This window comes from Veillonella tobetsuensis, assembly GCF_002959935.1.
GTDB classification, from domain to species: Bacteria; Bacillota; Negativicutes; order Veillonellales; family Veillonellaceae; genus Veillonella; species Veillonella tobetsuensis.
Genome location: NZ_PPDF01000012.1, coordinates 463,870 through 551,853, shown reverse-complemented (window position 1 = coordinate 551,853; position 87,984 = coordinate 463,870). Strand labels below are relative to the sequence as shown.

The window sequence follows — 87,984 nt, the reverse complement described above, 5'->3', positions numbered from 1 at the left end:
TAGGGGGCAGCCAGTGGTAATAGAGTGGTTGTCAGATCATTCAAAGCCCTCTTTAGAGGGCTACCACTAGAGAAAGACCCTTATAGGGTCAGAGCAAACCACCCGTTCTACGGGTGGTTATGATTTGATTTTGAACTTGAAGTTTTAATGTTGTGGTGAATATGTATAGCTGGTGGTGAATGGTGGTACATATATGGTGAGAATTATAAAAATAACCATATATAAGCGAACATATATTTGTGAAAAATAGAGAAAAACAGAGTAAAAGATAAAAATATGAAGAAAAATTCATAATTTCCTCAATTTTTACGTTTTATTTATTGTAACAAGTGGGGGATTGTGGTAAAATTTACCATATAGTGGTGAATTAGGAATGTTAGGCGGTGATTTTAGATGTTCATGGGGGAATATAATCACACTATAGATACAAAAGGACGGTTGATTATACCTGCCAAAATACGTGAACAACTAGGTGATCATTGCGTGCTTTCAAAGGGCTTAGACAATTGTATCGCTATTTATACTGCCGAAAGTTGGGAGCAACTTTCAAAAACATTACAATCTTTACCATCTAATAAAGCTAATGCTCGCGCCATTAAACGTTTTTATTTTGGTAGTGCAGCAGAGCTTGAATTTGACAAACAAGGCCGAATCTTGGTACCTAGTGCTCTTCGTGAGCATGCTGAATTGCAAAAAGATGCAGTTATTATTGGTACTGGCGATAAGGTTGAAATTTGGAGCCGTGAACGTTTCGATGCTTATGATGCGGAAGTGGCTGAAAGTGTAGAATCCTTAGCTGAAGGATTAGAGGGCATTATATTGTAGGAGGCTATCGTGGAATTTAATCATGTCAGTGTACTGTTGAATGAAACGGTAGAATCTGTTGTTACCAATCCAGATGGTATCTATGTGGATTGCACATTAGGTGGTGCAGGTCATGCACATGCTGTAGGGGAACGACTAAGTCCTCAAGGTATGATTGTCGGTCTAGATCAAGACGAGGATGCCTTAGGTGTAGCGAGACAACGATTGTCCGATTTATCCTGTCAAGTGATGATGATACCTACAAATTTTTCAAATTTAAAACATGCTTTGCAAGAACAAGGCATTTACGAAGTTGACGGATTCATATTTGATTTAGGTGTTTCTAGTTATCAGCTTGATACACCAGAACGTGGATTTTCGTATATGAATGATGGGCCCCTCGATATGCGTATGGATAAAGAGGCGGAAATTAATGCGGAAATCGTGGTGAATGAATATGAACCAGATGAATTATTAAAAATTATTCGTGACTACGGAGAAGAACGATGGGCTAAGCGCATCGTTGAGTTTATCGTAGCGGTACGCAATGAAAAGAGAATTACCACTACTGGCGAATTAGTGTCAATTATAAAGAAGGCTATACCGGCAAAGGCGAGACAGGATGGTCCGCATCCAGCAAAACGTACATTTCAAGCGATACGCATTGAAGTGAACCGAGAGCTTGCTATTTTGCATGATAGTTTTGTAGATGCTGTGAGTATGTTGAAGCCAAAGGGGAGAATTGGTGTCATCACATTCCATTCCTTAGAGGATCGCATTACAAAACAAACATTTAAAGAGTTGAGTACAGCTTGTATTTGTCCACCAGAGTTGCCAGTGTGTGTCTGTCATAATAAGGCGATTATTAAAGCTAAAAATAAGGCGATTGAGCCTAGTGCAGGGGAAGTCGAAGTGAATCCTCGTTCTAGGAGTGCAAAGCTTAGAGTAGGGGTTAAACTGTAGTATTGGAAGGGGTTATTTAGATGTTGGCGAGAAAGGCTGTTGTGGGCCACGTTAAACGTGATGTGTTGTTAGGTGTACAAGCAAGAAAAGCGAGTGCTAGTGTTATATTTGATATTAGCCCACTAATGAAAAAGATTGTTCAAGGTATAGCAATCCTTGCGGGCTTTTTGATGATTATGATGGCTATGAATGCATATACTACAAAACTAGGTTATGAAGTAGTTAAAACACAACAGGCTGTAGTACAATTAGCGAAGGACAATGATACCCTTGATGTAGAGGTGGCATCCTTGAAATCTCCAGTACGCATTCAAAAGATTGCGGAAGAACAATTGGGGATGGTTTTGCCTGATTCCTTTGTGTATAGCACTAAAAGTACGACTTCAGAACGCAATGTACAAGCGAAACAGCAAATTATAGACTAGCAGGCAAAAGCAGCTCTTATGGGCTGCTTTAATTTGCGTATATATAGGAGACGATAATATGAAATCCTTAAAAGATATTATTAGTACACTAGATGTACAAGAATTACAAGGTAATCAAGATGTAGTTATTCAAGATATTACAGCTGATTCTAGAGCGGTTAAACCTAATAGTTTATTTATTGCTCTGGATGGCGCTACAGTAGATGGTCATAATTATATTGATAAAGCTATTGAGGCGGGTGCCGTAGCAGTTATTGTATCTAAACCAGTAACTGTATCTAATGATATATGTGTGATTACCGTTTTTGATACCCGTCAAGCTATGATGGCTTGCGTACCATATTTCTTTGATTATCCGGCCAATCGTATGCGTATGATTGGTGTTACTGGTACAAATGGCAAGACTACTACGACGCACATGATTCGTCATATTTTAAAGGCTCAAGGCCATAAGGTGGGTGTCATTGGTACGGTTCATATTATGATTGGTGACACTAGTTATCCGATTCATAATACGACGCCTGATGTAGTTGACTTACAGCATATTTTGAATCAAATGGTTCAAGAAGATGTTACATATTGTGTGATGGAGGTATCTTCCCACGCGCTAGCACTTGGTCGTGTTAGTGGCGTTGAATTCGACACGGCCGTATTTACGAATTTGACGCAAGATCATTTGGATTTCCACAAAACCTTTGAGAACTACTTGCAAGCTAAATGTAAGTTGTTTGAACAAGTTAGTGCATCCAATCAAGTTAAAGGGAGTAAAGGCGCTGTAATCAATATTGACGATGCGTATGGTCATCGTGTGGTTGAAAAAACGGCAGCTCCAACTATTACGTATAGTACATTAGGAAATGGTTCCTTAAATGCATCCGATGTTCATATGTCTACTAAGATGAGCCAGTATACTGTTAATTATAATGGTGAAAGTTATCCTGTATCTATGAATACTACGGGTCTATTTAATGTGTATAACACATTGGCTGCCATTGGGGCTTGTTTACAAGAAGGTATTTCAATGGAAGCCATTGATACGGCTTTGAAAACATTTAGTTCTGTACCAGGTAGATTTGAATTAATCGAGGAAGGGCAAGATTTTGCTGTAGTTGTAGATTATGCACATACACCTGATGGTTTACAAAATATTTTAGAAACAGCAAAGGCTATTAAAGAAAATCGCATTATCATCGTATTTGGTTGCGGTGGTGATCGTGATGCTACCAAACGCCCAATTATGGGACGCATTGCAGCAGAATATGGCGATAGAATTTATGTTACATCCGATAATCCGCGCACTGAAGATCCGATACAAATTGTTAAGGATGTAGAGGTAGGTGTAAAAGAAGCACTTCGTGATGGTACATCGTATGAGGTGATTGTCGATCGTAGAGAGGCAATCAATCATGCAATTCATGATGCTAAAGCAGGCGATATTGTTATTATTGCGGGCAAGGGTCATGAAAATTATCAAATTTTAAAGAATGAAACTATTCATTTTGATGACCGAGAAGAGGCTAGACAGGCTCTTAAGGAGATCTAATATGGCAGAATTTACATTACAAGAAATAATTGATGCTACAGGCGGCACATGTAAGGGCGATGTAAGTTTACAGTTTAAAGATATATCTACTGATACGCGTACAATTCAATCGGGGTATGTATTTGTTGCGTTGCGTGGGGATACGTTCGATGGCCATGATTTTATTAATGCAGCTATTGAAAAGGGCGCCACTGCGGCTATCGTTGAAAATGGTCGCGCTGTAGAGGGGATTGTCTGTGTTGAAGTAGAGAATACGTTGAAAGCCTATCAAGATTTGGCGAATTATCATAGACGGCGTTTTCAAATTCCCGTAGTTGCTATTACGGGTTCATCTGGAAAAACGACAACAAAAGAGATGGTAGCAGCTGTTCTTGGTACAGAGTTTAATGTGTTAAAAACAGAAAAGAACTTCAATAATGAAATTGGTTTGCCTAAAACCTTATTGCAATTAACATCAGAACATGAGGCTTGTGTTGTAGAAATGGGGATGCGTGGGCTAGGTCAAATTGAAGAATTAGCCCTTATTGCAGAACCGACAATTGGCATCATTACAAATGTAGGAACTAGCCATATTGAATTGTTGGGTTCCCAAGAAGCCATTGCTGAGGCAAAGGGTGAATTAATTAGATGTTTAGGTCCCGATAGTGTGGCCATTCTAAATGAAGATGATCATTTCGTAAAGGCCATGAGTTCCATTGCAAAAGGAAAAACTGTTACTTATGGTATTCATAGCAATGCTACTGTGATTGGCAGTCATTTGCGCTATAAAAAAGATGGTATAAAATTTACCTGCAAATGTTATGACGAAGTATTTGATGTGTTCTTGCCGATGATTGGTGAGCATAATGTATATGATGCATTGGCAGCTATCGGAGCAGGTCGTGTGTTGGGCGTTAAATCCAGTAAGATAAAAAAAGGTCTTAGTGAATTTACAGGCACACCTATGCGTCAAGAAATTGTAGCCTTTGATGATATCGTTATTCTTAATGATGCGTATAATGCCAACCCATCTTCTATGAGTGAAGCAATTAAAGCATTGGGGCAACTGGAAGGTAAACGTAAAATAGCGATGCTTGGGGATATGCTTGAGCTTGGAGATTTTACGGAAGAAGGTCATCGCCAAGTGGGTAGATTGCTTGCAGAAGAAGGCTATAGTGTTGTATTTACCTTTGGTGATGCAGCCAATTTTATCGCTAAGGAAGCAAAGTTGGCAGGACTTGAAGTACATCGTTGTAATAGTCATCTCGAAATGGCAAATGCCTATAATGATATTCGTGAAAAAGGCGATGTTATATTGGTAAAAGGTTCCAGAGGTCTTAGAATGGAACGTGTTGTAGAAGAATTAAAAGAACGTGAATAAAAGGTGTATCGGCTGGCTTGGTCTAGCCGTAATGCCTATTTAAAGAATAGGGGAGTAATATGATTTACCACATTCTATTAGCATTTGTAGTGACTTTTATAATTACATTAGTGTTGGGCAAGGTTGGCATTCCTATGCTTAAATCTTTACATGCCCAACAAAGTATACGTGAGGAAGGCCCTGAAAGCCATCAAGCTAAGGCTGGTACGCCAACTATGGGCGGTGCTTTTATGATGCTTGCTCTTACGATTGGAGTGGCTATTTTTGCACCATGGAATGTGGCCACAGGCATGTTATTATTCCTTACTCTGGGTCATTGTTTACTCGGTTTCTTTGATGACTTTGTAAAAGCCGTAAAAAAACGTAATCTTGGTTTAACAGCAAAACAAAAATTGCTAGGTCAATTTATTTTAGCGGCTATTTTTTGCTATTTTATAACTGAAATTATGGTGCTTCCTACAACTTTGTGGATTCCTGTTATAGATGCTCATGTGCAATTAGGTTTTGCTTATTATATTTTAGCTTTCTTGATTATTGTAGGTGCTACAAATGCCGTGAATCTAACGGATGGGCTTGATGGTCTAGCTTCTGGTACGTCTGCAGTAGCAGCTATTGCTTTTTCTGTTATTGGTCTCATGATTTATTCCACAGAAAATTCTGTGGCTGCTGAAAGTGTAGCTTACTTTGGAGCTATTGTGACTGCTGTATGTCTTGGCTTCTTAGTATTTAATATAAACCCAGCTAAGGTTTTCATGGGGGACACTGGTTCTTTAGCCCTTGGTGGCGCTTTTGCAGGTATGGCGATTTTAACAAAAACAGAATTACTACTCGTGGTTATTGGTGGTATTTTTGTGATGGAAGCCTTGTCTGTTATTATTCAGGTTATTTCCTTTAAAACTCGTGGTGTTCGGGTGTTTAAGATGAGTCCAATTCACCATCATTTTGAGTTATCTGGCTGGTCCGAGCAAACCGTAGTAAACCGCTTCTGGTTTGGTGGTGCAGTTCTAGCCGTGTTAGGCGTTGTATTAGCTACTGTTACCCTTTAGTTTTGAAAAATAAATTACCTTAATTAATTTATGGTTAGAATGGGGAAAATACTTAACTTGAACGGCATTTAATGGTATTCTTATAAAATAAGGTAAATTTCGTTCTTACTTAGTATATTTGGGTGATAGAAATGGATTATGGAGAGAAAAACATTCTTGTTCTTGGCGCTGGTTCAAGTGGTATCGGTGCTGCATGGGTATTGGCACAATTGCATGCAAATGTCGTATTAAATGATTATAAACCTGTAGAATTTGAATCATCTACGCGTAAGAAATTAGATGATGCAGGTGTAACGATTATTACAGGTAGACAGGATAATAGTTTGCTTAATGGTGTCGATCGCATCGTTATCTCTCCAGGGATAGCCTTATCTATTCCTATTGTGCAAGAGGCGTTTAATCGTCATATAGAGGTAGTAAGTGAAGTTGAGCTTGCCTATGATGTTTGTAAATCACCTATTCTTGGCGTGACAGGGACAAATGGTAAAACTACGACCACAACATTGTTGACTCAAGTTATGGAGTCCACAGGATTGCCTATAAAAGTAGGTGGAAATATCGGTGATTCTCTCAGTGAAGCTGCTTTCAATATGCCTGAGGGTGGTTATTTAATCGCTGAATTATCAAGTTATCAACTAGAAACAATTAAATCTTTTTGTCCTTTAGGTGCCATTGTATTGAATGTAACGCCTGACCATTTAGCGCGCCATAAAACAATGGAAAATTATGCGGCTGCTAAAGCACGCATTTTTATGAACCAAAATGCTGAAAATTTTGTTGTTCTTAATGATGACGACCCTATTGTGGCAGCTATGAAAAAGGATGCACATAGTAAAATTCTTAGCATTAGCCAACACCATAAGGTTGAATGTGGTGCTTATTTTGAAGGAAATACTTGCTATGCCGTGTTAGATGGTAATGTTATTTCTGTAATTGATACAGAACAGATTCATATCAAAGGCGCCCATAATATTGAAAATATTTTATCCGTTATTGCCTTAACCTACGCTTTGGGTGTTGATGTAGAACGTATTAAGCGTACAATTGAAAATTTCCATGGTGTAGAACACCGTTTAGAACGTGTTACTACAATCCATGATGTAACATTTTATAATGATTCGAAAGCAACCAATACTGATTCTGTAGTAAAAGCATTGGATGCCTTTGATAAACCTGTTATTTTGTTGGCTGGCGGTCATGACAAAATGACACCTTTAGAAGATTTTATGAACGTAGTGAAGGAAAATACTAAAGAGGTCATTTTTATGGGTGAAGCTGCGGAACGTTTTGAATCAGTTGCTACAAAAGTTGGGGTAACGAATATTCATCGTGCTCAATCCATGAAGGAGGCCGTTGAACTAGGCTATAAATTAGCTGAGCCTAGTGATATTGTTTTGCTTTCACCAGCATGCTCAAGTTTTGACTGGTACAGTTGCTTTGAAGAACGGGGCGACGATTTTAAAAAATGTGTTAAAGAACTAGAGGAAAGGGGCTAAGGGAGTGAAACGAATCATTATTTCTGGCGGTGGCACGGGTGGTCATATTTATCCAGCCATTACGATTTACAAGGAAATTATGAAACAGCAACCTGATGCACAGGTCCTCTATGTAGGAACGAAACATGGGTTAGAAGCTGATTTAGTACCAAAGGAAAATATAGAATTTGTTACATTACCAGTACAAGGTTTACAGCGAAAACTGTCTTTAGGTACTTTAGTAACTATGGGGAAAACAGCGTATTCACTTATAAAGGCTAATTCTATTATTTCTAGCTTTAAACCTGATGTGGTTATTGGGACTGGTGGCTATGTATGTGGTCCTATCTTGATGGCTGCAGCTTTGCGTAATATTCCTACACTTATTCAAGAACAAAATGTAATTGCTGGCATTACTAATAAAATTTTAAGCCGTTTTGTAGATGTAGTTGCTGTTGGTTATAATGAAGCAGCAAAATCATTTGATAAGGCAAAGCAAGTTGTATATACAGGAAATCCAGTGCGTCCCGATGTATTGGTAGATTCTCGTGTAGAAGGTCGTAAGCATTTTGGTCTATCCGATGATATCTTTACGGTTCTTATTGCCGGTGGTTCTCGTGGAGCTAGAACTATTAATAATGCCATGATAGATGTTCATAAACATTTTCAGTGTAAGGACGGCATTAAATTAATTCATATTACCGGTAATGGGGAATATACATCAGTATTAGAAAAATTAGGAATTAATGATGGATCTGGTTTGGGGGAATCATCATTGATTTTGCCATATTTACACGATATGCCAAAGGCTTTAGCGGCTACTGATTTGGCTGTGTTTAGATCTGGTGCTATCGGTCTTGCTGAATTGGCAGTACGCGGTATTCCATCTGTATTGGTGCCATATCCATATGCAGCAGAAGATCATCAAACGTATAATGCTCGCATCTTTGTACAAGAGGGCGCAGCACATATGATTGTTGACAAGGTTTTGACGAGCCATGATTTGATTGGTGAAATTGAAATGTTTATGGCAAACCGTGAATTGTTAGCTCAAATGGGGGCTAGTGCTTTGCATTTAGGTAAACCAAATGCGGCTCATGATATTGCTGAACTAGCACTATCTATTGCGAAATAGTTAAGGAGAGTTATTATGTTAGAAGGTATCCATAAGATTCATCTCATCGGTATAGGTGGATCTGGTATGCGCGCCATTGCGAATATTTTAATTCAAAAAGGATATGAAGTATCTGGTTCTGATGTGAAAGAATCAGATGTTATTGAACGATTTAGACAAATGGGGGCTACCGTTCATATTGGTCATAATGCTGATTATGTGAATGGTGTAGATGCTGTAGTTCGTTCTACTGCTATTCGTGAAGATAATCCTGAAATTGTAGCGGCTAAGAAACAAGGAATCACTATTTTACATCGCTCTGATATTGTAAAAGCAGTATTGGATGTAACGAATGGTATCGCTGTAGCTGGTGCCCATGGAAAAACATCTACTACTTCTATGATAGGTCAAATTCTCGTAGAAAGTGCGATGGATCCAACGGTGATTATTGGTGGTGAAGTTGATTATTTAAAGGGGAGTAGTTGCTTAGGTGCTGGTGAATATTCTGTTGTAGAAGCAGACGAAAGTGACGGATCATTCTTAAAATTAAAACCAAAGACTATTGTTATCACTAATATTGAAGATGATCATATGGATCATTATAAGACAATGGATAATTTGCTTAATGCATTCTGTCAATTTGTTGAAACATTACCTATGGACGGTAAGGCTGTTGTATGTGGTGATAATGACAATATTCGTGACATCATGGGTAAGGTTAATCGCCAATTTATAACCTATGGTTTAGAAGAAACTAATGATTATGTGGCTAAAAATATTCATTACGAAGATAGCTCACTCGTATATGATGTAGTCCATAAGGGGGCCAACTTGGAGCGCATATCTTTGCGTGTACCTGGAAATCACAATGTACTGAATTCGTTAGCTTCCTTTATTGTGGCTCATGAATGTTGTCATGTTCCTGTTGCTTCTATTGTGAAAGCCCTTGGTAAGTTTATTGGTGCTAAACGCCGTTTCGAAACAAAAGGTCATGTAGCTGGCGTATGGGTTGTCGATGATTATGCTCATCATCCAACAGAAATTAAGGCTACTTTGAAAGCGGCAAAAGAATTAGAAAAACATCGTGTGATTTGTGTATTCCAACCACATCGTTATTCTCGTACATTTTTGTTGAAAGATGAATTTGCTACTGCTTTCACCAGTGCGGATGAAATCTATATGACAGATATCTATAGTTCTGGTGAAGATCCTATTGAAGGTATTGATGGTCATACTATCCCTAATGCTATTAGTGAAGCGACACAGCAACATGTAAATTATGTGGAAGATGTAAATGATTTACCTGCTATTCTTGCTAAAGTAGTTAGACAAAATGATTTAGTTATCACTATGGGGGCGGGATCCATTAATCAATATGGGCCAAAATTATTAGCATTATTGGAAGAAGGTTTACAATGAAAGATAAGCATATCATCGTATTAATGGGGGGGCCTTCTGCAGAAGCAGAGGTATCTCGTCGTACTGGCGCTGCTATTGCAGATGCTTTAAAAAGCAAAGGTTATCATGTATCTACATTGGAGTTAAATCCAAAAACTGTATTGCAAGATATTGAAAACTTGAAGGGTGATGTTGTATTCAATGCAATCCATGGCCGCTATGGTGAGGATGGCGCTTTACAAGGCGTTCTTGAAATGGCTGAAATTCCCTATACTGGATCAGGTATCATGGCTCATTCTGTGGGGATGAATAAAAAAGTAAGTAAGGATGTGTTTAAAGGTGCACATATCCCTACAGCAGAATCCATTTCTTATGATGGTAATTTGCAATCTAAAGAAGATATCATTAAACATATTGAAGATACTTTTTCCTTGCCAGTTGTATTAAAACCTGCTACACAAGGCTCTAGTATTGGCGTAACCATTGTAAAAGAACAAGATCAATTGGCTAAGGCCGTTACTGAGGCCCTTACATATGATCCAATTCTCGTAGTTGAACAGTTTTTAAATGGTCGTGAATTTACTGTATCAGTGCTTGATGGTAAAGCATTGGCAATCATTGAAATTCGTCCACACTCTGGTGAATATGATTATGCAAGTAAATACACAGCAGGGGCCACCGATTATTTGGTACCTGCACCAATTAGTGAAGACATGACAAAAGAGATGCAAGCTATTGGTGAACTTGTATATCGTGAAGTACAAGCGAGTGGCGCTATTCGCGTTGATGTTATGACTGATGATAAAGATAATATGTATGTATTAGAATATAATACAATTCCAGGGATGACTGCTACATCTTTAGTGCCTAAGGCAGCCAAGGAGATGGGCATTGATTTCCCTGAATTATGCGAAAAAATATTATTAACAGCAGGTTATGGGAAATTCTAAGAACTAATATATGTAAGGAGTGTAGTTATGGATGAGTTGAATCAACATCCACCCGCCTCAGAGTCAAAGGAGTCTGCTACTAATACTACGGAATTACTCCATGAGCAGGAGCATGATTCAATCTATAATGATGAACATAATTCAATCTATAATGATGAACATAATTCAATCTATAGAAATGAACGGGATTTTGCGCATAATCATGAGCGAGAATCAGTTCGTAATCATGAACGGGAGAAAGCAGAGGTTAGAAAGAAGTTTCTAAAAATAGGTGGTGTTGTAGCCCTAGTGTTAATTGGGTTATTTACACTTCCGATTCCGCTTGGTTCTATAAAGGTTGTTGGCTCTGATAAAGTGACTGTACAAGATGTTGAGGTTGCCGGTGATATTGGGGAACCGGTAAATATACTTCGCATCAATAGGGAAACATTACGAAATCGCCTATCTAAAGATCTTCGTGTTGAAGATGCTCAAATAAGTTATGAATTGCCATTGACTATGGTTGTTCGCATCGCTGAGCGAAAGGGGATTTCTGTTATACCCGCACAATTTGGATATTTAACATTGGATAAAAATGGGCAAGTTATTGCATCTGATAGTGTTATAGAAGATACGACGGTGCCGATGATTTCTGGTGTTAAAGGTGGTAATATACTATTAGGTGATGTGGTTACTGATAAGCCTATCGTTCAGGTTCTTGATTATCTGCGAGCTTTAGATGATGATACGTTTAAACAAATTGCAGAGGTTAATATTGGTGATCCTGATAATATATTGGTATATACCGTATCAGGAATACAAATTCGACTAGGTGATGGTACAAATCTTAAAGATAAAGCCGAGTTAACAGCTGCTATGTTAAAAGATTTGCCAGAAACACAAGGTAAGGTTGAATATATTGATGTTAATCCATCATCTCCATATATCAAGACTGATAGGATAACAGTGCAACCAAAATCTAATAAAAATAATAAATCTAAGCCAGACACCAGCCAATCTGACAAGACAGATACATCAAAACAAAATGATAATACGTCTAAATCAAAGCAAGACTAGTTATTGGCAGAAATAAAAAGGTGGAATAATGTTGTGAAACATGAACGATGGGCTATAGGTCTCGTTAGTTTTATATTAGGGTTTATGGTGGTAACCCAATATAAGATGACACAAGATAATATTGAAGAAAATATACGGTTGCAACGAACCGGTGATTTGGTGGCTCAGTTAAAGGATGCGGAACAAGAAAAAGACGCATTATTAAAACAAATAGACCAGTTAAGGGCTAATGGGAATGGTTCTGAGCCAGATGAATCCTTACGTAGAAAAGCAGCTTTAACTAATGTTAAGGGGCCTGGTGTAACCGTGTTGATAGAGGATAGTTCTAAACCGATTCAAAGTGGAGAAAATCCTAATTTATACGTAATTCACGATGAGGATATATTGCGTATTGTCAATGAATTGCGGGCCGGCGGTGCAGAAGCATTAGCTATTAATGATCAACGATTGATTGGTACTTCAGAAATTCGTTGTTCGGGGCCAACTATTACTGTTAATGGCAAAGTCTATGGTGCTCCGTTTACGGTTAAGGCCATAGGTGATCCGAAGACGTTAAATTCTGCATTAACCATGCGTGGTGGCATAGTGGACTCCTTAAAACATTGGGGAATAAAGGTGACTATAAAAGAAGAACAGTCTGTAGCAATTCCTGCTTTTACAGGTTCTTATAGGGAAGAACACCTACAATCTAATGAGTTAGGAGGTAAAGAATGAATATATACATCTTTGCTATTGTAGGTCTTATACTAGGTGTTGTGGTGGGATGGTTAACACCATTACATATTCCTGCAAGTTATGCTAACTATACATCTGTAGCTGTTTTAGCTGCGCTAGATGCCGTGTTTGGCGGTAGTAGAGCCGCTTTAGAACGGGTCTTTGATTTGAGCAATTTTATTACTGGATTTTTTTCCAATGTAATACTCGCAGTCGTGCTTGTATATGTAGGTGATTTAATTGGGATTAATTTATATTACGTAGCGCTTATTGGATTTGGGTTACGGGTGTTTATTAATCTAGCTGCGATACGCAAGAACATTATGACTAAACGATTCTAATAATTATGATTTGATTATAGTTGTAGTGGAAAGTTTTTAAATTATAGTGTAAAATAAATGTAATTGTTATAATTAACTCAGTATATAAATAGAAACATTCGAATTTATATTGACAAAATAGATAACGATAAGAGGAGGAAGTGCAATGTCTGATTTTGCAAATATTAAAGTTATTGGTGTAGGTGGCGGCGGTAATAACGCTGTTAATCGCATGGTTGAAAGCGATCTTAAAGGTGTTCAATTCTTGTCCGTTAATACAGAAAGCCAAGTGCTTGAATTATCCAGAGCGGATGTGGCTATTCAAATTGGCGAAAAAGTAACTAAAGGTCTTGGTGCAGGTGCTAACCCACAAATCGGTGAAGAAGCTGCTCAAGAAAGTCGCGAAGACATCATGAAGGCTCTTGAAGGTGCGGATATGGTATTTGTAACTGCTGGTATGGGCGGTGGTACAGGTACTGGTGCGGCTCCTATCGTTGCTGAATGTGCTAAAGAAGTTGGTGCATTAACTGTAGGTGTTGTAACTAAACCTTTCGCATTTGAAGGTAAACGTCGTCGTGCACAAGCTGAAAAAGGCATTGAGTTCTTAACTCAAAAAGTTGATACAATTATCGTTATTCCTAATGACAAATTGTTACAAGTTGTAGATAAAAAATGCTCTTTGTCCGATGCATTCCGTACAGCTGATGAAGTACTTCGTCAAGGTATTAAAGGTATTTCCGACTTGATTCAAGTTCCTGGTTTAATCAATCTTGATTTTGCAGATGTTAAAACTATCATGACTGAGCAAGGCGAAGCGTTGATGGGTATCGGTATTGGCGAAGGTGAAAACCGTGCTGCAGATGCTGCAAAAATGGCTATCAATAGTCCATTGTTAGAAACTTCTATCGATGGTGCAAAAGGTATCTTACTTAACATCACTGGTAGCTCCAACTTGAGCTTGTTCGAAATTAACGAAGCTGCTGAAATCATTTCCGATGCTGCAGATCCTGATGCAAACATTATCTTTGGTTCTGTTATCGACGAAAACTTGGGCGATAAAGTACAAATTACAGTTGTTGCAACTGGTTTTAACTCCAGTGCTAAGAGTGTACCAGAATTTGGTAAAACAACTACACGTCCAGCAAGTACATCTGCACCTACAAGCGGTATCCCTGATATCCCTGTATTCATGAAACGCTAATATTTAATATATATACTTATACAATATTAGAATAAAAGTAATATATTAAGACACATATTTATGTGTGTATAGGAGGTACAAATGAAAAAATTAGTATTATTATCTTTAGCTGCAACAGTAGTTGCTGGTAGTGCATTCGCTGCATCCGTGCCTGTAACTAAAATGAGTGATAATTCCACAAAAATTCAAGCTGATTATGCGTTCAATCAACGCGTATCTAATAGCGGTGGCATTAACAATGATGGCTTTGGCGTATCTTTAGAACATGATTTAAGCAATAAATCTGCTCTTCAATACTCTTATAGCAAAGTAAATGCTAAAAATGGCGATGTTAAAGATCATCAATTAGCATATGTTTACAAAGTACATCCTAATGTAAATATTTACGGTGCTGGTACAGCTATTCGTACACATGACACTGATTTAGGTCTTCAAGTTGGTGTAATTGGTCATATGCCTTTAACTGATAAAATCAATGGCTTTGCAAAAGCTGGTTGGGGTAATGATATTAAACACAGCTATCAAGTAGGTGCTCAATACGAATTAAAACCTAATATTGATTTGAACGTATACTATGGTATTGATAAATATAGCGTAGATAATAATGATAAAACTACAAAAGGCTTACATGCTGGCGTAGGTTATACATTCTAATCATAAGCAAATAAGTAAAACCACTCATCTTGGATGGGTGGTTTTTTGCATAAAAGATGCATTTTCTATACTTTATATTTATGTATACAATATTTTTCATGTATACTCATTGTATAAATGTATAAGTTTAGGTATGATAATGTTGTAATTGTTCTTTTTAGTTAGGATGGTGTATGCGATGACAAGTGTAGCAGCGAAACACGCAAAAGGTAAAAAATTAAAAGATGTAATCTTTGTAACGGCTGGACAAGCAGCAGAGGATACAAAGTTAAATGGTCGTGAACTTGTTGTAAATGGTACATTAGGTGCTATTTATGATGAAGAAGGCAAATTAGTGTTCTTAAAAACTGTTAAGGAAGAATATTTAAACTTATCTGATACTGAACATATTGGTTATGCTCCTATTGCTGGTATTCCAGAATATTTAGAAGGTGCGGAAAAGGAATGTTTTGGCGATTCTCGTCCAGATGGTTTTATCCGTAGTATTGCTACTTCTGGTGGTACCGGTGGTATTCATCATTTAGTACATAACTATACAGAACCTGGCGATGAAGTGTTAACAGCAGATTGGTATTGGGGTGCGTATCGTATCATTTGTAGTGATAATGGACGTACGCTTGTAACATATTCTTTATTTGATGAACATAATAACTTTAATCATGATGCTTTCCAACATCGTGTTAAGGAATTAGCTGCTAAACAAACGAATGTTGTAATTCTATTTAATACACCAGGGAATAATCCGACTGGTTACTCTGTAGAGGATAAAGATTGGGACTCCATTCTTAACTTCTTGAAAGAATTAGTTGCTATTGGTCGTAATAACGTTATTATCGGTGTTGATGTAGCTTATCTAGATTATTCCGGTGGAAAGGAGGAAGTGCGTGCATTCTTCAAAAAAATGGGCAACTTGCCTAAGGAAATCCTTGTTTGTGTATGCTATAGCTTATCTAAAGGCTTCACAATGTATGGTCAACGTGTAGGTGCTATGATTGGTATTTCTTCTGATGAAGAGATTGCAGATGAATTCTTAGAAGTGAATAAATCAACTAGCCGTGCTACATGGTCAAATATTTGTCGCCCTGCTATGCGTGCTATGGCTAATATTGTATCTGATCCTGATAAATTTAAAGCCTATGAAGAAGAACGCAATTCATATTATCAATTAATTCGTGATCGAGCTGATATCTTTAAACAAGAGGCGGCAAAAGTAGGATTGCCTATGTTGCCATATCGTGGTGGTTTCTTTATCACGATCCCAACAGATTCCGGAACAGCAATTTGCGAAGAGTTAAAGAAAGAACATATTTATGTTATTGCTTTAGGCAACGGTATTCGTATTGCCGCCTGTGGTATCCCTAAATTCCAAATGAAGGGGTTAGCAGGGAAAATCTATGATGCTATGAAGCGATTAGGAAAACTATAAAGATATAAAATGCAAAAAGGCACTTCAGTATTTTGAAGTGTCTTTTAGTGTTAGTGAATATCTTTATGTTCTTTAATATCTTGATCTGCTTCTTTAGCTAAACTTTCTAGTGCGCGCTTAGGTGCAGTTCGTTCACCTGTTTTTGGATCAACAAATTCAACGCGATCTAAGGTGTTTGTGATTTGTCCTTTAATAAAGCCTAAATAGATGTTATATAGCTCTTTCTTTTCGGCTAATTCTTCAGGTGTGAGTTCTTGACCTGATTTTTTCTTAGCTGCTAGTTCATTTATACGTTTTAATGTATCGTTAATATTGCTCATAATTGCCTCCTGTATTCTATATTAGAATAACATAATTTATTATAACATAGAACTTAATGTATACGTATGGTAAGATATAGATTATACGAGTTCGTACTTTCACAAGTGAGAAAGGAGTTTATCGTGCGTGTTACGAAAGCAATAAAGGCAGAGCAATTAGCATTGTTAGAAGAACATTATTTTGATGCTAAACCTGCCCTTGAATATACAAATGAATTTGAATTATTAGTGGCTGTTGTTTTATCTGCACAGTGTACAGATGAAAGAGTAAATATTGTCACAAAACGATTGTTCCCAGCATTAAATCATCCGGCTAAGATGCTAGAGATTGGTGTTACAAAACTAGAAACTCTTATCAAGGATTGTGGTTTGTATAAATCAAAGGCAAAGAATTTGATTGCCACTTGTCAGATATTGGTAGAACAATATCATGGAGAAGTGCCACGTGAGTTTGATCAACTCGTTAAATTGCCTGGCGTGGGTCGGAAAACAGCAAATGTTGTAGTGTCTGTATTGTTTGGTACACCTGCTATCGCTGTAGATACTCATGTGTTTCGTGTGTCGAATCGATTAAAATTAGGTATTGCTAAGACACCGGAAGAAATGGAACAAAAATTACAAAAGGCTATACCTAAGGAAAAATGGGCGGCTACGCACCATTGGCTTATTTATCATGGCCGACGTGTCTGCAAGGCGCGTAAACCACTATGTGAAACTTGTTTCTTAAATCATCTTTGTCCATCAGCAGGAAAGGTTTAATATGAAAAAGAATAATGAAGAACTAATTGCTCTTTGTGCTCAATATGGCATTGAGGGTATTGATATTGTTAATGAATTAATGCGTTTTAAAGTGTTAGATCAATTGCTCTCTAGCAATGCTAGCTCTCGTGAGTGGGGTGTTACACCTGAGGATTTATATGCGTTAGCTGAAAAATCTACGGTTGATTCTTTTGGCTCAGTTCCTTATGATTTGAATACATTTCGTGCCTTGTATGGTCCGTCGTTTACGGTAGAACTTTTTGACTTCATTAGTGATACAGGTATTTTAGATGGTCTTGATGTAGGAGCTATGTGGGAGACGCCTGTTCGTGAAAATATTGAAGCTCATAGTAAAACAGGGGAACTCGTCCTTTATGCTTATGTAGAGGAATATGCTGGGATGATAGAAGAAATCTTGCAATCCTATGAGGATAAAAAGGTTGTACTTTATACAGCATCTCCTGTATGTTATAGTATTATTTCTCGATTGTACCCAATGGCTCAAATTATTAATCAATGGCCTCATCGCAGCTATTTTGATCATATCTTTACAGGTACGGTTGGTATGTTCCAATCTTCTGAAGATATCGTAGAAGAGGTAGCTAATGGTTTGCATAATTTAGTACCGGAAGGTACCGCTCAATTATTCTTACCTGCTACGATGGCTCAAAATCAATTAGGCTTAAATAATATGGCTTTACAATTCTTTTTGAATCAAAAGCGTGTGGAGTCTATTCGTGAATGGGTTCCTTTGGGGGCTTATGAAATTACTTATGGCAAGTATGATGTTAAAAAGATGCGTGTAGGCCTTCAAGAACGAGTAGGTGATGAATGGAAAGCTATTAATTATATTCCATTGCCTCATGGTGTATTTGCTCAATTACCAGTATTTACTGTATTAAATTATGGCTTATCCTTACGCTCTATCTTATTACCTGGCGGTCAAACTGATGTTGCCTTGGGTCAGGATGGTATTTATTGTCTTGATGGTCGTGTATCTGAATTAGGAAGAGCAGCTCTTCGCGAGAATGGTGCCTACTATTTAGCATTTACTCGTCATAGTGACCATGTAGATGTGGCATTAGGTACAGATATACCTAAATCTGGTGTATATTGGATGTTCCCAGATGCAGAATTAGCTTACATGTGGTACACATACTTCTCTAGCACTATTGGACAAACCTTGATACAAGAAATCTCTATGCTCGTTCAAACAGAAGAATCCTTTGGGTATATGCTGAGCAGCGTGCGTCGTCGTGTACTCGATGTGAAGGACGAAGCGTTGTTAGTTAATGCAGTTCAATCTATTGATACAGCATATAATGAAGCTATTAATGCTGCACGTGCATCTTGGCAAGAGAATATAAACTCCTTAGGCGCTGATGTTATGCCTCCAACAGTTTCTATTGATATTGAAGATTACAGTGACTATAAAAAATAATTGTCAATATAGATAATTTAGTTTACAATATATCGTATCTGTTTTAGAACTAAGAAAATAAACTTGACACATAGTGTACACTGTAATTAGGTGAGGAGGGAGGCAAGAATGGCTGTTATTAATTTCGAGATTTTCAAAGTTATCGGTACATTATCTGAAGATAAAGATGGCTGGAAAAAACAACTTACATGTACAAGCTGGGGAAAATATAATCCTAAATTTGACCTTCGTGCTTGGGATAGCGAATATACAAGCATGAAAAAAGGGATTACTCTTTCCTTAGAAGAATTGATTGCATTGCGCAATCTTTTAAATGAAAGTGATTTAGAAACTATTTTGGCGGAAGCGATTGAAGAAAAACAGGCTTCTAAAGAGTAGTTTCTTGATTTGTGCGTCCTATCGTGCTATAATCTATAAGAATAATATTGATTGCTGGAAAGAGGTGTATAGAATGAAACAAGGTATTCATCCAGACTATAAAGAAGCTACAGTTACTTGCGGTTGTGGTAACACATTCAAAACTGGCTCTGTAAAAGAAGACCTTCGTGTAGACGTTTGCTCCAAATGCCATCCGTTCTTCACTGGTCAACAACGTGCGGCTCAAGCTCGTGGTCGTATCGAACAATTTAACAAACGTTACGGTAAATAATAGTTTATGTAGCGAAACAATTATTGGCAGGGCTTTGGGCTCTGCCTCTATTTGTTTATGAAAGGAAATCCGTTGGCAAAAGAACGTATTAAGAAGTTCGTTGGTGGACAGGCAGTTATTGAAGGCGTCATGATGCGTGGGCCAGGATATACGGCAACAGCTGTACGTGAACCTTCTGGTTCTATTGTGGTGCAAAAGGAAGCAACAACGTCCATTCAAGATCGATATCCTATATTAAAGAAACCATTTTTACGAGGCTGTGTTGCCTTATATGAATCTCTCGTTATCGGAATGAAGGCATTATCCTTCTCTGCAAAAGCAGCTGGTGATGAAGAGGAAGAAATGTCTAATAGTGAAATTGTCATAACCATGATTTTTTCAACTCTATTTGCAATTGCTTTGTTTGTAGCCCTTCCTACATTTGTAGTTAAATTTATTCCTGGTATTCAAGATAATCACTTTATTTTGAATCTTGTGGAAGGTGCTATACGGTTGGCTCTGTTTTTACTCTATATTTGGGGCATTGGTTTAACAAAGGATATACAACGCGTATTCCAATACCATGGAGCAGAGCATAAGACCATTCATGCTTATGAAAATAATCTACCATTGACCGTAGAAAATGTGCGTATTCAATCTCGATTACATCCGCGATGTGGCACGAATTTTCTTCTCATTGTAATGGTAGTTAGTATATTTGTATTTGCCTTTTTAGGCTGGCCTAATTTACTAGAACGCATCGTATCACGCGTGTTGTTGATGCCTGTTGTAGCAGGTATTGCCTATGAATTCATTCGTTTTGCAGGACGTAGTGAAAGCTCTTTTGTGAAATCTCTTGTTAAACCTGGTTTAGCATTGCAATATATGACGACTAGAGAACCAGAAGCAGATCAAATAGAGGTAGCAATTCGCGCATTAGAGGAGGTACGTCCTCCAGAAGAAGATGCTTATGAAGATGATATACATTAAGATTGAGGTTACATATGTTAGTAGATAAATTACAAGTCATCGAAGATAAATTTATGGATCTTGAGCAGCGCATCAGTGATCCTGAAGTTATTGCACGTCAAGATGAATGGCGTAAATTGACACGCCAACATTCTCAACTATCTGAAACTGTAGAAACATTTAGAGAATATAAAAAGGTTCTTCAAGGCCTTGAAGAGGCTATGGAAGTTATCGAAGATAAATCGATGGATGAAGAGTTCCGTGAAATGGCTCAAGAAGAGTTAAAAGAATTAAAGCCACAAAAAGAGGAATTGGAAGAAAAGTTACAAATTCTCTTGCTACCAAAAGATCCTAATGATGATAAAAATATTATCATTGAGATTCGTGGTGGTGCTGGCGGTGATGAAGCAGCTTTGTTTGCAGGTGATTTATTCCGCATGTACACAAAATATGCAGAAAGCCAAGGCTGGCGCTGTGAAATCATCGATTCTAATGTACCAGAACTCGGTGGATTTAAAGAGGTTGTTTTCTCTGTAGATGGGGAAAGTGTATACTCTAAGATGAAATTCGAGTCCGGTGTACATCGTGTACAACGTGTACCAACAACAGAAACACAAGGTCGCGTACATACATCTACCGTAACCGTAGCGGTATTGCCAGAAATGGAAGATGTAGATATCGAAATTAATGATAAAGATCTTAAAATTGATACATATTGTGCTAGTGGCGCTGGTGGTCAGCACGTTAATAGAACAGAATCTGCTGTGCGTATTACACACTTACCATCTGGTATTGTTGTAGCGTGCCAAGATGAACGGTCTCAGCTTAAAAATAAGGATAAAGCTATGCGTGTATTGCGTGCCAAATTACAAGACCAAGCTGAACAAGAGGCTCAAGCTAGCATGGCTGCGGATCGTAAGAGCCAAGTCGGCACTGGTGATCGAAGTGAACGTATTCGTACGTATAACTATCCACAAGGCCGTGTAACAGATCATCGTATTAACTTAACACTCTATAAATTAGATGCTGTGTTAAATGGCGATCTTGATGAAGTAATTCAAGCCTTAAATGCTGCAGATCAAGCAGCTAAAATGCAGGAGGCTAACACAAATGCATAAGGAGATTTGGACAATCGGTCGTATTCTCCAGTGGACAGAGCAGTACTTTCAAAGCAAGGAGATGGATACACCTCGACTTGATGGGGAAGTACTGCTTTCTCACGTTTTAGGCAAAAATCGTATTTATTTATATACGAATTATGATCAACCCCTAGAGCAAGAAGAACTTGATCGATTTCGACCATTAGTTATTGAGCGTGCCAAAGGTTATAGTGTGGCATCCTTGACAGGGAAAAAGGATTTTATGGGACTTACCTTTGCCGTTAATGATAAGGTCTTAATTCCACGTCCTGATACGGAAACCTTAGTGGAGTATGTATTAGGTGCTTATCATCAGCAAGATTCTATTCGAATTCTTGATATGTGTACCGGCCCTGGGACAATTTTATTGAGTCTTTTACATTACCTGCCTGCTGCAACAGGTGTAGGTTTAGATATTTCTAGAGATGCACTCATAGTGGCGAATCAGAACCAAGAGTCTTTTAAATTAGAAAATCGCAGTGAATTTTATGAGTCAGACATGTTTTCTTATTTAGAAAATCATGGTGAACTTTTTGATGTAATTGTGTCTAATCCTCCATATATTCGTTTAGAGGATAAAAAAATCTTGTCTTCTGATGTTCTTAATGAACCTCATATTGCATTATTTGGTGGTGAAGATGGTCTTGATTTCTATCGACAACTTGCTAATCAATGTCAGCATTATCTTAAACCTCATGGTTTAGTGGCCTTTGAGGTAGGGTATGATCAGGCCGATGAGGTAAAATGTTTATTAGACGCAACTGGTTTATATAGAGAAACAGCCTTTGTAGCCGATTTATCTGGTATCAATCGTGTTGTAACGGCACGTGTGAAAGGATGAGATTGTGGAAACTAAGATTATTAGTGAACTTACAACAGAAAATTTACACTTAGTTGCAGAATCTTTGCGTCGTGGTGAGGTTGTTGCTATTCCTACAGAAACCGTATATGGTCTCGGTGCTAATGGGCTTGACGAGGCGTCTATGGATAAGATTTATGCCGCTAAAGGACGTCCCTCAGATAATCCATTAATATTACATGTACCAAATGCTGACAGTATTAAGCCTCTTGTGAAAGAGATCCCCGATACGGCATATAAATTAATTGATGCCTTTTGGCCGGGGCCGTTGACGATTACCTTACCAAAATCTGACCTAGTACCTGATCGTGCTACTGGAGGATTAGATCGAGTTGCACTACGGTGTCCTGATCATGATATTTGTCGTGAAGTATTATCTTTAGCGGGGGTTCCAATTGCAGCCCCTAGTGCTAATATTTCAGGTCGCCCAAGTCCGACTACGGCACAGGCTGTATATGATGATATGAACGGTCGCATTCCTTATATTGTAGATGCAGGAATCTGTACAATTGGTGTCGAATCTACAGTTGTGGAGGTTCGAGAAGATGGTGTAACCATATTAAGACCTGGTGGTATCACTAAAGAAATGCTAGAGACTGTAGTAGAGAACGTGGTATATGATCCCTTTTTATCATCTCAAAATGAAGCACCAAAGGCGCCAGGTATGAAATATAAACATTATGCTCCTGATGCTCCTATGCGTGCCTTTATAGGGACTCCAGCTGATGTAGCAGATGCTTTTACAAAGGTTATTCGGGAACAAGAAAATAATCGAGGTGCATTCCTTGTTAGTGAAGAAACATACGATCTACTAAAGGGCAATGTGCAGGGCGAATTTCACGTATACGGACATCATGGTGATGCAGTTAGATTAGCCCATAATTTTTATAAATCATTACATTATTTTAATGAATGTGGTGTAGACTATATTTTGGCAGAAGGCGTTGAAAATTCAGGCCTTGGTGTAGCCGTAATGAATCGAATGGACAAAGCTTGTGGTGGACAGATTATCTATTTATAAGTAATTATGTAGAATTTATTATGTCCATTCATAATAGAAAAATGTCTTTACATATTGGATGTATTTGCTATAATGTATAAATAGCCACAAATATTGTGGTAGTAAGGATGTTATTATGAATATTTTATATGTATGTACTGGTAATACCTGTCGAAGTCCTATGGCAGAAGGTATTACGCGGGCTTTAGCAAATGAGCAAGGTCTAGATGTGAATGTGTTTTCAGCTGGATTATTTGCTGCCTATGGTGCTAAGCCTACAGAACAAGCTGTGATTGCGATTCAATCTATCGCTGATATTTCTGGTCACGAATCAAGACCTCTTACCATGGATCTTGTAAATAAAGCGGATTTAATTATTGGTATGACACAGGATCATAAATCCGTGTTGCTTCGTCAATTTCCCTTTGAGGAATATAAAATTAAAACGCTTGCTGATTGGGGGCATGGTGCTGGGGACGTGGTAGACCCATTTGGTTCAGATCAAGTAGTGTATAATCAATGTGCTGAGCAGATTTATAATCTTGTAAAAGCCGGGTTAGCGTCATCTAAAGAATAGGAGATAGGGCTATGAAAATTGCTGTTGGTTGTGATCATGGTGGATTACATTTAAAACAAGAAATTAAGGAATTATTATCTACATTAGGGCATGAAGTGGAAGACTTTGGTACACATAGTACAGAGTCTTGCGATTATCCTGATATCGCTGAACCCGTAGCTCATGCTGTTGTAGATGGTACCGCAGATCGAGGTATTTTAATTTGTGGAACAGGCATTGGTATTGGCATTGCTGCCAATAAGATTGCTGGTGCTCGTGCTGCTTTATGTCACGATACTTTTTCCGCTCATGCCAGTCGTGAACACAATAATGCAAATATTCTCACTATGGGGGAACGGGTTATTGGACCAGGCCTTGCCAAGGATATTGTTACGATTTGGTTAAATACCGAATTTGAAGGTGGGCGTCATGCACGTCGTATTGAAAAAATTTCTGCTCTTGAAAAATAATACATCATTACTTAACTAGTTATTACATTATATTTACATATGTTTTAAGGAGGATTCCTATGAGTTTCTTAGCAAAACAAGACCCTAATATTAAAGCAGTTATCGATCAAGAATTAATGCGTCAACGCGATAAATTAGAAATGATTGCTTCTGAAAATATCGTATCCCAAGCCGTTATGGAAGCTCAAGGTAGTGTATTAACTAACAAATACGCTGAAGGTTACCCTGGTAAACGTTATTATGGTGGTTGCGAACATGTGGACGTTGTAGAAACATTGGCTATTGAACGCGCTAAACGCTTATTCGGTGCAGAACATGCGAATGTACAACCACATTCTGGGTCTCAAGCTAACTTTGCTGTATATTTTGCTATGTTAAAACCTGGTGACACTATTGTGGGTATGAATTTGTCCCATGGTGGTCACTTAACACATGGCTCTCCTGTAAACGTGTCTGGTACATATTTCAATGTTGTTCCTTACGGTGTAAATGCTGAAACACAACAAATTGATTATGATGAATTCCGCAAAATCGTGTTAGAATCAAAACCTAAATTGATTATCGCTGGTGGTAGTGCGTATAGCCGTCAAATCGATTTCAAAAAAATGGCTGACGTAGCTCATGAAGTTGGCGCAATCTTTATGGTTGACATGGCTCACTTTGCTGGTCTTGTAGCTGCTGGTTTACATCCAAACCCTGTAGAATACGCTGATATCGTAACAACTACAACACATAAAACATTGCGTGGCCCACGTGGTGGTATGATCTTGTGCAAAGAAGAATATGCAAAAGCTATTGATAAATCTGTATTCCCTGGCATCCAAGGTGGTCCTTTGATGCATGTAATCGCTGCTAAAGCAGTTGCTTTTGGTGAAGCATTACAACCAGAATTCAAAGAATATGCAGAGCAAGTTATCAAAAATGCAAAAGTATTGGCTGCTGAATTAATGGCTAAAGGTTTAACTATCGTTTCTGGTGGTACTGATACACATGTTATGCTTGTAGACGTGCGTAACACTGGTTTAACTGGTAAAGAAGCAGAACATCTGTTAGATGAAATTGGCATTACTGCTAATAAAAATACAATTCCATTTGATCCAGCAAGCCCATTTGTAACAAGTGGTGTTCGTTTAGGTACGCCTGCATTGACTACACGTGGTCTTAAGGAAGATGATATGAAAGAAATTGCTGACATTATTGCAGTTGTATTGCAAAATCCAGAAGATACAGCTAAACATCAAGATGCAGCAAAACGCGTAGTAGCATTATGTGAAAAATACCCATTGTATCCTAACTTATAATTTCTAGGATGGATATTGTTTAACTGAATTAAAGGTGAGCGAGAGCTATTCTCGCTCACCTTTTTTGTGCATATATTGGATATATTTATATGGCAAGATTTGTAAATATGTGATAGAGTATGTATGAATAGATAAAGACTGAGATAGAGAAGCTCAGGGTCGGATTATATAATAGGGGGCACAATCATGAACGTTAATGTTATGACACATCCATTGATTCAACACAAGGTTACGTTGATGCGTGATGTACAAACAGGTTCAAAAGATTTCCGCGAGTTATTAGATGAAATTACATTGTTGATGGGGTATGAAATCACTCGTAATTTACCGTTGGAAGATGTAGAGGTGCAAACACCATTAACAAAAATGACGGGTAAACGCATTGCAGGTAAAAAACTAGGAATCATCCCAATTTTGCGCGCTGGTCTTGGTATGGTGAATGGTATGCTTAGCTTGATTCCAACAGCTAAGGTTGGTCATGTAGGTTTATATCGTGATCCAGAAACATTAAAACCTGTTGAGTATTATTGCAAATTACCTACTGATGTGGGAGAACGTGACTTTATCGTTACAGATCCAATGCTTGCTACTGGTGGTAGTGCGGCTGCAGCGATTACGTTGTTGAAAGAAAAAGGTGCTAAGAGCATTAAATTGATGTGCCTTGTTGCAGCTCCTGAAGGTGTAGAGGTTGTTAATAAAGAACATCCAGATGTACCTATTTATGTAGCAGCTCTTGATGAAAAATTGAATGACCATGGTTATATTTTACCTGGTTTAGGTGATGCAGGAGACCGTATCTTCGGTACAAAATAATTTAATGGCTAGTATTGAAATAATATCCTGTTTATAAATAAAAGACGCCCGAAAGGGCGTTTTTTACTTGAATAAAGTTGTAATAAGGTATAAAATAATTATGTAGAAGTATTTTTTTATTTATGGTGGGACTGATTTCGTTTGTATGGGACGAATATCGTTACTCTTGTCAAAGGGTAAAGGAGGAACCCTATGAATGAGTTGTTAATGGTATGCGAGCGTATAGCACCAGAATTGATGACAGTCTTAAAGGATCGCTACAAGTTATTGAGTCACTTAGCCTATGAAGAGCCTCTTGGTCGTAGAAGTCTGGCAGCGGCGACAGATATTTCTGAACGTGCTGTGCGGTCTCATGTTGACGCCTTGCGTGGCAATGGATTAGTAGAGATTTCTAAGCCGGGGATTTACTTGAGTGCTGAAGGCAGAGACTTAGTTCCTAAATTGAGAGGCATCCTACATGAATATGAGCGTGTTGGTGAATTAGAACAACAGTTGAAACATGCACTACATATCGATGATGTCATTATTACACCTAGTGAAGGTTCATTAATGCTCAAGCGATTAGGATTTACAGCTGCTAAGGTAGTACAACGGATGGTTACAGATGGTTCTGTCGTAGCCGTTAGTGGTGGTAGTACTATGGCGGCAATGGCTGATGAAATGCCTAGTAGTGTATTACACCCTATTGTTGTACCGGCCCGTGGGGGTGTTGGTGAAGTAGTCGAATATCAAGCGAATGTAATCGCCTCTGTATTAGCAGAACGATGGCACGGTTCGTATAAGATGCTGCATTTACCTGATGGGTTGTCAAAGGATTCATTGGACATGCTTGTAACATTGGAACCACAGATTAAGGAAATTAGCGAAGTGATTCACAGGACTGATATATTGGTTTTTGGTATTGGTCAGGCGCTTCATATGGCTGATGTGCGACATATACCAGACGGTGTACGTCAACAATTAGTGGACGGCAATGCTGTAGGTGAAGCATTAGGCCAATATTGCTCTATGGATGGTTCCATTGTATATGCGACGAACAACATAGGGCTTTCATTAAGGGATATAGTAAATATACCGCATGTCGTAGCTGTAGCAGGTGGCTTTGATAAAGCTGGTGCTATTATCAGCGTTATGAGGTCTTGTAAAAAGGGAATCCTCATAATAGATGACCAAGCAGCAGAAGGTATGCGCCAATTATTAAATATTCCTGCATTATAATTTAGTTTATTATTTTTAGTATTATATAGTTCTTTTGAGGAGGACAAAACAATGGCAGTTAAAGTTGGTATTAATGGTTTCGGTCGTATTGGTAAATGTGTAGTACGTGCGGCAATTAATAATCCAGATGTTGAAGTTGTGGCTATCAATGCTACTGGTGATAATGAGGGTACTGCATTATTGTTAAAATACGATTCCGTACATGGTACAATCCCTAATGAAGTAACATTTGACGATGAAAATATTTATGTAGATGGCAAAAAAATCCGCGTATTCCATGATCGTGATGCTTCTAAATTGCCTTGGTCTGAAGAAGGCGTTGAAATCGTTATGGAATGTACTGGTAAATACCGTGATGCAGAAGAAGCAAAAGTTCATTTAGAACAACCTACAGTTAAAAAAGTGTTGATTTCTGCACCTGGTAAAAACGAAGACTTAACAATGGTTATGGGTGTAAACCAAGATATGTATGATCCTGCAAAACATCATATTATTTCTAATGCATCTTGCACAACAAACTGCTTGGCTCCATTTGCTAAGGTATTATGCGATGAATTTGGCATCAAACGCGGTATGATGACTACTATTCATTCCTATACTAATGACCAAAAAATTCTTGATGCACGTCATAAAGACCCTCGCCGTGCTCGTGCAGCAGCTATGTCCATCATTCCTACAACAACTGGTGCAGCAAAGGCTGTTGCTAAAGTATTGCCTCAATTAAAAGGTAAATTAGATGGTTTTGCATTGCGCGTTCCTACACCAGATGTATCCGCTACAGATCTTGTTTGCGAACTTGAAAAACCTGCTACAAAAGAAGAAATCAATGAAGCATTCCGCAAAGCAGCAGCTGGTGAATTAAAAGGTATCCTAGGCGTATCTGATGTGCCATTGGTATCTTGTGATTTTAGCTCCGACCCTCGTAGTTCTATTGTTGATGCTGATTTGACAATGGTTATGGATGGCAACATGGTGAAAGTAGTTTCTTGGTACGATAACGAATGGGGTTATTCTGAACGCCTTATCGATATGGCAGCTTTCGTAGCTAGCAAAGGTCTATAATTGGAGGAATTTCTAGGATGAAACTAACCATTTTAGATATGAATGTAGATAATAAACGCGTATTTGTACGTGTTGATTTTAATGTACCTATGAAGGATGGTGTTATCACTGATGACACTCGTATCCGTGGTGCATTAGAAACAATCAAATATTTAATCGACCATAATGCTAAGGTCATTCTAGCATCTCACTTTGGTCGTCCAAAGGGTGAACGTAAACCGGATATGACATTAGCTCCTTGTGCTAAACGTTTATCTGAACTTATCAACAAACCAGTTGCATTTGTAGATGATTGCGTTGGTCCTAAGGTTGAATCAGCTGTTGAAGCATTACAACCTGGCGATGTATTGATGCTTGAAAACTTGCGTTACCACAATGAAGAAACTAAAAACGATCCTGAGTTTGCTAAACAATTAGCCTCTCTTGCTGATGTAGCTATCAATGATGCATTTGGTGTATCTCATCGTAATGCAGCATCTGTAGTTGGCATTGCTGATTACATCCCTATGGGTGCAGGTTTCTTACTTAAAAAAGAAATTGATGCACTAAGTGCAGCTGTAGTACATCCAAAAACACCTATGGCTGCCATTATCGGTGGTGCTAAGGTAACAGATAAGATTTCTGTTATTTCCAATCTATTACCTAAGGTAGATGTTATGATTATCGGCGGCGGTATGGCGAATGCTTTCATTAAGGCTCAAGGCTGTAACATCGGTAGTTCCTTATATGAAGATGGTCAAGATGCTATCGCTACAGATTTAGTTATGGAAGCACGCGTTGCAGGTGCTAGATTATTGACACCTGTAGATGCTGTAGTAGCTGATGCTTTTAGCAACGATGCAAATACTAAAATCGTTGATGTTGATCAAATCGAAGATGGCTGGATGATTTTAGATATCGGTCCTAAAACACGTGAACTCTATACAGAAGCATTGGCTAATATGAAAACAATCATTTGGAATGGTCCTATGGGCGTATTTGAAATGGAAAAATTCGCTGCTGGTACTAATGCAGTGGCAAAAGCTGTAGCCGAATCTGATGCTATGACCATCGTTGGTGGTGGCGATTCCGTAGCTGCTATTGAAAAAAGTGGTTTAGCAGATAAAATTAGTCATATTTCGACAGGTGGCGGTGCCTCCCTTGAATTATTGGAAGGTAAGGTTTTACCAGGTATTGCTGCCTTAACTGAGGCATAATATGAGAAAACAAGTTATTGCAGGAAACTGGAAAATGAATGGAACCATTGCATCCGGATCAATCCTGATAGAAGCATTTACTAGTTTCTTAGGTGATAAAGACTTGGACTGTGAGATTGTTGTATGCCCTCCTTTTACTGCGCTTGAGAGAGCTGTGTCGTTAACAAAAAATACACAGGTCAGCGTAGGGGCTCAAAATATGGATTATCATGATGCAGGTGCATTTACTGGTGAGGTTTCTCCTCTTATGTTAATGGAGATTGGTGTTTCCTATGTAATTATTGGACACTCTGAACGACGTGAATATTATGGTGAAACTGATGCGATGGTGAATGAAAAAATTAAGAGTGCTTTTTTCCATAGCTTACAACCCATCGTATGTGTTGGTGAAAGCCTTGAACAGAGAGAAGCTAATGAAACAATATCTTTCATTCATGGACAATTAAAACGTGCATTGCAAGATATTCCAGCGGATCAAGTAGAAAAACTGATTATTGCTTATGAACCGATTTGGGCTATTGGAACGGGTAAAACGGCAACTGCAGATCAAGCAGAGGAAGTATGTAAATCCATTCGTGAATATATTGCTAAATTATATACACCAAATGTGGCGGACTTGGTTCGCATTCAATATGGTGGTAGCGTAAAAGCTAATAATGCGCGTGAAATTTTAAGTGAGCCTAATATTGATGGCGCCCTTGTTGGAGGCGCTTCACTGATTGTTGATGAATTTACAGAAATAATCATGGCGGCTCAAGAATTAAGTAACTAATATACTAGAGGTATAAATATGGCAAAATTACAGGCGCCCGTAATGCTAGTCATCTTAGATGGCTTTGGTATGGGGGACCAAACAGATACGACGAATGCCGTAGTACAAGCAAAACCAAGTTATTTTAATTACTTGTGGGATACGTATCCTCATTCAACATTACAAGCTTCCGGTCTTGCAGTCGGTTTGCCAGAAGGGCAAATGGGTAATTCAGAAGTTGGGCATCTCAATCTTGGTTCAGGCCGTATTGTATATCAAGACTTAACGCGTATTACAAAGGACGTAGAGAGTGGCGAGTTTTATAAAAAGCCTGTAATAAAAGAGTTATACAGCCAAGCAAAAAGTGGTAAATTACAAATTATTGGCCTCGTATCTGATGGCAATGTACATTGCTCCTTAGAACATATTAAGGCTGTTATTGCTGGTGCTAAACATGAAGGCATCAAAGAAGTATATGTGCATGCACTTCTTGATGGACGTGATGTGCCACCACAATCGGCAACTACATATATTAAGGAGCTAGAATCTTTTATGGCTGACATAGATTGTGGTAAAATTGCTACTCTTAGTGGTCGATACTACGGCATGGATCGTGATAATCGATGGGATCGTGAAGAACTAGCTTATAACGCTATCGTCAATGGCGTTGGCAATATGGCTAACTCTGCTTGCGAAGCCATCATACAATCCTATGCTGCTGGTGTGAATGACGAATTTGTAGTACCTACCGTTATTGATTCAAAGGGAACTATTTCTGAAGGTGATGCAGTTATTTTCTGTAACTTTAGACCTGATAGAGCCCGTGAATTGACAAAGGCTTTAACTGTACCAGATTTTGATGGCTTTAAGCGCGAGCCTATATCCATTTATATGGCGACGATGACAAAGTATGAAGATGGATTGCCTGTGCATATTGTTTATGAAAAGGATACATTAAATAATACATTAGGTGCTGTTCTTTCTAATGATGGTTATCGTCAGTTGCGCATTGCTGAAACAGAGAAATATGCACATGTAACGTACTTCTTCAATGGTGGTAATGAGGTTCCCTTTGAAGGGGAAGAACGTATTCTTGTGCCATCTCCGGCGGTTGCAACCTATGATTTACAACCGGAAATGAGTGCTCCAGAAGTGACCGATAAGGTGGTAGATGCTATTCATAGTAAAGCATACGACATGATTATCTTGAACTATGCAAACCCAGATATGGTAGGGCATACAGGTAATTTCGAGGCTGCGGTTAAAGCAATTCAAACTGTGGATGCAGGATTAGAACGTATTGCAAAGGCTATATTAGAGGTTGGAGGACAGCTTTTAGTTACCGCCGATCATGGTAATGCAGAGCAAATGGTCAATCATAAGACTGGAAAACCTCATACAGCGCATACTACAAATGTAGTTCCATTGATTTTAGTAAGTGAACAGCATAAGCATAACCAGCTTGCATCTGGTAAATTATGTGATATTGCACCGACCATGTTGGCGTTGGCACATATTGACAAACCACATGATATGACTGGTGAAAGTTTATTGGTAGATTAATTTAGTATATAAATAAGAGGTATTATTATGGCAGTAATTGAACAAGTTGTAGCTCGTGAAATTTTGGATTCTCGCGGTAATCCTACAGTAGAAGTAGAGGTATGTTTGGAAGATGGTACAATTGCAACTGCTGCAGTTCCATCTGGTGCATCTACAGGTATGTTCGAAGCTGTAGAATTACGCGATGGTGATAAATCCCGTTATTTAGGTAAAGGTGTTTTACAAGCTGTAGACAATGTAAACGCTAAGATTGGACCTGCTATTATCGGCTATGATGCAACTGAACAAGTAGCAATCGATAATTTGATGCTTAAACTTGATGGCACTGACAACAAAGCTAATTTAGGTGCTAATGCAATTTTAGGTGTATCCATGGCAGTAGCACGTGCGGCTGCTGAATCTTTAGACTTGCCATTATTCTTATATTTAGGTGGCTTTAATGCTAAAGAATTACCAGTGCCTATGATGAACATCTTAAATGGTGGTGCTCATGCTGATAATAATGTGGACCTTCAAGAGTTTATGATTATGCCAGTAGGGGCAAAAACATTTAGCGATGCATTGCGTAGCTGTGCAGAGGTATATCATACATTAAAATCGGTACTTCATGATAAAGGTCTTAGCACTGCTGTAGGCGATGAAGGCGGTTTTGCACCAAACTTAGCTTCCAATGAAGAAGCTTTGGAAGTAATCTGCGAAGCTATTAAACGTGCAGGTTATGAACTTGGTACAGATTTCAAATTAGCTCTCGACGTAGCTTCCAGTGAAATCTATAAAGATGGTAAATATCATCTAGAAGGCGAAGGCAAAGTATTGAGCGCTAGCGAAATGGTTGACTTCTATGAATACTTAGTCGATAAATATCCTATCGTATCCATCGAAGATGGCCTTGCAGAAGAAGATTGGGATGGATGGAAAGTATTAACCGAACGCCTTGGTAAGCGTGTTCAACTCGTAGGTGATGATTTATTCGTTACTAATACAAAACGCCTTGAAAAAGGTATCAACCTTGGTGTAGCTAATTCCATTCTTGTAAAAGTAAATCAAATTGGTACGTTAACAGAAGCCTTTGATGCTATGGAAACTGCAAAACGCGCTGGCTATACATGCGTAGTTTCTCACCGTTCTGGTGAAACAGAGGATACATTTATTGCAGATATCGCAGTAGCTGTTAATGCGGGCCAAATTAAAACTGGTGCACCAGCTCGTTCTGAACGTGTTGCTAAATATAATCAATTGCTTCGCATTGAAGAAATGTTATATGAAACTGCACAATATAAAGGTGATGCCGTATTCTACAATTTGAAGAAATAAAAAATTCTATTCTTTTTTAGGATAGAAAAACTATAAAGGAGACTCCTTTGAGTAGTAAAAACTCAAGGGAGTCTCTTTTTTTGATGTTTTTTAGCTACTCGGTACACGCTTTGTGGAATTTTAGAAAATAAACAGGACTTTTTCTTACTATGGAGAATTACCTAGTGCAATAAGCAAAGGTGATGTATAAACACACCGCAAGGTATAAAGGAGGGGGTGACCTTGTATGTAGATGTTGCATTAGATTCAATCATAACTTATGCCATTACAGTTGGTGCTAGTGATATTCACTTTGACCCTATATTAAATGGCATACAAGTAAGACTTAGAATTGATGGATTATTGACCGAGTATATGCTAGTTGATGCTACAGATGCAGATATGCTTGTGAACCGCATCAAGGTATTCAGTGGCATGGATATTAGCGAAAAGAGATTACCGCAGGATGGGCGATGGGAATGGTCAGTAAAATCCTACGCTGTCACTATGCGTGTATCTAGTTTGCCCAGTTTATATGGCGAAGCGATTGTATGCCGATTGATGGGCAACGAAGGGGTACACAAAAATCTATTAGAACTGGGGATGGATGTGAAGCTACAAGAAAAAATCGCAGTGTTATTAAAACGGCCCTATGGACTCATTACAATTTGTGGTCCTACAGGCAGTGGTAAAACTGCTACCTTATATGCCATGCTTCGCATGTTAAATTTAAAAGAAACTAAATTGATATGCTTAGAGGACCCTGTAGAGGCAACCATTGAAGGAGCTATTCAAATAGGTATTAATGAAAAGATTGGCTTTACCTTTTCTAAAGGTCTTCGAACCGTATTACGGCAGGATCCAGATTCAATTATGATTGGTGAAATTCGTGATAATGAGACTGCACAATTGGCTGTTAAGGCTGCGTTAACAGGACATCGTGTGATTACCACAGTTCATACAAACACGGCATTAGGCGTCATAGGTCGTCTTGTGGATATGGGGGTAGAGCCGTATCTTTTACATGCTACACTCATTGGATCACTATCGCAGCGCCTTGTGAGACGAATCGATAGTACAACACATTCCTATCAAGGACGATTAGGCTTATTTGAATATCTGGAAATACCCTTTAGTGATATTGATTGGGATCATGTAGAACAGTATATGTTCACATCGCTCCAAGATTCTGCTCATCTAGCAATTAATTCTGGTATTACAACCTTAGAGGAGGTACACCGTGCAGGAATCTTACTGTGAAAGTAATAATTTTGCTATAACGCATTCCATTATATCTTTAGAAGATGTAATTTCTTTTGCATTAGAAAAAGGTGCTACGGATATCCACCTTGAACTAGATAGACCCATTTATATACGGGCTTCAAAAGGATTAGAGTCTATTTCGAGTATATGTAGTAATGATATGATTGCAGATATTTTGTGTCGTTGTGGTATTACACATGATTCCTGGCATTCTGTAGATGATGCTTTTACCAGTAATGGCACTCGTATTCGGGCCCATATTTATAGGGCAAATCATAGTATTTGTGGAACATTGAGATTATTGTGTCACGCTAATCTTTCTCTTGATTCCTCCAAAGACAGCGATGTATTAAAGATGATTTGTGAGTATCATGATGGATTAGTTCTTGTCACAGGTCCTACTGGCAGTGGAAAGTCGTATACCTTGGCTTGTTGCATAGAATATATTAATCAAACTATGAATAAACACATAGTAACACTAGAGGACCCCGTTGAATACGAGTTTATACCAGCCCATTCAATCATCCATCAACGTCAATTAGGTATCGATGTAGATTCTATGTCACAAGGGATATGTGATGCATTACGCGAAGATCCCGATGTAATCATGGTTGGAGAACTGAGGGATAGAGACACCTTAGAAGCTGCTTTACATGCAGCTGAAACTGGGCATCTTGTATTAGCTACGATGCATACGCAGAGGGCTGTAATGGCGGTACATCGTATGATATCTCTATTTCCCGGCGAGCAACAAGATGAAGTGCGCAGTCAAGTTTCGCAAGTATTGCGCGCCGTTATATGTCAGCGTTTGTTACGGTGGGAAACATCGTTTATCACAATACGGGATATTTTACTAAATACTAATGCAGTAGCAAATTTAATTAGGAATCGTAAGGAACCACAAATTGTATCGATTCAGGAGACACAGTCGCCTATGAAAACATTGGAGATGGCTGTGCGTGACGCAAAAACACAATATGGATCAGCCCAACAATTACATGCTTTATTGGAACAACAACTATCATAGAGGGATTACATGAATGCCTATGACTATACAGTAATAACAACGGATAAGAAAAGAATACAAGGATCGCTATGGGCCGATTCCAAAGAAGAGGTAAGAACTAAACTAAAATTAGAGGGATATGTCATTTGTAGTATCTCCCAATCATCTACTAAATCGGTGAGTTGGAGTCATAAAGAGGTGAGTACCACCGCATATCAACTTGGTTTATTGCTTCAATCTGGTATTTCACTTCGGCGTTCATTAGAATTATTGACGGAAGGTTCTAAAACGATGCTGTATCGCTCATTATACGAGGGTATACAACGAGGTCAATCTTTATCAGAGGTACTTCGACAAAAGGGGTTTCCTCCTATAGCATTAGCGCTGCTTGAAAGTGGTGAAATGTCAGGGAATGTAGGGGAATCTTTACAATATATAGCATCCTATTACGAACGAGAACGTAAATATCGTCAAAAGATTCTAAGTGCGATTTCATATCCTTTATTTTTACTTGTTCTTATGAATGTATTCTTTTTGGTAACTATATTGTTTATCATCCCATCGTTTACCCGTGTATTTGCAACTATGCATATAGAATTGCCATGGATGACAAAAGGCTTATTTGTATTAGGAACTTCCCTTCGAGAACATCCATTGATATATGTGGGGATACATGCCGTTGTTATCGGATTGTTGATATATGCTTTCAAACAATCTGCAATACGATATAGATTTGATAGACGATTATGGCAGTTGGCTCAACATAACACGTTCTTAACATCTCTGTATTATACAAATATTTTACATATTTGGGCCTTATTGTTAGATTCTGGGATTTCTATTATTAATACCATAGATATTACAAAACATATATGGAGAAATTTGTATGGTGAAACTTGTAGTAATCATGTATATGCCATGCTTTGTAAAGGGCACTCCTTTTGTGAAAGTTTAAAATCAGCATCTATAGGCAATCCCTTTATTTGGCAAATGGTAGCAGTTGGAGAAGAAAGCGGTGAGTTGGTTGCCATGCTTAATCACTGCAGTCATTATTATGAATCCTTATTAACTCAATATATTGCGAGGATGGAGCGTCTCATGGAACCAATACTCCTTACTATCATGGGTGTGGGTATTGCTATTCTCGTTATATCTGTTATGTATCCTTTATTTACATCTATATCTTCATTAAGTGGTCAATGAAAGGAGACTTACAAATGCTTACTTATTGTAGAGAATATTTAACTAAGCTAGAAAATCAGTTTGTGAAATATATAAGTATTCGGAGATTACAACAATCTAAACAGGGCGGTTTTACACTAGTAGAACTCATGGTTGTCGTAGCTGTTATTGCAATTTTAGCAGCCATTGCAATGCCTCAATTTATGTCTGCTGCAGATAAGGCAAAGAATGCAAAACAAGTGGCAGATATTCAAATCATTCGCAATGCGACACAACTTTATATGATTGATAAAAGCATAGATACGCCTCCAACTGTAGAAAAGTTGTATCAAGAAGGTTATTTAACTGAACATGTTAAGACTACAAAAGGAAAAGAATATGTTATTTCTTATGAACAAGTTACAGGTAATTCTGGGAAGTCTGTAGTTGTTACAGCACCTGAAACATAAGGACTTGTCATATGGAAGGGAAAAAGGTTTATATCTGTCTAGCCATATCGATACTGGCAATAGTAATCCCTTTATTTTTTAGAGATTACACTATGTTTGAAATTATATGTTATAGCTTCTTTTCACTATTTCTCGTAATAGGTGCTACCATTGATAAGCTATATTATATATTACCCGATGAAGGGGCCCTTGCGCTGACTATTATAGGTATCGTTTATAGCATTAGTGAACAGTATGCAGTCATCGACACCTGTGTACATGTTTCCATCGTTGCCTGTATAAGTGTAGCATTACGGATGCTAAGTAAAGGTGGCCTTGGTTGGGGTGATATTAAATGGATAAGTGCCATATCCATATGGCTAACAAGTATTCAAATTCTCGTTATGGTATATGTATCTTTTTTGACTAGTATCCTCTATCTCGCTGGCCTATATATTACTCGTAACACTCGTAGCAGATATATTCCTTTTGGCCCCTTCCTATGTATTGGTGCATGGAGTAGCTTGCATTTTTATAATCAATGGGAGGCGTTATATTGGTATTTGATACAACACATACAAATCACTGTAATGGCTCTATATTAGTAGAATGGATTATTGCTATCTCCATAGTGATTTCTTTGGTTGCTATGGGAGTCAGTAGTATTGTTACAATGCCTTCGCGTCATGAATTAAATAGAAGTACAGAAGAGGTCGTATTAGCTATTAAGAAAGCCCAACTATGGTCTATGTTAGGTCATCGAGATGATCGGATGGCACAAGGTGAGTTTATATTGAAAAAACATTCTTATTCTATACAAGAGGGACTCATGTTGCACCATGTAGAAATGGAATTACCACAGCATATTGAAAGTGCACATACTATGAAACGGGTTTATTTTTCTGCTTATGGATTACCGTATGATGGAACCGAATTTATTTTACAAGATACTCAAACAGGCGCAACAAATCGCATATGGATTGCTGTTCAAACAGGGCGTGTGCGCTGGGAAATATTATGATTTAGAGATGTATGCTAAGTGCCATATGACTGGAAAGAATAATGTAACATTATCTAAACAAAGCGGTTTTTTATATGGTGATGCACTAATGGCTGTAACCCTAGTGTTGCTATTGTTACCTACAATACTCTATGTATTGAGTGATACCTTGACAATGGTAAAAACTGCATATATTGATGATTATATATTGCAAGATACGGTGTCTTATATAGAGGAAGGTAAGGCTTTGTATGATTCAGGTGGTACGCCGCATATAATGGCTACCCCAGTATCTGGAAACCATAATTTACCTCATATAGTATTTAAAAAGAGTCTTGTAGAAGAAGAAATTAATGGTATCTCTATTTTGAGATATCGCGTACAAGCTATTGATAATGGAGCTGTTGTATATGAAATATCCACATTTCTTGGCCCACCTCATCATTAAAAATAATGCTTTGAAAAAGGTTGGAGGCTTTATTTTGCCATCCATTGTCATTAGTATCTTAATAAGTTCCTTTGTGCTAATCATGGTGATGACTATATGTATGACTTGTTTTATATGGACAGAACGAATTGATGATAGTTTGGCGATGTTAGAAGATGGACGTTATACACGACGCGCCATTGTAGCTCATATTATTTGGAATGATTCAAAGACATCCGTTGATGATAAGGGACATATATTATCTATTAATGATACTAGACGCACTGCATTTACAGTAACAAGGCGCGCATTATATAGGAAATTAAGTGATGGTAGTTTACAACCTTTAAGTGGCAGTCGTATTATTGGCACTGATGATAAGCGCAGACTCGATGCAGATACACCATTTTCAATGAATTCCAATGGTGTTGTCAGTCTACAGTGGTCTGTTAATAATCTATTTAATACTGAAACAGAACATGCAAAAGGATATGGAGGCATAGCAAACTATGAGGTGGCCACAGGTGTTTCAACACATTTTGATTGGTATAAGAAAACCCACTAGCCATTCTTCTGGGATGGTTACCTATGTCGCTATATATGTAATGTTTATAGTATTGGCTTTAATCTTAGGTATAAATCGCTTAACAACATTGTCATTAAGCAATACAAGAGATGAAATGCGTCTTATTAAATCACAATATGCTGCACAGAATGGTGCACGGTGGTTTAACACCTATTGTGAAAGTAATAACAAATGGGATTATAGAGAAAATCTCGATATAGGTGTTTATGATGATAATCATATATATATTAAATCCGATCCAAGAGCTACAGAACCTAAACATGTGATGAGTTATGCTATTTCTAAAGGTGTAACAAGTCGCGTTCATATATATGTTAGAGAGACAGAAAATCATAGTTTAGAAATTGTTAGTATAAAACCATATTAAGGAGGAAACGCAGTGAAGGAACATAAGCAAAAACATACAGGCCTTTGTATTACAAAGGATCGAATTGTAGGGACAACCGCACATATTGAGAATAAGACGATGATTATTACCGATGCGATGGAGATGAAGCGGTCTAGTACGATTGATGAGGATATTGCTGAATTTATTACTACATATAATTTACTAGAAGGGACCTACAGTGTGGTAGCTTGTATACAAACAGAAATGACCTTAGCCACCTATGATCCTCACGATTTTGACGTAAAAGAATTTATTAAATGGAATATTGAAGATACCTTTAATTTTGGAGACCATGAATTTGAATTAGATGCGTGTCGCAGAGAATATCCTCGGCATCATTATTATTTATTCTTAGCTGCTGTAGATCGGCATGAATTAGAATTGCTTCGCCAAGGTATTAGAGAAACATGTGCACCCGTGGATACGATTGATTGCTGGCCATTACCCGTTACATATGGTTTATTGCATAGAACTGGTACGGTTACGGGGATTGTTGAACCAGAAGGCATGCATTTGTGGGCGTGGTGGAAAGACATATGTGTAAAGGAATGTATCGTCAAGGTGAATGGTGCAGATATAAGTTCGGCACTCATCGATTTAGAAGAAGCGTTGCAACAATTTGGTGTAGAAGAAATTAAAGGTGTTCATTTTTATAATATTGATGATTTAAATGAAGAGCAACGTATCGATATTAGTGCATTACAAGAGGTATATGGAAATACTGAATACCTACCGATGATGTTTCTTGGTAGAGGGCGTACACGTTGTAAGCTAGGTGAGTTGGACTGGGATATGGCAATTGGTATGGCTACACGGGGGTTACGTTGGATTGGACAAGGTTGGTAATGACACTTTACTAAACTTTATGCCCCGTTCATTGCGGTGGTATATTTTTCTACATAGGAATAGGCTGTACATATATATTTCGGCGGGATTGATTATAATGGTTAGTGCTTTTTGTATTGGGTGGGCTATTCACTCCTATAGAGCATATTTAGAGCAGCAAACATTATATGAAAGTGTACAGATGAATTCAGAATCTAAATTAATACGTGAACAGTATCATAATGCGCAAGAGAGGCTTTCAACGTTATTACAACAACAGAATACATGGGATAGTCAATTTCTTTTTGTAACTATATTAGATGCTGCAATGGCTATGAATGGAGGTATTACATTACAACATATTGAATTTACGGATAGTGGTTTTTCTGTTGATGGAACTGCTATTAATGAGGATGTATACCATAATTATAGACAATATGTACAAGCACATATGAGAAAGGTAACATGTGATGGTAAACAACAAGTGGAAAAAGAGAGTGGACAGTGTACATTCCATTTGGATGGACATACAAAGCAGCATGACACCAATTCTAAAGAAAATCACCCTAGCTTGTAGTTTAAGTCTGATTGTAGCGATGGTCTCAATAGGAATTCATGGATACTATATAGAGCAATGTAAAGCTATAGAAGATACTATTATGTTCTATCAAATGGAAACTAAAACACAGCACCAGTTTGTAGAGTCTGATACTTATGCTCTAGTGCAATCGTTATCAAACCGTGAATATTGGGAGGATCAAGTATATCAGAGTATCAGAAGCGAACCATTGGTAGTAACGAGTAGCTCTAAGAAAGGCAATATATTAGATATAACTTTGGTAGGTTCTAGTCAGTCCTTTTTAAAATGGTTAAATACCATTCAACATACATTGGCTTTTTGTACAGTTCAAATATGCTCTATAGATACACAGGGAAATAGCATATCGTTTCGATGTAAGATAGCTCCACGGGAACCATAAGTTAAATGAGCATATAATAATGCGGAATTATTCTCATTATTATATGTTCATTTTTGTTTTTATGGCTATTTTATAGTAAAATAAATTTTAACGTATAAATAAGGGGCAATAGTAACATGATAGTAAAACGAAATATTATTCTTATCGGATCCATGGGCAGTGGTAAAAGCCATTTCGGCCGCAATCTAGCAGATTTGAAAGGGTGGCAATTTGTGGATACCGATCGAGTATTAGAAGGTCGTTTTGGGCTGCCCATTGCAGAAATTTTTAAAAAAATAGGTGAAAAAGCATTTCGACGTGCTGAATTAGATGTACTCAAGAAGGTTTCATTATACCATGAGGCCGTTATCAGTGTAGGTGGAAACTTTCCGATAGAACAGAGAACTCTTAGATCCTTAAAGAAATTTTCTTTTATCATAGGTATACGCGCTGCACAATATCGAATTGTGAGCCGTGTTAATCGACGTGTTGGCAAACGACCAACAATGGATTACACAAATGTTTCAGCTTTTGTACATAATATGATTCAATCGTGGAAACCAGTATATAAACAATGTGACTATGTGTTGGATACGACTAATGGACGAACCTATGATTTTATGAAGGCCATTGAGCAACAATTTGAAGCTCTTGAGGTTCAATTTAAGACGCGACGACAACCCAAATCGACTGAAACTGTAGACCAACACAAATTGGTTAGAACAGAACAAGATAATGAACGGCAATCTGTTAAACAAATAAAATTAGTTAAACAAACAAGATTGTTCAAAGAGACAAAGTCATCAACACAAAGAACTACAGTGTCTAAAGAAATGCGAGCTGGTACAAATCAGCAGAAGGGACGTAGACATGAAAAAAATAGCACTACTAACAAGCGGTGGAGACGCACCAGGAATGAACGCAGCCATTCGGGCCATCACAAGAAAAGCAATACATGAAGGTTTTAGTGTATATGGTATAGAGCGTGGCTTTGAAGGTATTATTAATAATGAGATAAGACCTTTGCATGCTCGTGATGTAGGCGGAATCATTACTACTGGTGGTACTATACTTAGAACTGCACGCTATCCGGAGTTTAAGAATTTAGATGTACAAAAACGAGCTTACCAAATACTACAAGACTTTGGTATAGATCATTTAATCGTTATTGGTGGAGATGGTTCACAAGCTGGTGCAGAATCTTTGATGCGATTAGGCCAGTCAACCATAACAATTCCTTGTACAATTGATAATGATATGAATGGCACACAATATACGATTGGATTTGATACTGCTATCAATACTGTTGTTGATGCGGTAGGTCGTATTCGTGATACGTCGAATTCTCATGAACGGGTTGCTATAATTGAAGTGATGGGACGTCATGCAGGGCATATTGCATTACAATCTGGTTTAGCTAGTGGTGCAGAACTAGTATTAGTACCGGAATATCCTATGCCTTTAGATGAAGTGTGTGAACATATAAACAAGACTCACCAATTAGGAAAAGAGTATAGTATTATTCTTGTTGCTGAAGGTGCTTATGAAAGTGGTGAGGTAAAAGAGTATATTAAGAATCACACCTACTTTGATCCTAGTTTGACTGTTTTAGGATATTTACAACGTGGCGGCGCACCATCTGCATTGGATGCTATTTTGGCTGCTCGTATGAGTGAATTAGCTATCGATTGCTTAGTGCAGAATATAGATAACTGTATTACAGGGTATATTGATGGACAGATTCGTGCGATACCGTATGAAAAAGCTAAACATATGCGTTTTGGTATTGATAAACAACAGTATGAATTAATCTCTATTTTGAGTCATTAATAGAATATTGTAAAATTATATTGTATAATCGTTAAAACTCTAGTACAATGTAATGCATGATAGTGGAATACTCAAATGTTAAGGAGTAAATAATGAAAGAATTATTTCAAAAACACCGTAAACGTATTATAGGTGGTGCTATTGCCATTTGCTTATTAGGCGGTGGTGGCTATTATTATGTTCATACGAATGATAGTGCACAAACGCACCAAAAATACACAACCGGTAGAGTTGAAAAAGGCGATGTAAAAACTAGTATTAGTGCTACAGGTACTATTAATCCTGTCAATTATGTAGACGTATCTACTAATGTAGCTGGTAAATTAGAAAAAGTATTAATTAAAGAAAATGAACAGGTTACACAAGGGCAAGTAATTGCCTATATAGATACTCGTCAATTACAAGCACAAGTTGATAATGCAAAAGCAGCTCTTGATAAAGCAGCTCTTGATATGAACAGATATAAAGCACTGATTGATCAAAATGCGGTATCACAACAAACCTATGACAATGCTGTAACTGCTTATGAACAAGCTTTATCCACTTATGATAGAGTGGCTGCCGATTTAAGTGATGCTACGATTACAGCACCTATGACTGGTACCGTTGTAGGTACACCACTCAAGGCGGGTCAAACAATTAGTACTGGTATTTCTACACAAATGATTATTGCTACGATTGCGGATTTAAAGAATCTAGAAATATACTTAACTGTTGATGAAACGGATATTGGTAATATTAAACAAGGTGCTAAAGTAGAGTTTACTGTAGATTCTAAGCCGGGTGAAACTTTCACAGGGTACGTGTCAGAAGTAGCAAAAGGGAATAAAGGGAATATGGGTACAACTAGTACGAGTGTAGTTTACTATACTGTTAAGGTTCAGATCCCTGAAAATATTTCCGACAATTTCTTACCATCTATGACCGCTCGTGCAACTATTTTTGGTGAAGATATTAAAAATACATTGGTAGTACCTCTTACTGCAGTGCGTACTGATAAACAAGGTGAGTATGTCTATGTTATCAAGGATGGACAGCCTGTCCGAACAGCTGTTTCTACAGGTGTAACGGGTGATACTAATGTTCAAATCCTAAAAGGGGTATCCGAAGGGGATGAAATTATTATCAGTGGTGATGTAACAAGTCCTAAAAACAATTCTCGTGGACCATTTTAAGCGTAGGTGAACTATGAATAATTCAGTAATTGATATTCAAGGTATTACGAAGACCTATGTTAATGGTAAATTAAAGGTTCCCGTTCTACATGGTATTGACTTACAGGTACAAAAGGGGGATTTTGTATCTATTATGGGGCCTTCTGGCTCTGGTAAATCTACCTTTATGAACATCTTAGGGTGCCTTGATAGACCAACATCAGGATCATATCGCTTGAATGGAAACGAAGTAGCTAACCTAAGTGATGATGAGTTGGCATACGTGCGAAATAAAGAAATTGGCTTTGTATTCCAAAGTTTTAATCTATTAACAAAACTAACTGCTCTTGAAAATGTAGCGTTGCCAATGGTATATGCAGGGGTTGATAAAAAAACGCGAACTGCTCGTGCAGAGGCTTTGCTTAGCTCTGTAGGTTTAGGAGACCGCATGGACCATTTACCAGCAGAGTTATCTGGTGGTCAACGTCAACGTGTGGCCATTGCACGTGCTTTAGCTAATGATCCTGCCATTATTATGGCCGATGAACCGACGGGGAATTTGGACTCAAAATCTACTATTGATGTAATGAATATCGTTCGAGGCCTGTATGATGAAGGGCGCACTATTATTCTTGTAACTCATGAGCCTGATATTGCAACTTATGCTAGTCGCAATGTTGTGCTCCGTGATGGCTATATAGTAGAAGATAAGCCAAATCTTAATATGACTCCTGTACAGGAGGTGACACATGTATAAAGAAAGTTTCTTAATGGCCTGGGCATCCTTGGTTGCTAATAAAATGCGATCTATCTTGACCATGCTAGGCATTATTATCGGCGTTGCTGCCGTTATTGCCCTTGTGTCGATTGGTAATGGTGTAAAACAAGACATTCAAAATTCTATTTCTAGTCTAGGCTCAAACTTATTGATGGTTATGCCTGGCGCACCTCGTACGCCGGGGGTGCGACCAACAGCAGGTTCTATGAAGTCGTTAAAGGTAGCCGACTACGAAGCTATTGCTAAACTTGATGGTGTTAAGGCCGTGAGTCCGATGACTAACGGTGCTTATGTAGTGATTTATCAAAATAAAAACTGGACTACCTCTGTGTCTGGTGTTAACGCTAATTATTTGGATGTTAATAATTGGACGATGAAATCTGGGCGTTTTTTATCTAATAAAAATATACAGAATCGTGAACGCGTTGCTGTAGTTGGTAAGACTGTTGCAAAAAATCTATTTGGTGATGAAAACCCAGTAGGTGCTGAGATTCGCGTTAAAAATATTCCATTCCGTGTTATTGGGGTACTCAATAGCAAGGGGAGTGGTGCTATGGGGAATGACCAAGATGATATGGTAATCATTCCTTATACAACTGCGATGGAACGCGTGGATGGAATCGATTATCTACGTATGTTATACGTAGTAGCTAAGGATGAAAACGGTATTGATCGTCTGCAGTCTGATATAGAAAATCTTTTGCGTGTGCGACATGGCATTAAGGATACAAACCTTGATGATTTTAACATTCAAAATATGAACTCTATCATGGAAACAATGGAAGAGACAACAGGCACATTAACCTTATTCTTAGGTGCTGTTGCAGCCATTTCCCTCGTAGTAGGTGGTATAGGGATTATGAATATTATGCTTGTATCCGTTACGGAACGGACTCGTGAAATTGGTATTCGTAAGGCCTTAGGTGCTACTTACTTCGTTATCGTTACACAGTTCTTAATTGAAGCTGTTGTAATCAGTCTCATGGGGGGGCTCATCGGTATTGCACTTGGTATAGGGGCTTCAAAACTCATAAGCTTAGCCTCTGGTATGAGCACGGTTATATCGGTACCAACCATTGTGTTATCCTTTGCCTTCTCGATGGCTATCGGTTTGGTGTTCGGTATTTATCCAGCTCGTAAGGCTGCTAAATTAAACCCAATTGATGCATTACATTACGAATAATAGAATAAAGTAGAACTATTCGCATATGGTGCGTTGCATGATACAATAAGTATGATGTGACGCACCATTTTATATGGTTATTTAATGTGTATTTATGTTTGCATTACTATGTATTGTGAATGGAGAAACAAATGGCTACAACACTGTTAGAATATTTTAATGAATTACGTGATCAAAATCCATTCTCTTGGGTGAAAGATTCAGAGGTTACCGTAGTAGAACCTGGTCATGCAGAAATGACCTTGCAAACCAATGAAACAGAATATTGTAATTTTAGAGGTCATTTACATGGTGCCGTTTGTATCGGCTTTGCTGATAGTGTGATGGGTTCTGCATGCTTTACCTTAGGAAAATCGGTAAATACCATCGATATTAGTGGTAATTATGTGAAAGCTGTTAAAGGTGGAACTATGTTGCGTGGTGTAGCAAATGTAGAACATAATGGACGAACTACTATGGTGGCTACGGCACGTATTTACAATGAACTAGGTGAACTTGTTCATCTTGCAAGAGGAACCTTTTTTGTATTAGAAGAGCGTCCTTTGCCTGATTTACCTTGGCGATTCATTGAAGAAGACGACCCAAATTTGATATAATGAGGGATGAACTTTGAAATTTAGGAGGACTGTTGTATGGAACAAGAATTACAACGCATAAAAGAGGTAGCGTTAACAGCTATCAAAGCTGCCACTGATCAACAAGTGTTGCAAGATGTACGCGTAAAATATTTAGGTAAAAAAGGTGAAGTAACAGCTTTATTAAAAGGCTTGGGTAAACTATCCCCAGAGGAACGCCCTAAGATGGGTGCTCTTGTGAATGCTGTACGAGAAGCATTAGAAGCAGAACTCGATAAAATCAAGTCCTCTATGGAAACAGCAGCTATGAACGCTCGTTTAGAAGAGGAAAAAATCGATATCACTCTACCTGGTAGAGCTCCAAAAACAGGTCATATTCATCCTTTGACTACTGTTAATGAAATGATTGAAGATTTCTTTATGAAAATGGGCTACACCGTAGAAGAAGGTCCTGAAGTGGAACAAGACTATTACAATTTCGAATGTCTTAATCTACCAAAAGACCATCCTGCACGCGATATGCAAGACTCTTTCTATATTACAGAAAATTTCTTGCTTAGAACTCATACATCTCCTGTACAAGCACGTACCATGCAGCGTCATGAACCTAATAGTCCAATTCGCATGATTGCACCTGGTAAGGTATATCGTTGGGACTATGATGCTACGCATTCACCTGTGTTCCATCAAGTAGAAGGCTTGATTATTGATGAACACATCACTTTTGCCGATTTGAAAGGTACCATTGAAACATTCTTACGTCATATGTTTGGCGATGAAACTAAGGTACGTTTCCGTACAAGCTTTTTCCCATTCACAGAACCTTCTGCAGAGGTAGATATCTCCTGTGTAATGTGTGGTGGCGAAGGCTGTCGCGTATGCTCTCATACAGGTTGGTTAGAAATTCTTGGTTGTGGTATGGTACATCCTCGTGTGCTTGAGCTCAATGGCTATGATCCTAATAAGGTGAAAGGCTTTGCCTTTGGTATGGGCGTAGAACGTATTGCTATGTTGTTATACGGTATTGGCGATTTACGTCTATTCTTTGAAGATGATATCCGTTTCTTGGAACAGTTTTAGGAGGTAGAAATGAAAGCAAGCTTACAATGGATGAATGAATACGTACCTCTTGATCTAAATCGTCCTGCCCAAGAATTAGCGGATGAATTGACACAAGCAGGTATTCCTGTAGAAGAAGTACTTTCTATGGATCCAGGTTTGAAAAAAATCTATACTGGTAAAATCGTAGAAATTACAAAACACCCAGATGCAGATAAATTACAAGTATGCCAAGTACAATGCTTATCTGAAGATGGGGAAGAAGTTACTAAGCAAATCGTTACCGCTGCTACGAATGTGGCTGTTGGTCAAATCGTACCAGTTGCGTATCATAAATCTCGTTTGGCAGATGGTACAGAAATCAAAAAAGGTAAATTACGTGGTGTTGTATCAGAAGGCATGTTCTGCTCCGTTGCTGAATTCGGTATTTCCTCTGATTTGGTAAGACCAGAAGAAGCACAAGGCATTTATATTTTCCCTGAAGGTACACCGATTGGTTTAGATATTAAAGAAGCACTTATGCTTGATGATACTGTATATGAATTTGAATTAACAGCTAATCGTGCAGATTGCTTCTCTATGGTAGGTTTGTCCCGTGAATTCGGTATCATGACAAATCAAAAGGCTTTATTCCCAGTTATTATGGTGAATGAAACTGGTGAGTCTATCGAAGGTAAAGCATCTGTAGCTATCGAAGCACATGATCTTTGCACACGATTTACGTCTCGTCTTGTTACGAATGTTACCATCGAACCATCTCCATTGTGGATGCAAAATCGTTTGCGTAACAGCGGTATTCGCCCTATTAACAATGTGGTGGACGTAACAAATTACGTTATGCTTGAATTAGGTCAACCAATGCATGCTTATGATTATGATTGTGTAGCGGACCATACCCTTATTGCACGTCGTGCAAAAGCCGGTGAAACGCTTACTACATTAGATGGCAATGAACGTGAACTCGATGAGTCCATGCTCATTATTGCGGATACAAAGGGCCCAATCGGCGTAGCTGGTGTGATGGGTGGCCTTACAAGTGAAGTAACAGATAAAACTACTAATGTATTGTTTGAAGCTGCAGTATTTAATGGACCATCCATTCGTCGTACATCTAAAGCTTTAGGTATGCGTTCCGAAGCATCTGGCCGTTTTGAACGCGGTGTAAACCATAAATATACAGCATATGCTATCGATCGTGCTGCACAATTGTTACAACAAATCTGTCCTTCTTGTAAGGTGAGTGTTGGCGTTATTGATGTATATCCAGAACCAGTAGAACAACGTACTGTAACTTTCACAGCAGAACAAATCAATGACTATCTTGGCACATCTATTGAAAAAGATAGAATGATAGATATTTTAACAAAACTTGAATTCGGTATTACTGTATCTGGTGATACCATCGAGGCACTTGTACCAACATGGCGCGATGATGTAACAGGTATGCCTGATATTGCAGAAGAAGTAGCGCGTATTGTAAGCTATGACAATATTGCTCCAACAATTCCAGTGGCTCTATTATCCTCTGGCGGTATGACACCTAAAAAAGCATTGACTAAAGAGGTAACTCATTACTTAGCACATGCAGGTCTTAGCCAAATTATTACATTTAGTTTCATGCACAAAGATGGTTTATCTAATATGATGTTGCCTGAAGGTGATAGTCGTTATACAGCTATTCCAATCTTAAATCCTATTTCTGAAGAGTTCCCATATATGAGAACTACGTTGGTGCCAGCTGTTATTGAAGCAGCTAAACGCAATATTGCACAACAAAACAAAGATTTGTGGTTATTTGAAACGGCTAATGTGTATGAACCAAAGGCATTGCCATTAACAGAAGTACCGCATGAACGCCCTATGGCATGTGGTATTATGATGGGTAAGGTTACAGAGGCCTCATGGAATCAAGCACAACGAGATACTGATTTCTATGATGTAAAAGGCGTGGTAGACGGTTTACTAGCGAAATTAGGTTTAACTGAATTTGACATTCAACCTTCTACTGAAAGTTACTATCATCCAGGTGTTAGTGCGCATTACACAATTAATGGTGTAACGATTGCTAACTATGGTGAGCTACATCCACAAGCGGTTAAAAACTTTGATTTACCAGGCAAGGTATACATGTTTGAGATTGACTTAGAGGCTGTATTATCTATTACCGTACCAGCATTTAGATATAAATCTTTCAGTAAATTCCCTGGTATAAGTCGTGACCTTGCTATCGTAGCGCCAGTATCTGTTGCTAGTGGTGAGATTATAGATCTTATCAAAGAAAATGGTGGGGACTATTTAGAATCTGTATCCATTTTCGATGTTTACGAAGGGGAACATATTGAAGCAGGCTATCGCAGCTTAGCTTATAATTTACAATTTAGATCCATGGAAGGTACATTAAATGATGAAGACATTGATGGTACTATCCAAGCGATTATTGATGCATTAGCAACTAAAAATTGTAAATTACGATAAATCATCGTGAAAGGGTTTACCTTATGGTAAACCCTTTTATGTCTATCTATCCCCTGTTGTATAATAGTAGGAATAGGTAATGAGTCAGAAAGGATTTATTATGGAATTATTAGCACCAGCGGGTACGATGGAAAATTTTATGGCTGCCTTGGAATCTGGGGCGGATGCTATATACTTAGGGGGCAAGGTCTTTAATGCACGGGCTCATGCAGCCAACTTTGGCATTGATGAGCTGCGTGAAGCTGTGCGATTGGCGCATATTCTAGATGTGTCTGTATATGTAACCGTTAATATTTTAATTGGAGACACTGAACTAGGGGAGCTTGAAAATTATCTTAAGGATTTAGACTCTATTGGTGTAGATGCCATCATCGTGCAGGACTTAGCTGTTGCAGACATTGCAAAACGTGTTGCACCAAACATCCATCTTCACGGTAGTACACAAATGACGGCTGCTACACTAGATGCGGTTCGGTTTTACGAAAGTTTAGGCTTTACTCGCGTTGTATTGGCTCGTGAATTAAGTCTTAAGGAAATTCAACATATATGCAAACATTGTAAGGCAGAAATTGAAGTATTTGTACATGGTGCATTATGTGTATGTTACTCAGGTCAATGTTTGATGAGTTCTTTCATCGGTGGCCGCAGTGGTAATCGAGGTGCTTGTGCACAGCCTTGCCGCTTACCTTATGAATTATTGGATTCTAAGGGTGAAAGTGTGTTACCTAAACATGAAGCCTATTTGTTGAGTCCAAAGGATCTTAACTACAGCGAGCATATGAATGAACTTGTAGCGGCTGGTGTTACATCCTTTAAGGTAGAAGGTCGTATGAAAAAGGTTTCCTATGTACGTCAAGTGATAGGCACATATAGAGAAATATTGGATAAGGCGTCCATTCAAGAAAATCAACGTAAAGCACTAGCCTCTGGATTTAATCGTGGATTTTCCACAGCCTATTTAGAAGATACGGTAGGTCGACAAATGATGACCGTAGTGGCGCCAAATCACCAGGGTAAGCCAATCGGCGAATCGTATACGAAAAAAGGGGAAGTTTACTTATCCTTAACAGAACCTATTGAACAAGGTTCATTAGTTAAAATATTACAATCCAATGGCAGTGTTACCTATTATACGGTAGATGATGAGTGGACATGTGTATCCGATACGCTGTATAAAGGGCGACCTGCAGAGGGCTTAGCAGTAGGTCAATTATATTTAGCATCTACACCAAAGAATACAAAGTCACGAGGCTTACAAGAGTTTACCCGTAAATATGATATGTCTGTATATCTCAGTATTGGTTCTAATGGTGAAACAAATTATACTGAATTAACTGCCATCCTAGACTCTGGTCTTAGTGTGACTGTTACAAATGAGTATGTGCCAGCTATTGCTAATAAAGTACCCACATCGTTAGAGAAGGTAACAGAACAGTTAGGTCGGTTGGGTAATACATTATTTAGGCTTTCTTATGTAGATATTCCTGATGGCCCTTATATGTGGCCTGCTAGCGTTCTTAATGCACTACGTCGTGATGCCGTAACTGCATTAGAAACAGCGTTAATTACACATCATGTAGAATCATGGCAAACATTGCAAGTAACAGGCGATGTAGATTATGATTTCAAGGCGCAACACGAGTTATCCTATGATACTTGTCCTATGATTTCAGCGCGTGTTGATGAAATAGAAGGTGTGAAAGCTGCAATTGCTGGGGGAGCACAGAAAATCGTTTTTGGTGGTGATAGACTGAGTCGTACACCATATGCATTATCTATATATGATGAGGTGGCCCGTTTATGTGATCAATCTGATGTGATTTGCACCTTTGCTACACCACGAGTTGTGAAAGATGATGAAGTAGAAGCATATAAACATACATTAGAGGCAATCGTACAGGCTCATCCAGATAGTATTTCTATTCACGTGCCACAAGCCTTATTATGGCTCCGTGAATTAGGATATACAGGTGCCATTGAGGCTGATACAGGCCTTAATATTTTCAATACACCTACATTGCATTTCTGGGAACAGTTACACATAAGTTGTGTAAATCCATCGCAAGAGTTGACCTTAAAACAAATTACGGAAATAGCTAAACATAGTCACGTCCCTATTGAGACGATGGTTCATGGCTATACAGAAATGATGATTTCCGAATACTGTGCCATTGCTAGTTTTGTGGGAACTGGTAGCAAGGTAAATTGTCCTGTGCCGTGTGTTACAGAATCCTATTCCTTAAAGGATAGAAAAGGGGAAATATTCCCACTTCGTACAGATCCATATTGCCGAATGCATATTATGAATAGTCATGAAATGGATATGCGAGCCTATGTCCCTATGTTGTTACAAAAAGGCATATCCATATTACGCATTGATGGACGTCATATGAAACCAAATTACGTGCAAGATATTGTATCTCAATACGTAGCTATAGCTAATGGTACTATGGATGCACCGCCTAAGAAAATAGATTCACAAGGCGAATCTATTACGCGAGGACATTATTTTAGAGGTATTTTATAGAACGAGGTAGTACATTGTTTAATGAAGATGTATTAGATTTTATAAAAATAAAAGAAGAATTAGCCGATCATTGTGGTTCTACTATTGCTAAAGAAATGGCATTAGCATTAGCACCGATGACGGATCGAAAGCAGATTCAAGAGGCTTTAGATGAAACTTCAGAGGCGTTGCGTTCATGGCAGACTGAAATTGAACAGCCTCTAGGAGGTACAAGGGATATACGTGAATCTTGTAAAAAGAGCCGCAAGGATTTTGTTCTTACAAGAGAGGCTATATGGGATGTATATATTACTATAGGTGCCTATAAGCGTATGACTAAGTTCTTTAGAACAAAATATATGGAATATCCATTGTTATCTTTGTGGATGCAAGATATGCCAAATATGGATCGCGTTGAACAACGTTTGAAACGCGTATTCGATGATAAAGGGGAATTGCTTGATACAGCATCACCTAAATTGGCGAGCCTACGGAATACGATTAGTAAGACGCGAGATCGTATTAAACACGATATTCAATCTATATTACATGATAAGGACAATCATAAATATTTCCAAGAAGCGATTATTACGCAACGCAACAATCGGTATGTAATTCCTGTTAAACAGGAATATCGTCAATATTTTAATGGTTTGATTCACGATCGTTCTGCAACGGGTCAAACACTGTATATTGAGCCAATGCGATTAGTGGAACTCAACAATGATTTACAAGAGGCTTTGATTGGGGAGGAACAAGAGGTCCTACGCATTTATAAGGAACTTTCAGCCCTTATCAAACAACATAGTAATGATTTGATGGATGCTTGTGAAAAGGTATCCCATATTGAATTTGTCTATGGTAAAGCAAAACTCGCTATAGCTCAAAAGGCAGTACAAGCCACATTGAGTGAAGGTCGTGATGTGCTTTTGATGCGTGCTCGTCATCCATTAATTCCTGCTAATACGGTTGTCCCTACGGATATTCGATTAGGTACGGATTATCGTATCTTATTGATTACTGGTTCTAATACGGGTGGTAAGACAGTTTCTTTAAAAACATTAGGTCTATTATCTATTATGAATCAAAGTGGTTTATTTATTCCTGCAGACCACGGTTCGATATTGCCGATTTTCCACAACATCTTTGCCGATATAGGGGATGAACAAAGTATTGAAGCGAGTTTAAGTACATTCTCTGCACACATGACGCAAGTAATTTCTATTATTAAACATTGTGGCCCTAATGACCTAGTACTACTTGATGAACTTGGTTCTGGTACTGATCCAGAAGAGGGGAGTGCTTTGGCGGTATCCATTCTAGAATTCTTCCGTCAAAAAGGGACGCTCATGATGGTCAGCACTCACTATAATGAGTTAAAGAACTATGCGTACCATACGGCCTCTATCGAGAATGGTCATGTTGAATTTGATGAGCGTACATTAAAGCCGACCTATCGATTACATATAGGCGTAGCAGGTAGTAGTCATGCATTAAGTATTGCAGCTCGATTAGGGTTGCCGAAGGATATTGTGAATCGTGCACGGGATTATAAGTCTAAGTTTGGTAGTAGTGAAATGGAAACCGTTTTATCTGATTTGAATGAACAACTTCGTAAATCATCGGAACGGGAACGAGCACTTAAAAAAGAATTAGATGAAACACGTCGCATGCGCGGTCAATTAGAGAAAGAAAAGAAACAATTTAATGAAAAACGTAAACAGATTCTAGCGAAGGCACAAGCTGATGCGGAAGCTATGAAACGCAGTCTCCGTGTAGAAGGGGAATCCATCATTAAACAGTTGAAATCACAGTTCTCTGAAACGAATAAGGATAAGCGTCAATCTGCTATTAATGAGGCTCGCAAAGGTATTTCTAATGTTCACGTACCAGATGCACCTGTAGATGATGAACGTAATACATTGACCATCGATGCTGTTGCTACTGGACAAGTTGTATACGTAACATCCTTGCGTTCCCTAGGTACCGTTTTATCCATTAAGGGAAATCGCGTTACTGTAGATATTAATGGTCTATCTGCAACTGTGAAAGTAAGTGAATTACAATCTATTACGAGGGAAGAATCTAATAAGATTCAACGAGATAATCTCAAACCGCAGCCTAAAACTCGTAAACGAGCAGGTGGTTCTGCTGTTCAACGTCAAAAAGAGGTGCGTACAGAAATAAATATTTTAGGTCAAACCGTGGATGAAGCAGTAGTTTCTGTTGGTCGATTTATCGATCAAGCCATATTGGGTGGTATAAATCAAGTGCGTATCATTCATGGTAAGGGAACCGGTGCCTTACGTGAAGGTGTGCATCAGTATCTTCGTACCTTGCCTCAGGTGGCTCACTTTGAAACGGCCGGCTACGATGAAGGTGGTGCCGGTGCTACCAATGTAGTTCTTAAATAGTATATCCACATCTTGAGTAGAGATACTAAAGTAGCAGATTCTTAGAATCTGCTACTTTTTTGTATGAGAAAAGAGGCAAAACCATTTGGTTTTGCCTCTTTGTATGTTAACCTACTAAGACTAGCGATCTTTCTTTTTCTCTTTTTTAGATTTAGACTGACTAGGTTTAGAATCAGTAGATTCTACATTGGATGAGGAATCATCATCTTTAGAGATTTCTTCTTTTTTATCCTTATCATCCTTTTTATCTTTGTCATCTTTTTTATCCTTGTCATCTTTTTTCTGTACTTGTTTGACAGGATTGAAATAGCCCTCGCTAACTGCAGCTTGTGCACTAGCAGGTACATTAAAGTCTGTAGCCGGTGTATTAGCTAATGCAGCAGACATGAATTGTCCCCACATTACAGCAGGTGTACTACCACCAGTAATACCGTGCAATGTTTCAGAACCGTAGTCATCGCCAATCCAAACTGCAGCAACTAGGTCAGGAGTATAACCAACAAACCAAGCATCTTTGGAATCATCTGTTGTACCTGTTTTACCAGCTGCAGGACGACCGATAGCAGCATTACCGCCAGTACCGCCGTTAATAACAGACTCTAGCATATTTGTAATAATAGCAGCATCTTTTTCTTCTACAACACGTTTTTCTTGGATGGAGTTTTCTTCAACAACTTGACCATTACGATCTACGATTTTAACGATAGCTGTTGGTTGTACCCTGATACCACCATTAGCAAGTACACCATAAGCTTGTGCCATTTCTAACGGTGATACACCTTGAGTTAAACCACCTAGTGCAGTAGACAAGTTGTTGTCGTCATCTGTAAGGGTGGTGATCCCCATTTTCTTAGCTAAGTCGATAATTCGGCTCATACCAACTTCGTCCGCAATTTTTACAGCTGGTACGTTGCGAGAATGTTGTAACGCATAGCGATAAGTAATATTGCCATCAAAGTTACGTTCATAGTTTTGAGGACGCCAACCATTAAAGTCAACAGGGCTGTCATCAATAATGGAACCAGGCGTTTTACCAGATTGAATAGCTGCTAAGTAAACAAAAGGTTTCATTGCAGAGCCAGGTTGACGTTCCGCTTGTGTAGCTCGGTTAAAGGAGTCATCGCCACGTCCACCGACCATAGCAACGATGTAACCATTATGTGGATTCATTGCAATAATAGCACCTTGCGGTTGATGTAGACCATTTTTATCTGTGTAGTAGTTAGGCAAGTTTTGCATTGCTGCTACAGCAGCATTTTGAGCATCCATATCTAAAGTGGTATAGATTTTTAAACCATCTTTATAAATAGCATCATCACCATATTTCTCAGAAACTTGAGCAATTACATAGTTGATGAAATAGGACGCATTGTTGTTTTCATGAGTTTGTTCTTGTTTTGCAATCAAGCCTAAATCAGCTTCGCGAGCTTCATCAGCCTTTTCTTGTGAAAGGTACCCATACTTTACCATTTGTCCCAATACAACAGCTTGGCGTTTTTTACCAGCCTCTAGATTGTTGAATGGGGAATAGTAGTTAGGGCTTTGCGGTAAGCCTGCTAGCATAGCACATTGTGCTAATGTTAAATCGCGCACATCTTTGCCAAAGTAAATATGAGCAGCAGATTGAACCCCGTAAGCACCTTGGCCGAAATAAATTTGGTTCATATACATTTCAAGAATTTCTTGTTTTGTATAATGTTGCTCAATTTTAATTGCTAACATAGCTTCAGAGATTTTACGTTTAAATGTTCTATCTTGGGATAGGAATGCATTACGTGCTAATTGTTGCGTGATTGTGGAACCACCTTCAGATACGCCACTATGCACAATGTTAACCCAGATAGCCCGTAAGATACCGATAGGGTCGATACCATGATGGCTGTAGAAACGAGAGTCTTCAGTAGCTACAAAAGCATCTTGTAATTCCTTTGGTACCTCGTTAATTGGAACAGGTAAACGGTTCTCGGTAGAATGAACAGTGGTAATTAAATTACCGTGAACATCATAAATCTGAGAAGATGCAGATGGCCTTACATTAGATACATCTGGAAGATTAGACATGGTAGCACTAATAAATCCGCAGCCACCACCTGCCACAATTAGAACTAATAATAAAACTATCATCCAAATTGTTTTCTTGGTAGATGTCTTTGGATTGCTCGAATCAGGAGTAGTTTTACGACGAGTTCTCGTATTTGAGTTATTACTCATAGAGTCACCTCTTTTTTAAAGTAAATATAACGTAAAATATATTACGCAGTTATAAACATTATACCATAAACGACATAAAACAAACACTATATATAATTGTGAAAGCCTACTTATAATGGTATACTATAGAGAACAGATTTTATGTAGGAGGATTTCCATGATTACAGCACAAGAACAAGTTCGCCAAATTACACATGGCGTATCTGGAATAATTAATGAAGAAGACTTAGTCAAAAAAATAGAACGTTCCATTAAAGAGAATAAACCATTGATCGTAAAATTGGGCCTCGATCCTACGGCTCCTGACATTCATTTAGGTCATACTGTACCACTTCGTAAGCTTCGCTTGTTCCAAGAGTTTGGCCATCAAGTGGTTATTGTAATCGGCGGTTTTACGGCTCGTATTGGTGACCCTACTGGTAAAAGCGTAACACGCCCACCACTTACTAAGGAAGAAGTATTAAAAAATGCGGAAACTTATAAGACACAAATCTTTAAGGTATTAGACCCTGAAAAAACAATTGTACGCGATAATAGTGAATGGCTTGAATCCATGAACTTCGCTGATGTACTTCGCTTGGCAAGTTCTTATACAGTAGCACGTATGATGGAGCGCGATGACTTTGATAAACGTTACAAAGAAGGTCGTCCTATTGGTGTACATGAATTTATGTATCCATTGATGCAAGGTCAAGACTCTGTAGCATTGCATGCAGATGTTGAATTTGGTGGTACAGATCAAACTTTCAACTTACTTATGGGTCGTCACTTGCAAGAATTGGCAGGACAAGAACCTCAAGTAGTTATTACTATGCCATTGCTCGAAGGCCTTGACGGCGTTCAAAAGATGAGTAAATCCTTGGGTAACTACATCGGTATCGATGAAGCACCTAAAGATATGTATGGTAAAGCCATGTCTATTCCTGATGAATTGATGATGCGTTATTTCATGCTTGTTACGGATATGACTATCGAAGATCAAGACGACATGGAAGAACGTTTGGAAAATGGCACATTGCATCCACGTGATGCAAAAATGCAATTGGCAAAAACTATCGTTCGTTTATATCATGGTGAACAAGCAGCTCAGGAAGCGGAAGATGAATTTAAACGCGTATTCCAACAACATGCATTGCCAACAGATATTCCTGAATATGCTATGGATACACCTAGCGAAGCTATTTTCGTACCACAATTCTGTACGGATACTGGCTTAACTGCTTCCAATGGTGAAGCTCGCCGCTCCATTAAAGCTGGTGCTTTCAAAGTGAATGGTGAAAAATACGGCGAAGAAAACCTAGTCCTTGAAGATGGCATGATTGTTCAAGTTGGTAAACGTAAATTTATCAAAATTAAATTTAACTAATGAGTTGATACTCTTTTTTGTTACAACATTCAATAGAAATAACGGATAGCTGATATGATTAGCTATCTGTTATTTTTTATAACTTAAAATTTAATTATAGATTAATTTTGTTATAAAATTAGAGAGAATGGTTGGTTAATAGATATAAAATCTATTAATTTATCTATGGTATATGTATGAAACCTGAATTTGTTCCATGGTTATGGATTATTTATGTGGCTTATGTTTTATATAAAAGATATAAAGAAAACAGTCGTTTAGAAAACTATGAAATCACACTTGCTGTATTAAGTTTAATAGCTGTATGTGGTGGTTATTTTTTAGCACTATATTTCAACCTTAGTAATACTGGTATATTTTGGGTTAATTTATCTTTTTTTCTGAGTATTATTCTGATGAAAATGGTATTTGGAGTATAATCAATGGAAATAATAAAATGGCTTGGATTCAATACAATTCCAATAGGTATTATTATATCTATATTTCTATTAATTTATGGGAAGATAAAACATATTAAATATTTAGATCCTGAGGTTCCATTAGGACGTTTATTTTTCTTTGTGGGGAATACATTTGCACTCGGTATTGGATTTTTTTCAGTAAAATATGGACCAGCAGCAATGGACTCTAAAACCATTACCGAGGGTATTATGTATATCACTCTCGGGTATTCCTTTTGTATATATGGTTTTACTTTCTTTTTTATGACCGGTATGAGACGATCCTATGATATAGGATTTCCATTTTGGATCTATCCTCTATTTATTGTTGTTACTAGTTTAAGTAGACTTATTGACGAAGATATCTTCCAATTTCTGCTTCTAGGCATGTATATTTTCTTATTAGAGCCTGGAAGAACGAATGAGTAAGTAAAATATAGAGTAATACTTAATACAGAGTTAGTGCCTAATTTTAAGTAGTATTTTATATGAGATATTCACTAGGAGTGCGATAAATGGAAATAATTAATTGGTTTGGTTTTGCCATGCTTCCAATAGGTATTATAATTTCTATATTATTAATAATATTTGGAACGATAAATCAGGTTAAGTTTATAAATCCTAGAGTTCCCTTAGGACGCTTACTTTTCTTTTTCGGAAGTGGATTTTCTTTTGTAGTAGCTGTTATATCTTTAAAGTATGGCCATAGTGCGTTGTATGCTAATACATTTAGCGAGGGATTAATATATAATATTCTTGGGTATTCATTTTGTATTTATGGTTTTACTTTCTTTTTTATGACAGGTATGAGACGAGCTTCTGATATCGGGATTCCATTTTTGGTATACCCTGTTTTTATAATATTAATTTTATTAAGTAGATTCATAAATGAAGAGATTTCTGAGTTTCTTTTTTTAGGTATGTATATTTTCTTATTACAGCCAGGCAGAAATAACAATTAAGTAATAGCTATATTAACTTTTAAAAGATGATTGTCTATTATTAGGCAATCATCTTTTTTAGTTTCTATTCAGATTAATTAGTATATTAATGCCTATAAAAATTGACATAATTTAAATTAAGGTATACTATTTATATGTAAAAGGTTTAATGTGTTGCACTAATTGCAAATAGGAGGTTCTCACATGAATCGCGAAACAGCTTATGTATTATGGTTTGATGAATTAAAACGTGAAGATGTAAATTTAGTAGGTGGTAAATCCTCATCCTTAGGTGAATTAACTTCCTCTACAAATGTACCCGTACCTTATGGTTTTGCAACAACTGCATATGGGTATCGTGAATTTATGAAAGAAACTGGTCTTGAAGATCGTATTCGTCAAGAGTTAGATAGTTTAGATGATGTAGAAAACTCTGCATTACTTCGCGAAGTTTGTACAAAAATCCGCCGTATGATTTGTCAAGAAGAAATGCCTGTAGCATTGGCTGAAGCAATTCGCAAATCCTATGAAGAACTAGGTGAAAAAGTAGGCGAAAAAGATCCTTTCGTTGCTGTTCGTTCTAGTGCCACTGCAGAAGATTTACCAGATGCTAGTTTCGCAGGTCAACAAGATACCTATTTGAACGTGCGTGGTGCAGATACAATCATTGAAAAAGTAAAAGAATGTTATGCATCCACATTTACTGATCGTGCAACATATTACCGTGTAAAACAAGGCTTCGACCACATGACAGTAGCATTAAGTGCAGCTGTACAAATGATGGTATTCTCTAAATCTGCTGGTGTTATGTTCACTGTTGATCTTGTAACAGGTAATGACAACAATATTTTGATTGAAGGTTCTTGGGGCCTTGGTGAATATGTAGTACAAGGTACTGTAACACCAGATAATTTCCGTGTAGATAAACAAAAAATGGTTATTACTGACCGTATGATTAACGATAAAAACGTTCGCCTTGTACGTAAAGCTGATGGCGATTGCATAGAAGAAATCGTTCCTGCTGATGAAGCGAAACAACAAGTTCTTTCCGATGAACAAGTGTTGGAATTAGCAGAATATGCTAAAGCTATTGAAAAACATTATGGTTGCTACATGGATATGGAATGGGGCGTAGATGAAAGAAATGATAAGATTTGGATTCTTCAAGCCCGTCCAGAAACAGTATGGTCTAGAAAGGATAAGTCTGAAAAAGTAGAGGATACAGCGGTTGCCACTACTACAGATCGTGAAATTGTAGTTAAAGGTTTACCAGCATCCCCTGGTAAAGCTGTTGGTAAGGCACATGTCATCATCAATCCTGAAGATATTGATGAATTTAAAGAAGGCGAAATCCTTGTTACAGCTATGACAGCACCTGATTGGGTTCCAGCTATGAAAAAAGCGAAAGCTATCGTTACAGATGCAGGTGGCATGACTTGTCATGCGTCTATCGTTAGCCGTGAACTTGGTATTCCTTGTATCGTTGGTACTAAGAGTCGTAGCCATGAAGCTACTACTTCTATTAAAGATGGTCAAATGATTACAGTTGATGCTACAAATGGCATTGTTTATGATGGCGTCCTTGAAGATGTAGTTAAAACTGCAGCTCCTCAAGAACAAGCTGTTGTTGCTAGCGAATATATTCCAGTAACAGGCACTAAGGTTTACATGAACTTAGGTGATCCTGATTTGGCAGAAAAATATGGTGTATTACCTTGTGATGGTATTGGCCTTATGCGTGAAGAGTTCATTTGGACTACATTCATTCATGAACATCCATTACACCTCATTGAAACAGGTCGTAGTGATTTTGCTGTAAATACATTGGCTGAAGGTATGCGTAAAGTGTGTCAAGCATTGGCACCTCGTCAAGTTGTAGTTCGCTTAAGTGACTTTAAATCCAGCGAATACCGTGACCTTAAAGGTGGTGACAAATACGAACCACATGAATCCAGTGCATTACTTGGCTGGCGTGGGGCGTCTCGTTACTACGATCCTAAATATTTACCAGCTTTCAAATTAGAATTAGAAGCTATTAAAAAGGTACGTAATGAATATGGTTTCAAAAATTTACAAGTAATGATTCCGTTCTGCCGCACTGTGGAAGAGGCTGAATTAGTTACTGATTTGATGGCACAAGAGGGTCTTAAACGCAGTAAAGAGTTCAAAATTTGGTTAATGGCTGAAATTCCATCCAATATTATTTTGGCTGACCAATTCAATAAATTTGTAGATGGTTATTCCATTGGTTCTAATGATTTAACTATGTTAGTTCTTGGTTGTGATCGTGATAATGAAACGGTTCAACATATTTATGATGAACGCAATTTAGCAGTACGTCGTGCTATTCGTCATTTAATTGAAGTGGCTCATAAAGACGGTAAAACTGTTTCTATCTGTGGTCAAGCACCTAGTGTATATCCTGAACTTTGTGAATTCTTAGTTAAGAGTGGTATCGATTCCATTTCTGTAAATCCAGATGCTGTTAAGAATACTAAGAAAATGGTAGCTCAAATTGAACAACGTATGATGCTCGATGCACTTACAGGTCGTGGTCGCCAAGAAGTAGAAGACCTTGAATGGTAATAAAGACATACTTTATTTAATAACAAAAAGAGGAGGCGCATAAGCCTCCTCTTTTTCTAAATTGATACATAGGATATAATACTTATATGTGAAAGGGGGGACGGGTGTGAAACTTTCAAAACGACAAGAAGCAATAGCTCATATTGTACGAGAAAATGGACCAGTTACAGGTAGTGCTATAGCAGAGCATTTAGATGTAACACGGTCAGCATTGCGTTCAGATTTAGCGGTGCTCACTATGATTGGTGTGTTAGAGGCTCGACCTAATGTGGGTTATTATTATGTAGGATTGTCGCCGAAGAATCAAACTGCTGAGATTTTAAGATCTTATAGCGTACATGATGCACTGTCACAAGCCGTTATCGTGTCGCCTGAGACTAATTTATATAATACGATTGTAACCATGTTCACAGAGGATGTGGGAACAATTTTAGTTTGTGAAGATTCATATTTACAAGGGGTTGTATCTCGCAAAGATTTGTTGCGTGCCTCTATGGGGCAAACAGATCCACATACGATGCCTATATCTATGATTATGACACCCGTTAGTAAATTAATTGTTGTAGAACCTAGTGATTCCTTGGCTGTAGCAGCGCAAAAGATGATTGACTACGAAGTCGATTGCCTCCCTGTTGTTGTTAGAGAAGATGATGAATCGCAAGATAATCCAAAGCGGCGGTTAAAGGTGGTTGGACGTGTATCTAAGACGACCGTAACTAAAGCTTTTTTAGAATGTAGTACTCAAGAGGTATAAATAATGGCTGAAAAAATAATTTATGCGATTTCAGATTCTTTAGGTGAAACGGCAGAGGCTGTTGCAAGAGCGACAGCAAGTCAGTACGATAAGGAACAAATTGAAATTGTTCGCATTCCATATATTGAAGACGAAGCTCAAATTGATGAGATTATAGCAGATGCTAAAAATGGTAATCATGTAATTTGCCATACAATTGTCTCTAGTTCTTTGCGCAGTTATTTACATGAAAAAGCAGCAGAAAATAATATCCCTGCTGTTGATATTATGGGGCCTGTACTAGATGCGGTAGGTACAGTAGCATCTACTAAGCCGCGTATGACTGCTGGTATGGTTCATAAATTAGATCAAGAGTATTTCAAAAAGGTAGAAGCTATTGAGTTTGCTGTAAAATATGATGATGGTAAGAATCCTTCTGGTTTTGAAAAGGCCGATATTGTTATCATCGGTGTTTCCCGTACAAGTAAAACACCATTATCTATGTTTTTAGCATATAAAAAAATTAAGGCTGCCAACTTACCATTGGTACCAGAGGTGCCGTTGCCTGAGGAATTATTTAAAATTCCATCTAAAAAAATAGTAGGCTTAATCATTGACCCATATAAATTGAATAATATCCGCAGCGAACGTTTACGTGCAATCGGCCTAGAGGATGAAGCTAATTATGCTTCTATTGAGCGTATTAATTCTGAATTAGAGTATGCTAAGGCTATTATGCGTCGTCTACATTGTCAAGTACTTGATGTTTCAAATAAATCTATTGAAGAAACAGCATCTCTTGTTATGCAATTAGTAGACAAAAATCGTATGTCTGAAGGAAAATAAATAGGGGAGGCGCAAGCCTTCCCTATTATCAAATACCATGATGTTTACAATATTGATGAAGAGGAACTATGAATATTAGAGAACATATAGAAGAACGGGAGGATTTGCTATTATCCCCGTATGCAGCTAGAAGTAGTGCTGCATTACGAGATATAGATGAGGAACCAGATCCACTGCGTACGGCGTTTCAGCGCGATCGAGATAGAATTATACATAGCAAATGTTTTCGTCGTTTAAAACATAAAACACAAGTATATATTGCACCGGGGGATCATTATAGAACGAGAATGACCCATACTCTTGAAGTAGGACAAATAGGGCGTACTGTAGCACGTGCTCTTAGACTGAATGAAGACTTAGTCGAAGCTATTGCTATGGGGCATGATGTGGGCCATACTCCCTTTGGTCATGTCGGTGAATATGCTTTGCGTGACTTGGTAGGTCATTTCAATCATAATGAACAGAGTTTACGTATGGTTGAAGTGTTAGAGAAACATGGCAATCGTCAAGGGCTTAATTTAACGAGAGAAGTTCGTGATGGTATTTTAGGCCATACGGGGCCGACTATACCGACCACATTGGAAGGGCAGATTATTCGTATTGTTGACCGTATTGCGTACTTGTGTCACGATTATGATGATGCACAACGGGCTGGTATGCTAGAAGCTAACGATTTACCAGAAGAAGTGCGATTTTATTTTGGCGATACTCCGTCTAGTATGATTACGGCCATGGTGAAAGATATGGTTGAACAATCGTTGGATAAGCCAGCGATTCAGATGTCTGCTGATATTGAAAGCACGATGAATGTGTTTAGACAGTTTATGTTTAAAAATGTATATCTAGCACCTGCATTAATTCCTGACCGTAATAAGGCCGCTCATGTAGTAAAAAATTTATTTACATACTTTATGGAGCATCCAAGTGATATAGAAACCTATGTAGAACGAAATGGTGTGTATTCCACTGTTGATATTGTCGATTATGTGGCAGGATTAACAGATCAATATGCTATAAAATTATTTAAAGATTACTTTATTCCAAATATTACGCTGTAATAGGGCGACAAAAAGACCGTTACCATTTGGTAACGGTCTTTTTGTTTAAGAGTACATGTACTATTTATTTTACGCGCGTGTAATTTTATTAGAACGAAGGCAGCGTGTGCATACATTTACTTTTTTTGTAGCACCGTCTACAACCGCCCGTACTCTTTGAATGTTCGGTTTCCAAGTTTTTCTTGTGCGAATGTGAGAATGACTCACGTTCATACCGCTAGATGTGGATTTGCCACATACTTCGCAAAGGTTTGCCATAGTTTCCACCTCCAAGCTTAATCTATAACATAACAAAAGTATATTATCATAAAGACAAGGTTTAAGCAAGTGTTTTTACTACATACATTGAGATTTTATGAAATATACTACAATATTTGGTATACTATAGCTAATATTGTAGTCGAAATGTATGAGCTATGGCAAGAGATTTATAAAAATGGATATAGCTTCATTATATTCATAACTATTTTATATGTGAGGCATTATGATAAACGAAGCTTTGACCTCTATTAAAGGGATTGGTCCTGGTCGAGAAAAACAACTTCATAAATTAGGCATCAACAATGTATCAAATTTGTTGGTCTATTTTCCACGTTCCTATGAGGATAGACGAAAGATTTTTTCTATTAAAGAGTTAGAAAATGGGGTTACTGCCGGTGTTGTGGGGACAGTCGTATCCATTATGGAGAAAAAACCTCGTCCACGTCTATCTATATTAGATATTACCATTACTGATGGTACAGGGCCTATGAAAATTGTTTTATTTAATCAAGGCTATAAAAAGAACTTTTACAAAAAAGGGCAACGCCTCTATGCGTACGGCAAGGCAGAATTCCAATACGGCTCTATGCAGATGAATTCACCTCAAATTGAAAACCTTGGCACTGATGCTATGCCTGATACGGGAATTGTACCCATTTATCCTTTAGCAGAGGGGGTATCGCAATATGTTGTGCGTTCCTCTATTCGTAATTGGTTTGATGCACACCACACAATGGATGAGATTATGCCGCCTGAAATTAGAGCGAATCATATGACTATGAATCGATATGATGCATTTAAAGAGATGCATTTTCCTTCTAGTAGTGAAAGCTATGAAAAAGCACGATATCAATTAGCTTATGAAGAACTATTTATCATGCAGTCCGGACTTGTACTTCTTAGAAATAAGGAACAATGTCATGTGGGACCCAAGATGGAGCCTGATGGAGTGTTAATGGAACAGTGTAAGGAAAATCTACCCTTTCAGTTAACTGGTGATCAGGAGCGTGCTATATCTGAAATTTCACAAGATATGCAAGATGAGCGGCCTATGCAACGCTTATTACAAGGTGATGTAGGCTCTGGTAAGACCGTTGTAGCCACGTTGAGTCTGGTGAAAGCCGTAGAAAACGGGTACCAAGCAGTTATCATGGCGCCTACAGAAATCCTGGCCACACAGCATTATGAAGGGATTACTGAGCTTTGTAAACATTTACCAATTAATATTGCCTTACTAACAGGTTCTACATCTAAAAAAGAAAAAGATAGAATCTATGAGGAGTTGCAAAATGGAACGATTCAACTGATAATTGGAACCCATGCACTCATTCAAGATAAGGTACAATTTAAAAATCTAGGACTAGTTATCATTGACGAGCAACATCGATTTGGTGTAAATCAGCGTGCTGCATTACAGCATAAAGGTGTATATACACACGTTCTAATTATGACCGCTACGCCTATACCAAGGACGATGACCTTATCTGTTTATGGTGATTTAGCAGTATCTATTATTAAAGAAATGCCACCAGGGCGTAAACCGGTAAAAACATATGTGGTAGATAGTTCTTATAAAGAGCGATTGCGTGTGTTTTTTGGTAAAGAAATGACCATAGGACATCAAGTGTATGTAGTTTGTCCTTTAGTAGAGGAGTCTGAAAAGCTTGATTTACAAGCAGCGGAAGAACTTTTCTTAGAACTAAAAGATTATTTTTATAAAAGTTTTGAGGTGGGGCTCGTACATGGTCGCATGAATCCCAAAGAAAAAGATGAAGTAATGCAAGCCTTTCATGAGGGGCACATTCAATTACTCGTATCCACCACGGTTATTGAGGTTGGCGTTAATGTTCCTAATGCGACGATTATGTGTATAGAAGGGGCGGAGCGGTTTGGATTATCTCAGCTACACCAATTACGGGGGCGCGTTGGTCGCGGCGATATACAAGCCTATTGTATCTTAGTTAGTGATTCAAAGGGTGATGTAAGTCAAGAACGATTGCGACTAATGGAATCGACGCATGATGGATTTGAATTGGCAGAACAAGATTTATTACTTCGTGGTTCTGGACAATTGTTTGGTTTAGCCCAGTCTGGTCTGCCTGATTTACGGATTGCTAATATTATTAAAGATATTGATATATTGGTACAAGCCCGTAATGATGTACTGTCCTATATCCGTGAATTTGGCATCGAACAATTAGAAAAGTATATGAAATTGGAATTAGAAAAAAGATTTGGTGAAAAATTTCTTAGAATATTGTATAATTAAGAGGTAAGGCTAATAATCATATAAGGTGTGATAATACTAGGTTTTATCTAGCTTTCCCCTTGTATATAATGGCCTATTCTCGTATAATAGAAAAAACAATATTATTGTATTTATGGAGGTGCCCTATGCCATTAATTCATGTTGAACTTGTAGAAGGTCGTACAAAAGAACAAAAAAAACAATTAGGTGAAGCAATCACTAAAGCTACTGTAGAAATCGTAAACGTACCTGCAGAAGCTGTAAAAGTTATTTTTGTAGATATGAAAAAAGATGATTTTATGGAAGGCGGCATTTTGCGGTCTGAACGCTAATGAAAGCTACGATTATCCTCTCTAGCCCGTGAGGGCTAGTGAGGGTCGTAGTTTTGTTTTTTATTATACGAGAAAGGAAAAATAAATGAGAGACGATAAATTTGGTATGCGTGGATTAACTTTTGATGATGTGTTATTGGTACCTGCTGCATCTGATGTGTTACCATATCAAGTAGACTTGAAAACACAATTGACACGCGATATTACACTTAATATTCCAATGATTAGCTCTGGTATGGATACTGTAACTGAGTCCCGTATGGCTATTGCCATGGCTCGTGAAGGCGGTATGGGTGTTATCCATAAAAATATGTCCATTGAGGAACAAGCTCATGAAGTTGATACGGTAAAACGCTCTGAGCATGGTGTTATCGTTGATCCGATTTTCCTTAGCCCTCAAAATCTTCTATCTGATGCAGAAGAATTGATGCACAAATATAAAATTTCTGGTGTTCCTATTACAGAACATGGTAAACTAGTAGGGATCATTACAAATCGCGATATGCGTTTTGAAACTGATTTAACCCGTCAAATTGGCGAATGTATGACTAAGGAAAACTTAGTAACAGCTCCAGAAGGGACTTCCTTGGAGATGGCTAAATCCATTTTGAGTCAACATCGCATTGAAAAATTACCATTAGTTGACAAAGAGGGGAATTTAAAAGGTTTAATTACAATTAAAGATATTGAAAAAGCTACAAAATATCCTAACTCTGCTAAAGATTCTAGTGGTCGCCTCTTAGTTGGTGCTGCAGTCGGCGTATCTAAGGATATGTATGATCGTTTAGATGCTCTTGTAGCAGCTAAAGCAGATGTTATCATTGTTGACACAGCTCATGGCCATTCTGCTGGTGTATTGCGTACGTTAAAAGAAATTAAGCAAGCATATCCACATATTCCTGTTATTGCTGGTAATGTGGCAACTGCAGCTGGTACAGAGGCTCTTATTGAAGCTGGTGCTGATGCTGTTAAAATTGGCATTGGACCTGGTTCCATTTGTACAACACGCGTTATTGCTGGTATTGGTGTACCTCAAATTACTGCGGTTTATGAGTCTGCTCAAGTGGCAAGACGTTATGGCATTCCTATTATTGCCGATGGGGGCATTAAATACTCTGGCGATATTGCAAAAGCCATTGCAGCTGGTGCTAATGTTGTAATGATGGGCAATATTCTTGCTGGTACTGATGAAAGCCCAGGGGAACAAGTTATTTACCAAGGTCGCTCCTATAAGGTTTACCGTGGCATGGGTAGCTTAGGTGCTATGAAGCTTGGTAGTAAAGATCGTTATTTCCAATCAGAAGCTAAGAAATTAGTTCCTGAAGGTATTGAAGGCCGTGTACCTTATAAAGGTATGTTGGCAGATACAATTTTCCAAATGGTTGGTGGGTTACGTGCAAGTATGGGATACTGTGGTTGCCATGATATTAAAGAAATGATTGAAAACACTCAATTCATTCAAATTACGGCAGCAGGCTTGAAAGAAAGTCATCCACATGATGTAAGTATCACCGTAGAAGCACCTAACTATAGTGGTTTATAATGGAGTATTACTTTGAGTAAACGTATTTCGGTATTATCTGTCCCTATTGATTGCATCACTATGGACGAAGCAGTTTCAAAAATTATAGAGTTGACAAAGCAACCAGGGCTACATCTTGTAGCAACTGCCAATGCTGAAATGGTTATGCTAGCAAATCAGGATCCCGTGTTACACGGGATCTTGAATTCCGCTAGTTTAGTTGTTCCTGATGGGGCTGGCATATTATGGGCTGCAGAGCGCATGGGGGAAAGAGTACCTGAACGTGTTACTGGTGTTGATGTTACTAAAGAATTGTTTAAGGTTGCTGCAGATACGCAAATTCCTGTATATTGTTTAGGTGCGGCACCAGGTGTAGCAGAACAAGCTGTTTCTAATTTACAAGAAATGTTTGGGCCTATTAATATTGCGGGGATTCATGATGGTTTCTTTGATGAAGCTGAGGAACACCGTATTATTAAAAATATTGAAGATACGGGTGCTAAACTTGTATTTGTTGCATTAGGTGTGCCAAAACAAGAACAATGGATTTCAGAAAAATTATCCTCTTTACAAGGCGTTGTTGCCATTGGTATAGGAGGGTCTTTTGATGTATTGGCTGGAAACATTCCACGAGCACCACAGTGGATGCAAAAAAATCGTTTAGAATGGTTATATAGACTATATTTAGAACCTAAACGTATTGGCCGTATGTTGGCCATACCGAAATTTATGTGGACTGTTATTAAGAATAAATAGGGGAGTTAAGTTGTGCCTACAGGACCAATTATAAAAGAAGGATTTCCTTTAATCGGGGTAATGCTCTTCATTACGATTATAGCGGCGTGTTTTGGACATTATAGTATCGCAATTATTACATTTATTTTGGCATTATTCTTTGTGAACTTTTTTAGAAATCCAAAACGTAATATTCCAACTGATCCGGATGCTATTTTATCTCCAGCTGATGGAAAGGTAATGGAAATTGAAGACGTATATGAAGACTTGTATTTACATCGAGAATGTAAAAAGGTAACAATCTTTTTATCTGTTTTTGATGTGCATGCAAATCGTGCTCCTATTGAAGGTAAAATTACATATCGTCATTATACGATGGGCAGTTTTTTGCCTGCTTTTAAAGAAGATGTGGGATTTGAAAACGAACGTCATACAATTTGCATAGAGAACGATAAAACAGAAGTTCTTGTAACACAAATTGCTGGATTATTAGCGCGACGTATCGTTTCATGGACAGATCTTGATAGTGTATTAGAACGTGGTCAGTTATATGGTATGATTAAATTCGGTTCATGTACTGAAATTTACATGGATAAAAATGTAGAAATTTGTATCGAAAAAGGTCAACATATTACTGGTGGCGATACAATTATCGGGAGGCTCCGTCATGAATAAATCAATCATTCCAAATTTATTTACCAGTGCTAATCTAGCATTTGGTGTTATCGGTATTACATTATCTGCTACAGGAAATACCTTTTGTGCTGCTATATGTGTGCTATTATCTCTACTTGCGGATGGGTTAGATGGCCGTGTAGCTCGTGCATTAGGCGTAGCGGGCCCTATGGGACGTGAATTAGATTCTTTATCTGATGTAGTCGGTTTTGGTGTTGCTCCAGCCTATATGTTATATATAAGTGATTTACAGGGATTAGGGTGGCTTGGATATGTACCTTTGTTAGCATTTTCTGTACTAGGTGCTTTTCGCTTGGCCCGCTTTAATATTAAAACTGATGAAGTACATGGTTATTTTGAAGGTCTACCAATTCCAGCAGCCGGTTGCTTAGCTGCTACCTATGTATTATGTGGCGTGCAAGTGCCTCAGTTTGTCTTATTTGTGTCCATGATTCTCGTTGGTATTCTTATGGTTAGTGAAGTTAAATATCCTGATTTTAAGGGGCATAGTGCAGTTCGTATCAGTAAGATTGCCGTAGCATTGGTAGCTCTCGTCGTTATCGGTGCTTTAGTATATGATTGGCATACATGGGCTGTTATGATTTTTACTGGATATGTGTTGTTTGGTCTGTTTAATACGGCGTTAAATATAGTGCGCAAATAGACTGTGGAGGTTTGTCTTATGGATTACCTACTGGATCTGATATTGATTCCTATGCAGGTAATAATCGTAATTTATACGGTTTATTATTTCGTACTTGCCGTAATAGGCATGTGGCGTTCTAGAGTTCATAAAAACTATACACCGAAAAATTCATTTGCCGTTGTTGTGTGTGCTCATAATGAAGAAGCGGTTGTTGGAGAACTTGTAAAAAATCTAAAAAGTTTAGATTATCCAGATGAGTTATATGATATCTTTGTTGTAGCTGATAATTGTACCGATAAAACTGCTGAAGTAGCTAGTGCTGCAGGTGCTAATGTGCATGAGCGTTTCAATAAAGAAGAGGTCGGCAAAGGCTATGCCATGGGCTGGATGTTTGATCGGGTAGAACAAATGGATAGGAAATATGATGCATTTCTTATCTTTGATGCCGATAATCTTGTACATCCACAATTCATGCTAGAAATGAATGATCATTTAGAAAAAGGTGAATCTGTAATCCAAGGATACTTAAACTCTAAAAATCCAACAGATTCTTGGGTTGCCGGTACATTTTCTATCATGTTCTGGATGGTTAATCATATGTGGCATTTGGCGAAATACCGCATTGGCTTATCTACTGCATTAGGTGGTACAGGTATGTGTATTCGCACATCAATTATTAAAGAGTACGGTTGGGATTGCACAAGCTTAACAGAGGATATGGAGTTCTCTATGAAGCTATTAACACATGGTCTTAAAACTACATGGGCTCACGATGCCATTGTGTATGATGAAAAAGTAACGACTATGATGGCTTCTTGTAAACAGCGTTTACGTTGGGCACAAGGTCAATTTGACTGCGCAGATCGTTATATTCCTAAATTATTTGCAGCAGGTATTAAGCAAGGTAATATTGTTATATTAGATGGTATTTTACAGGTTAGTCAGCCATATTTCTTGTTGTTAACAACAATATATTTGGTATTTTCATATATCAATGCATATGTGCCGATTTATACAAATATTTTGTATCAAATTATGCCGATGTCTGTATGGCAAATTATTGGTATTGGTCAATATTTGTTCCCACTTATTGTATTGTTAAAAATTAAGGTACCACCTAAAATTTGGTTTTATTATTTGCTATATCCTATTTTTGTATACTCTTGGGTACCAGTAAATATTTTAGGTTGGTTCCGTCGTCATAACAAGGAATGGTCTCATACGGTGCATACAAGAGCAGTTGGCTTAGATGATGTTAAATTAACCCGTATGGGCAATATGAATAAGAATAAAAAATAGAATCTGTAGGAGTGAATATGCATATATTAATGTGTAACGATGATGGCATTTTAGCTGATGGCTTACGCCAATTAGCGACGTATTTAAGTCAATATTATCGTATTACCGTTGTAGCACCAGCTACTGAGCAAAGTGCAAAATCCCATGCATTGACGACTGAGATTCCTTTAAAACTAGATGCGTACAATGGCGAGGATGAAAATCCTCGCCTTTATGCACTTACAGGAACTCCGTCGGATTGTATGAAATTTGGCCTTAGCTATTTATTAACTGATGATATGCCTGATCTTGTTATTTCTGGTATTAATCATGGCTTTAACTTAGGTTCTGATGTATTATATTCAGGAACTGTATCAGCCGCTATGGAAAGCTGTTTTTATGGGATTCCTGGCCTTGCATTATCTGTTGAACGTTACTCTACTGAGCGTGGTAATGAAATGCATCCATTTATTCATGATTTTATTGAAAAGATTTATGTAAATGGCAAGTTTGCTGGTTTACTAAATGTTAATTTCCCATTGCGTGGCGCTTGTGATTGGGATCATTTCAAAATGGTGAGGCAAGGTCTACAGACCTACAGTAATATAATCGATGCTCGTATTAATTCTAGAGGGCAAGATTACTATTGGTTGGCAGGTGATTTAGATTGCGGAAAAGAGGCTGTGCCTACTGATGTTGAATACGCTCGTAAGGGCTATATTACAGGTGTAACCTTGACTTGGAAACAACAAGATGATGATGCAATGCATACAGTAACAAATATTATGGAAAAAATATAAATTTTTTGTTGACAGACATTAGTAATTCCTATATAATTACAAATGTTCCGAGATGCCGGAGTGGCGGAATGGCAGACGCACTTGACTCAAAATCAAGCGGGTAACACCGTGTGGGTTCAAGTCCCACCTCCGGCACCAAATACAAGCGGAAATGCTTGCACAGGTGATAAGAGTAATCTTATCACCTGTTTTTTGTTTATATGGCTTGCATAGGATGATAGAGGTTACTATGGATATACAACATATTATGGATTATATACCAACAACATATACTTTACATCAACAAGAAGAGACTAAAACAATGGTTGATCTAAAACTATTAAAAGAAATACTAATTGATAGCTCTGTTAATCAATGCCAAGGATTTTGCTATAACTCAAAAAAAGATGTATTTGTATTGGCTTGTATTAATTCTCAAAATTCAAGACAAATCATATATGAATTAGATCCGAAGACCTTTGATATTGTAGGGACTTATCGCTTTCGCAATTCTACAGAACTTGCACATATGAATACTCTTACCTATAACCCAGATACTAACTTGTTATATACCACTAATGCCGTGGTTAATGGGCACCGTATCACCACTATAGATGCTGATACTATGACTATTGGTGAAACGATTACTATACCGGAACGGGTATTTAATCTTGGGTATGATATAAAGAAAAAACAGTTTGTCTCCATTGTACCTGTTAATGCGACAATGAGACGGATTAACTATTATACACCCCAGTTTGAATTAATACAGTCTAAAGAAATTGATGCCCATCATAATGACTTTAATAATAATGGCGCTTTTGCCTATGATGGTCGTACGATATTTGCTACCTTATCTACGGTGGTAACCATTGATAAATATGGTGCAGTATCTAAAATTACGCCTTTCCCCAAAGCCCTAGAAATTGAAGATATGGATATGCGCCATAATATGATGTATGCAGCAGTTAATGCAGGTCATAATGTTGCTATTTACAGTTTGATAAATTATTAATGTATGCAGTTCATCAATGATTAATACAGTCAAATTGTGTATAATAAATAGATAGACAATCGAATTTTTAAGGGGTTAGATGATGAGATTAGGTACGGATTTGATTGAAATAAATCGTATTCAACATGCGATAGAGCGATCAGAACGCTTTCATAAAAGGGTCTATACATCACAAGAAATTGCTTATTGTGAAAGTAAACATAAAGGGATGTATCAGTCTTATGCGGGAATCTATGCGGCAAAAGAGGCCTTTTTAAAGGCTTTAGGCACAGGTTTACGTTATGGTTCCTGGCAAGATATAGAGGTGGGGCATACCGACTTAGGTGCACCGAAACTATATATTACAGGACCATTTAGAGAGATATTAGATTCACAAGGACTTTCGAAGATTATTATTTCCATAAGTCATTGTAAAGATTATGCTATGAGTACAGTTATTTTAAAGGGGTAATCTATGTATAGTTTAACGAGAGAAGCATCACAACATATCGATGCCTATTTACCACGTCATTTACATGTGCCTTTGGAATTGCTCATGGAAAATGCAGGACGAGGTATTGCCGATGCCTTGGTGGATGTAAAAGGAAATCGCTTTCACGAGGATCCATTTACGGGAATGGTTCTATTTGTATGTGGCGTAGGTAATAATGGTGCTGATGGACTTGTGGCGGCCCGTCATTTGATGGAACAAGGTATTCCCGTTTCTATTGCGCTAGTAGGCGATGAATCTCATGGTAGTGAATTATTTAACAAACAGCTTACCATGGTACAGGCCATGCAGATTGATATTGTCTCATTTGAAAGTTTTAATGATTGGTCTCGCGTTCACGTCGTTGTAGAAGGATTGATGGGGACAGGATTTCAAGGTGAATTAAGAGAACCTGTAATCTCTGTACTACATGATATTGATGTGGAGCGCAATCAGCATGGATTTTCTTTGTGGGCTATCGATGTGCCGGCTGGTGTTGATGCCACTACGGGGCAGGCTTCTGATTACACATTATTTTATGATACGACAGTAACCTTTGGATCCATTAAGGAGGGATTATTATTATATCCTGGAAAATCCTTGGCGGGTACTGTTATTATCGCACCCTTGGGTGTGCCTTGGGAGTTAGCATTGGGATCAGAGGCACCATTTAACACATCCCATTATGTTTTGTATGACCGCTTGGCATCATTAGAACTCAGTGATCGTATGCCACAGTCACATAAAGGTGTTAATGGTAACGTTCTCATTATTGGCGGTTCAACCTCTATGATTGGAGCACCTATTATGAGTGGCGAGGCGGCAGTTCAAAGTGGTGCTGGCAAGGTTTCCTTAGCGGTTCCACAAAATGTACAATCTATTGTACAGTCTAAGTGCATACCAGAGGTAATGGTCTTGCCAATAGAGGAGAAGAACTCTATTAATTTAGAGACCTATGATGTAGTTGCTATTGGACCTGGTCTAGGCCGCACAGCGGAATCTAAAGAACTTGTTAATACGATTTTAGAACAGCAAGTAGGACATATGGTTATCGATGCAGATGGCTTGTATGCTCTTGGTACAATAGGACATGTGTATACTCATGATGACAAGTCCATTACTTATGAGGCAGATATGCTGTTCAAGGACTGTATTATGACGCCTCATCTAGGTGAATTTAGTCGCCTTATCGACAAATCTATTTCATATATTGAGAAACATTATGTGGAATTAGCTATTCAATTTGCAACGGCCCATAATGTGGTTCTTGTATTAAAAGGCATTCCGAGTTTAATAGCATTTCCAACTGGCGAGATTTACATTAATGGACAGGGAAATTCCGGTATGGGCACAGGTGGAATGGGTGATAGTTTAACCGGTATTATTACGTCTTTTGTAGCGCAAGGATATTCGTTACAATCTTCAGCCTTATTAGGTGTATATGTACATAGTCGAAGTGCAGATATTCTATGCGAAGAAAAACCTTGGGGCTATACGCCAAGTGATGTAAGTCGGAATGTAGGCGTAGTATTACAGGAGTTACTGAAAGGATAGTAATATGAAAAGAATACAACAAATTCTAGTATTATTAATTACTCTTTTAGTGCCCCTGTTTGCCATAGCAGGATGTTCTTCTGGTGATGTATCAAAGGCGGCTACGGCAGTTTCATCATCGGTTCAATCTGGATACTCTATTGATACGCATCAAACAACGGCAGATGGTCACGTTGACATTTATATGCTCGATATTGGTCAAGGTGATGCAATACTAATTAAGGTAGACGACGAATATAGCATGATTGATACGGGCGATATTGAACATCGTGAAAATATTGTGGGACAATTGCAAAACATGGGTGTTACGAAGCTTAAAAATGTTATAATAACACACCCACATGCCGATCATATGGGAGGCTTTCTAGCGATTGCCAAATCAATGCCTATCGAACATGTATATGATGATGGCATTCCTGTGGATAATAATATGTATAAAACATATGAGAAGTGGATTGAGAAAAAGAACATTCAACGAACTACTTTAAAGAAGGGCAGTACTGTTGATTTTGGTCATGGTGCAGTATTTGTAGTTTATGCGCCATGGGATGAAACTTTAGTTGATAAAAAAGGACAACCAGATTTAAATAATAATTCTATTGTTGGTAAATTTATTTTTGGTAAGTTCTCTATGTTATTTACTGGTGATGCTGAACTACAAGAGGAGAAACGATTAATTAAGGAGCAAAATAGTAAGCTATTTGCTCGTATTTTAAAGGTTGGTCATCACGGTTCACGAACAAGCAGTTCTGAAGATTTTCTAAAATCTGTTAAACCAGAGAGTGCATTAATTTCTTCTGGGTTATATAATAAGTATGGTCATCCTCATGATGTAACATTGCGTCATTTGAATGAACACAATATCGCCATTTATCGTACAGATACGATGGGACGTATTCATATTAGTACGGATGGGAATGAATGGCAAATTTCTACAGAACGATGATAAATATGTGTAATCCGTATACATATCTTCATGTTTGTATGAAATAATCTATCTATAATCAATCATTATTTTATAGATAGATTCTAAGTATGAGTCGTAGCGTTTTGGGATGCTAGCTCATCACTATGGTTTGGACAAATAAATGTCAGTTAGATAGGAGTGAATGTATTGCGTAAACTATTTCTAATTTGCTTTGCTTTTCTCATGGCTCTACCGCTATTGTTAAGCCAAGCAAAGGCTGCTAATTTACAGGATGCTCGTTGGGTGACGAGAACTGATGCACCAGTACCGTATGTACGTATGGTTATGGATTTATCGGCTCCAGTAAAAGCAGCTGCATCTATCAGTAAAGATGGAAAAACGACAACGGTTACTTTAAAGAATACTAAGTTGAAAATGGCAAAAAGTAATATTATTATGGATTCGTCCATTGCTAGTTCAGCACAGCTTTCACAAGTAGGCAAAGACGTGGCAGTTACCATTAAAACTCCATCCGCTTTAGATACAAGTGATATAAAGGTATTTTCTTTGAAGAAGGATACAGTTAATCAAAAACCGTATCGAATCGTTGTAGATGTTCAGAAAAAAGGTGTGGCTCCAAAACCTGTCAATTATGGTAAGAAACCATCTCCTTCTACAGGAATTGCTGGTAGTAAAGGGTCTGGTAAATATTCTACATCTGGTGGATTAGCGGGTAAGGTTATTACGATTGACCCAGGTCATGGTGGGAGTGATCCAGGGGCTATTGGTCCAACTGGATACCAAGAGAAAAATGCAACGCTTCCAATTTCTAAGTATTTAAAATCTGCTTTAGAGGCTCGTGGTGCTAAAGTATACATGACGCGTACAACAGATGTCGATGTATATGGACCTAACGCGAGTGGTGTGGATGAATTAGGGGCACGTGTCAATATTGCTAATGCACATAATTCTGATGCTTTTGTAAGTATTCACATCAACTCCTTTAACAATCCAACTGTTGGTGGTATTGCTACTTATTACTATGCTAAGACTGGTAATGATGCTCGCTTAGCACAAAAGGTACAAAGCCAAATTGCTAATGTACCAGGCTTTAATGGTGACCGAGGCATCCAAGAAGGTAATTTGTATGTATTGAGACATTCAAATATGCCTGCAATTCTTGTAGAATTAGGTTTTATTTCTAATCCTAATGAAGAACGTGCATTAAAAAGCGATCAAACAGAACAAGATTTTGCAAATCGTATTGCTGTTGGTATTGCTAATTACTTTGGAGGCTAAGGATGAATATTCGAAATCAAATCACTGTGATTGCTTGTATAGGTATCCTTGCTTTTGCAGCGGGATGTACCCCAAACCAAATGACTAATACAGGTTCTACAAATGTAAGCCAATCTGTTAAGGTCAATAAAGATGCTGAAACATCTAAAGCGTCCAGTGAATCTGTAAAAATGGTGTTTTTCGTTCCTATAGAGGACGGGACGGGTGTAAAGCAACAATCCGTAGATATGTCAGCTGATAAGGTAACACCAAAGGCTGCATTACTGGCTATGTTAAAAGCGGATCGTCAACAAAAGTATCCCATTTTTGATAAGTCTATAGAGATTACTTCTGTTACTGTTAAAGACAACATTGCCTCAGTAGAGGTAAATAAAGCCTTTGTTGCTGGTAAAGGTGGAGAGCTCACCGTTAAGTTGCAAATGGCTGCTATCGTAAATACATTGACTTCTTTTGACAATATCAATGGTGTGCTCTTTGTATGCGATGGTAAAAAGGTTCCAGTAGTTGGTTCCTTCGATACGAAGAATCCTATTAAACGGATGGAACAATTAATTAAAAAGTAAGCTTTAAATCGACTCCTTATGTAAAAGGAGTCGATTTTTTTTGCATTCCTATATGTGTTACAATACATATAGTATAAAAGATTAAAAAGGTGATATAGTGGAACTAAAAAATCTCGGTGAATTTAACTTCATACATAGTATTGAATCAGATACAATATATGACCCTAGTACAGTTGTTCAAGGTATTGGGGATGATTGTGCTGTATATAAGGTTACTGAAGGATATGAGCAACTGGTAAGTACTGATACGATGGTAGAAGGCGTTCATTTTAGCTTTCAGTATATGATGCCTTATGATGTTGGGTACCGTTTAATGACAGCAAATTTAAGTGATATTGCGGCTATGGGGGGAATACCACGCCAAGTTGTATTATCTGTTGCCTCACCGGGGCATATTGATACTCGGATCTTAGAAGAAATTTATAGAGGCGTTAAAGAGCAATGCCAACATTATCATGTAAATTTAATCGGTGGTGATACGGTTAGTATAGATGGCCCTATGGTATGGACTATCACCATTATAGGGGAGATTCCTCAAGGTAAAGCGGTGCTTAGAAGTGGGGCCCAACCAGGTGATGTAGTTGGTGTTACGAACTATATTGGTTATGCGGCCACTGGCCTTGGCTCATTATCCTATAATCTGGACGGGTATCCGATGACGCGGATTGGTCATCAAAGGCCAGAACCACAAATTGAGCTAGGTATTACATTACGCGAATTAGGTGTTCACAGCATGAATGATATTAGCGATGGTTTAAGTAGTGAACTTAATGAAATAGCAAAATCATCTCGAGTGTCAATTATCATAGATGAAACACTTATCCCTTTACATGAAGAAACATATAAACTAGCAGAAGCATTACAAACAAATCCACTTGATTATGCCTTATTAGGCGGCGAAGATTTTCAGCTTGTATTTACGGCTCCGAAGGAACTTTCACAAGCATTGGAAAACCTGGGTTCTATTACATTGATTGGTGAAGTTATTGAAGGTGAACCGGTGGTGCAATCGGTGACGAAGGCTAAAGAAATACGCTTATTAGAAGCGAAAGGATATAATCATTTTCATGAGTAAATATAAAGTTACATTAGAAACGTATTCTGTGGCAGATACGCAATGTTTTGGCGAACGATTAGGACATTGGGTAAAACAGAATGGTAATCCACTGTGTATGGCATTAGTTGGCGATTTAGGTACTGGCAAGACGCATATGTCACAAGGCATTGCAAAGGGGCTTGGTGTTACAGAAGAAATTACAAGTCCCACATTTTCTTTGATGAACACGTATATGACCTTAGCCGGTGAAATATATCATTTTGATTTATATCGAATGGATGATGTTAGTGAACTAGAAAATATAGGCTTTTATGAATTTACAGAGGATCAAATCTCTATTGTTGAGTGGGCTGATAAATTTAGTGATGAATTACCGGAAGAAACACTGTGGATTCGCATTGTGCCTATAGATGAACATTCTAGAGCAATTACATTAGAAAGTGATTTGATAGATCATGAAACATTAGTGGAAATAGGAGGTATATATGTGGTTGGGAATTGAAACGAGTTCAGTCGTTTCTAGTGTGGCTGTTATGAATGAAAGCCAGCTTATCGGCGAAATTACCATACAAGCTGGTTTAACCCACTCCGAGCAATTAGTACCTCATATTCAAACCTTGTTAGAAATGACAAATATAAAGCATTCTGATTTAAAGGGGATTGTTGTGGTGAGTGGTCCTGGTTCCTTTACGGGGTTGCGAATTGGCATGGGGACAGCAAAGGCAATGGCTTATGCTTTGCGTATACCTTTATATGGCGTTATGACTATGGATGGCTTAGCACGTAATATCCCATATACTACAGATATGATTTGCACCGTAATAGATGCACAGAAAAAACATGTATATGCTGCTTTTTACACCTATGAAGGCAGTAAACTAACGATGATTGAAGAACCTTTTGTAGTGGAAGCAGCCTCTCTAGTCGATCGTTTACAGAGTCAACAGAAACGTGTTGTTTTTGTAGGTGACGGGATTAAACGTATTGCACCATTAGTTGAGGGGGATAGAAATTTAATCATTTCTGATCCTATTTATCGTATTCCTAGAGCTAGTTCTTTATTATTGAGTGCTCGCACTATGATTGCAGACGGTCAAAGTTCAGATCCTATGACTATGGTGCCTCACTATATTCGAAGATCTGAAGCTGAAGTGTTGTGGGACGAAAAACATAAGGATAATCCATTTCGTTTGAAAGAAGAACCTACAGTAACGGTAATTGAAGCGGCAGGTGAAGAATAATATGATAGTGCGGAGAGCTACAATTGAGGATGGAAAGGAAATTTTTGCTATTGAAGCAGAATGCTTTTCTGTGCCGTGGAGTTTAGATTCTATTGAAACAGAATTATCTAATCAAGATAAGAAGCTTTACTATGTCATAGAGGATGCTGACGGTGTCGTAGGCTATGCAGGGGCTTGGCTCGTTTATGATGAGGGTCAAATCACGAATATTGCTATTCGGCCATCTGCTAGGCGACAAGGTTATGGTGCTACATTAACGAGTGCATTAATAGAGGAATGTTTTAAAAGAGGCATGCATGAAATCTTTTTGGAGGCACGTGTGTCTAATTTGTCTGCTTTATCCTTATATCGTCAATTAAGGTTTACTGTAAAAGGTATGCGTAAGGATTATTATTCAGAGCCCAAAGAAGATGCGTACATCATGTCCCTTGTTAAAGAGGAAGTAAAATGAGTGTATACACATTAGCATTAGAAAGTAGTTGTGATGAAACATCGGCAGCTGTACTCAAGGATGGTCGTACAGTACTTTCTAATGTCATATCAAGTCAGGTACCAATCCATCGAAAATTTGGTGGTGTAGTGCCAGAAATTGCATCCCGTCATCATATTGAACAAGTAATACCTGTGATTGACCAAGCTTTAGAGGATGCTAATGTAAAATTAGAGGATATCGATCATATAGGGGTTACCTATGGGCCTGGATTAGTAGGGGCCTTACTGGTCGGTGTGGCCGCTGCGAAAGGTCTATCTTTTGCTACAGGAATTCCGTTGGTGCCTGTTCATCATATGGAGGGTCATATTTTTGCTAATTTCTTAGCAAATCCCACACTAGAACCACCATTTTTAAGCCTTGTTGTTTCTGGTGGGCACACTATGTTAGTTCATGTGAAAGACTATGAAGAATTCCAGATTCTCGGACAAACACGAGATGATGCGGCGGGAGAAGCCTTTGATAAAATTGCTCGTGTTATGGGATTCCCCTATCCTGGAGGACCTCATATAGATGCTCTTGCTAAAGAGGGAAATCCCAATGCTATTGAGTTTCCAAAGGCGCTTAGTGAACCGGGAAATTTTGAATTTAGTTTTAGTGGTTTAAAATCGGCGGTTCTCAATTACTTAAATAGTAAATCGCAAAAGGGGGAAGACATACATCAAGCTGATGTGGCGGCATCCTTTCAAAAGGCAATTGTAGATGTTCTTGTGGATAAGACAAAAGATGCAGCACATACATTGGGGGAAACAAACATAACGATTGCTGGTGGCGTATCAGCGAATCAAGGTTTGCAGGTAGCACTAGAAGCGATGTGTAAGGAAGAAGGTTTTACTTATTATAAGCCAGGTAAAATTCTATCCACTGATAATGCAGCCATGATTGGTTGTCGTGCTTATTATATGGCACAGGCCGGTAAGTTTTGTGATCTACACCTAAATGCTAAGCCAAGTGTTCCTATTGGTACTGTGGCTTGGGTAGAAGGTAAATAATATGACTGTACATATATATGATGAGTTAGTAAAGGAAACAAGCTTATCAAGTTTACAGGCCTCTTTATTGGTTCATATCAGTCATATGATTCGTTTTGGTCAATCTGTAAGTAAGCATAAAATTGTATTATTTACATATATTACGGATGATGCGCCTTGTGAAATGATGTGTATTTCCGAGGTGGCAGACTCATTAGTAACATCTCGTATACAAGGCTCTGATATGTGGAAAAAACTCATAAATACAGGTGAGTGTATTCAACAATCGACGCAGAATGGATTTGAGTATTTGTTTCCCATTGTCGATAATGGTGGTAAAACTATTGGTGGTATTTCTTTCACCTATACGGCGCCTACTAATGGAACCGAGGGTAAACGAGGTTTTATTGTAGCTGATACGATGCAGCGATTAATGTTGACTGCTACAGATGAACAAATTAAAGAGTATGAGCCTATATCGTATTTGGATGGGCTCATCATTTTTGATCAGAATGGAACTATTTTATATGGCAATGATACAGCATTACATTTAGCAGATATCGTTGGCGTTGATCGTCGTCTAGTAGGCACATCTATCTTTGGTAGTTCTTTAAAAATATCTGCTATTCATCGTGTGCTTACGGATAGAAATGACTTTGTATCAGAAGAAATTTATCATAATATGGTACTCAGACAGCATATGATTCCTATAGCTATGGGGCGTAATGAATGTCGTTGTTTTTTGATTCTTCACGATTGTACGCGTGAAAGTAAACAGCAACAAGAGTTACTTGTTAAGAACTCAATCATTAAAGAAATACATCATCGTGTAAAGAATAATTTGCAAACCGTAGCTGGCTTATTACGGATGGAAGCGAGACGCTCTAATTTGCCGGAGGTGAAAGCTGCATTACAAGAAGGCATTTCTCGAATAGAGAGTATGGCCTTAGTACATGATTTAGTATCTCACTATGATGAAGATTATATTTCTATACGATCCATATACGATGAGCTTTGTCGCTTGTTGCGTCAAAGTATGGTAGAGCGTTATCAACATGTAGAATTTCGTTATCATGGAGATGATTGTATTATTTCATCTCACCAAGCGAGCTATATTTCACTGGTATTTAATGAACTAATTTCCAATAGTATTATTCATGGATTAGCCGGTGAAGATGGTTTGATTTCCGTGGAAGTATCGAGTTTAGAGGACTCTATACGTATTGTCTTTACCGATTCAGGAAAAGGATTGCCATCAGATTTTAATATGGCTAAAAGTAAGCGTTTGGGTATGCAAATCATAAACAATCTGGTGACCCATGAATTAGAAGGTACTATGACGATTGAAAATGGTACTATAGGTGTTGTCGTAACAATTCATATTCATAAGGAGAATTGAATGCGTATTTTGATAGTCGATGATGAATCTCTTATACGAATGGATTTACGGGATATATTAGAGTCCGAACAACATGAAGTGGTGGGGGAAGCCTGCAATGGTGTAGAGGCTATTATGATGTGTAAGGACTTACAACCTGATGCGGTGTTAATGGATGTAAAAATGCCTGAGCTAGATGGCATAGAAGCGGCTCGTCAAATAGGATACAATCATTTGGCACCAGTAGTTCTTCTTACAAGCTATAGTCAACAGGACTTGGTAGCAAAGGCTCGTGAGTCTGGTGTATACGGATATCTTATAAAACCGGTTCGAGAGGAACAATTAATTCCTACATTAGAAATGGCACGAGGCCGCTTTTTAGATGAAGCAGAATCACGGCAACAAATGGCAGACCTAGAAAAGTCTCTGGAAGAACGTAAGTTGATTCAAAAGGCAACGGGTATCCTTATGAATCTATATAAAATTAGTGAGGATGAAGCCTACAATCGAATTAGAGTTTTAAGTATGAAAAAGAGAAGTTCTATAGCTGATATATGTAGATTATTAATTGATCAAACTGAAAAATAGATTAATAAGGACTACTGTAAGTGGAATAACTTATGGTAGTTCTTTTATGTTTTATATATGAATAAGTCTTTAAAAATCTAAATAGTCAAAAAATCAAAAATAATGCTTGCAATTATTTTACCATCGGTTATAATAATACTTGTAATTAGCACTCGATGTTGTTGAGTGCTAACAAATAATGAATGATATATAAGGAGTGACATCATATGTTAAAACCATTAGCTGATCGCGTTATTATCCGTTTAGAAGCAAAAGAAGAAAAAACTAAAAGTGGTATTTTCCTTCCAGATACAGCAAAAGAAAAACCTCAAGAAGGTGTAGTTGTAGCTGTAGGTGCTGGTAAAGTATATGACAATGGTCAACGTGTAGCTCCAGAGGTTAAAGTTGGCGACACTGTTATGTTTGCAAAATATGCTGGTAGCGAATTAGAAATCGATGGCGCTACTCACTTGATTATTAGCGAACGCGATATCTTAGCAGTATTATAATTGCTAATTTGTAGTCATAATGACTATAAAAACTAATGATACATTCTATATTGCCTAAGGGCACATATATTTCGTTACATTGGATAGTGATACTATCTAGGAGGTAATACATATGGCAAAGGAAATCTTGTTTAATGAAGAAGCTCGTCGCGCATTGGGTCGTGGCGTTGACCAATTAGCAAATGCTGTAAAGGTTACATTGGGACCTAAAGGTCGTAATGTTGTATTGGATAAAAAATTCGGTTCTCCAACAATCACAAATGATGGTGTAACTATTGCTCGTGATATCGAACTTCCAGATCCATTTGAAAACATGGGTGCACAATTAGTAAAAGAAGTTGCTACTAAAACTAACGATGTAGCAGGTGATGGTACTACTACTGCAACAGTATTGGCTCAAGCTATGATTCAAGAAGGTATGCGCAATGTAGCAGCTGGTGCTAACCCAATGATCTTGAAAAAAGGTATTGAAACAGCAGTAAAAACTTTGGTGGAAGAAATTAAAAAACGCTCCATCAAAGTTTCTGGTAAAGCTGAAATTGCTCAAGTTGCTAGCGTATCCGCTGCTGACGAAGAAATCGGTGGCTTAATTGCTGAAGCTATGGAAAAAGTTGGTAACGATGGCGTTATTACTGTAGAAGAATCCAAAGGCTTACAAACTGCATTAAACGTAGTAGAAGGTATGCAATTCGACCGTGGTTACATTTCCCCTTACATGGTAACTGATCCTGACCGCATGGAAGCTGTTATGGACAACCCATATATCTTGATTACTGACCGTAAAATCAGCGCTATTGCTGACATGTTGCCTACACTTGAAAAAGTGGTAAAAGTAGGTAAAGAACTTCTTATCATTGCTGAAGATGTAGAAGGCGAAGCATTGGCTACATTAGTAGTAAACCGTTTGCGTGGCACATTCAAAGCTGTAGCTGTTAAAGCTCCTGGCTTTGGTGACCGTCGTAAAGCTATGCTTGAAGATATTGCTATCTTGACTGGTGGTACTGTAATTACTGAAGATATGGGCCGTAAACTTGATTCCGTAGAACTTACTGATCTTGGTACAGCTCGTCAAATTCGCATCACCAAAGACGAAACAACTATCATCGATGGTGTAGGTGATAAAGATGTTATTGCTAAACGCGTTAGCCAAATCCGTGCACAAGTTGAAGAAACTACTTCTGAATTCGACCGTGAAAAATTACAAGAGCGCCTTGCTAAATTGTCCGGTGGTGTTGCAGTTATCGAAGTAGGTGCTGCTACAGAAGTTGAAATGAAAGATAAAAAACTTCGCATCGAAGACGCATTGAATGCAACTCGCGCTGCAGTAGAAGAAGGTATTGTAGCTGGTGGTGGTACTACTTTCATCGATATCATTCCTGCATTGGATACATTGGAAGCTACTGGTGATGTTCAAACAGGTATCAACCTTGTAAAACGTGCTGTTGAAGAACCAGTTCGTCAAATTGCTTATAATGCTGGTCT

General features: G+C 38.0%; 89 protein-coding genes and 1 tRNA gene (1 of these 90 only partly in view). 87 read left to right on the top strand and 3 right to left on the bottom strand.

Annotated elements, in window-relative coordinates:
* The first annotated feature begins 393 nt into the window (after positions 1–393).
* The 16 genes from mraZ (at position 394) to VTHSUH11_RS08510 (ending at position 16,449) form a co-directional block, all read left to right on the top strand.
* The gene (gene mraZ, locus VTHSUH11_RS08585) at positions 394–825 is read left to right on the top strand and encodes a division/cell wall cluster transcriptional repressor MraZ (protein WP_059363147.1); all 432 of its coding nucleotides are present in this window, start codon (positions 394–396) and stop codon (positions 823–825) included.
* A gap of 9 nt (positions 826–834) precedes the next feature.
* Positions 835–1,767 (top strand): 16S rRNA (cytosine(1402)-N(4))-methyltransferase RsmH, encoded by a 933-nt coding sequence (gene rsmH, locus VTHSUH11_RS08580; protein WP_105093354.1) that lies wholly within the window; start codon positions 835–837, stop codon positions 1,765–1,767.
* A 20-nt stretch (positions 1,768–1,787) separates the two neighbouring features.
* Positions 1,788–2,192 carry a cell division protein FtsL gene (gene ftsL, locus VTHSUH11_RS08575; protein ID WP_059363143.1) on the top strand — a complete coding sequence of 135 codons (405 nt, stop codon included), beginning with the start codon at positions 1,788–1,790 and terminating at the stop codon, positions 2,190–2,192.
* A 58-nt stretch (positions 2,193–2,250) separates the two neighbouring features.
* Positions 2,251–3,735: a UDP-N-acetylmuramoyl-L-alanyl-D-glutamate--2,6-diaminopimelate ligase gene (locus VTHSUH11_RS08570; protein ID WP_105093353.1), complete on the top strand. Its 1,485-nt coding sequence runs from the start codon at positions 2,251–2,253 to the stop codon at positions 3,733–3,735.
* A 1-nt stretch (position 3,736) separates the two neighbouring features.
* Positions 3,737–5,095, top strand: a complete 1,359-nt coding sequence (locus tag VTHSUH11_RS08565; protein WP_105093352.1) for a UDP-N-acetylmuramoyl-tripeptide--D-alanyl-D-alanine ligase — start codon at positions 3,737–3,739, stop codon at positions 5,093–5,095.
* A 59-nt stretch (positions 5,096–5,154) separates the two neighbouring features.
* Positions 5,155–6,141 carry a phospho-N-acetylmuramoyl-pentapeptide-transferase gene (mraY, locus tag VTHSUH11_RS08560; RefSeq protein ID WP_105093351.1) on the top strand — a complete coding sequence of 329 codons (987 nt, stop codon included), beginning with the start codon at positions 5,155–5,157 and terminating at the stop codon, positions 6,139–6,141.
* Positions 6,142–6,272: 131 nt separating this feature from the next.
* Complete coding sequence (gene murD, locus VTHSUH11_RS08555; RefSeq protein ID WP_105093350.1) at positions 6,273–7,637, top strand: UDP-N-acetylmuramoyl-L-alanine--D-glutamate ligase; 1,365 nt, start codon at positions 6,273–6,275, stop codon at positions 7,635–7,637.
* A gap of 4 nt (positions 7,638–7,641) precedes the next feature.
* A complete protein-coding gene (gene murG, locus VTHSUH11_RS08550) occupies positions 7,642–8,751 on the top strand; it encodes an undecaprenyldiphospho-muramoylpentapeptide beta-N-acetylglucosaminyltransferase (protein ID WP_105093349.1) in 1,110 nt (369 codons plus the stop codon).
* 15 nt (positions 8,752–8,766) lie between these two features.
* Complete coding sequence (gene murC / locus VTHSUH11_RS08545; RefSeq protein WP_105093348.1) at positions 8,767–10,149, top strand: UDP-N-acetylmuramate--L-alanine ligase; 1,383 nt, start codon at positions 8,767–8,769, stop codon at positions 10,147–10,149.
* A complete protein-coding gene (locus VTHSUH11_RS08540; protein ID WP_105093347.1) occupies positions 10,146–11,078 on the top strand; it encodes a D-alanine--D-alanine ligase family protein in 933 nt (310 codons plus the stop codon). Before murC ends, VTHSUH11_RS08540 begins: the two co-directional genes overlap by 4 nt.
* A 27-nt stretch (positions 11,079–11,105) precedes the next feature.
* A complete protein-coding gene (locus VTHSUH11_RS08535) occupies positions 11,106–12,134 on the top strand; it encodes a cell division protein FtsQ/DivIB (protein WP_105093346.1) in 1,029 nt (342 codons plus the stop codon).
* Positions 12,135–12,167: 33 nt separating this feature from the next.
* Complete coding sequence (locus VTHSUH11_RS08530) at positions 12,168–12,848, top strand: DUF881 domain-containing protein (protein WP_082161459.1); 681 nt, start codon at positions 12,168–12,170, stop codon at positions 12,846–12,848.
* Positions 12,845–13,189 (top strand): small basic family protein, encoded by a 345-nt coding sequence (locus tag VTHSUH11_RS08525; protein WP_059363121.1) that lies wholly within the window; start codon positions 12,845–12,847, stop codon positions 13,187–13,189. Before VTHSUH11_RS08530 ends, VTHSUH11_RS08525 begins: the two co-directional genes overlap by 4 nt.
* A gap of 145 nt (positions 13,190–13,334) precedes the next feature.
* Positions 13,335–14,369, top strand: a complete 1,035-nt coding sequence (gene ftsZ / locus VTHSUH11_RS08520) for a cell division protein FtsZ (protein WP_105093345.1) — start codon at positions 13,335–13,337, stop codon at positions 14,367–14,369.
* 81 nt (positions 14,370–14,450) lie between these two features.
* Positions 14,451–15,023, top strand: coding sequence for a porin family protein (locus VTHSUH11_RS08515; protein WP_105093344.1), 573 nt, complete (start codon positions 14,451–14,453; stop codon positions 15,021–15,023).
* 178 nt (positions 15,024–15,201) lie between these two features.
* Positions 15,202–16,449, top strand: a complete 1,248-nt coding sequence (locus VTHSUH11_RS08510) for an aminotransferase class I/II-fold pyridoxal phosphate-dependent enzyme (protein ID WP_105093343.1) — start codon at positions 15,202–15,204, stop codon at positions 16,447–16,449.
* 50 nt (positions 16,450–16,499) lie between these two features.
* Here the strand turns inward: VTHSUH11_RS08510 and VTHSUH11_RS08505 are convergent, their stop codons facing one another.
* Positions 16,500–16,769: a DUF896 domain-containing protein gene (locus VTHSUH11_RS08505; protein WP_105093342.1), complete on the bottom strand. Its 270-nt coding sequence runs from the start codon at positions 16,767–16,769 to the stop codon at positions 16,500–16,502.
* 123 nt (positions 16,770–16,892) lie between these two features.
* On the opposite strand from VTHSUH11_RS08505, the gene nth reads away from it, so the two are divergent.
* The 39 genes from nth to VTHSUH11_RS08305 all read left to right on the top strand — a co-directional run bounded on the left by nth (position 16,893) and on the right by VTHSUH11_RS08305 (position 55,825).
* On the top strand, positions 16,893–17,528 hold the full coding sequence (nth, locus tag VTHSUH11_RS08500) for an endonuclease III (protein ID WP_105093341.1): 636 nt from the start codon (positions 16,893–16,895) through the stop codon (positions 17,526–17,528).
* A gap of 1 nt (position 17,529) precedes the next feature.
* Positions 17,530–18,969, top strand: a complete 1,440-nt coding sequence (locus tag VTHSUH11_RS08495; RefSeq protein WP_105093340.1) for a hypothetical protein — start codon at positions 17,530–17,532, stop codon at positions 18,967–18,969.
* A gap of 108 nt (positions 18,970–19,077) precedes the next feature.
* Positions 19,078–19,347: a YdbC family protein gene (locus VTHSUH11_RS08490; protein ID WP_059363097.1), complete on the top strand. Its 270-nt coding sequence runs from the start codon at positions 19,078–19,080 to the stop codon at positions 19,345–19,347.
* Between the two features lie 73 nt (positions 19,348–19,420).
* A complete protein-coding gene (gene rpmE / locus VTHSUH11_RS08485; RefSeq protein WP_004696185.1) occupies positions 19,421–19,618 on the top strand; it encodes a 50S ribosomal protein L31 in 198 nt (65 codons plus the stop codon).
* 57 nt (positions 19,619–19,675) lie between these two features.
* Positions 19,676–20,587, top strand: coding sequence for a DUF1385 domain-containing protein (locus VTHSUH11_RS08480; protein ID WP_105093339.1), 912 nt, complete (start codon positions 19,676–19,678; stop codon positions 20,585–20,587).
* Positions 20,588–20,601: 14 nt separating this feature from the next.
* Positions 20,602–21,684, top strand: coding sequence for a peptide chain release factor 1 (prfA, locus tag VTHSUH11_RS08475; RefSeq protein WP_059363086.1), 1,083 nt, complete (start codon positions 20,602–20,604; stop codon positions 21,682–21,684).
* Complete coding sequence (gene prmC / locus VTHSUH11_RS08470) at positions 21,677–22,546, top strand: peptide chain release factor N(5)-glutamine methyltransferase (protein ID WP_105093338.1); 870 nt, start codon at positions 21,677–21,679, stop codon at positions 22,544–22,546. Before prfA ends, prmC begins: the two co-directional genes overlap by 8 nt.
* Positions 22,547–22,550: 4 nt before the next feature.
* Positions 22,551–23,585 carry an L-threonylcarbamoyladenylate synthase gene (locus tag VTHSUH11_RS08465; protein ID WP_105093337.1) on the top strand — a complete coding sequence of 345 codons (1,035 nt, stop codon included), beginning with the start codon at positions 22,551–22,553 and terminating at the stop codon, positions 23,583–23,585.
* A 115-nt stretch (positions 23,586–23,700) separates the two neighbouring features.
* Positions 23,701–24,141: a low molecular weight protein arginine phosphatase gene (locus tag VTHSUH11_RS08460; RefSeq protein WP_105093336.1), complete on the top strand. Its 441-nt coding sequence runs from the start codon at positions 23,701–23,703 to the stop codon at positions 24,139–24,141.
* Between the two features lie 11 nt (positions 24,142–24,152).
* Positions 24,153–24,590 carry a ribose 5-phosphate isomerase B gene (gene rpiB, locus VTHSUH11_RS08455; protein ID WP_105093335.1) on the top strand — a complete coding sequence of 146 codons (438 nt, stop codon included), beginning with the start codon at positions 24,153–24,155 and terminating at the stop codon, positions 24,588–24,590.
* Between the two features lie 59 nt (positions 24,591–24,649).
* Positions 24,650–25,891, top strand: coding sequence for a serine hydroxymethyltransferase (locus VTHSUH11_RS08450; RefSeq protein WP_105093334.1), 1,242 nt, complete (start codon positions 24,650–24,652; stop codon positions 25,889–25,891).
* 186 nt (positions 25,892–26,077) lie between these two features.
* The gene (upp, locus tag VTHSUH11_RS08445; RefSeq protein WP_059363065.1) at positions 26,078–26,704 is read left to right on the top strand and encodes a uracil phosphoribosyltransferase; all 627 of its coding nucleotides are present in this window, start codon (positions 26,078–26,080) and stop codon (positions 26,702–26,704) included.
* Positions 26,705–26,896: 192 nt separating this feature from the next.
* On the top strand, positions 26,897–27,922 hold the full coding sequence (locus VTHSUH11_RS08440; RefSeq protein ID WP_105093333.1) for a sugar-binding transcriptional regulator: 1,026 nt from the start codon (positions 26,897–26,899) through the stop codon (positions 27,920–27,922).
* A 51-nt stretch (positions 27,923–27,973) separates the two neighbouring features.
* The gene (gene gap / locus VTHSUH11_RS08435) at positions 27,974–28,984 is read left to right on the top strand and encodes a type I glyceraldehyde-3-phosphate dehydrogenase (protein ID WP_059363061.1); all 1,011 of its coding nucleotides are present in this window, start codon (positions 27,974–27,976) and stop codon (positions 28,982–28,984) included.
* Positions 28,985–29,001: 17 nt separating this feature from the next.
* Positions 29,002–30,180 (top strand): phosphoglycerate kinase, encoded by a 1,179-nt coding sequence (locus tag VTHSUH11_RS08430; RefSeq protein ID WP_105093332.1) that lies wholly within the window; start codon positions 29,002–29,004, stop codon positions 30,178–30,180.
* Between the two features lies 1 nt (position 30,181).
* Positions 30,182–30,952, top strand: a complete 771-nt coding sequence (gene tpiA / locus VTHSUH11_RS08425) for a triose-phosphate isomerase (protein WP_105093331.1) — start codon at positions 30,182–30,184, stop codon at positions 30,950–30,952.
* An 18-nt stretch (positions 30,953–30,970) separates the two neighbouring features.
* Positions 30,971–32,494 (top strand): 2,3-bisphosphoglycerate-independent phosphoglycerate mutase, encoded by a 1,524-nt coding sequence (gene gpmI / locus VTHSUH11_RS08420; protein WP_105093330.1) that lies wholly within the window; start codon positions 30,971–30,973, stop codon positions 32,492–32,494.
* A gap of 27 nt (positions 32,495–32,521) precedes the next feature.
* A complete protein-coding gene (gene eno, locus VTHSUH11_RS08415; RefSeq protein WP_105093329.1) occupies positions 32,522–33,808 on the top strand; it encodes a phosphopyruvate hydratase in 1,287 nt (428 codons plus the stop codon).
* Between the two features lie 222 nt (positions 33,809–34,030).
* Positions 34,031–35,047: a GspE/PulE family protein gene (locus VTHSUH11_RS08410; RefSeq protein ID WP_105093328.1), complete on the top strand. Its 1,017-nt coding sequence runs from the start codon at positions 34,031–34,033 to the stop codon at positions 35,045–35,047.
* Entirely contained in the window at positions 35,028–36,077 is a 1,050-nt protein-coding gene (locus VTHSUH11_RS08405; RefSeq protein WP_374041501.1) for a type IV pilus twitching motility protein PilT, read from the top strand. The genes VTHSUH11_RS08410 and VTHSUH11_RS08405 overlap by 20 nt, the downstream gene beginning before the upstream one ends.
* 9 nt (positions 36,078–36,086) lie before the next feature.
* Complete coding sequence (locus tag VTHSUH11_RS08400; RefSeq protein WP_105093327.1) at positions 36,087–37,259, top strand: type II secretion system F family protein; 1,173 nt, start codon at positions 36,087–36,089, stop codon at positions 37,257–37,259.
* A gap of 14 nt (positions 37,260–37,273) precedes the next feature.
* On the top strand, positions 37,274–37,687 hold the full coding sequence (locus VTHSUH11_RS08395) for a competence type IV pilus major pilin ComGC (protein WP_105093326.1): 414 nt from the start codon (positions 37,274–37,276) through the stop codon (positions 37,685–37,687).
* Positions 37,688–37,698: 11 nt separating this feature from the next.
* Complete coding sequence (locus VTHSUH11_RS08390) at positions 37,699–38,271, top strand: prepilin peptidase (protein ID WP_105093325.1); 573 nt, start codon at positions 37,699–37,701, stop codon at positions 38,269–38,271.
* Complete coding sequence (locus VTHSUH11_RS08385; protein WP_105093324.1) at positions 38,223–38,687, top strand: pilus assembly FimT family protein; 465 nt, start codon at positions 38,223–38,225, stop codon at positions 38,685–38,687. The genes VTHSUH11_RS08390 and VTHSUH11_RS08385 overlap by 49 nt, the downstream gene beginning before the upstream one ends.
* Before the next feature lie 25 nt (positions 38,688–38,712).
* Complete coding sequence (locus tag VTHSUH11_RS08380; RefSeq protein ID WP_244900007.1) at positions 38,713–39,114, top strand: hypothetical protein; 402 nt, start codon at positions 38,713–38,715, stop codon at positions 39,112–39,114.
* Positions 39,077–39,658: a hypothetical protein gene (locus VTHSUH11_RS08375; RefSeq protein ID WP_105093323.1), complete on the top strand. Its 582-nt coding sequence runs from the start codon at positions 39,077–39,079 to the stop codon at positions 39,656–39,658. The genes VTHSUH11_RS08380 and VTHSUH11_RS08375 overlap by 38 nt, the downstream gene beginning before the upstream one ends.
* A gap of 115 nt (positions 39,659–39,773) precedes the next feature.
* Positions 39,774–40,046, top strand: a complete 273-nt coding sequence (locus VTHSUH11_RS08370; RefSeq protein WP_059363022.1) for a hypothetical protein — start codon at positions 39,774–39,776, stop codon at positions 40,044–40,046.
* A 12-nt stretch (positions 40,047–40,058) separates the two neighbouring features.
* Positions 40,059–40,913, top strand: coding sequence for a hypothetical protein (locus VTHSUH11_RS08365; protein ID WP_105093322.1), 855 nt, complete (start codon positions 40,059–40,061; stop codon positions 40,911–40,913).
* A 97-nt stretch (positions 40,914–41,010) separates the two neighbouring features.
* Positions 41,011–41,469: a hypothetical protein gene (locus VTHSUH11_RS08360; protein WP_244900006.1), complete on the top strand. Its 459-nt coding sequence runs from the start codon at positions 41,011–41,013 to the stop codon at positions 41,467–41,469.
* Positions 41,470–41,988: 519 nt separating this feature from the next.
* The gene (locus tag VTHSUH11_RS08350; protein ID WP_105093321.1) at positions 41,989–42,810 is read left to right on the top strand and encodes a shikimate kinase; all 822 of its coding nucleotides are present in this window, start codon (positions 41,989–41,991) and stop codon (positions 42,808–42,810) included.
* The gene (locus tag VTHSUH11_RS08345) at positions 42,767–43,681 is read left to right on the top strand and encodes an ATP-dependent 6-phosphofructokinase (RefSeq protein ID WP_059363009.1); all 915 of its coding nucleotides are present in this window, start codon (positions 42,767–42,769) and stop codon (positions 43,679–43,681) included. The genes VTHSUH11_RS08350 and VTHSUH11_RS08345 overlap by 44 nt, the downstream gene beginning before the upstream one ends.
* Positions 43,682–43,773: 92 nt before the next feature.
* Complete coding sequence (locus VTHSUH11_RS08340) at positions 43,774–44,856, top strand: efflux RND transporter periplasmic adaptor subunit (RefSeq protein ID WP_105093320.1); 1,083 nt, start codon at positions 43,774–43,776, stop codon at positions 44,854–44,856.
* Between the two features lie 13 nt (positions 44,857–44,869).
* Positions 44,870–45,592 carry an ABC transporter ATP-binding protein gene (locus VTHSUH11_RS08335; RefSeq protein WP_105093319.1) on the top strand — a complete coding sequence of 241 codons (723 nt, stop codon included), beginning with the start codon at positions 44,870–44,872 and terminating at the stop codon, positions 45,590–45,592.
* Complete coding sequence (locus tag VTHSUH11_RS08330; protein WP_105093318.1) at positions 45,585–46,796, top strand: ABC transporter permease; 1,212 nt, start codon at positions 45,585–45,587, stop codon at positions 46,794–46,796. The genes VTHSUH11_RS08335 and VTHSUH11_RS08330 overlap by 8 nt, the downstream gene beginning before the upstream one ends.
* Positions 46,797–46,927: 131 nt before the next feature.
* A complete protein-coding gene (locus tag VTHSUH11_RS08325) occupies positions 46,928–47,392 on the top strand; it encodes a PaaI family thioesterase (protein WP_059362996.1) in 465 nt (154 codons plus the stop codon).
* Positions 47,393–47,428: 36 nt separating this feature from the next.
* Entirely contained in the window at positions 47,429–48,451 is a 1,023-nt protein-coding gene (pheS, locus tag VTHSUH11_RS08320; RefSeq protein ID WP_105093317.1) for a phenylalanine--tRNA ligase subunit alpha, read from the top strand.
* Between the two features lie 9 nt (positions 48,452–48,460).
* Positions 48,461–50,905 (top strand): phenylalanine--tRNA ligase subunit beta, encoded by a 2,445-nt coding sequence (pheT, locus tag VTHSUH11_RS08315; RefSeq protein ID WP_105093316.1) that lies wholly within the window; start codon positions 48,461–48,463, stop codon positions 50,903–50,905.
* A 79-nt stretch (positions 50,906–50,984) separates the two neighbouring features.
* A complete protein-coding gene (locus tag VTHSUH11_RS08310; RefSeq protein WP_105093315.1) occupies positions 50,985–53,432 on the top strand; it encodes a U32 family peptidase in 2,448 nt (815 codons plus the stop codon).
* Between the two features lie 14 nt (positions 53,433–53,446).
* The gene (locus VTHSUH11_RS08305; RefSeq protein WP_105093314.1) at positions 53,447–55,825 is read left to right on the top strand and encodes an endonuclease MutS2; all 2,379 of its coding nucleotides are present in this window, start codon (positions 53,447–53,449) and stop codon (positions 55,823–55,825) included.
* 120 nt (positions 55,826–55,945) lie between these two features.
* Here the strand turns inward: VTHSUH11_RS08305 and VTHSUH11_RS08300 are convergent, their stop codons facing one another.
* Positions 55,946–58,036 carry a transglycosylase domain-containing protein gene (locus VTHSUH11_RS08300; protein WP_105093313.1) on the bottom strand — a complete coding sequence of 697 codons (2,091 nt, stop codon included), beginning with the start codon at positions 58,034–58,036 and terminating at the stop codon, positions 55,946–55,948.
* A gap of 157 nt (positions 58,037–58,193) precedes the next feature.
* On the opposite strand from VTHSUH11_RS08300, the gene tyrS reads away from it, so the two are divergent.
* The 8 genes from tyrS to VTHSUH11_RS08260 all read left to right on the top strand — a co-directional run bounded on the left by tyrS (position 58,194) and on the right by VTHSUH11_RS08260 (position 66,006).
* Positions 58,194–59,402: a tyrosine--tRNA ligase gene (gene tyrS, locus VTHSUH11_RS08295; protein WP_105093312.1), complete on the top strand. Its 1,209-nt coding sequence runs from the start codon at positions 58,194–58,196 to the stop codon at positions 59,400–59,402.
* Between the two features lie 176 nt (positions 59,403–59,578).
* A complete protein-coding gene (locus VTHSUH11_RS08290) occupies positions 59,579–59,821 on the top strand; it encodes a Zn-dependent protease with chaperone function (protein WP_105093311.1) in 243 nt (80 codons plus the stop codon).
* Positions 59,822–59,824: 3 nt separating this feature from the next.
* Positions 59,825–60,271, top strand: a complete 447-nt coding sequence (locus tag VTHSUH11_RS08285; protein WP_105093310.1) for a hypothetical protein — start codon at positions 59,825–59,827, stop codon at positions 60,269–60,271.
* A gap of 86 nt (positions 60,272–60,357) precedes the next feature.
* Positions 60,358–60,804, top strand: a complete 447-nt coding sequence (locus VTHSUH11_RS09570) for a hypothetical protein (RefSeq protein ID WP_181143920.1) — start codon at positions 60,358–60,360, stop codon at positions 60,802–60,804.
* Between the two features lie 183 nt (positions 60,805–60,987).
* Positions 60,988–63,369, top strand: a complete 2,382-nt coding sequence (gene ppsA / locus VTHSUH11_RS08275; RefSeq protein ID WP_105093309.1) for a phosphoenolpyruvate synthase — start codon at positions 60,988–60,990, stop codon at positions 63,367–63,369.
* 106 nt (positions 63,370–63,475) lie between these two features.
* Positions 63,476–64,123 (top strand): helix-turn-helix transcriptional regulator, encoded by a 648-nt coding sequence (locus VTHSUH11_RS08270; protein ID WP_059362936.1) that lies wholly within the window; start codon positions 63,476–63,478, stop codon positions 64,121–64,123.
* Positions 64,124–64,126: 3 nt separating this feature from the next.
* On the top strand, positions 64,127–64,948 hold the full coding sequence (locus VTHSUH11_RS08265; protein ID WP_105093308.1) for a pyruvate, water dikinase regulatory protein: 822 nt from the start codon (positions 64,127–64,129) through the stop codon (positions 64,946–64,948).
* 68 nt (positions 64,949–65,016) lie between these two features.
* On the top strand, positions 65,017–66,006 hold the full coding sequence (locus VTHSUH11_RS08260) for a deoxyguanosinetriphosphate triphosphohydrolase (RefSeq protein ID WP_105093307.1): 990 nt from the start codon (positions 65,017–65,019) through the stop codon (positions 66,004–66,006).
* 69 nt (positions 66,007–66,075) lie between these two features.
* On the opposite strand, the gene rpmB is transcribed toward VTHSUH11_RS08260, so the two are convergent.
* Positions 66,076–66,264, bottom strand: a complete 189-nt coding sequence (gene rpmB, locus VTHSUH11_RS08255) for a 50S ribosomal protein L28 (protein ID WP_005386334.1) — start codon at positions 66,262–66,264, stop codon at positions 66,076–66,078.
* Positions 66,265–66,493: 229 nt separating this feature from the next.
* On the opposite strand from rpmB, the gene recG reads away from it, so the two are divergent.
* The 24 genes from recG to groL form a co-directional block, all read left to right on the top strand.
* Entirely contained in the window at positions 66,494–68,536 is a 2,043-nt protein-coding gene (gene recG, locus VTHSUH11_RS08250) for an ATP-dependent DNA helicase RecG (RefSeq protein WP_105093360.1), read from the top strand.
* Between the two features lie 125 nt (positions 68,537–68,661).
* Positions 68,662–68,847, top strand: a complete 186-nt coding sequence (locus tag VTHSUH11_RS08245; protein WP_059362912.1) for a 4-oxalocrotonate tautomerase — start codon at positions 68,662–68,664, stop codon at positions 68,845–68,847.
* 85 nt (positions 68,848–68,932) lie between these two features.
* Complete coding sequence (gene guaB, locus VTHSUH11_RS08240) at positions 68,933–70,390, top strand: IMP dehydrogenase (protein ID WP_059362905.1); 1,458 nt, start codon at positions 68,933–68,935, stop codon at positions 70,388–70,390.
* Between the two features lie 12 nt (positions 70,391–70,402).
* Positions 70,403–71,125 (top strand): WecB/TagA/CpsF family glycosyltransferase, encoded by a 723-nt coding sequence (locus tag VTHSUH11_RS08235; RefSeq protein WP_059362901.1) that lies wholly within the window; start codon positions 70,403–70,405, stop codon positions 71,123–71,125.
* Positions 71,126–71,137: 12 nt separating this feature from the next.
* The gene (locus tag VTHSUH11_RS08230; protein WP_071824898.1) at positions 71,138–71,779 is read left to right on the top strand and encodes a phosphatidylserine decarboxylase family protein; all 642 of its coding nucleotides are present in this window, start codon (positions 71,138–71,140) and stop codon (positions 71,777–71,779) included.
* Positions 71,772–72,443 carry a CDP-diacylglycerol--serine O-phosphatidyltransferase gene (gene pssA / locus VTHSUH11_RS08225; protein ID WP_059362898.1) on the top strand — a complete coding sequence of 224 codons (672 nt, stop codon included), beginning with the start codon at positions 71,772–71,774 and terminating at the stop codon, positions 72,441–72,443. The genes VTHSUH11_RS08230 and pssA overlap by 8 nt, the downstream gene beginning before the upstream one ends.
* Positions 72,444–72,461: 18 nt before the next feature.
* Positions 72,462–73,724 (top strand): glycosyltransferase family 2 protein, encoded by a 1,263-nt coding sequence (locus VTHSUH11_RS08220; RefSeq protein ID WP_059362894.1) that lies wholly within the window; start codon positions 72,462–72,464, stop codon positions 73,722–73,724.
* Between the two features lie 17 nt (positions 73,725–73,741).
* Positions 73,742–74,503: a 5'/3'-nucleotidase SurE gene (gene surE / locus VTHSUH11_RS08215; RefSeq protein WP_105093306.1), complete on the top strand. Its 762-nt coding sequence runs from the start codon at positions 73,742–73,744 to the stop codon at positions 74,501–74,503.
* Positions 74,504–74,557: 54 nt separating this feature from the next.
* Positions 74,558–74,641: transfer RNA gene (locus VTHSUH11_RS08210), tRNA-Leu, on the top strand.
* A gap of 91 nt (positions 74,642–74,732) precedes the next feature.
* On the top strand, positions 74,733–75,497 hold the full coding sequence (locus tag VTHSUH11_RS08205) for a hypothetical protein (protein ID WP_059362886.1): 765 nt from the start codon (positions 74,733–74,735) through the stop codon (positions 75,495–75,497).
* An 82-nt stretch (positions 75,498–75,579) separates the two neighbouring features.
* Positions 75,580–75,948: a holo-ACP synthase gene (acpS, locus tag VTHSUH11_RS08200; protein ID WP_059362883.1), complete on the top strand. Its 369-nt coding sequence runs from the start codon at positions 75,580–75,582 to the stop codon at positions 75,946–75,948.
* 3 nt (positions 75,949–75,951) lie between these two features.
* Complete coding sequence (locus VTHSUH11_RS08195; RefSeq protein ID WP_105093305.1) at positions 75,952–77,520, top strand: NAD(P)H-hydrate dehydratase; 1,569 nt, start codon at positions 75,952–75,954, stop codon at positions 77,518–77,520.
* A gap of 4 nt (positions 77,521–77,524) precedes the next feature.
* Positions 77,525–78,466, top strand: a complete 942-nt coding sequence (locus VTHSUH11_RS08190) for a ComEC/Rec2 family competence protein (RefSeq protein ID WP_105093304.1) — start codon at positions 77,525–77,527, stop codon at positions 78,464–78,466.
* 168 nt (positions 78,467–78,634) lie between these two features.
* Positions 78,635–79,726: an N-acetylmuramoyl-L-alanine amidase family protein gene (locus VTHSUH11_RS08185; protein ID WP_105093303.1), complete on the top strand. Its 1,092-nt coding sequence runs from the start codon at positions 78,635–78,637 to the stop codon at positions 79,724–79,726.
* Positions 79,727–79,728: 2 nt separating this feature from the next.
* Entirely contained in the window at positions 79,729–80,289 is a 561-nt protein-coding gene (locus tag VTHSUH11_RS08180; protein WP_105093302.1) for a GerMN domain-containing protein, read from the top strand.
* A gap of 97 nt (positions 80,290–80,386) precedes the next feature.
* On the top strand, positions 80,387–81,364 hold the full coding sequence (gene thiL, locus VTHSUH11_RS08175; RefSeq protein ID WP_105093301.1) for a thiamine-phosphate kinase: 978 nt from the start codon (positions 80,387–80,389) through the stop codon (positions 81,362–81,364).
* Complete coding sequence (tsaE, locus tag VTHSUH11_RS08170) at positions 81,357–81,848, top strand: tRNA (adenosine(37)-N6)-threonylcarbamoyltransferase complex ATPase subunit type 1 TsaE (protein WP_105093300.1); 492 nt, start codon at positions 81,357–81,359, stop codon at positions 81,846–81,848. The genes thiL and tsaE overlap by 8 nt, the downstream gene beginning before the upstream one ends.
* The gene (gene tsaB / locus VTHSUH11_RS08165) at positions 81,832–82,587 is read left to right on the top strand and encodes a tRNA (adenosine(37)-N6)-threonylcarbamoyltransferase complex dimerization subunit type 1 TsaB (RefSeq protein WP_105093299.1); all 756 of its coding nucleotides are present in this window, start codon (positions 81,832–81,834) and stop codon (positions 82,585–82,587) included. The genes tsaE and tsaB overlap by 17 nt, the downstream gene beginning before the upstream one ends.
* Before the next feature lies 1 nt (position 82,588).
* Positions 82,589–83,038: a ribosomal protein S18-alanine N-acetyltransferase gene (gene rimI / locus VTHSUH11_RS08160; RefSeq protein ID WP_105093298.1), complete on the top strand. Its 450-nt coding sequence runs from the start codon at positions 82,589–82,591 to the stop codon at positions 83,036–83,038.
* The gene (gene tsaD, locus VTHSUH11_RS08155; RefSeq protein WP_059362857.1) at positions 83,035–84,069 is read left to right on the top strand and encodes a tRNA (adenosine(37)-N6)-threonylcarbamoyltransferase complex transferase subunit TsaD; all 1,035 of its coding nucleotides are present in this window, start codon (positions 83,035–83,037) and stop codon (positions 84,067–84,069) included. The genes rimI and tsaD overlap by 4 nt, the downstream gene beginning before the upstream one ends.
* A gap of 1 nt (position 84,070) precedes the next feature.
* Positions 84,071–85,447 carry a sensor histidine kinase gene (locus tag VTHSUH11_RS08150; RefSeq protein WP_105093297.1) on the top strand — a complete coding sequence of 459 codons (1,377 nt, stop codon included), beginning with the start codon at positions 84,071–84,073 and terminating at the stop codon, positions 85,445–85,447.
* Complete coding sequence (locus VTHSUH11_RS08145) at positions 85,448–86,014, top strand: ANTAR domain-containing response regulator (RefSeq protein WP_105093296.1); 567 nt, start codon at positions 85,448–85,450, stop codon at positions 86,012–86,014.
* Between the two features lie 206 nt (positions 86,015–86,220).
* Positions 86,221–86,502 (top strand): co-chaperone GroES, encoded by a 282-nt coding sequence (gene groES, locus VTHSUH11_RS08140; RefSeq protein WP_059362846.1) that lies wholly within the window; start codon positions 86,221–86,223, stop codon positions 86,500–86,502.
* Between the two features lie 112 nt (positions 86,503–86,614).
* Positions 86,615–87,984, top strand: the 5' portion of a protein-coding gene (groL, locus tag VTHSUH11_RS08135; protein ID WP_105093295.1) for a chaperonin GroEL. Its footprint extends 256 nt past the window's final position; only the first 1,370 of its 1,626 coding nucleotides appear in the window; it begins with the start codon at positions 86,615–86,617; its stop codon lies off the right edge, out of view.

Coding starts and splice junctions, on each gene's coding strand:
- mraZ (WP_059363147.1), top strand. CDS start 394: ATGTTCATGGGGGAATATAATCACACTATAGATACAAAAGGACGGTTG.
- ftsL (WP_059363143.1), top strand. CDS start 1,788: ATGTTGGCGAGAAAGGCTGTTGTGGGCCACGTTAAACGTGATGTGTTG.
- VTHSUH11_RS08570 (WP_105093353.1), top strand. CDS start 2,251: ATGAAATCCTTAAAAGATATTATTAGTACACTAGATGTACAAGAATTA.
- VTHSUH11_RS08565 (WP_105093352.1), top strand. CDS start 3,737: ATGGCAGAATTTACATTACAAGAAATAATTGATGCTACAGGCGGCACA.
- mraY (WP_105093351.1), top strand. CDS start 5,155: ATGATTTACCACATTCTATTAGCATTTGTAGTGACTTTTATAATTACA.
- murD (WP_105093350.1), top strand. CDS start 6,273: ATGGATTATGGAGAGAAAAACATTCTTGTTCTTGGCGCTGGTTCAAGT.
- murC (WP_105093348.1), top strand. CDS start 8,767: ATGTTAGAAGGTATCCATAAGATTCATCTCATCGGTATAGGTGGATCT.
- VTHSUH11_RS08540 (WP_105093347.1), top strand. CDS start 10,146: ATGAAAGATAAGCATATCATCGTATTAATGGGGGGGCCTTCTGCAGAA.
- VTHSUH11_RS08535 (WP_105093346.1), top strand. CDS start 11,106: ATGGATGAGTTGAATCAACATCCACCCGCCTCAGAGTCAAAGGAGTCT.
- VTHSUH11_RS08525 (WP_059363121.1), top strand. CDS start 12,845: ATGAATATATACATCTTTGCTATTGTAGGTCTTATACTAGGTGTTGTG.
- ftsZ (WP_105093345.1), top strand. CDS start 13,335: ATGTCTGATTTTGCAAATATTAAAGTTATTGGTGTAGGTGGCGGCGGT.
- VTHSUH11_RS08515 (WP_105093344.1), top strand. CDS start 14,451: ATGAAAAAATTAGTATTATTATCTTTAGCTGCAACAGTAGTTGCTGGT.
- VTHSUH11_RS08510 (WP_105093343.1), top strand. CDS start 15,202: ATGACAAGTGTAGCAGCGAAACACGCAAAAGGTAAAAAATTAAAAGAT.
- VTHSUH11_RS08505 (WP_105093342.1), bottom strand. CDS start 16,769: ATGAGCAATATTAACGATACATTAAAACGTATAAATGAACTAGCAGCT.
- VTHSUH11_RS08495 (WP_105093340.1), top strand. CDS start 17,530: ATGAAAAAGAATAATGAAGAACTAATTGCTCTTTGTGCTCAATATGGC.
- VTHSUH11_RS08490 (WP_059363097.1), top strand. CDS start 19,078: ATGGCTGTTATTAATTTCGAGATTTTCAAAGTTATCGGTACATTATCT.
- rpmE (WP_004696185.1), top strand. CDS start 19,421: ATGAAACAAGGTATTCATCCAGACTATAAAGAAGCTACAGTTACTTGC.
- VTHSUH11_RS08480 (WP_105093339.1), top strand. CDS start 19,676: ATGAAAGGAAATCCGTTGGCAAAAGAACGTATTAAGAAGTTCGTTGGT.
- prfA (WP_059363086.1), top strand. CDS start 20,602: ATGTTAGTAGATAAATTACAAGTCATCGAAGATAAATTTATGGATCTT.
- prmC (WP_105093338.1), top strand. CDS start 21,677: ATGCATAAGGAGATTTGGACAATCGGTCGTATTCTCCAGTGGACAGAG.
- VTHSUH11_RS08460 (WP_105093336.1), top strand. CDS start 23,701: ATGAATATTTTATATGTATGTACTGGTAATACCTGTCGAAGTCCTATG.
- rpiB (WP_105093335.1), top strand. CDS start 24,153: ATGAAAATTGCTGTTGGTTGTGATCATGGTGGATTACATTTAAAACAA.
- VTHSUH11_RS08450 (WP_105093334.1), top strand. CDS start 24,650: ATGAGTTTCTTAGCAAAACAAGACCCTAATATTAAAGCAGTTATCGAT.
- upp (WP_059363065.1), top strand. CDS start 26,078: ATGAACGTTAATGTTATGACACATCCATTGATTCAACACAAGGTTACG.
- VTHSUH11_RS08440 (WP_105093333.1), top strand. CDS start 26,897: ATGAATGAGTTGTTAATGGTATGCGAGCGTATAGCACCAGAATTGATG.
- gap (WP_059363061.1), top strand. CDS start 27,974: ATGGCAGTTAAAGTTGGTATTAATGGTTTCGGTCGTATTGGTAAATGT.
- VTHSUH11_RS08430 (WP_105093332.1), top strand. CDS start 29,002: ATGAAACTAACCATTTTAGATATGAATGTAGATAATAAACGCGTATTT.
- tpiA (WP_105093331.1), top strand. CDS start 30,182: ATGAGAAAACAAGTTATTGCAGGAAACTGGAAAATGAATGGAACCATT.
- gpmI (WP_105093330.1), top strand. CDS start 30,971: ATGGCAAAATTACAGGCGCCCGTAATGCTAGTCATCTTAGATGGCTTT.
- eno (WP_105093329.1), top strand. CDS start 32,522: ATGGCAGTAATTGAACAAGTTGTAGCTCGTGAAATTTTGGATTCTCGC.
- VTHSUH11_RS08400 (WP_105093327.1), top strand. CDS start 36,087: ATGAATGCCTATGACTATACAGTAATAACAACGGATAAGAAAAGAATA.
- VTHSUH11_RS08395 (WP_105093326.1), top strand. CDS start 37,274: ATGCTTACTTATTGTAGAGAATATTTAACTAAGCTAGAAAATCAGTTT.
- VTHSUH11_RS08390 (WP_105093325.1), top strand. CDS start 37,699: ATGGAAGGGAAAAAGGTTTATATCTGTCTAGCCATATCGATACTGGCA.
- VTHSUH11_RS08380 (WP_244900007.1), top strand. CDS start 38,713: ATGACTGGAAAGAATAATGTAACATTATCTAAACAAAGCGGTTTTTTA.
- VTHSUH11_RS08375 (WP_105093323.1), top strand. CDS start 39,077: ATGAAATATCCACATTTCTTGGCCCACCTCATCATTAAAAATAATGCT.
- VTHSUH11_RS08370 (WP_059363022.1), top strand. CDS start 39,774: ATGCGTCTTATTAAATCACAATATGCTGCACAGAATGGTGCACGGTGG.
- VTHSUH11_RS08360 (WP_244900006.1), top strand. CDS start 41,011: ATGGTTAGTGCTTTTTGTATTGGGTGGGCTATTCACTCCTATAGAGCA.
- VTHSUH11_RS08350 (WP_105093321.1), top strand. CDS start 41,989: ATGATAGTAAAACGAAATATTATTCTTATCGGATCCATGGGCAGTGGT.
- VTHSUH11_RS08345 (WP_059363009.1), top strand. CDS start 42,767: ATGAACGCAGCCATTCGGGCCATCACAAGAAAAGCAATACATGAAGGT.
- VTHSUH11_RS08340 (WP_105093320.1), top strand. CDS start 43,774: ATGAAAGAATTATTTCAAAAACACCGTAAACGTATTATAGGTGGTGCT.
- VTHSUH11_RS08335 (WP_105093319.1), top strand. CDS start 44,870: ATGAATAATTCAGTAATTGATATTCAAGGTATTACGAAGACCTATGTT.
- VTHSUH11_RS08330 (WP_105093318.1), top strand. CDS start 45,585: ATGTATAAAGAAAGTTTCTTAATGGCCTGGGCATCCTTGGTTGCTAAT.
- VTHSUH11_RS08325 (WP_059362996.1), top strand. CDS start 46,928: ATGGCTACAACACTGTTAGAATATTTTAATGAATTACGTGATCAAAAT.
- pheS (WP_105093317.1), top strand. CDS start 47,429: ATGGAACAAGAATTACAACGCATAAAAGAGGTAGCGTTAACAGCTATC.
- pheT (WP_105093316.1), top strand. CDS start 48,461: ATGAAAGCAAGCTTACAATGGATGAATGAATACGTACCTCTTGATCTA.
- VTHSUH11_RS08310 (WP_105093315.1), top strand. CDS start 50,985: ATGAGTCAGAAAGGATTTATTATGGAATTATTAGCACCAGCGGGTACG.
- VTHSUH11_RS08300 (WP_105093313.1), bottom strand. CDS start 58,036: ATGAGTAATAACTCAAATACGAGAACTCGTCGTAAAACTACTCCTGAT.
- tyrS (WP_105093312.1), top strand. CDS start 58,194: ATGATTACAGCACAAGAACAAGTTCGCCAAATTACACATGGCGTATCT.
- VTHSUH11_RS08290 (WP_105093311.1), top strand. CDS start 59,579: ATGAAACCTGAATTTGTTCCATGGTTATGGATTATTTATGTGGCTTAT.
- VTHSUH11_RS08285 (WP_105093310.1), top strand. CDS start 59,825: ATGGAAATAATAAAATGGCTTGGATTCAATACAATTCCAATAGGTATT.
- VTHSUH11_RS09570 (WP_181143920.1), top strand. CDS start 60,358: ATGGAAATAATTAATTGGTTTGGTTTTGCCATGCTTCCAATAGGTATT.
- ppsA (WP_105093309.1), top strand. CDS start 60,988: ATGAATCGCGAAACAGCTTATGTATTATGGTTTGATGAATTAAAACGT.
- VTHSUH11_RS08265 (WP_105093308.1), top strand. CDS start 64,127: ATGGCTGAAAAAATAATTTATGCGATTTCAGATTCTTTAGGTGAAACG.
- VTHSUH11_RS08260 (WP_105093307.1), top strand. CDS start 65,017: ATGAATATTAGAGAACATATAGAAGAACGGGAGGATTTGCTATTATCC.
- rpmB (WP_005386334.1), bottom strand. CDS start 66,264: ATGGCAAACCTTTGCGAAGTATGTGGCAAATCCACATCTAGCGGTATG.
- VTHSUH11_RS08245 (WP_059362912.1), top strand. CDS start 68,662: ATGCCATTAATTCATGTTGAACTTGTAGAAGGTCGTACAAAAGAACAA.
- guaB (WP_059362905.1), top strand. CDS start 68,933: ATGAGAGACGATAAATTTGGTATGCGTGGATTAACTTTTGATGATGTG.
- pssA (WP_059362898.1), top strand. CDS start 71,772: ATGAATAAATCAATCATTCCAAATTTATTTACCAGTGCTAATCTAGCA.
- VTHSUH11_RS08220 (WP_059362894.1), top strand. CDS start 72,462: ATGGATTACCTACTGGATCTGATATTGATTCCTATGCAGGTAATAATC.
- surE (WP_105093306.1), top strand. CDS start 73,742: ATGCATATATTAATGTGTAACGATGATGGCATTTTAGCTGATGGCTTA.
- VTHSUH11_RS08205 (WP_059362886.1), top strand. CDS start 74,733: ATGGATATACAACATATTATGGATTATATACCAACAACATATACTTTA.
- acpS (WP_059362883.1), top strand. CDS start 75,580: ATGAGATTAGGTACGGATTTGATTGAAATAAATCGTATTCAACATGCG.
- VTHSUH11_RS08195 (WP_105093305.1), top strand. CDS start 75,952: ATGTATAGTTTAACGAGAGAAGCATCACAACATATCGATGCCTATTTA.
- VTHSUH11_RS08190 (WP_105093304.1), top strand. CDS start 77,525: ATGAAAAGAATACAACAAATTCTAGTATTATTAATTACTCTTTTAGTG.
- VTHSUH11_RS08180 (WP_105093302.1), top strand. CDS start 79,729: ATGAATATTCGAAATCAAATCACTGTGATTGCTTGTATAGGTATCCTT.
- tsaE (WP_105093300.1), top strand. CDS start 81,357: ATGAGTAAATATAAAGTTACATTAGAAACGTATTCTGTGGCAGATACG.
- tsaB (WP_105093299.1), top strand. CDS start 81,832: ATGTGGTTGGGAATTGAAACGAGTTCAGTCGTTTCTAGTGTGGCTGTT.
- rimI (WP_105093298.1), top strand. CDS start 82,589: ATGATAGTGCGGAGAGCTACAATTGAGGATGGAAAGGAAATTTTTGCT.
- tsaD (WP_059362857.1), top strand. CDS start 83,035: ATGAGTGTATACACATTAGCATTAGAAAGTAGTTGTGATGAAACATCG.
- VTHSUH11_RS08150 (WP_105093297.1), top strand. CDS start 84,071: ATGACTGTACATATATATGATGAGTTAGTAAAGGAAACAAGCTTATCA.
- VTHSUH11_RS08145 (WP_105093296.1), top strand. CDS start 85,448: ATGCGTATTTTGATAGTCGATGATGAATCTCTTATACGAATGGATTTA.
- groES (WP_059362846.1), top strand. CDS start 86,221: ATGTTAAAACCATTAGCTGATCGCGTTATTATCCGTTTAGAAGCAAAA.